Source organism: Streptomyces sp. EDA2-14, from assembly GCF_054963755.1.
On the sequence record NZ_JBUEGE010000006.1, the window covers coordinates 56,866 to 169,392 of the forward strand.

Sequence of the window (112,527 nt, forward strand, 5' to 3'; positions counted from 1 at the left end):
CGCCGTCCTGACCACGGTGTTCTTCAGCTCGCTCAGCACCAAGCTGCATGACCGGCTCGCCGGCATGGGCCTGCCCGCCGGACAGGCGGACCAGTTCAGTGGCGCCGTCACCGACAGCGCGGGGGCAGCCATCGGCCCCCTGGCCGCGAACCCGCACACCGCCGCCGTCGCGGACGCGGCGCGCGCCGCCATGACCGACGGCGTCGTCCTCGGCGGGTACATCGCGGCAGGCTTCGTCCTGCTCGGACTCATCGCCTCCTTCCTCATCCCTGCCACCCCCGCCGGAGCGGAAGCCGGATCCGCCTCGCTCGCGGACAAGAACGCCGCCCTCCACTGACCCGCCCCGGGGCGGCACGACCATGCCGCCCCGGCCGTTGCCTCCACACCCCCCACCACCAGACGGAGCACCATGCCGCACAAGACGGTTCTGATCGCGGGCGCCGGTATCGCCGGCCCCACCCTCGCCCACTGGCTCACCCGATACGGCATGAAGGCCACCGTCGTCGAGCGCGCCCCCGCCCTGCGCCCCGGCGGTCAGACCGTGGACCTCCGCGGCGCGGGTCTCGACGTCATCCGCCGCATGGGCCTGGAATCAGCGGCCCGCGACGCCGCCACCCGGGAAGCCGGTATCCGGTTCGTCGACGACCAGGACCGCACCAAAGCCGCACTAGCGGCGGACGCCTTCGGCGGCCAGGGGCCCGTCGCCGACCTGGAGATCCTGCGCCCGCAGCTCTCCGCCCTGCTGTACGAGCACACCCGTCACGACACCGAGTACCTCTTCGACGACGAGGTCACCGCCCTTGAGGACGACGGCGACGAGGTCCACGTCGTCCTCAAGAACGCGGGAGAGCGCCCCTTCGACCTCGTCGTCGCGGCCGACGGCATCCGCTCCCGCACCCGTGACCTCGTCTTCACCGACACCCGCACCACAGGCTTCGGACTGTGCACGGCGTACTTCACGATCCCCTACCGCCCCTCCGACGGCCGCTGGGCACGCTGGTTCAACGCCCCCGGCCGCCGGTCGATCACCCTGCGCCCCGACAACCTCGGCACCACCCGGGCCACCCTCTCCTTCCTCACCCCCACACGCGGCTACGAACGGCTGGAGCCCGCCAGGCAGAAACAGCTTCTGCACGACGCCTTCGCCGGTCTCGCCTGGGAAGTCCCGCGAATCCTCTCCGAGATGGACGACTCGGCAGAGTTCTTCTTCGAATCCGTCGGGCAGGTCCACATGCCCCGCTGGTCCCGAGAGAGGACCGCCGTCACCGGCGACGCCGCCTACTGCGCCTCACCCCTGAGCGGCATGGGCGCCAGCCTCGCCCTCACCGGCGCGTACGTCCTCGCCGGCGAACTCTCCCGCCACACCGACCACCGCGCCGCCTTCACCGCCTACGAGACCACCCTGCGCCCCTACACCGCACGCGCCCAGAAACTGCCGCCAGGAACCCCGCGCACCGCCCTGCCCCGCACCAAGGCGGGCATCACCACCCTGAACACTGTCCTGCGCACCGCGACCAGCAAGCCCGTCCGCCCCCTGCTGTCCCGCTTCCTGGTCCCGCCGGCCGACACCTTCACCCTGCCCGGGTACGACTCCCCGACGTAGGCCCTTCTCAGGTACGGCAAGCGCAGCGTCACTGCTGGGCGGTCTCCCCCTCGGCGGACCGGGGAATGGTGTCGCCGATGATGCCCGCGAGGCGGTGGAGTTGCGCGGCGAGTTCGTGGCGCTCCCGGGCGGTGAAGTTCGCCAGTGCCTCCGCTTGGCGCGCGCGGAGTTCCGCCTGCATGGCCGCGAGCCGGTCTGCGCCGTCCGTGGTGAGGCGGATGAGGACCTGACGTTCGTCGTGCGGGGAGCGCTGCCGGGTGACCACGCCCGCCGCTTCGAGTTGCTTGAGCATGCGGGTGGCGGTGGGGACGCTGACCTCGGCGGTGGCGGCGAGCCTGCCGACCGGCAGCCCCTCGCCCCGGTCGTCCGCGGCGAGAGGTTCCAGCAGCGTGAGCTGCGCCATCGAAAGCCCGGCCCCCGAGTGCCCCACAGTGGCCGCCCGGGAGCGGCGCATAGCGTAAAACAGCCGGTCAGCAGCGTGCGCCAGCTCCCTCACACCTGCCTCGTCCATGGCCGGGGCCCGGTCGTCGTCCGCTCCGTGCTTGCTCACCTCTCGCATGACTGTTAGCTTACTAAATGAAGTTGCTAGCAAGCTAAACATTAGGAGGCTAGGAGCTATGAACTTCCCCGTACGCATCGACGTCCACAACCACATCGTTCCGCCGGTCTGGGCCGAGACACTGGCCGCGCGCGGCCTGAACTCCGGCGGCTGGGACATCCCCGCCTGGAGCCCCGAGAGCGCGATCGCGATGATGGACCAGCAGGGCATCGCCACCGGCGTCATGTCCGTCACCGCGCCCGGCGTGCACCTCGGCGACGACGCCGACGCCCGTGACCTGGCCCGCGCCGTCAACGAGTACGGCGCCGAGGTCGTGAAGGACAACCCCGACCGCTTCGGTCACTTCGCGAGCATTCCGCTGCCCGACGTGGACGCGGCCGTGGCGGAGGCCGTGTACGCGCTCGACGTTCTCGGCGCCGACGGCGTGGTCCTGATGTCCAACGCCCACGGCAAGTACCTCGGCGACCCAGACTTCGAGCCGCTGTGGGCCGAACTCGACCGCCGCTCGGCGAACGTCTTCGTCCACCCCGCGCAGCCCCCGATGACGCTGCTGCCCGGCACCCCCGCCCCGCTCGCGGACTATGTCTTCGACACCACCCGCACTGCCGTGAACATGGTGCTGGGCGGCGTCATGGACCGTTACCGCAACGTGCGCGTGATCCTCTCCCACGGCGGCGGCTTCCTGCCCTACGCCGCCTACCGCTTCTCCGGCCTGACCTCCATGGCCATCGACCGCAACCGCACGGACGAGGACATCCTGCGCGACCTGAAGCGCTTCTACTTCGACACCGCCCTGTCCGCCAGTCCCTCCGCCCTGCCGGCCCTCCTCGCCTTCGCCGAGCCCGGCCACGTCCTGTACGGCAGCGACTGGCCCTTCGCCCCGCAGGAGGCCGGCTCCTACTACAACCACTTCCTGGAGACCTACCCCGACTTCACGCCGGGACAGGCAGTAGCCATCGACCGCGGCAACGCCGAGGCACTCTTCCCCCGCCTCGCCCGCTGACCGGGCTCACCCGGCCCGCACTCCGCATCCGCGCGACGCCGCGATGCCCCGCACCCACTGTCACCGTGCGGGGCATCGGCGCGTGTTCACCGGGGCGGCAGCGGCCGTGCACTGATGAGACCCGCACCTCGCAGGAGACACAGGACCTCAACGACCAGGCTCTCCCCGTACTCCAGCCGTAGATCGCCGGTGCGACGTCCGGCCGCCCGCGCCTACGGGTGCGTGTCCGTGATCGCGATGACCTCGTCGAGGCGGTCCAGGGCGGCCTGCAGGTCGTCGACCTTGGCCTGGATGCGGTCGCGCTCGTCGCGCAGCATGGCGCGTTGCTCGCTGTCGGTGTGCCCGGAGTCCCAGCACGGAAGGAGTTCCGAGATCCTTCGGCTGGTCAGACCGGCAGCGAACATCTGCTGGAAGAAGCGGACCAGAGGGATGGCGTCCTGCCGGTAGAGGCGCTGGCCGGACGGGCTGCGCTCCGCGACGAGCAGCCCCTGCTGCTCGTAGTAGCGCACGGCGCGCACCGAGACGCCCGCCCCCCGTGCCACCTCCCCGATACGGATCAGCCGCTCGGCCGCGGCCTCTGTGACGGTCATGGCGACTCCTCTCACCTCGGCCCGACGACGAACACTTGCCTCTGACGTCAACGTCAGGTTTTAGCGTACCCGGCATGGACATCAACAACTCAGTCGCCCTTGTCACCGGAGCCAACCGCGGCCTCGGCCGCGCCTTCACCCAGCGCCTCCTGGAACGCGGCGCACGCAAGGTCTACGCGACGGCCCGCCGACCGGAGACCGTGGACCTGCCCGGAGTCGAGGTGCTGCCCCTCGACATCACCGACCCCGCATCCGTGCGGGCCGCCACCGAGGCCGCCCCGGACGTCTCGCTGCTCATCAACAACGCGGGGACCCAGACGGGGACCGACCTGGTGACCGGCTCACCGGACGCGGTACGGCACGAACTGGAGACCAACGTGTTCGGCCACCTGGCAATGATCCGGGAGTTCGCGCCGGCGCTCGCCCGGAACGGCGGGGGCGCGATCGTCAACGTCCTCTCCGCCATGTCGTGGTTCGCGGGCAAGGGCAGCAATGCCTACCACCTGACCAAGGCAGCCGCCTGGGCGATGACCAACGGCGTCCGCCTCGAGCTCGCCGACCAGGGCACGCTCGTGACGGCGGTGCACCTCGGCCTGGCCGACACCGACATGGCCGCGGGCTGGCCCGTGGACAAGATCGCGCCCTCGGACCTGGCCGACGCGGCGCTCGACGGTGTCGAGGCGGGCGCCGCCGAGGTCCTCGCCGACCAGTGGAGCCGAGACGTCAAGTCCCGACTCCCGCTGACACCGGAAGAGTTCAACTCCGCGATGGACCGCGCCCTGGCGGCGCTGACAGCGGCCTGAGGGACCCGTCGGGCCACACTGAAGGCTTCTCAACATGCCGAGCAACCTTGCTCATTGACCTGACGGCACGACGAAGCCCCTGGCAGATGGATTTCCGATCAAGAAATTCGTCTCCGCCAGAGGCTTCGTGTGCTTGTCCAAGCCCGCCCCGCTGTTCCAGCGCGCACGTCCTCGGTCCTCGGCGTCATACACCCGCGGAACTCCTCGAACGCGGCAAGCCCAACCAGTAGTTCGCGCGGTTCCTGCTGTCGAATCTCGCGGCGTAAGTACCGTCGCGCTAGTGCAGGGCGTAGGCGATGCCGTCGTCGAGGCTGTCCTCCAGTCCCTTGCGGAAGGCCGCCTCGTACACGGTGTCCCCGGCAATCTCTCGGGCCGAGCGCTCGCAGGCAAGGCGGTCGGCGAGGAGTTCGGGGATGCCCAGTTGGTTGCGGCCGATGGTGTCCCAGGTCTGCTGGCCGATGCCGAGCAGCCGGGCCGCTCGTTCGCCGTGGCCGGTGGCGGCGGCTACCGAGGCCAGTAGGTCCAGGGTGATGCCGATCCCGATGCTGTCGTGGAGCAGGGCCTTTCCCTCCAGGGCCGCGCGTGCGCATGCCGCGGCCTCGTCGAGTTGGTCCAGGCCCCGAGCCGCCAGCCCGCGGATGTAGTCGGCGAAGGCCAGGGACCATCGTTCGCCGCGCTTGACGCACTCCGCGCGCAGGGCATCGGTCACTGCGGCGGCCCGGGTGAATTCTCCGAGGTTGGTGTGGGCGAACCCGCGGATCGCCCACAGCAGGAAGCGCGCGCCGCTGTACGTCTCGCCGTGGTCTTCGGTGTACGGCGCGGAATCGAAGATCTCACCCGCCTGCGCGGGTCTACCGCTCAGGCCCAGGCATCCGCCCTCGAGGTGGGCGGCGGCGACGAGCATGGCCGGATCGGCCGCTGTGTCGGCGGCGGCCCGAAACTCTTGCCCCAGCCGGGCGACCGCATCCAGGTCCCCCTGCCCCAGGGCGATGGCGGCGCAGGCCCACAGGGCCTTGTGGCGGGCCGGCCCGGGAGCAGGGTGTTGTGACAGCGCGCGGCCGAGGTAGTGGCGGCCTTCGTGGTGGATGCCGCAGGCGAGCCAAAAGAACCACAGCGCCCCGGCCAGCTCCAGCGCGGTCTGCCCGTCGTCTCCCTCACCGAGGCAGAAGTCCAGCGCGGCCCGGTAGTTGGCGTGGTCCGCGGACGTACGCTCGTACCAGGCCAGCTGGTCCGGCCCGATCCAGGCGGCGTCCGCCCGCAGCGCCAGGCCCCGGTAGTGGGCCCGGTGGCGGCACCGCATCTCGTCCTCCTCGCCCAAACCGCGCAGCCAATCGGCGCCGTACTCGCGCAGGGTGTCCAGCATCCCGTAGCGCTCCCCGTCGCCGGTGGGCTGCCAGGTCAGGATGGACTTGTCGACCAGCTCGGTCAGCAGGTCGGTGATCTGATCGGCGGGCAGATGTGCATCGGCGCACACCTGCCCTGCCGCCTCGGTGTCGAAGGTGCCGGCGAACACCGACAGGCGTGCCCACAGCAGCCGTTCGGCCGGGCTGCACAGCTGGTGGCTCCAGCCGATCGCGGTCCGCAGGGCCTGGTGCCAGAACAGCTCAGCCCTGTGGAGCACAGCATCACTCTCTGCGAGGACGGCGAACCGGTCGTCCAGGCGCGCGGTCAACTCCCGCACGGACAGCTCGCCGAGCCGTGCCGCGGCCAGTTCGATGGCCAGCGGCAGCCCGTCCAGGCGCCGGGCCAGGCCGACCAGCCCGGCCCGGCCGGCGTCGGCGACCGTGAAGCCGACAACCCGTCGGGCGGCGCGCTCGACCAGCAGCACCACCGCATCCGCCCGCACCGCGGCGGGATCGCCGGGCTCCGGGACCGGCAGCGGCTCGACGGTGAGCACCTCCTCGCCGGCGACGTTCAGGGGACGGCGGCTGGTGACCAGGAACCGCAACCCCGGTGCGGCCCGCAGCAGTTCCCGGACGGTGTGCGCGCAGGCGTCGATCAGGTGCTCGCAGGTGTCCAGGACCAGCAGCAGCTCCCGGCCCGCCAGGTACTCGGCCAGCACCTCGAGCATCGGCCGGTTGGTCTGGTCGGCCAGCGGCAGCTCCTCGGCGATGGCGTGCGCCAGCAGCTCGCCCTGCCGCAGCGGCGACAGCTCCACCCACCACGCCCCGTCCCCGAACGAGGGGCGCAGTCTGCCCGCGGCCTCCAGGGCGAGCCGGGTCTTGCCCACCCCGCCGGCGCCGGTGAGGGTCACCAGCCGCTGTGGCCCCGCGAACCGTCGCAGGACCTCCGCCAGCTCCGAATGGCGGCCCACCATCCTCGACTTCGCTGGCGGCAGGTTGCCTCGCCCCTGACCATCGCTCACGCTCGTCCTTCTTCCGCATCCCTGCGCACCGCCGCGCGGGGATGGGCGCAGTCTGCCGACCACTTGGCGCGCGGCGTGCCGCCGGAGAGAAGGTGCCGCGCAACGCCGGAATCGGACTGTTGCAGTGCACGGGATGAACGGATCCAGCCGGGTCGTGCGACTCGATCGACCGGTCCCGAGTCCCCTCAGGGCGGCACGGTCGGGGGGCGATCGGCGCGATCCACTCAGGCGGCACGGTCGGGGTGACCGGCCCGATCCACGACGTGCGAGCCAGGCCGCAACGGCCGATGGGATCCCGTCGGAATGCCCGGTCGGAACGCCCCTGACCTGCCGCCCTCGGGCGGTCGGAGCCGCATCGCCGACTGTGCGGCTCCGACCCTCCGTTCGCCATGCCTACGTCGGGGCATGCTCCCGCGTCCCGCGGCTCGACGAACGGACCAGTGAGACAGCGCGTGGAGGGCCGTGCCGCCTCAAGCGGTCCCGTCTCCCGCCCGGGCGCCGCCACCCGCTTCCTTTCCGATGTACGCGCGTAGCAGTCCCCGTGAAACGGAATCCGCACCGCGTCGCCGCGTGCGCGACGGCCGCCACCGGCGAGAGCGGAGCGGCAGCGGCCGTCGCGTGCGCGGGACGGGCACTCCCCAGTCCCGGGTCCCGCGCGGATGTCTGCCCACGGCCCGGTGACTCTCCGGACGGCAGCAGACGGGAGCCGGAGCCACGTCAGTCGGCGATCAGCGGCCCCAGCGGGCATGCGAACCACACGCGATCAGACGCCTCGTGGACTGGGAGGCACGGCAGGGCGCGGACAGCAGCCGGTCTTGTCGCGGCGCTTGGTCCCAACGCCTCCACCAAGAGGCTAGAGCGCCAAGTCCTCAGGTCTCAAGGGACACTTGACAAACTGAGCTGCATGCTTCGCCTCTGTCACTTGCCACAGGCCGACAAGCGGACCACGCCGGTCGAACGGCCATCGGCCCCGCACGCCGACACCGACGCGGGCTGGAATCCGGATGGATCACTGTGCGGCAATACCGATCGCACAGCCGAGCACCACGAGCGCCGAGGCGAGCCCCAGCAGGACGCACCGCACTCGGTCACCGTGGCCGCTGCGCAACCTGTCCGCGTTGCGGCAGGGACAGGTTTCGGAGTGGATCACGGGCGAGTCCAGCCAGTACGCGCCGACGAGCCGGGCATGGGCCGAGGGTGAGGTCTCGTTGCTCTCCATGCCCAAGGCAACGGGTGGGGCGCGCATCCGGCCACGCCCGGTCAACACACCAGCGCAGGGTCCATACATCCGGCGGGAGTTCCGCCTGGAAAGGTTTCGCTCTGGACATCACACACGGTGAACGCGCAGCCGGAGACCGTGCCATCGCTGCCCACACGGCGGCGCGCAGACGAGCCGCCGCCCCGCGAACCCGCTCAGCCTTCCGTTGCAGCTCGTCCGCCTGCTCCGGCTGTTCCCGCTCATCGCGCGCATCAGCGCGGCGCAGCGCGGCCTCGCTGCGCTCCAGACTCCGCTGGCTTGACTTCAGCAGTCCCTGAGACCGCTCGATCGACTCGTATGCACGCTGCCGCGGGCTGGGGGTTCCGCGCCCCAGCTCGCGGGCCAGTTCGTCGATCAGTTCTTCTCGCTGATCAGCCAGGCGCTCGCGTTCATCGGCAGCATCGTCCCGCTGGTCGGCCAGGCGCTCACGTTCATCGGCGGCATCGCCACATGGATGCTCTCCTCATGGCCGGAGACACTCGAACATGGCCGGATTTCGTCGGCAATTGGTCCGGAAACGAGAAGTCAGAGACACGGAGCCGCTTTTAGCCTGCTCGCCATGAACATCACCATTCACACGAGCGCCCTGCCGCACGACGACCCGGACGCCTCTCTCGCCTTCTACCGCGACGTCCTCGGCTTCGAGGTCCGCAGCGACGTCGGGCAGGGCAGGATGCGCTGGATCACGGTCGGCCCGGCCGGTCAGCCCGACACGTCCATCCTCCTGGCGCCGCCGGCCGCCGATCCGGGAATCACCGAGGACGAACGCCGCACCATCACCGAGATGATGGCCAAGGGCACGTACGGCTGGATTCTGCTGGCCACCCCGGACCTCGACGCCACGTTCGAGAAGGCGCAGGCCGGTGACGTCGACGTCGTCCAGGAGCCGACCGAGCAGCCGTACGGCGTCCGTGACTGCGCCTTCCGCGATCCGGCGGGCAACCTGGTCCGCATCCAAGAGCTTCGCTGAGGTCCGCGCCATGTGTCAGCCCGAATGGCGACGTGCACGTGTCGAGGCGCAGCGCCTGACCGATCTCGCGCGGCTGCGCCGCGTCCGCGACCGGATCGACCGCGAGTATGCGCAGCCGCTCAACGTGGAGGCGCTCGCCCGCGATGCGCACATGTCCGCCGGCCACCTGAGCCGGCAGTTCCGGGCCGCGTACGGCGAGTCCCCGTACTCGTACCTGATGACGCGTCGCATCGAGCGCGCGACGGCGCTGCTGCGACGTGGCGAACTCAGCGTCACCGAGGTCTGTTTCGCGGTCGGCTGCGCGTCCCTGGGCACGTTCACCACCCGTTTCACCGAGTTGGTCGGCATCCCGCCCGGGGCCTTCCGGCGCCGCGAGGCGGACGCGGCGGCCGGAGTGGAGGGCATGCCGGCGTGCGTGGCGAAGCAGGTGACAAGACCGGTCAGGAATCGAGAAGCCCCGGCCGCCGAGCCGCCCGTAGCGTGACGGCCATGACGACAACCACCGCACACACCGCGTCCACCGTCTCCCTCACGGCCGTCACCATCGAAGTGGCCGACATCGAGGCCGCCCACCGTTTCTACAGCGCCTTCGGCGTGGACACCCACATCCAACTGCGGTCGTCCGAGGCGGACTCCGCCGGATTCCGCGGCTTCACCCTGGCGCTCACGGTGTCCGGGCCCGCCACCGTCGACGGCTTCCTCGACGCCGCCGTGACCGCCGGCGCGGCGGTGCTGAAGCCCGCCGCCAAGACGCTGTGGGGCTACGGCGGCGTCGTCCAGGCTCCGGACGGAACGATCTGGAAGGTCGCCACCTCGTCGAAGAAGGACACCGGCCCGGCCACCCGCGAGATCGACGAACTCGTCCTGCTGCTCGGCGTCGAGGACGTGAAGGCCACCAAGCAGTTCTACGCGGACCAGGGCCTGACCGTGGCGAAGAGCTTCGGCGGCAAGTACGCCGAGTTCGCCGCAGCCAAGTCCAGCCCGGTCAAGCTGGCGCTGTACAAGCGCCGGGGCCTGGCCAAGGACCTCGGCGTCGCCGCCGACGGCACCGGCTCGCACCGCCTCGTCCTGGGCGGCACCGCCGGCTCCTTCACCGACCCGGACGGATTCGCCTGGGAGACCGTGCCCTCCGCACTGTCCTGACTCCAGGCCCGAACTCCGCCTCACCCCTGATCCCTGTTACGAGAGGAAAACCGCCATGCCGCACACCGAGTCGTCCCCCGCGAGCCCCGAGACCTCCGCCGAGCAGTACAGCGGATTCACCGCCGAGGAGCGGGCCGCGATGAAGGACCACGCGCAGGAGCAGAAGAAGACCGCGGCGCGCCGCGGTTCGTCCCGCGCGGAGAAGGCGGCGGCAGCGGAGCAGGACGTACTCGCGAAGATCGCCGAACTGCCGGACGCGGACCGGGTCCTCGCCGAACGGATCCACGCCATCGTCAAGGCCGCCGCCCCTGAACTCGCGCCCAAGCTCTGGTACGGGATGCCCGCCTACGCCAGAGACGGCAAGGTGCTCTGCCATTTCCAAAGCGCGCAGAAGTTCAAGACGAGATACGCCACGCTCGGATTCAGCGACCAGGCGGCGCTCGACGACGGCACCATGTGGCCGGCCGCCTACGCCCTGAGGGAGCTGACCGCGGCCGACGAGGACCGCATCAGCGCGCTCATCAAGAAGGCGGTGGGCGGATGAACGAGTGAGACTCCGCCCGACGCGCTCCGGGCCGCGGAGAGCCGAGCCGGGCACGGTGCCGTCCGGGTTCGTCATCGCCGACACGTGCCCCTGCATCGTGTACGCGTACGTGGTTGACGGCTCACGTCCGAGTCTCCGCCGTCCGGCTCGAACGGCCGCAGGCGCCGCAGGCCCGTCGGTGCAGACGCCACCAGCCCCTCGGCCCGCCCGACGGCCCGACGGTCGGACTCTCAGACGGTAGGACGGTCGGACGTCGGCGCCTGGCGCGCACGCCTCTGGTGATCTTGGATGGGTTCTGGCGCTTCCGCGCGGACCTGACCGATCTCACCTTCCGGAGGTGGCTGTGGAGACCACACTCGTCGCGGTCCTCGGGGTGGTGAGCATCGTGGCGACGGCCGTCTTCTCCGGCCGCCTCGGGCTCGCCGCCCCGCTCGCCCTGGTCGTGGTCGGTCTCGCCCTGAGCTTCGTGCCCGGCGTGCCGCACCCGGAGATCGACCCGGAGTGGATCCTGGCGGGCGTGCTGCCGCCGTTGCTGTACTCCGGCGCGGTCAACATGCCTATCACGGACTTCCGCCGGAACCTCAAACCGATCGCCGGTCTCGCGGTGGTGCTGGTAGCCCTGTCCACGCTGGGATGCGGGTGGCTGTTCCACTGGCTCGTGCCGGACATGGGATGGCCGGCCGCGTTCGCCCTGGGCGCCGTCGTCAGCCCGACGGACGCGGTCGCCGCCACGTCCGTCGGGCGCCGCCTCGGGCTGCCGCACCGCCTGCTGACGCTGCTGGAGGGCGAGGGCCTGGTCAACGACGCGTCGTCGCTGGTGCTGCTGCGCTCGGCCGTCGCCGCGATGGCGGGCGCCGTCTCCGTGTGGGGTGTCGTCGGGGACTTCGTGTGGGCGGTGGTCTGCGCGAGTGCGGTGGGCCTCGTCGTGGGCATCGCCAACGTACGCGTACGAGGTCTGCTTCGGGACTCCGTCCTGAACACGGCCGTCTCGTTCACCGTCCCCTTCATCGCCTACGTGCCCGCGGAGGAATGGAATGCCTCGGGGGTGCTCGCGGTGGTGGTCGCCGGTCTCGTCACCGGCCACCTCAGCCCCCGGTACCTGCGGGCGCAGGACCGGCTGGCCGAGGCCGTCAACTGGCGCACCCTCGCGTTCCTGCTGGAAAGCTCGATCTTCCTGCTGATGGGGCTGAGCGTGAAGGCGCTCGTGGACGAGGTCCGCACCGACCACCTGGACATGGGGCGCGCGCTGTGGATCGGCCTCACGGCCAGCGCGCTCGTCATCGTCATCCGGATCGCCTTCACCGGCCCGATGGTCGCGATGCTGCACCGCGAGAGCCGCCGCGCCGAGCGCAGCAAACCCGTCCTCGACCGCATCCAGGAACGCCTGAACAACCCCGGCGCGGTACCGGACCACCCCACCTCTGAGCCGCCCCGACGCCGGACCCGTCGGCGCAGGCCGCAGGTGAACACCCCCGAGCAACTGGCCCGGTTCCAGCGGAGGGTCACCAAGGTGCGCGCGGACGTGGAGTTCCACACCACCCAGAAGCTCGGCTGGCGCGGCAGCGCCGTCCTCGCGTGGGCCGGGATGCGTGGCGCCATCACACTCGCCGCCGCGCAGACGCTGCCCGAGGACACCCCGGCCCGCCCGCTGCTGATCCTGATCGCCTTCGTCGTCGCGACGGTGACCCTGCTGCTCCAGGGCCTGACCCTGCCCTCGGTCATCAAGGCCGTGCACGTCCCGCCGGACGACACCGCGCACCAGCGCAGCGACTACGTCTCGCTCCTGAACGCCTTCAATGCCACCGCCCTCGACCTCCTCGGCGACGAGAACCTGCGCCGCCCCGACGGCAGCGCGTACGACCCCGAGGTGTTGGAGCAGCTCCGCCGGGACCTGCGGGTACGGGACACCTCCGAGACGCCCGAGCCCGCACCGGCACCGGACCTCGATCCCCGTATCCAGTACGTGGAGTTGAAGCTGCGCGTGCTCGACGCGGAGAACCAGCGGCTGGCGCAGGAGCGCTCGCGCGGCACCTGCAGTTCCGTGGTCCTGGGACAGGCGCAGCGGGCGCTCGACATCGAGGCGGCGCGCTTGCAGCAGCTCGGCGAGGAGCGCGCCGGTTGAACAAGGCCTACTGCCAGGGCCCGCACCAGAACCGTGGAGCACACCACCCGCCACGTCCGCGTGCTCCCACGCCCTGCGCGAGGTCGAAACCCACCACAACCAGCACCGCGCCCACCACCGGGCCATCGTGTCGGCGTACGTTCAGGTGGGCGATTCGGTCGGGGTCGGTACCAGCCCACGACCTCAGGCGGCCGTCCCCCGGGACAGTTGCCCGCAGCGCACGGGCGGACGCCCGAACCGTCCGGCCGTGCGCCACAACGCGGTCTCGCGCAACCGCGATTGAATCCGCAACAATGGGGCCGCCGCTCTTTCGCAGAGCGGTGTCCGGCTCCGCCGCCCCATCCCCGTGACGGCGGAGCCGGTCCATGCCTCGATTCCGGTCGAGTACGGCTGTACGCGCGTGCCGTGCAACTTGTCAGCGAAGGCCGATGATGTCGGAGGCGTCGGCCTCCGCTTCGGGTCGTGCCTGCTCCTTCCTGCTCAGTGGGCGTCGACTGTGGCGAATCGTGCGTCGCGCCAGGCGAGTGCGGTTTTGAGTCCCTCGTTGGCGACGAGTTCGGTGAATTCCACGCGCTCGGGCGTCACGGCCGAGTTGAGGACGGCCGCGATGGCATGGTTGTCGCCGACGGCGGTCTGGAGCCCCATCGCCGTGTACGCCCGGGTGAGGGCCCGCTTGGTGTATCGCAGGATCGGAAGCGGTGTCAGCGCGATCTTGCCGGCAAGCTTTTCGACGGTGTCCTGGAGCTCTTCGTGGGGGACGACATGGTTGACCAGTCCGAGCTCCTCGGCTCGGTGTGCATCGATCGTGTCGCCGGTGAAGAGGAGTTCGTTCGTTGCCTTCTGCCCGATGAGGAACGGCATGAGCAGGGTGACCGGGCCGGATCCGAAGCGGATCTCGGGCTCGCCGAACTGCGCGTCGTCGGTGCAGACGATGAGATCGCAGGCCATGGCGAGTTCACAGCCGCCGGCCAGGCACCAGCCCGAGACGGCTCCGACGACGGGCTTGTTCAGGCCCCAGACCTTCATGGTCAGGGCAATGTTCGCCTCCAGGCCGCCGTACCACTGCTCGGCCGTGGAGACGCCCATCTCGACCTCCTGCGCGATGTCGTAGCCGACGCTGAAGGCCCGCTCGCCGCCCTGCAGTACCACGACGCGTACGTCGTCGTTCTGCTCGACGAGGTCGAGGGTGTCCGACAGTTCCCGCATGAGTTCGACCGACAGGGCGTTGAGTTTCTTGGGCCGGTCGATCCGGATCCGGGCGATGGGTTCGCTGATGTCGAGGTGGATGAACTCTGTGTCGCTCATGGTGCTCCCTGGTTGGGTCCGGCATGGAGGTGGTTCAGGAAGTTCCGGCAGCCGAGGTGTGCTCAGGCGAGGCTGGTGGAGACGCGGACCTCGTGGGCGAGGGTGTCGCGGACCGGAGAGTGCCGCTGCACGAGTTCGGTGAGTTCCTGCAGTTCCTCGCGCGCGGTGTTCGGCGACTCAGCGTGCACGGTCACCCTGATCTCCTGGGCGCCCGGACGAGTGTCTTCGTCGAGTCCGAGGAACCCCTGCAGGTCGAAGTCGGCTTCCATGTCGAGGCGCAGCGCGGACAGTTCGATACCGCGGGATGCCGCGTGGGTGGCGAAGGTGACGGCGTAGCAGCCGGCGAGCGCCTGGAGCACGTATTCGGCGGGGCTGGCGGCGGTGTCCGAACCGAGGAGTGCCGCCGGTTCGTCGGACTCGAGCGTGTAGCGCGCGGTGCGGCTGTCGAGCGTGTCTCCCGCCTGGCGGGTCGCCCCGGTGACGGCGCGCTGGCGGCAGCCGCCCTTCCAGTCGGCCCCGAGGGTGAACGTGACCTGTGCGAGCTGCGGGTTCTTCTCCACTGCGTCGAGGGTGCCGTTGAGGGCGTCGCGGTCGACTCCGTTGAGTGTGTTGGCGATCTGGGGCATGCCGTTCTCCTTGGTGTACGGCGCGGCTGACGGGCGCCGGTGGGAAGTGGGGCTTGCTGGGCGGGTGTCACGGCGCGGTCGTTGCCGTGGCCTCCCACGGATGTGCTGTTCGCGCGATTGCGGCTGTGCCGGGTGCTGGGCTCCAGTGGGGCTGTCCCTGCTGGTCCACGCCCTGGTAGGTGGTGTGTTCGGCCCAGCGGGGTGAGCGGTCCTTGTCCACCAGCACCGCACGTACCCCTTCGAGGAAGTCGTGGGTGGTGACCGTGTGCAGCGCGGCGCGCAGCTCCGCGGTGAGACAGGTGGCCAGGTTGCGTTCCTTGCCGCGGCTGATCAGGTGGAAGGTGAGTTCCAGGCTTTGCGGCGACGGGGTGTCCAGGGTGTGCGCCTGCTCGGCCAGCCAGGGGTCGTCGACGGCGTGCAGCCGCTGCCGGATGGTGCTGAGGCTGTCGGCCGCGAAGACCTCGTCGATGGCCGTGCGGTGGGCGGGCAGTTCGGCATCGACGGGCGGGGTGGTGCAGATGCTGTTGAGGACCTCGTCGACGCTGTGGCGTCCGCGGGTGCGCAGCAGGTCCGGGATTTCGGCTAGCCGAGAGGAGGAGCAGCCGTGTGTGGCCAGTCCGAGGGCGAGGGCGTCGGCAGCGTTGACGCGTCTGCCGGTCAACCCGAGATGCATGCCGGCCGCGCCCGGCAGACGGGGCAGGAAGTGGGTGGCGCCCACGTCGGGGAAGAAGCCGATAGAGGTCTCCGGCATGGCCAGCAGCGCGGCTTCGGTCACCACGCGGAAGGGGCCGTGGACGGACAGGCCCATGCCGCCGCCCATGCAGACCCCGTCGATCAGGGACACGATGGGGTGCGGGTAGTCGGCGATCAGTGCGTTGACGCGGTACTCGGTGGCGAAGAACTGCAGGCTCGGCTGCTGCCGGCCGTCGAGGGTGTTCTGGCGGATGGTGCGGATGTCGCCGCCCGCGCAGAAGGCGCGTGTGTCGGAGCTTTCGAGGGTCACCGCGGTCAGGGGTTCGCTGCGCCAGGCGAGCAGCGTGGTCTCCAGCGCTCGGACCATGTCCAGGGTCAGGGCGTTGAGTGCCTTGGGGCGGTCCAGGATGATGCGGCCGAGGGGGCCGTCGCGTTCGGTGCGCAGGCCGGTCGGTGCGCCCTGTGCCGGCTCAGCCATGGGTGGGCATCGCAAATTCGGTGGTCACCGCAGCGTCGCTGGGCCAGCGGGTGGTGGCGGTCTTGTTGCGGGTGTAGAAGCGCACGCCTTCGGGGCCGTGGATGTGGTGGTCGCCGAACAGGGAGCGCTTCCAGCCGCCGAAGGAGTGGAAGGCCATCGGGACTGGGATGGGCACGTTGATGCCGACCATGCCGGCCTTGACCTCGGCGAGGTAGGTGCGGGCGGTGTTGCCGTCGCGCGTGAAGATCGCGGTGCCGTTGCCGAACTCGTGCTCGTTGACGAGGGTGAGGGCCTGGGCGAAGGAGTTGGCCCGCACGATCGACAGGACCGGGCCGAAGATTTCCTCCAGGTAGATCCGCATGGTGGGGGTGACGTGGTCGAAGAGCGAGCCGCCCAGGAAGTAGCCCTCTCCTGCTGCCTCGATGTGGGCATGGCGGCCGTCGACGACGAGTTCCGCGCCCTCCCGGGTGCCGATGTCCAGGTAGCCGGCGACCTTGTCGCGGTGGGCGGCGGTGACCAGCGGCCCCATTTCGACGCTGTCGTTCGTGCCGGGGCCCACCTTGAGCTCGGCCAGGGCCTTGACCAGGCGCTCGCGCAGGCGCTGTGCGGTCTCCTCGCCGACGGGAACGGCGACCGAGATGGCCATGCAGCGTTCGCCGGCCGATCCGTAGGCGGCGCCCATCAGGGCGGCGACGGCCTGGTCGAGGTCGGCGTCGGGCATGACGACCATGTGGTTCTTGGCGCCGCCCAGGGCCTGCACCCGCTTGCCGTTGGCCGCCGCGGTCTTGTGGACGTGTTCGGCGATGGGGGTGGAGCCGACGAAGCTGATCGCCTCGACGCGCGGGTCCTCCAGCAGGGCGTCGACCGCCACCTTGTCACCGTGGACGACGTTGAAGACGCCGTCCGGCAGACCAGCTTCCGCCAGCAGGCGGGCGAGCTCGTTGCTGAGCGTGGGGTCCTTTTCCGAGGGCTTCATGACGAAGGTGTTTCCGCAGGCCAGGGCGACCGGGAACATCCACATGGGTACCATGGCGGGGAAGTTGAACGGGGAGATGCCGGCGACCACGCCGAGCGGCTGGCGCAGGGTGATGGCGTCGACGGTGCGTCCGACGTTCTCGGAGAACTCGCCCTTGAGCATCTGCGGGATGCCGCAGGCGAATTCGATGACCTCCATGCCGCGGGTCACTTCGCCCTGGGCGTCGTTGAAGACCTTGCCGTGTTCGGCGGTGATGATTTCGGCGAGCCGATCGCGGTGGGTCTCCACGAGGTCCCGGAAGCGGAACAGGACCCGGGCGCGAACGTGCGGCGGGGTGTTGGCCCAGGTGGGAAACGCGCCGGCGGCGGCGGTGACGGCCGCTTGCACGTCTTCGACGGTCGCGTGGGCGACCTGGCCGGACAGCGCGCCGGTCGCCGGGTTGTACACGTCGCCGCGCGCGATGGAGGCGCCGACGGTGCTCTTTCCTGCGATCCAGTGGTCGATCGGGGCTGCGCCCCGGATGGTGGTCATGGTGGTCGGCTCCCTCAGCGGTAGATCTGGGTGTAGAGCTGTGCGATCTCCTCGGCGGAGGGCACGCGCGGGTTGTTGGCGGGCGATCCGGAGGCCAGGGCCTGTTCGGCCATGAGCGGGATCAGGCTGTTCCAGCGCGCCTCGTCGATGCCGAACTCGTACGGGGTGGGCACCTTGAGGTCGCCGCACAGCCCGCCGATGGCGTCGACGAGAGCGCGCGCGGCGGTGTCGTCGCCGTCGTCGGCCGTGGCGGCGCCGAAGGCGCGGGCACAGTCGGCATAGCGGGCGGTGGCCGCCCGGTCGGCGAAGGCGGAGAAAGCGGTGACCGCCGGGAAGAGCATGGCGTTGGACAGGCCGTGCGCCACGTGGAAATGGGCGCCGATGGGCCGGCTCATGCCGTGGACGAGGGCGACGCTGGAGTTGGAAAAGGCGATGCCCGCCTGGGTGGCGGCCAGCATCATGGCCGCCCGGGCCGCCCGGTCCTCGCCGTTGTCGACGACGCGGCGCAGGTTGCGTCCGATGGTGGAGATCGCCGTGCGGGCGAGAGCGTCGGAGAGCGGGTTGGCGCGCTTGCTGACGTAGGCCTCGACGGCGTGGGTGAGGGCGTCGATGCCGGTGTCGGCGCTCAGGCGGGCCGGCATCGAGACCGTGAGCTCGAAGTCGATGATCGCGGCGGCGGGCAGGAACGAGCGGCCGGTGCACAGCATCTTCTCGTCGGATGCGCTGTCGGTGATGATCGTGAACTGGGTGGCTTCCGAGCCGCTGCCCGCGGTGGTCGGGACCGCCACGACGGGCAGGGCCGCGGCGGTGTTCTGGCGCGGTGCCTTGTAGTCGCGCATCTCGCCGCCCTGCACGCTCAGCAGCGCGAGCGCCTTGGCGGTGTCCATGGGGCTGCCGCCGCCGAGGCCGATCAGCGCGTCGCAGTCATCGGCGCGGATCGCCTCCAGTCCCTTGGCCAGGGAGTCGGTCGTGGGGTCGGGGATCGTCTCGGAGAAGACGCTCGGCGTGCAGCCGGCCTCGCGCAGCAGTGCGGCGGTGCGCTCGGCGAGGCCGGTGCTCACCAGGAACGCATCAGTGACGATGAGCGGCCGACTGGCCCCGAGGGCGGTCACGGCCTCTCCGATGTCGTTCAGGGCTCCGCCGCCGACGCGCATGTCGCGCGGTTGCGCGAAGGTGAAGACCGTATCGGTGGTTGTGCTGCTCATGGCCTGCTCCTGTCTAGCGGTGGGTGTACTTTGCGTCGCGCTTGTCGAGGAAGGCGGCCATGCCCTCGCTCTGCCCCTCGGTGGCGAACGCGGCGTGAAACATGCGGCGTTCGAAGCGCAGCCCCTCGGCCAGGGGGGTTTCGAAGGCGCGGCCGACGCTCTCCTTGGCCATGAGGACGGCGGGGCGGGAGAACCCGGCGATGGTGGCCGCGGCCTCCGTGGCCACCTGCAGCAGCGAGTCGGTGGGCACGACGCGGGCCACCAGGCCGATGCGCTCCGCCTCCCGGGCGTCGATCGTGCGGCCGGTCAGGACCATGTCCATCGCCTTGGCCTTGCCGACCGAGCGGGCCAGGCGCTGGGTGCCGCCTGCTCCGGGCAGGACACCGATGCTGATCTCCGGCTGGCCGAACTTCGCGCTCTCGGCGGCGATGACGAAGTCGCACATCATCGCCAGTTCCGCGCCGCCGCCCAGGGCGTAGCCGCTGACGGCGGCGATGATCGGCTTGCGCAGAGTGGCCGTGCGCTCCCAGGAGGACGTGATGAAGTCCTCCAGGAAGACGTCGGAGAAGTCCTTGGAGTGCATCTCCTTGATGTCTGCACCGGCGGCGAAGGCCTTCTCGCTGCCGGTCAGCACCACGGCGCCGACGGAGTCGTCGGCCTCGACGGCGTCGAGCACGCGGGCCAGTTCGCGGGTGAGCCGGTCGCACAGGGCGTTGAGGGCCTTGGGCCGGTCCAGCCTGACGACCACCACCGGGCCTTGTCGCTCGGCCTGGATGAACGTGGAGTCTTCGGCGGTCTTGAGGACCGGGTCTGGAGCGTGGGACATGGCGAACCCCTATGCATCGGTTCCGTGGGTGTCGGGCAGGCCCCGGAAGGCGGCTTCGGGCAGGTGGGCGACGCCTCCTCGCGGTGGTGCGGGACGGTGGCGTCGCCGAGCGCGGGCTTCGGGACACCAGGAACGCTAGGTCCGGCGTGTGAGCCGAGTCATGAGAAAGTCCGAGAAGTTTTGCCGCACTCCTTCTCGTTTTCTGCGAGGTACGAGGGCTCGTTTGTGGCGGTCCCCGCGTCTAGGCTCCGAAGATCGACGCGTGCCTGTCTGTGGGGGTGACCATGCTCATCGAATCGCCGGACGGCCGGGACGACGCCTACGCGGAGCGCCTGGCCTCGGTCCTGGAGCAGCTGCGGGCCCGGCGGCACGAGTTGTGCAGCAGCCTGGTCGACGAATACACGGCGGTGGTGTCCGAGTACCGGGAGCTGCCGGAGTCGGTCCTGATCCGCGATGTCACCGACGCCGCCGTGCAGAACATCGAGTACCTCGTCGACACCTTCTCCAACGGTCTCGGGGTGCCCGACCAGGACATCGAGTGGATCCGCCGCTCGGCGGCCCGCCGGGTGCATCAGCACGTCAGCCTGCCGTCCTTGCTGCGCACCTATCGGCTGTGGGGGACGCGGATTTGGCGCACCATGGCGGAGTTCGCGGGCGACGACCCGGTCGGCAAGCAGCTGTCCATCGACGCCGCCGACGCGATGATGGAGTACCTGGACCGTGTCTCCAACGACCTGTCGCGGGCCTACATCCGCGAATCGACCGTCTCGGCGGTCGACGGGCAGGCGCTGCGCACCGACGTGCTGGAGACCGTGCTGACCGGCGAGCCGGTCAGCGAGCGTGCCCGCCGCCAGGCCGCGGTGCTCGCCACGAGCCTGCGCGGCCAGTTGATGGTCGTTGTGGTGCAAGTGCCCGACCGCGACCACCCACTGGCCGGCGTGCAGGCCGCGGTGCTGGCCGTGCGCGACCAGTTCGTGCCACTGACCCGGTCCTTCCTCACCGGCCCGCGCGATCAGGAGATCGTGTGCATCTGCGTTCTCGAGTACGGCGAGGACGGCACCCGTGTCGAGGCGGCCGCCCACGCCCTCGCCGCCGCCGAGCCCGCCTGGACGGTGGGCATCGGCCGGATCGCCGAGGGGCTCACCGGGGTCCGGCGTTCCTACACCGAGGCCCACGAGGCCGCGGAACTGGGCTTCTCCATCGGCCAATCCGAGCGGGCCATCCGCTTCGCCGACGTCCTGCTCGACCAGATCCTGCGCTCGACCCAGCACATCGACGCCCTCCTGGAGGAGACGGTGCGCCCGCTGGTCGACTACGACGAGCGCAAGAACGCCGAACTTCTGGCGACGCTGCGTGCCTACGTCAACGCCAACTTCAACCTGACCAAGGCGGCCGCCGAGCTCACGGTCAACCCCAACACCGTCGTCTACCGGCTGCGGCGCATCCACACGTTGACCCGCCGCGATCCGATGGCCGTGGACGACCTGCTGCTGCTGGCCCTCGGCGTGCGGCTGTGGGACTCCGCTCCCCCGCTGTAGACCGCGGCGCCCTGTACGAACCCCAACACCATGGCCGGGAACTTCTCGGATTCTCGTATGTCGTGGATCACGCAGCGCTCCTAGCGTGCCGCCCACGTCCTCTTCACCGCTTGGCCGAATCCGGCCGGTGACAGCGCGGCGCGCAGGACCCCACCGGACGTGACCAGCCACCACGCCCGCCTGCTCGCACCGCGCCCCTCGCACCCCTCCCGACTCGAAGGAGAGTCCACGATGGGCGAAACCCGGGAGCAAGCTCCCGTGCGAGCCGCTCGCCCGCTGCGACTCGCAGTGAGCGGACTGCTGATCCTCATACCGGTGGCACTCAGTCTCGCCGTTCCCCTGTACCAGCGGACCGGCCCCACCCTCATCGGTATCCCGTTCTTCTACTGGTTCCAGATGGCCATGGCCATCGGCACCGCGATCGCCACGGGGACCGCCTACCGGCTCCTGTACGCAGGCGACACGGACGAGGCGGAGGCCGCATGAACTTCGACGCGGTCACCTTCTCCGTCTTCCTCGCCCTCCTGCTTCTCGTCACGGTCATGGGCTTCGTGGCCAGCCGGTGGCGCCGGGCCTCCGACGGCGACCAGCTCGACGAATGGGCGCTGGGAGGCCGCACCTTCGGCCCTCTGATCACCTGGGTGCTGCTCGGCGGGGACCTGTACAGCGCCTACACCCTCATCGCCATCCCGGCGGCACTGTTCAGCATGGGCGCGTTCGGCTTCTACGCGATTCCGAACGCCGTGGTGCTGTACGCGCTCGGGTTCCTGTTCCTGCCCAAGCTGGTGTCGCTGGCGCACAAGAAGGGCTACGTCACCCTCACCGACTTCGTCCACGACCGGTTCGGTTCCAAACCGCTCAGCCTGGCCATCACCGTCACCGGTCTGCTCGCCACGATGCCGTACCTGGCCCTGCAGTTGGTCGGCCTGGAGGTCGTCCTGGGCGCGCTGGGCATCGGAGGATCGGCTGCCGGGAACTGGTTCCTGCGAGACCTGCCGCTGCTGCTCGCGTTCGGCATCCTGGCCGCCTACACGTACTCCTCCGGGCTGCGTGCCCCGGCGCTGATCGCTTTCGTCAAGGACGCCCTGGTCTACATCGTCGTGATCGCCGCGGTGATCTACATTCCGATCAAGCTCGGCGGGTTCGACAGCATCTTCGACGCCGCCTCCAGGGCGCTGGCTGACAAGCCCACCACTCCGAAGTCCGGCGATCCCGCGGTCGCCGTGGACCCGAGTGTCTACATGACACTCGCGCTGGGCTCTGGCATGGCGTTCTTCCTCTATCCGCACGCCATCACCGGCGTCTTCGCCTCCCGGGGCGCGAAGACGGTGCGCCGCAACATGTCGCTGCTCCCGCTGTACACCGTGCTGCTTGGCCTGGTGGCTCTGCTGGGCATCATGGCGCTCGCCGCCGGCATCACACCGCGCGACGGCAACCCCCAGTACGCGGTGCCGCAGTTGCTCGCCGAGATGTTCCCGTCCTGGCTCACCGGTGTCGCCTTCGCCGCCATCGCGATGAGTGCCCTGGTCCCGGCCGCCATCATGGCCATCGCCGCGGGCAACCTCGTCAGCCGCAACATCTACCGGACCTACAGCCGCCGCCCCGTCACGGCCAGGCGCGAGACGCTCGTCTCCAAGGTCGTGTCGGTACTGGTGAAGGCGGGCGCGCTGGTATTCGTCCTCACCCTGGACGCGAAGGCCGCGGTCAACTTCCAACTGCTGGGCGGGATCTGGATCCTGCAGACGCTGCCCACCGTGCTGTTGGGCCTATTCACCAAGCGGTTCACCAGCAAGTGCGCCCTGATGACCGGCCTGCTGGTCGCCGTCGTCTACGGCACGTGGGCGGCCTACGGCGTCAAGTCTCCGACCGGCGGGCCCTTCGGAGGGTCGACCGCGACCCCGTTCTTCCTGTCCAGCCCCATCTACATCGCGATCTCCTCACTCGTCCTCAACTGCGTGATCGTCGCGGCCGGAAGCCTGCTCGCACGGATCTTCCGGACCGCCGAGCCGCCGACCGAACCCGAAGCAGCGCCGCCGGTCGGCGAGCCCGTCGGCCAGAGCGCCGGCTGAACCTTCCCTTCCACGCCAGACAGGAGCCTGCTCATGGCATCCGGCATCCAGGTGTCCGACAAGGGCGCGACCCGCATCCTGGCCATCTCCAACCCCACCAAACGCAACGCGTTCAACGGCCGCATGACCGCCTCGCTGCTGGCCGAACTCGACCGGGCCGACGCCGACCCCGCCGTGCGCGCGATCGTGGTCACCGGCACCGACGGCTGCTTCTCCTCCGGCCACGACCTCCAGGAGGTCCTGGCCGATCCCGCCACCGCCGGCGACCCCGTCGCCAACGCCGCATTCTCCCGCCCCTCGGAGATCCTCACCCCCGTGATCGGCGCGATCGACGGCCCCGCGTACGCGGCCGGGTTCATCCTCGCCCTCAACTGCGACCTGCGCGTGGCCACGCCCGACGCCCGGTTCTGCGGCGTGGGCGCCGCGATCGGCCTGGTGCCGGTGGGCGGCCAGCTCAGCCGGCTCCTCGACCTCGTGGGCTACCCGATCGCCTACCGCTGGCTGGCCACCGCCGCACCGTTCACCGCCCGGGAAGCCGAGCAGCACGGCTTCGTCACCGCGATCCACGACGGCGAGCAGGCCCTGGACGGCGCCCTCGAACTCGCCGAGCAGATCACCTCGGTGTCCCCGGCCGTGGTCGCCGCGGTCAAGGCCGGCCTGTCCCACACCCTGCACAACGGCAGCGACGCGGGACGCGCCGTGGAATCCCAACTGGCCGCCCTGATCCGCCCGCTGCCGGACGGTGACGAGGGCGTGCGCTCCTTCCTGGACCGGCGGCCGGCCAGCTACCCCGACCGTCCCACGAACCTGCCCACCGAGATCGAGAAGGTGCTCGCGTGACCACGACCGACCTGCCCCCGACCGCCGGACAGCGGCTGCGCGAGGACGTCATCCGCGACCTGGCCATTCGCTACGGGATACCCGCCAATCCCGTCGTCTTCGCCGACACCCCCCAGTCAGCGGGCGACGTGGCCCGCAGCCTCGACAAGCCGCTGGCGATCAAGCTCGTGGCCGATGGCGTGGTCCACAAGAGCAAGGCCGGCGGCGTCCTGCTCCACATCGCCCCCGGCGACGCCGAGGCCGCCGTCAAGCAACTGTTCACCGAGCAGCAGGCCCGCGGCATCACGCCCAGGGGCGTCACCGTGGAACCCATGATCGAGGCCGGGCCCGAAGTGGTCGTCGGAGCCCTGCACGAGGCGGGCTTCGGGCCCGTCGTCATGGTCGGCTCCGGCGGTGTCGACGTCGAGGCCCTCGGTGACGTCGCCTTCGCCCGGGCGCCCCTCGACCGCGCCGGAGCACTGCGCCTGATCGACCGCACCCGCATCGGCGGTGTCCTGCGCCGCCGCTTCCCCGCCGGGTACGACCAGTTGGCCGACCTGCTGGTCAGCGTCGGCGGCGCGGACGGACTGCTGCTGTCCGAGCCGGTCGACCAGATCGACCTCAACCCGATCGTGGTGGGCGACGATGCGCTCGTCGCCGTCGACGCACGCGCCGTGACCCGCGCGGACGGCATCGACCCCACGTCGCCGCTGCCCGACCCCGAGGCCCTGTACCGTCAGCTGAAGCCCGCGATCTATCCCACGTCCATGGCAGTCGTCGGCGCCTCCGCCCACCCCGACAAGATGGGGCACCGGGCGGTGCGCACCGCGGTGGACATGGGCTTCACCGGCACGCTGCACCCGGTGAGCCGCTCCGCCAACAACATCCTGGGCCATGCGGCCGTCTCCTCGATCGACGAGCTGCCCGAGGGCATCGACCGCGCGGTCATCGCCCTGCCGGCCGCCGCCGTCCCGCAGGCCCTGACCGATCTCGCCGCCCGGGGCGTGAAGAGCGCGCATGTGCTCACCGCCGACACCACCGACCTGGCGCAGGCGGTGTCCGGCACGGACCTGCGCGTGCTGGGCCCCAACTGCATCGGCCACTACACCCCCCACTCCAGGCTGACCATGATCGGCCGGGACGCCTCCTCCACGGAGCAAGGATCCATCGCGGTCGTCTCCCAATCCGGCACCTACGCCGGCGACGTGGTGCGCCGCGGCAACGAACTCGGCCTGCGCTTCAGCTTCGTCAGCTCGGTGGGCAACTGCCACGACGTCTCCCCCGCCGAACTGCTGGCGTTCTGCGAAGCCGACCCGGCCACCTCCGTCGCCGCCTTCTACCTCGAGGACGACAGCGACGCCCGCGACTTCTTCGCCCTCGCGACGACGATGACCACCCCGGTCGTCCTATTCAAGGGCGGCCGCAGCAAAGTCGGCGGCGCCGCGGCCGCCTCCCACACCGGCGCCCTCGCCAGCGACCCGCAGCTGCTGCGCGACGCTGCCGCCGACGCCGGCGTCGTCCTCGTCGACAGCTTCGACGAGCTCATGGACACCCTGCTGCTCGCCCAATACGCCCCCGAGTTCACCGGACCGGGCCTGGGCCTGCTGGGCACCGGCGGCGGCGTCGCCGTCGTCGGAGCCGACACCGCCTACGAAAGCGGCCTGGTCCTTCCGCCGTTCGCCGAGGCCACCGACCGGGCCCTGTCCCCGTACGACGCGCCCGGCAGCAGCCTGCACAACCCGATCGACATCCCCACCTGGTCCATGGTCGACGACACCGGCGCCAGCATCATGGGCCGGCTCGTCGAAGCGGTCGCCACCGACCCGGCCGTCGACTGCATCGTCGCCTACACCGACATGGGCACCGTCTACGACATGAAGCACGGCAGCGACGCCGCCGCGATGCTCACCGACATGGCCGACGACATCAGCGCCGCCGAACGCGGCCCCGTCCCGGTCGTCCTGGTGCTGCGCAGCAGCTACAGCGCCGAACAGGACGGCCTGGTGCGCACGCTGCGCGAGCAGGCCGCGAACCGGGGCGTCGCGGTGATCGAGTCGGTCGACCGGGCCATCGCCGCACTGGGCCGCGTGCGGCGGCTCAACGCGCGGCGCGGCTGAGCCGGGGGCGCCGACACGTGAACCTCCCGACCACGAGCACACCGCCCGACTCCCCGCCGCAGGCCCGGCCAACCACCGCACTCGCGCTGATCGCTCTGGCCACGTTCCTGTCGATGAGCGTCTGGTTCTCCGCATCCTTCGTCGTCCCGCAGCTCAAGGACCTGTGGCAGCTGAGCAGCGGGCAGAGCTCGCTGCTGACGATCGCCGTGCAACTGGGCTTCGTGGTCGGGGCTCTCGCCCTGGCCGCGACCGGCCTGGCCGACGCCCTTCCGGGGCGCCGCCTGATGTGCCTGGGCGCGCTGGCCGCCGCGGCGATGAACCTGGTGCTGCTGTGGGCTCCCGGCTTCGCGGTGGCCGTCGGGTTGCGGGCGCTGACCGGCGCCTGCCTGGCCGCGGTGTATCCGCCGGCGCTCAAGGAGGTCTCGTCCTGGTTCCGCACCGGGCGTGGCACCGCGCTCGGCGTCATGATCGGGGCACTCACCCTCGGCTCCGCGATACCCCAACTGGTCAAGGCAACCGGCGGTCTTGAGTGGCGCGTGGTCATCGTCGTCACGTCGGTGCTCACCGCCATTGGCGGGCTGTCGACCCTGCTGCTGCGCAGCTCCGGGCCCTTCCCGTTCCCCCAGTCCACTTTCGACCTGCGGGCGGCGTTGCGTGCCAGTCGCAGGCGGCGGGTCGTGCTCGCCAACATCGGCTACGCCGGGCACATGTGGGAGCTGTACGCCATGTGGGCCTGGATCGGCACGTTCCTCGCGGGCCTGCACGGCTTCGCGGACCGCCCGGACGGCGCGCGGCAGGCCGCACTGGCCGCGTTCGGCTGCATCGGCGTGGGGGCCGCGGGCTGTCTGGTCGGCGGCCGCATCAGCGACCGGTACGGCCGGGCCCGGGCGGCGCTGGTGAGTCTCGTCTGCTCGGGCAGTGCCGTCGTCGTACTCGCCTTCGTGCACACCCTGCCGTTGCCGCTCGTGCTGGTCGTGAGCGCCTTCTGGGGGTTCTGGGTGATCGCGGACTCCGCCCAGTTCTCCGCGATGGTCACCGAGAACGTCGACCAGCGCTTCGTCGGGAGTGCCGTCTCCCTGCAACTCGGCGTCGGCTACGTGACCACCGCGGTCACGATCTACCTCGTGCCGGTGCTGGCCGACGCCGGCTCGTGGACATGGGCGCTGCTGGTGCTGGCCCTGGGCCCGCTCGCCGGCATCGCAGCGCTCGTCGGCTACCTGCGCTCCCCCGCCCCGCAGACCTAGCGCCGAGCGCGGCGCGGCCACTTTCCGCACCCGGTACCCCAACCACCCCTGCCCTCCATCTTCGAGGAGACCCTCATGAGCAGCGAACGGCGCTCCGTCGCCACCACCGCACAGGCCCCCGACGTCGGCACGCTCCCGCCGTTGGGCGAGGTGCCGGCCACGATGCACGCCCAGGTCGTGCGGCCCGACCGGTACGGCGACCCGATGACCGCCTTCCAGCACGAACTCGTGCCCACCCCTGCCATCGGCCCCCACGAGGTCCTCATCGCCGTGATGGCCGCCGGCGTGAACTACAACAACGTCTGGGCCGCACGCGGCTACCCGGTCGACCAGGTCGGCGTACGACAAAAGCGCGGCGAGTTCGAGGACTTCCACATCGGCGGCTCGGACGCCTCCGGCATCGTCTACGCCGTGGGGGACGCGGTCACCGACGTGGCGGTGGGCGACGAAGTGATCGTGCACCCCGGCGTGTGGGACGCGGACGACCCGTGGGTGACCGCGGGCCGGGACCCGATGATCGCGCCCAGCGCGAAGATCTGGGGCTACGACACGAACTACGGCGCCTTCGGCCAGTTCGCCCGCGTCCAGGCCCATCAGGTGCTGCCCAAGGCCGACCACCTCAGCTGGGCGGAGGCGGCCGCGCCGACGCTGGTGGGCACGACGGCGTACCGGATGCTCCTGGGCTGGGACGGCAACACGGTCCAGGACGGCGACCTGGTCCTCGTGTGGGGCGGTTCGGGCGGACTGGGCACGCAGGCCACGCAGTTGGTCAGGGCGGCAGGCGGTCGTGCCGTCGCGGTCGTCTCCGACGACGTGCGCGGTGAGTACGCGATGAAGTACGGCGCCATCGGCTACATCAACCGCCGGGAGTTCGACCACTGGGGCATCCCGCCGCTGGTCGACGACAAGGCCGGGCAGAAGGCTTGGACTGCGGGTGCCCGTGCGTTCGGCAAGAAGATCTGGGAGCTTGCCGGGGCACGCGAGGACCCGGCGATCGTTTTCGAGCACCCCGGGGCCAGCACGATCCCGACCAGCATCTTCGCCTGCCGCCCCGGGGGCATGGTGGTCATCTGCGCCGGGACGACCGGCTTCGACGCCATGGTCGACCTGCGCTACCACTGGACCCGCCAGAAGCGCCTGCAGGGCTCGCACGGCACCAACGACGAGCAGGCCGTCGCCTACAACCAGTTGGTCCGCGACCGAAAGATCGATCCTGTGGTCGGACGCGTCCTGCCGCTGGACGAGATCCCCCTGGCCCACGCCCAGATGGGACGCGGCGAGGAGGTCTTCGGCAACACAGTGATCCTGGTCGGCGCCACGACCCCCGATCAGGGCCGCCGGTAGCGAGCGAAGTCCGGGGCAGGCCCACTGGGCCGACAGTGTCGCGCCCGCAGATCCGCTGCACTACTAGATCCGTGCACTCGGCTTCGTAGTGCAGCGGAATCCGGCGCAGGCCAACCTGTCACCCAAAGCTGCAGCCCCCTCCCCCCTCCGGCACAGCCTTCAGCCCGGGTAATCCAGCAGGCCCTCCGCGACCCGCTCCCACGACGCCTTCAGCCGGCCGAGCAGCTCCGGCTCGTCCGGGGCGCGGTCGGCCTGTTCGCGCTGGTCGGCGGCGAGGTTGTAGAGGTGGTCCTTGCCGTTCGCGTCCTGGTAGTACTTCCAGTCGCCGCGCCTGAGCGCCCGGTTGCCCCGCACCCGCCAGAACAGGTCCCGTTCGGGCAGTTCCTCGCCGCGCAGCAGGTAGCCGGCCAGGCTCGTGCCGTCCAAGGGGTACGCCGGATCGGGGCGGGCGCCACCGATCTCCAGCAGGGTCGCCGTCCAGTCGGGTGAGAAGTTCGGCTCGTGGCTGACCTGCCGGCCGTCGATGCGGGAGGGCCAGCGCACGATGGTCGGGACCCGGATCCCGCCCTCCAGGAGTTGGGACTTCTCACCGCTGAGCGGCCACTGGTACGACCAGCGCTCCCCGCCGTTGTCGCTGGCGAAGACGACGACGGTGTTCTCCTCCTGCCCGGACCGGCGCAGCGCCGTGAGTACCTGGCCGACAGAGGCATCGAGGCTCTCGACCATCTGCGTGTACTTGGCGACGGAGCCACCGTCGGCGTGGTTGAACGCGGCGATGAGTTCCGCCGGGGTCTTCGCGGACCGGAGTTTCGCCTCGATCTCCGCGCCGGTCTCCTCGTCGCCCTCTGCGAGCCACGGCCAGTGCGGGGTGGTGAAGTTGAGGTTGAGCAGCCACGGCGTGTCGTGGTCGCGGCTCACATAGTCGACGGCCCGCTCGGTCAGCACGGTCGTGTAGTAGCGCAGGTCCTTGTACTCGGCGTCGCCCTCGTAGAGGTCGTAGGTGCCGAGCTGACCGAGCTTGGAGTAGTACTCCAGGACACCGCCGAAGTTGCCGAAGAATTCGTCCCACCCCGACTTGGTGGGGCTGTAGTCCGGCAGCCAGCCGCAGTGCCACTTGCCGATCAGCGCGGTGGCGTAGCCCACCTTCTTCAACAGGGAAGCCAGCGTGGGGTGATGGGGGTCGAGCCCCTGCGTCTTGTCGCCGACCGGCTCGGCAAGGCCGCCGGGCGTACGGCCCGGATACCGCCCGGTGTACAGGCTGAACCGGGTCGGCGAACAGGTCGCGGAGCCCGAGTAGGCATCCGTGAACCGGACTCCCTGCCGGGCCAGCCGGTCCAGGTTGGGGGTCTTGATGTGCGGAGCGCCGTACGAAGACAGGTCGGCCCAGCCGAGATCGTCGCCAAGGATGACGAGGAAGTTGGGGCGCTTGCCTGTGGCGGCGGGGCGGGCCTTGAACGGGCGCTCGGCGGGGGCGGCGTGATCATCTGTGGTCGCGGCTGCGGCGGTGGTTGTGCCGGCAACCGCGGTCACAGCACCACCGCCGACGAGACCACCGAAGGCACGGCGGGATATCTCGGGCATGCGCCACAGTTGATCAGCGGGTCATGCGCCATGGACAGGGATACCGCCCTGAGTTCATGAGACTGAAACACCCCCTTGGCGGTTCCCGTGCCGCCCGTCGGCTGGTGGTTCCGGCCGGCACGTCACAACGACGAACACCGTTTCAGACTCTGCCCCCGTCGGCGGTTCGGGGACGCTCCAACAACTCGGCAATGGGTTCACGCAGTTCGCGGATGTCGTCGACGGTGTCCAAGGCGCGCGCCCGCACGATCCACCCGTCGTCCCTTATGCCGGTCTGCCGACGGAACTTGGCCTCGACGTGCTGTGCCGAGAGGGGCCGGGTGGCGCCGAAGGACTCGTGGGTGACGCGAGTGCCGTCGGTGCACTCCACGGTGACGCGGGCACCCCAGCGGTCCGGCAGCTGCGGGTCGAGGGCTGCGTCGTGGGCGACGGTGACCTCGGGGGCGTCGGCGGGCAGAGGGCCGCGGAAGAAGGCGACGTCGTCGGCCGCACCACGCAGATGGGCGGCAACGGCGAAGGCGGCGCTCGCCGCGGCCTCAGTGGGGCCGGCCGGCTCCCGCTCGGCGCTCACGAAGCGCAGCAGCGGGCCGGGGAGGCCAACGTGGACTCGCCGGATTGCCGTCAAGTCCACCTCACGCAAAGCAAGTTGGTCCAGCGCGTGCAGCGCCGCGTGGAGGGGGCGTGCGCACGGGTACGCCTTGAAGAGGCAGTCGTGGAGGTGAGCGGTGCCGGGCTGTCGCCCCCGGGAGGCCGCGTCGGTTCGGCGGGTGGGGTGGCCGAGGGATGCGGTGTGCATGGCCTGCGGCGGCGCCCCGGTGTCCGCCTCGCAAGCCCCGTCCCGGCCCCGGCCCAGCGCCGTCCTCGCCGGGCCGTCCAGCAGCGTCGTACTCGCCCTAGCCCCCGCCCGCGCCAGATACGCGGATTCCACGCCGTCCGCCGCCGCACGTCCCAGCAGCAGGTAGTGGCCCGCGCCCAGGACGTCCGCGGAGAGCATTCCGCCCAGCGGGGCCGCGGCGACGGCCAGGGCGGTGGTGGCACGGGACGCGTCGAGGTCAAGCAGGGTGGCCGTCGCGGCCGCCGCACCGAGGGCGCCGAACAGGGCCGTCGGCCACCAGGCACGCTCGTACAGGGCGGGGCCGCCGAAGCGCAGGCCCGCCTCGACGACCACCTCGTATCCGGCGATCACCGCGTCCACGACGGCGCTTCCGGGGCGGCCCTCGCGCTCGGCGACCGCGAGCGCGGCCGGGACCACGACGGCGGGGGGCACCACCGCCGCGGCCGGGTGCAGGGCGTCGTACTCGTCGACGTGCGCGAGAGTCGATTCGGTCCATACGCGCGTACGCAGGCTTCCCGGAGACCCGAAGTCCCGTTCCGCGCGGACGAGTTGCGCGGCGATGGGGTGCGAGGCCCCCGCCACCACGCAGCCGAGCGTGTCGAGGACGTGCAGGGCGGCCAGGGAGCGGGTGGCGCTCCCGGCCGTCCGCGCCGCCCGGCGGCCCTGCGCCGACAGTTCGTCGAGGGTGCTCACGGGCGCGCCCCCGTGGGCGTCAGCGCGGGCAGCACCTCCTGACCCACTCGCTCGATCAGTTCGGTGGGCGGGTCGTACGAGCCGACGTGCTGGAGGAAGACGCCGCTCACCCCGATCGCGCGGAGTTCGCGTATGCGGGTCACGATCTCGTCGGCCGTGCCGAAGAGGCAGAACTCGCGGGCGAAGCGCACGGCCGTCTCGTCGCTGATCCACTGGGAGCAGACGCGTACGGCCTCGTCCCAGTCCTCAGCATGTACGAGGTCCGGGTAGATGCCCTCCACACGCGCGGGGACGTTGACCTCGATGCCTGCGAGGGCGAGGAACGGTGCTCCGCCGTTCTGGGCGATGGACGCGCAGATCGGTTTGAGGATGCGTGCGTCCCGCTCGATGTCGTCGGTGACCTGGCAGAACGCCGACACCGTCAGCGGGACGGCGCGCGGGTCGCGGGCCGCCGCCTCGGCGCCCTCACCGACCCGGGCCACCGCGCCGGCCAGCGTGCGCGGGGAGGCGCCGCTGAGCAGGATCGCGCCGTCGGCGATCTCCCCCGCCATCCGGAGGTTCTTGGGACCGCTGGCCGCCAGGTGGATCGGCACCGGTGGGCCGGGGTCGCGCAGCCGAGAGCGCACGCCGTCGAAGTCCCACTCCTTGCCCGCTAGCAGCGCCCGCAGCAGCTCCACGCCCGCACGCATGGCGGCCTGTTTGCTGGGCGGAAGACCGATGGGGCCGACCGAGCTGTTGCCGACGCCCAGGCCGAGTGTGAAGCGGCCGGGGGCGAGTTCGGCGACGCTGCGCGCGGCGGAGGCGACGACGGCCGGGTGCCGGGTCACCACATTGGTGACGGCCGTCCCGAGGCCGATGCGTTCGGTGCCCAGGGCGGCGGCGGTCAGCACGGTGAACACGTCCCGCCACAGCAGCTGCGAGTCGGGGAACCAGACGTCGTCGAAGCCCAATTCCTCTGCGCGGCGCACGGATTCGACCAGGACGTCGGCGCGGTCGCAGGGCGGGATGCGGATGCCGACGCGCGGTGCGGGCGGCGTCGGCGCGGTCATGCCGCGGCCTGCTCGAGGGAGGCGAGGTGCAGGGCGTTGAACTTCTCGGCGTGTTCGTGCTGGGGCCAGTGTCCGCACTCCGGGAAGATCTCGAGCCGGGCGCCGGGCACCCGCTCCGCGAGGTGGTGCGCCTCGGGCACGTCCCCGAAGGGGTTCTGCGCGCCCCACACGACCAGCGTGGGCGCCTTGATACGGCCGAGTTGCTCGGTGTTCAGCAGGTCCTCCTGGCGGTTCTCCATCTGCTGGAGGCACAGCAGGTACGAGATCTGCTTGACGAACTCCGGGCGGTGGTAGATGTCGTGGCGCACCTGGACGAGCTCTTCGGAGACGTTCGCGGCCGGGTCGAACATCAGCAGGTGGAGGCGCTTGCGGGTGAGGTCGATGTCGTCGGTCTCGACGGCCTTGCGGGTGCTGGTGCGGATCCGTTCCATGACCTCCGGATTGGCGACGGTGCCGCCGGGCGCGACGAGCGTCAGGTGGCGCACCCGCTCGGGGTGGTCGGCGGCGAGCCGCCCCGCGACCCAGCCACCGAGCGACTCGCCCACGAAGTGCGCGCGGTCGATCCCGACGGCGTCCATGTACGCGAGGACGTGCTCGACGTAGCGCGGGATGCGGTAGTCGGCTTCGGGTCCTTCTGTGTAGCCGTGGCCGAGCATGTCGATGGCGTGCACGGCGTATCCGGCGGCGACGTGCGCGGGGATGTTGCGGACGAACGCCTCCAGGTGGCCGCTGGTGCCGTGCAGGAAGATGATCGGGTCTCCGGTGCCCGCCTGGAGGGCTCGGGTGCGCAGCCCGCCCGCCTCCACCGTGGTGACACGGAAGTCGACGCCGGTCAGATCGGTCCAGATGCTCATGGGTGTGTCTCCTAGAGGTCTTACGGGGGGGGTGTCTGAGGTCGGGTCGTACGGGTGTCAGGCGCGGGGTTCGAGGACGGCGACGCCCATGCCGGTGAGCCACTCCGCGATCGGGGCGTAGGCGAGGGTGTCGCCGGAGTGGGGGCCGAGTGCGGCGCTCATGGCCAGCCAGGAGCGGATCTCCTGGGCGCCGTTGCCGGCCTGCTCGGCGAGTTCGTCGGAGGTCGTGTCCAGGTACGGGCCGACGTCGCCGGAGGTGATCCGGTCGAGGAAGGCACGGTCGAAGTCCTCGTTGATCCGGGGCTCGGCCGCGCGGATGATCTGGCGGCGGCGCACCTCGTACTCGCTCCAGGAGTCCCGGCCGTTGAGCCACGCCTCCACGAGGAAGCGGTCGTCGTCGCTGAGTGTCTCGAACCACTTGGGCCAGGGCAGTTGGTGCGAGAGGCCACCGGACGCGACGACGGCGACCCTCTTGGCCCGGCCGTCCGCGCGGATCGCCTTGCCGATCGCCTCGCCCAGCGCGTGGCAGCGGGCGAGCGACGGCAGCGGCGGCGCGAACATGTTGATCACGACGGGCACGATCGGGACGTCGAGCTCCGGCACGAGGTGCTGGAGGCTGTGGGTGATGCCGTGGTCGACGGTCAGGCGCAGGGAGAACGCCGGGTCGTAGCCGTCGTCGACGAGCGAGTCCACGAGGTGGCGGGCCAGGGCCGTGTCCACGGGGAGCGGGCCGCCCGGAGTGTCGGCCTCGCCCGCGCCGACGACCTCGCCGACACCGATCGTGAAGGCGGGCATCATGTCGAGGAAGAAGCCGCGGAAGTGGTTGGAGCCGATGATGACGACCGCGTCCGGCTTCGCCTCGCCCAACAGCCGCCTGGCGCCGCGCAGTCCGTCGCGGAACCGGTGCGCGCCGTCGAGATGGTCGACCTCGGCCCAGTGCGTGTTCATCAGCGTACTGTGCGAGGCTCCGACGCCCAGGATCACGTCGCTCATGACAGGGGACTCCGTTCTGCCGCCTCGACGTCCGCCCTGGAGCGAGTGCAGGTGTTGATCAGGGTGTGTACGAGGGCGCGGGTGAGGCGGTGTGCCTCCCGGATGTCGACGACGTTCATGCCGGCCGGGAAGTCCAGCTCCATGGGGGCGTCCTCGCGTATGCGGTCCATGCCGATGCGGGCGGTGGCGATGCCGCGGTTGCGCAAAATGTTGGCGTCGGTGGCGCCGCTGTTGAGGAGGATCGGCTCGTGGGGGCGGCCCTCGATCTCCTCCCAGGCCGCCTTGCCCGCACGCACGATCCAGCTGTCCTCAGGGGTGGCCGTGCCGGGGATGGCGAGGGTCGTCTCCCAGGAGAGGTCGATGCCGGGGTGCTCGGCGCGGATCCTCTCGATCGCTTCGGCGAACTCGCGGCGGGCCTGCTGGGGGCTGGTGCGCGGGCTGATCCGCAGGTCCACCTCGATCCGGCACAGGGCGGGCGACAGCGACGCGGTGCGCGGCCAACCACCCTCCACGGAACCGATGTTGCCCTGGGGCGCGACAAGACCTGAGGTGTGCCGGGCGGTGTACTCGGGGAACCAGCGCTCAAGACCGGTGACGACAGTGGCGGCGTCGGCGATCGGGTTGCGGTAGTCCATCCGGTGCCGGCTGCCGACGTAGGAGTACGTCCCGTGCACATCGATCCGGAACCAGCACAGGCCGACCTCCTCCCAGGCGGTGGTCCAGCCCGGCTTGGCGATCAGCGCGTAGTCGGCCCACAGGCCCTGTTCGAGCATGAACGAAGCGCCGTTGCCCTGGCCCGCGTTGTAGCGCGCGCCCTCTACGGGCCGCCGGTTCGTGGGCATGCCGCCCGCGCCGAGTCCCACCAGGATGTCGCCGGTCAGTGGGACCCCTGCGCGCCGCACCGCCTCCACCGCGGCGATGACGCTCGCGCCGTGCCCCTTGGGGTTGCTGGCGCCGAGTCCGATGACATGGTGACCGTCGACGACCGGCTCGGCGCGCATGTCGAGGCGCAGCTCGGGGCCGACCCACGGCACGTCCTCTTCCTCGGTGCCGACGGTGAGCGTGTCGATGGGGGCGTACAGGAGCAGGTCGGGGCCGCTGCCGTCGCCGCGCACCCGGCCCACCGCGTTGCCCTGGGTGGCGTCGATGGGCTGATAGCGGCCCTCGGCGCCGGCCGCGGTGAGCTGCTCGGCGAGCCAGGTCGCCAGGGGGCCCTCGTCGCCGGTGGGGCTGGGGATGGCGACCATGCCGGTGACCAGGTCGGTCAGCCGACGGTCGTCGATGTGCGCCCAGGCCGCCTCTGTCCAGGTCCGGCGCTGCCGGTCGGCGTCGAACTCGGCGGTCCCCGCGGACTCGGGCTCGGCGGTCCCCGCGGATTCGGTGGTGGGGTCAGCGGACATCGGAGGCGGCTTCCGGGATGCGGCCGGCGGGGCGCTCGTCGCGCACGACGGTGCCGGTGGTCTTGAGGACCAGAGCGGCGGCGGCCCGACGCAGGGGTGTCGCGACGGTGAGCGCCACGACGGCGCCACCGACGCCCACGATCAGTGCGGTCCGTGACATGGGGAACCTCCAACTTGCCTTGTGCGGTGGCTGATTGCCTGATGGGTGGGTGGTACGGGAAGTGGGTGCGGGTTCAGCGGAAGCCGGGATCGAGGAAGGCGCGGACCAGCGCGGTGTACGCGTCCGGGCGCTCCTCCCCCGGATGGTGCGAGGTGCGGGCGAGCACGGCGAGGTCGGCGCGGGGCAGCCGCTCGGCGAGGGCCAGCGCGGCCGCGGGCCCCCCGAAGGGGTCGTGGGCGCCCCACAACAGCAGGACCGGCGCGGTGACTTCACCGAGAACGGGCCCGAGGTCCTCCGGCTCGCCCCGGCCGGTCGGCGCGGCGCCGAGGGCCGCGGCACGTGGAGTGACGCTGTTGCGGTACCGCAGGGCGACGGTCTCCTCTGGCGGTCCGGCCGGATCGAACCACTCCAGGCGTGTCATCAGGGCCCGCATCTTGGCTGCGCTCGGGCCCCCGCCCCCGTAGTACTCGTCCCGCGCCGACCCGGCGGGCGAGGGCGAGCCGACCGACGGCACGGGCCGGCTGCCGGTCAGCACGATCCGCCCCACCCGCGCGGGTTCGGCGGCGGCGAGCCGAAGCGCCACCGCCCCGCCCAGCGACTGGCACACGAAGTCGGCGCGTGCGATCCCGAGGGCGTCCAGGAGACCGGCGACGTACCGGGCGTGGAAGGCGAACGGGCCGCCCGTGATGTCGGGCGCGTCCGAGGCTCCGTACTGCGGCAGGTCCACCAGGATCAGGCGCCGCCCCTCGGCGAGCGCTCCGGCGACCGCCCGGAAGTCCGTCCAGGCCGAGCAGCCGGGCCCGCCGCCGTGCAGCAGCACGGTGGGGGTGCCCCCGCCGTCCACCTCGACCACGTGCAGCCCGAGCCCGTGGACCACGACCCGCCGCCCGACGGGCGCCACATCAACAGCGCTACCAGCAAGACTTCCTGACGACACCTCAGCAGTCCTTCGCGGAAGGCCTGATCTGCGGCGGCTGCACGGTGAGCTGCTGCTGCTCGATGTGCCGTCGCCAGGCGGTCAGCGACAGGTCGGGGCGGTACAGGCGCTCCGGCGGCGCGTCGGTGACGTCGACCATCCAGGCGTCCTGGCCGGTGAACTGGCCGTGGAAGAGCCAGCGGATCGCCGCCAGGTACTTGGCCTTGAACAGCGAGGCCTTGGGCCCGGTCTCGTAGCGGACCATCATCTGCACGTAGCGGACGTGGTCCTCGTCGACCGGCACGTACCACTCGTAGTGGATGAAGTGCGGGTAGGCGACGCGCAGCAGTCCGGGCAGCCGGATGGAGACGAAGCCGGGGATGTCCAGGTCCTTGATGACCGGGTTGATCCTCTGTGCCTTGCCGGGGTGGTCGGGCAGCGGCATCCGCTTCCACCAGCGCTTGTTGGTCCAGGTGCCCAGGCCCTCGAACTCGGCCTCCCAGTGCACCTCGTCCTGGACGCGGATCAGCCAGGGGCCCTTCTCGACGATCCGGGTCTTGTTCCAGGCGGGCATGACCTTGAAGAGCCGCCAAAGGGCCGTGTTGTGCAGGTACTTGGCGTGGCCCTCGTCGAAGCCGTTCTCGGCGGCGAACCGCCAGTTGCCGTCACGGATGTCGGTGCGTCCGCCCATCACGAACGGCGCGTCGAGCAGCTCGTCGGGGATGTCGCGCTCCACCGGGGGTGCCTCGCCGTCGCCGACGTACACCCAGATCATGCCGAGGCGCTCCTCGACCGGGTAGGTGCGCACGGACATCCGGCCGCAGATCGGCGACTCGGGGCCGTCGGTCAGCACGGCACGCAGGTCGCCGCTCTCCACGTCGAAGGTCCAGCCGTGGTACGCGCAGCTGACCGTGCCGGGGAACTGGCGGCGGCCGAGGGAGAGCGGCACGCCGCGGTGCGGGCAGCGGTCGTGCAGGGCACGGACCACGCCCTGGTCGCGCACCAGCATGATCTTCTCGCCGAGCAGGGTGATCTGTACGGGCTTCTCGCCGATCTGCCCGGAGAACTGCACCGGGTACCAGAAGTTGCGGTACCCCAGTTCGGCCTGGTTGTAGTTGGGCCACGCCGACCAGTCCTGGCCCTCGGGGTCGTGCACCGGCCGCTCCCGAGGGGTTTCGGGCGTCGTGGCGGGCTTGGTGGCGGTGGGGGTCGCGGTGCGTGCCCTGCGGCGGGCGACGCGCGGCTCTTCGGGGCTCGAGGAGGAGTCCGGGGAGTTCGGCTTCTCCGTGTCGCTGTTCAGCATGTGTGTTCTCCGAGTCTGTTCATGTCGTGCGGGGTGCGGCTCACAGGTCCAGCACCAACCGGTCGGAAAGCGCCCGGGAGACGCAGAGCATGGCGGTGCGGCCGTTCGCGCGTTCGTCCGCCGTCAGGAGCACGTCGCGGTGGTCGACGTCGCCGACCAGGACCTTGGTCTCGCAGCTGCCGCAGATGCCCTCGCGGCAGGCACTGGGGACGACGATGCCGACGTCGTCGAGGCAGTCGAGGGCGGAGCGGTCCGCGGGTACGCGCACGGTCGTGCCGGAGCGTTCGCAGACGATCTCGAACTCCCGCTCGTCCTCGGCGTTCCGGTCGCGGGCCACGGCCTTGAAGCGCTCGATGTGCAAGCTGCCCTCGGGCCAGTCGGCGCACCGCTCCTCGACCGCGTTGAGCAGTCCTTCCGGGCCGCAGCAGTAGACGGCGGTACCGGGGCGGGGCGTGGCAAGGAGCGCCTTGAGGTCCAGCGGACCGCTCTCCGCCTCGACGGCGATCTCGACCTTGCCCCCGTAGGCGGCCTCGAGCTCCCCGGCGAAGGCCATGGAGCCGCGCCGCCTGCCGCCGTACGCCAGCGACCACGGGGCGCCGGCCGCCTCGACGGCGGCGATCATCGGGATCAGCGGGGTGATGCCGATGCCTCCGGCGATGAACTGGTAGCGCTGCGCGGCGGCGAGTTCGAAGCGGTTGCGGGGGCCGCCGACCTCCACGAGGTCGCCGACGCGCAACGTGTCGTGCACGTACTGGGACCCGCCGCGCGACGCCGGCTCGCGCAGCACCGCGATCCGGTAGCCGTACCGGTCGGCCGGGTCGCCGCACAGCGAGTACTGGCGGATCGCGCCCGGCAGGCCGAGGTCGAGGTGGGCGCCCGGGGTCCAGGCCGGGAGCGCGCCGCCGTCCGGGTCGGCGAGCGTCACCGAAAGGACGCCGTCGGACTCCCGGCGCAGCTGCTCAACCCGCAGGTCCAGGACGCCTTCCAGGTCGTCCAAAGGCTCGTTCACGGTTCCTCCTGAGGGGCATCCGAAGCTGGTCGTACTATGTACGAAACTAAGTACGGGAGTCAATGGCGAGCCTGCGAAAGGGCGTTCCACGAAAGGGGGTTCTACGGAAGAAGAGGGGGCAGGCCACGGCCGTCCAGCGACTGCGGCCCGCCCCGGGGGCTCAGGGCGCGGATGCGCGTACGCGTGCGGGTTCGCGTGCGGTTTCGCGTGCGGTTTCGCACCCGCCGAACAACTCCCGTATGCGTTCCGGTGGTTGCTTCGCCGCGAGGGCGAAGGTCAGCAGCAGGCGCGCCTTCCACGGACTGAGGTCCTGTGCGGCCAGGAAGTCACCCGCGCGGGTGCCCGCGTGCGGGACCACGCGCCCGCTGCCCACCCGTGAGGCCTGGCAGACCACGACGCCGTGGCGCGCCGCCCGTTCAAGGGCCTGCTGTTCGGGCGGCGTCGGGTAGCCGGCTCCCAGGCCCGCACTCACGATGCCGGCCGCACCCGCCGCGCGGGCGGCGTCCACCAGGGCGCCGTCGGCCCCCAGGTAGGAGACGACCACGTCGACGCGGGGCAGCGGCACATCGGGCGGCAGCGCGGCCAGGTCGATCGGCGGCTCCCCGGGTACGCCTTCGGGGGCGCGCGCGTACCCGACCTCGCCGTCCGCGTCGGCGAAGCCGAGCGGACCGTACTCCGGTGAGCGGAAGGCGGTGACACGGTAGGTCGCGGTCTTCGCCACGTCGCGCGCCGCGAGGATCGCGTCGTCGAACACCACCAGGACGCCCCGGCCCGCGGAGTCCGGGTGAGCGGCGACACGCACCGCGTTCAGCAGGTTCGCCGGGCCGTCGGCGCCGAGCGCGGACGCCGGGCGCATCGCTCCCGTCACCACCACGGGCGTTTCCCCGCCGGTGAGTTGGGAGAGCGCGTAGGCCAGTTCTTCGAGGCCGTTGGTGCCGCAGGTGACGACGGTTCCGGTCACCTCGGGGTCGGCCGCCGTGCGTGCCACCTTCCGGGCGAGGGCGACGAGGTCCTCGGCGGTCCATGCGTGGCTCGGCGGCTGGGCCCGCGCCGTGTCCGCCCCGGCATCGGTCTCGCCCCCGGTCGCCCCGTCGAGCGGGTCGCCCGGCGCCCAGCTCTCCAGGCGGACGTCGGCCACCTCCGCGAGTTCGGGCAGTTGTGCGACCATGTCGCCGGGCGGGACCCGGCGCCCCGACTCCCCGTACGCGGTGCGGTCCGTGCGGTCGTGGCCGCGCGCCTCGATGGTGCCGCCGGTGGCGATCCAGGCGACAACGGGCCGTGTGCCGCCGCTCATCGCGCGCCCGCCAGGACGTCGGTCAGGAACCGGTCGACGACGCGCGCGAACTGCTCCGGCCCGTGGTCCACGGCCGGCACACCGACCCTGGGCAGCAGTTCGGCGCGGGCGCCCGCTATCCGTGTCACGAGGTGCTCCATATCGGGTCGGGAGAAGGTGTCCAGCTCCCCGCAGACGACGAGGGTCGGCGCCGCGACCAGGCCGATGCGGTCCTCCATCCGGTACGCGTTGACCGCGCTGTGGCCTTCTTCGACGCGGTCGAGGACACCGAGCGCGTCGCGCACCAGACGTTCCTTCAGGTCTTGGCGGTCTTCCGGGTAATAGGGGGCGCGCTGGTTCCACAGGCGCAGCAGGTGCGAGCCGTCGGCGGCGGGCGTGACCTCGTCGATGGGCGGCCGCTCGGCCACGGCGCGGCGCCGGTCCGCATCCACGTACGGCACGCCGGACAGCACCAGCGCACTCACTCGCTCCGGTCGGCGCGCGGCGACCTCCAGAGCCACCACGCCGCCGGTGTGGTGTCCCACCAGGGCCAGCCGTTCGAGCCCGAGCGCGTCGGCAAGGGCGAGGACTCCGTCGGCGAACAGCTCGACCGTCCATGCCTGTTGGGGCCGCGCGGACGCCCCGAAGCCCAGCGTGTCCATGGCGATGGCGCGGCGGTTCCGCCCCAGCACGGGCAGCACGTCGCGGTACTCGTCCCAGGAGCGCGGCGTCTGATGGAGCAGCAGGACGGGTTCACGTCCTTCCCGCTCCCCCGCTTCCGCGTAGTGGAGCTGACCGAGAACGGTGTCGGCGTATGCCTTGCGCAGCACGCTCATGCCTCCCCCTTGGTGGAGGCCACAAGAGGCGCCCCTGCCTGCTGCGGGGCGGATGCCACGGCCGGCTCCTTGTGCTCGTGCAGGAACAGCCCCGCGATCAGGGACAGCACGGACATCGCCGCCATGTAGATCGCGATGCCGACCCAGCCGCCGGTCGCGTCGAACAGGTAGGCCGCGATGCCGGGGGCGATGGCGTTGCCCAGGATCAGGCCGATGGTGAAACCGATCGACATGCCGGTGAAGCGGACCTTCGCCGGGAAGACCTGCGAGAAGTAGGCGGGCACCACCGCGTAGTTGGCCGAGTAGCCGACGAACAGCAGGGCGAAGCCGAGCAGCATCAGCCAGTACTGGCGGGTGTCGAGCAGCGCCAGCCAGACGAACGGCAGCACGACCATCGAGGCCGCTCCCGCGATGAACAGCTTCCGGTTGCCGATCCGGTCGGAGAGCGCCCCCGCGATCGGGATGCACACGAGGATGACGAGAATCGCCGGCAGCAGCACCGCGATCATGTCGTCGTCGTCCAAGTGCAGTGCCGTATGGGCGTATTCGAGGCTGTAGACGCTGGCCATGGTGAAGGCGACACCGGCGCTCAGGATGCCGATGGAGGTCATCGCGACCTGCTTGCCCGAGGTCCGGAAGACCTCCACGATCGGCAGCCGGTCGACCGGGCCCCGCTCCTTGACGGCCTCGAACTCCGGGCTCTCCTCGACCTTGAGCCGCACGACCAGACCGACGACGATCAGGAGCGCGCTGGCCAGGAACGGCAGCCGCCAGCCCCATGAGTCACGCTGCTCGACGGGCAGTTGGAGGATGGCCAGGAACGCCAGGTTGGCCAGGAGCAGCCCCGCGGAAGTGCCGGTATTGATCAGCGACCCGCGAAAGCCCCGCTTGCCCTCCTCGGCGTGCTCGACGGTCATCAGGATCGCGCCGCTGTACTCGCCGCCGACCGAGAAGCCCTGGATCAGCCGAGCGACGATCAGCAGAACGGGCGCGAGAACCCCCACCTGCTCGTACGTCGGCAGCAACCCGACAGCGACCGTGGCGCCACCCATCAGCCCGAGGGTGAGGACGAGGATCGTCTTGCGGCCGAGCCGGTCGCCGAAGTGTCCGAAGACCACGGCGCCGACGGGCCGGGCGACGAAGCCGATGGCGAACGTCGACAGCGACAGCAGGGTGCCGATGAACGGGTCGGTGGTCGGGAAGAAGAGCTTGGCGAAGATCACCGACGAGGCCAGGCCGTAGATCGAGAAGTCGTAGTACTCGACAGTGGTGCCGATCCAGCCCGCCGCCGCTGCTCTCCTGCTCTGGGTTTTGCCGGGGTCGGAGACAGTTGCTGACATGCGCGGTTCCTTTGGCAGTAGGAGGTCCGTGAACGGGCTCGGGTGCGGTGAACGCCGATGCCGCCGAGGTGGCCGGGAACGTGCGAAGGCAGGTCGTGGGCCGGTGGCCCACGCTGCCGCATGACGGGCGACCGACCGGCTCAAGGTCGCCCGTACAGGTGTTTCGTACTATGTACCGGCCACCGTATGGCGTCAAGATTGCGGCACGGTTACCGCTCGGACACTTCTGCCGCGAGGCGCCGCCGACCAGCGGGAACGACGGTTCGCCGGCAAACGAAAAAGGGCCGCTGCGATGCAGCGGCCCACTCTTCCGTCAGTCCGTTCTCGTCAGTCCGTTCTCGTCAGTCCGTCCCCGGCGTCCCGGTCTGCCGCAGCAGGCCATCGGCGAGGCAGTCGAGACCGAACCGGAACTGGTCGTCGCTGGGCAGCGTGGTGACCTCGTCCGCGAGGCCCACCAGCTGGGGGAAGCGCTGACTCGGCAGGGAGGCGTAGAAATGCTTGCGCTGTCGCCGCAGCTCCTCCACCTCCGGGTGGTTCGGGTTCCCCCACGGCCGGGGCGTCTGGTACGAGGCGAACCCCAGGACGTACTGCAGGATCAGGCCGTAGGCGCGCACCGCCTCGCGGTCACCGAACCCCACGGCGCGCAATTGCCCGATGACGGCGTCGAACGCGCCCTGCATCGACTCGGGCCCGGTGTTCACGCGGGTCGAGAACAGCCTGACGATACTGGGGTGTTCACGCATCATGTCCAGGAACGCCCAGGCCAGCGAGCGCACCACGGCGCCCGGCGCGGTCACTCCGGTGGGCGGCAGCCGGAACTTCCCCATGACGTGGTCGGCGACCCCGTCGAGGATCTCTTCCTTGCTGCGGAAGTAGCTGTACAGCGTCATCGGGCCCACGCCGAGCTCGGCGGCGAGCCGCCGGATGGTGAGGACGTCGACGTCCTCCTCGTCGCAGATCGCGGTGGCCACCTCGATGATCTGCTCGTGCGACAGAGACTTGGCCCCGCGGGACTTGGCCGCCTTCGCCTTCCTGGCAGGCTTGGCCTTCGGCGCACCGGACCGTTCGCCCTTCGCGCCCCCGGAAGAGGCCGCAGACGCTTGCGACTCGCCCACCGGGCCGCTCCTTCCCGCGACCCGCACGGCCGCCACGTCACGGGATCACGCCGTACTTTGATCCCCTTGCCAGACCCCGGACAAGATACCGCACGGGTACGGCGTACGGGACTTCGTACGGTCTCGCGACGCCCTCACGGAACTCGTCCCTAACCGCGAACGCTAGGGGGCTTCCGGGTCCGTCGCGGAGTCGGAGTTCGTGAGGGCATCGACTTGCGCGGCGAGGTCGGCGTGGCCGGGAGTGAGGTGGGGGCGGGTGGCGTTGAGGGGGTGGATGAGCGCGGCGGGGTCGTCGTCCGCGAGGGCCTCGTGGAGCCGGCCGAGCGGATTGCGGGCCGCCGTGGGCAGGTCGGTGAGGGCCGTGATCTGGCCGGCGATCCGGCGCAGGTCGGCCGCGTGGCGGCGGGCCAGGGTGGCGGTGGTGCGCTCGGCGGCGCGGCGCTCGCGGGTGGCCTGGACGCGTTGTTCGCCGGTGGTTCCGGCGGGGCCGGGCTGCCCTCGCAGGTAGCGGCGCTCGGCGGCCTGGCGGCTGGCGACGCCGAGGGGGTGGGCGAGGTCGGCCCAGCTGGCACCCGCCTGGCGGGCCGTTTCGATCAGCCCGGTTTCCCATCCGGCGAGCTGCTCGCGGACCTGCCGCAACAGCAACAGAGAGGCCAGGGCCTGAGCCGCGCCGACGTCGTGCGCCTCGGCACCGCCCGGCGCCTCGCGCCCGGCGGTGTGCAGCGCGTCGTCGATCGCTTCGAGGGCTGCGGCAGCGGCGAGGAACGACGTCGGGCTCAGTGCGTCGGCGCTGGACGATGCCGACTGGTCAGCAGGGGTCATGGGCACCTCCCTTGGTTGGTCATTTAGTTGGCTGGTTGGCCGTCAGGCCAGTCATCTCGTCAGTCGTCTCGTCAGTCGGCCGGTCAGTCATCTGGCCGGCCGTCCGACCTGTCATCCATTAGACGACACCATGTTTGTCATCCATTGGACGACATGCTACAACGGTGTCAGTGAAGCGCATTGGCAGCAACTGCCCGAACTGCTGGAGGTGTTCTCGCGATGTTGATGCGCACTGACCCCTTCCGTGAGCTGGACCGGCTGACGCAGCAGCTGATGGGACCGGGCACCTGGTCGAGGCCGTCCCCGATGCCCATGGACGCCTACCGCGAGGGTGACCAGTACGTGGTGGCCTTCGACATCCCCGGCGTCACCGCCGAGGCGATCGACATCGACGTCGAGCGGAACATGCTGACCGTCAAGGTCGAGCGCCGCCCCGTGACGAAGGCCGACGACGTGCAGGTGGAGCTGTCGGAGCGGCCACTGGGCGTCTTCTCCCGCCAGATCGTGCTCGCCGACACGCTGGACACCGAGCACATCCAGGCCGACTACGACGCAGGCGTGCTCACCCTGCGCATCCCGATCGCCGAGCGCGCCAAGCCCCGCAAGGTCTCCATCGGCGTCGGGTCCGGCCACAAGGAGATCTCCGGCTGAGTCGGACCGGCGAGCATCGCCCCGGATCGACGAATGTCAACAGCGACGGAGGACGGGTACCTGATCTCCCCTCGCCCGTCCTCCGCGCCCCGCGGATCGAGGAAGCCCTACGGGCCGAGGTAGCCGCTCGGCCCCGGGAAGGGGTGACGGCCACAGTGGCGATGCGACGCGAAGCGTTCCTCGACCACGTCAAGGAACGCGGCGAGTACGACACCCTTCAGGAGGCCGAGCGCGCGGCCCGCGTGGTGCTCGCCCTGCTGGGCGCACATCTGGTCGGCGAGGTACGAGCCCAACTGGCGGCGCGTGTGCCGGAAGAATTCGCCTTGATCCTCCTCAACCCGCTGCAGAGCGCCGAGCCCCTCTCCCCGGAGCGGTTCGTGCGCGCGACCGCGGCCTGGATCGAGGGCGCGACGGAACAGACCGCCGCGTGGGACGTCAGCGCCGTTCTGTCCACGGCCGCCGACGCCACCGGAGACGACCTCCTCGACGAGATCCTGCTCCAACTCCCCGCGGGGTACGACCTCCTCTTCGGCCGCCCCCGGCCCACCTGAACCCCCGTGGCCGCGTACCGGCCACCACAACAACCTTGGCGACACAGACAGCGACTCGACAGCAACGCGACATCAACAGCGACGCGACAGCGACAGAAAGGCAACCCTCGCAGTGATGACCCACCAGAGCAGACCGCTTCAGCAGCCCTACGGTCAGGCGTACGAACACATGCTGGAGAAGGTCCGCTACGACGGCGCCTACCCCACCCGCGAGAAGGCCGAGGAAGCCGTCCGCCTCGTACTCGCCGGACTGGGACGCCAACTGACCGGCGACGAACGTGTCGACCTGGCCGCCTGCCTCCCCCTGGAGGCCGCCCGCATCCTCACCACTCAGATGCCCGCGCCCCAGCCGCTGGGCGGCTGGGCCTTCGTCAAGGACCTCGCAGCCCGCACCGGCGCCTCCCTGGCCACCACCCGCTGGGACACCGGGTCCGTCTTCTCCGCCGTCGCGGCCTACGCCGGACCCGACCTCGTCACCCGCATCCTGCGCCAACTCCCCTCCGGCTACGCGCTGCTGTTCGGCCGCGCCGAACTCACCCAAGCCGCGTAGACGGACCGCGCCTTCCGGCGCCCCGGCACGCCGCCGAAAGCGCCCCCTTGCACAACCCGGGGGCCCTTTCGGCACAGGAACACTGCGGCACCAGCCCTACACGAGGCAGGCGAGGCCTCAGGCGGACTGCCGTCCTCGGGCGCTCAGCTGTAGTAGCTGATCTTCTCGTCGAGCACCTTCATGGCCCGGCCCAGCGCGTCGACTCGCTGCTGCAGAGCCGCACGGCGGTCGCGCAGGAAGGCCACTCGTTCCTGCGGAGGGTGATCGGCGCGCAGCATGGCGACGAACTCCCGCAGGTCCGTGATGCCGAGACCGGCCTCGCGGAAGCAGGTGATGAGGCCGATCCAGAAGACGTCGTCCTCCGTGTACTGCCTGCGCCCGCCGGGCGAGCGCTGTATCGGGCCGATGAGCCCCTCGCGTTCGTAGTAGCGCAGGGTGTCGATGGAGACGCCGGTACGCTCGGCGGCTGCCGCTGGGGCCAGGGCGGTCATGCAACTCCTAAGACAATGGCGGGCAGTTACCGCGCTTCGGCGAAGCGCGCCATGTGGTCGTCACTGAGCCGTGCACATACGTGGCGTGCCGCGAGCGCCTGCTCGATCTGCGCCACCTGGCTCGCGCCGACGATGGGATCGATGCCGAGCCGCATCAGCCACGCGAGAACGACCTGGTTCCTGGTGGCGGAGAGCTCGCGCGCGACGTCGTCCAGGACCGTGAGCACCCAGGTCGTTCCGGGGTGATCGTAGGTCGTCGGCAGCGGCTTGTCCGCGCGCTCGTAGGAACCCCAGATCAGCGAGCTGTACGACCACACGGCGAGCCCCTCCGACCGTGCGAGGTCCAGGTCCTCGGCAGCGAGCATGCGGTGTCCCGCCTCCGCGAGGGCCGTGAGCGGGCGCGGCTGGACCAGTGAGTGGCGCAGTTGCAGGGCCGTCCACGGCTCCACGTGCTGTTCCCGCGCCAGTGAGCGGGCGCGCTCGACGCGCCAGGCGGCATGGTTGGCCGCCCCCACCCGCAGGGCCACCCCCTTCGCGGCCAACTCGCCGAAGGCGCCGACCGTCTCCTCCAGCGGCACGGAACGGTCCTCGGCGTGCGCCCAGAGCAGATCGACGTGATCGACCCCAAGACGCCCCAGGCTCTCCTCCACGCCGGCGCGGACGGCAGGCGCGGAGAGCCCTTCGGCGCTGTCCGGCCACGAGTGGGCAACGAGCGGATTCTGCCGCACCTTTGTCGCGATCCGCACCGCGTCCCGCGCGCCCGGACGGGCCCGGAGCCACGCGCCGATGACGCGTTCGCTGGCGCCGCCGCTGCCCTTGGGGTCGGCCCAGAAGGAGTAGCAGTTCGCGGTGTCGAGCCAGACACCGCCGCCCGCGACGAAGGCGTCGAGGATCGCGAAGGCCCGGTCGGGGTCGACGCGGGTGCCGAAGTCCATCGTGCCGAGGACGATCTGAGAGTCGCGGGGGTCATGAGAGTCAGTGGTCTGCATGCCGCCGATCCTCGAACCTGGAGCGCGCACCAGGTCAAGAGCCCTTGTGCCGGACAGTCCGGGACCCGGTCTCAGCGGGGTGCCTGTGCCGTTCGGAAATGCGTCGCCGCAGCTGGAACCATGCGCGTGGAGGGCCTCCCCCGCTCCCGGCTCTGGGAGCGGGGGAACAGCCACGGCCTCCTCAAGCTCGGCGCGTCTGCCCCGCTTCGGCTACGCCGCTGACTCCGGGTGGCTCTCGGAGGCATCCGGCGCCCCGGCCCCCGCAGGAGGCGCGGAACTCTGCACGGAGCCCGCACCACGGCCGAACCACAGCGATGCCGCGAACGCCACAAGGCCGACGATGCCCGCGAGGACGAACGCCGCGCTCAGGCCACTCGCGTCGGGCGCACCGGACGCGCCGTCGGACCAACGGGACGCCACGGTGACGAAGACCGCCGTACCGAAGGCACCCGCGACCTGCTGCATCGTCGCGAGGATCGCACTGCCGTGGGAGTGCAGGTGGTCCGGCAGCACGTTCAGGGACGCCGTCATCAACGGGGTCATCATCAGGCCGAGCCCGCCCATGAGCAGCAGGTGCATGCCGATGACCGCCGCCAGCGAGGAGTCCGGGTCGAGCAGCGAGAACAGCCACAGCGAAGCCGCCAACGCGGCCGCCCCCGGGATCACGAGCGGACGGGCGCCGACGCGGTCGTAGAGCCGGCCCACGGGGCGGCCGAGGAGGCCGAGGAGCAGGCCGCCGGGGAGGACGGCGAGGCCGCTGACGAAGGTGGTCGTCCCCATGACCGTCTGAAGGTAGAGCGGCAGCAGAATCGCGGCCGCGCCCAGCATGCACATGAACAGCAGCGCGGACAGCAACAGGGCTACGGAGAAGGTGGGGTTCGCCAGGGGGCGCAGGTCCAACAGGGCGCGATCCTGGCGCTGCAGGCGCAGTTGGCGCAGGACGAACACGGTGAGGGACACCAGACCGGCGACGATCGGCATCCAAGGCGCGACGACGTGCTCCCCGCCGCCGGACTCGCCGATGGAGGCGAGGCCGTAGAGGATGCCGCCGAAGCCGATGGCGGAGAGCACCACCGACAGCACGTCCAGCGGCACCTTCCGCGTCTCGCTGTCCAGGCGCAGCCATATCGCACCGATCACCAATGCGGCCAGTGCCAGCGGCAGGACGATCCAGAACATCCAGCGCCAGCCCAGCGAGGACAGCACCGCGCCGCCCACCGTCGGGCCGATGGCCGGGGCCACCGCGATGACGATCGTGATGGTGCCCATCATCGCTCCGCGGCGCTCCGCGGGGACAAGGCGCATCACCGTCGTCATCAGCAACGGGATCATGACAGCGGTGCCGAAAGCCTGCACCACACGTCCGGTGAGCAGCATGTCGAAGCCGGGCGCGAGGGCGCTGATCAGGGTGCCGGTGCTGAAGGCCGTCAGCGAGGCCAGGAAGATCTGGCGCGCGGAGAAGCGCTCGAGAAGGAAGCCGGTGATCGGGATGACCACGGCCATCGTCAGCAGGAAGCCGCTGGTCAGCCACTGCACGGTCGTCGTCGAGACCCCCAGGTCGACGGTGAGGTCGCGCAGGGCGACGCTCAGGATCGTCTCGTTGAGGATCATCACGAACGCGGACGCGACAAGGACGGCGATGAGGACGCCCGCGCGCGCCGATGTCCCGCCCGAGGGCGGGGCGTCCTTACTGCCGCCGTCACCGGGCGCGTCCACGCTCTCGACGTTTGTTGGCTGGCTCATGTGGGGCTGTACCTCGCAAGAGTCGGTCGAAGTCATGGGCCAGGCCGTACGCCGCGGGCCAGGGCTTGGCACACACGGGCAGGCCGGGCCCCTCAGGGCGCTCACCGCAGGTCAGGAGAACGGCGCGCACACGTAGCACGCACTCAACCCCCAACGGCCCGTCGGGGCAGGGCATTCCCGGTATGACGGCGATCACAACAGATCACGCCATCTCAACGGATCACGCCATCGCAGCGGACCGCCGCCGTCGGCCTATCCCTGCGGGAAGTCGACACCGGCCGCGCGCAACCGCGCCTCGACCAGCGCGTTCAGCCGGGCGATGGAGGGTGCGTCGTCCTCCCGGTGGCGGTTTACCAGTGCGTATCGGGCCGCGTTGTCGGACCGGCCCCGAAGCCCCGTCCCCGCCGCCAGCAGCTCGCGGTCGGCCAGCACCTTGTCGGCGAGCGCTGCCGCCAGTTCGTCGAGCCGCGGATCGTCGGGCGGCCAGGACCCCGCTTCCCAGGCGCGCTTGGTCAGCTCGACATGCTCGGGATCGTCGAGGAGGTGCTCCAGCCGGGTCAGGAAGGTGTCGAACATCTCCGGGACCAGGGCTCGGGTGAGCACCAGCGCCTCTCTCTGAGTGCTCAAGTACTCGACGGTGAAGCCGAGTTCGGTCATCCGCTCCAGGGCCGCGCAGGCCCGGTCGGGCAGCAGCGCCCTGTCGCCTTGGGCGATCCTGTGCAGTGTGTCGCGGCGCGCGACCAGGTCCTCGATCTGTTCGGTGAGCCGCCGGTGTACGTCGTCCAGGGCGGCGGTGAACCGCTCGGGCTCCGCGTCGAGCAGTTCCCCGACCTCGGCGAGCGGCACTCCGGCCCCGGCCAGGGTCCGCGCCTGGACCAGCCGGAGCAGTTCGGCCGAGCCGTAACGCCGGTAGCCCGATGTGTCCCGCTCCGGCTCGGCGACCAGGCCAAGCCGGTGATAGTGCCGCACGGTCTTGATCGTGACGCCGGCGTAGGCCGCCGCCTGACCGATGGTGAGCCCACCCTTGGCACGCATCCGTTCCAACTCCCCCCGAAGAGACTTGACCTTGACCTTAGGGCAGGGACCAGGCTCGCCGTACTGCCACTTCAGGCAGAGGACCAGAGGAACAGAGGAGACGACCATGAGCCAGTCCCCGCACACCGCAACCGACTTCCCCGTCGGCCCGGACCGTCCGCACCTGCGCGGCATCCTCCAGGAGATCGTCGATTCCGGCATCACCGGAATCCAGCTGCGGGTGCACGACGAGCAGGGCGCGTGGGTCGCCACCGCCGGCGCGGCGGAACTGGACCGCAGTGCCAGGCCCCCGGCCGACGGGCACGTCCGTATCGGCAGCAACACCAAGACCTTCACCGCGACCCTGGTGCTGCAACTGGTGGCCGAGGGCAAGGTCGACCTCGACGCGCCGGCCGTCGACCACCTCCCCGAGCTCGACCTCGACCGCCGGATCACGGTGCGCATGCTGCTGCAGCACACCAGCGGGGTGTTCAACCACACCGGCGAGCTCAACGAGGACGGAACCGTGGCCGCCGGGATCACCTCGACCCTCGCGGGCAAGGAGTGGGTGGACAAACGCTTCCACACCCACCGCCCACGGGACCTGGCCCGGCTGTCGCTGTCGAAGCCGCCGCGGTTCGAGCCGGGCGCGGGCTGGAGCTACTCCAACACCAACTATGTGCTGGCCAGGCTGCTGGTCGAGAACGTCACGGGCCGTCCGTGCGCCGAGGTGACACAGGAACGGATCCTGGACCCGCTCGGCCTGACGGGCACGGTGGTGCCGGGCACCTCGCAGGACATCCCCGAGCCGTACGCCCACGCCTACTACCGGTACGAGGACGCGGGCAACGTACGCACGGTCGACGTCAGCCGCCAGAACCCGTCCTGGGTCGACGCCGGTGGCGACATGATCTCGACCACCCGGGACCTGCACACCTTCATCTCCGCGCTGGCCCGCGGCGAGCTGCTGCCCGCCCCGCTCCTCGCCGAGATGACCAAGCCGCACCCCGTGAGCGCCTTCGGACTCGGCCTGCGCATCCAGCAGACCGGCCCCGACGGCGACACCCTCCTGTTCCACAACGGCGGCCACAGCGGCCACGCGGCTCTGATGTACAGCACGGCCGACGGCAGCAGGACCCTGACCGCCGCGCTCAACTATGTGGACGACGCCGAAATGACCTTGGCGCAACCGTTCATGAAGGCTCAGGACAGCCTCGTCCAGGCGGTGTTCGGCAGCTGAGCCCGCGCAGGAGGTCAGGTGGGCGGCGGTGGGGCACTCCATGCCCCTTGAGGGGTCAAGGCGGCGTCCGTGCCGGGGCTCGGCTCTCGTCTGATGTGCCGAGCGAAGGAACCTCCTGGCGTGCGCGGAAATATTCGCTCGCCCACGCCCCACCGGCCTGCCTACCCTTTCCCCGCTGCTTCCTTCCGCACGGCACTCCCTGCCCGTGCGGCCGAACCACCGGGCTCCGTGCCCACCGAGAGGGTGTCTTGATGACCCGGCCCGCGCCGAGCGCGCCTCACCGCGACGTACCACGTACGCATACGCATACACGTACTGGACGTACACGTACTGCACGTACACGCCGCGGATAACCGACCGATCCAGCCGTCGAGGCCGCTCGGCCTGCTCTTGCTGTCGATGACCACCTCCCCAGCAAGGAGCACAGGTGTCCGAGCACACCCCCAACCCGAACCCCAGCCCCACCCTCAATGTCAGTACGTTCGTCTGCGCCTGGTGCGGTCTCACCGTGACCCTCGCCGATCCGGACGGTCGTAGCCGTAACCACTGCCCTTCGTGTCTGCACTCGCGCCATGTCATGGACCACGTTCAGGGCGGCCGCACCGAGTGCCACGGTCGGATGTCCCCGATCGCCATCGCCGTCCTGCGGACCGGCGACTGGATGATCGTCCACCGCTGCGTGCGGTGCGACGAACTCACCTCGAACCCGGTGAGCCCCGACGACAACCAACTGGTGCTGATGCGGATGGCGGTACGGCCACTGGCCCAGCCGCCCTTCCCCCTCGAAACGTTCGGAACACTGTGAGCGGGGAGGTCCGGCATGCCACGCCGTAACCGAACGTCGTCCGACGGCCCCGCCTCCCGGCGGCGCCGTCAGCGCGACAAGGACGTCCTCCACGACCAGCGCGACGGTCACCGCACCCGCGACTTCCGCTGCGCGGGCTGCCGGTTGGACGTGTCCCTGGACGCCCCGGGCAGTGGCCACCGCAACCACTGCCCGAACTGCCTGACCAGCCTGCACGTGGACGCCCGGATCCCCGGCGACCGCGCGTCGGACTGCCGGGGCCGAATGGACGCCCTGACGGTGTCCTGCCGCCCGGACGGGGAGTGGCTGATCGTCCACGAGTGCCGCTCGTGCGGCGAACTCTCCACCAATCGCGTCGCGGGCGACGACAACGCCCTGGTCCTGATGCGCCTCGCGGTCCGCCCGCTCCGGGCCACGGGCCGAGCGGCGAACAGCACGCTGCTGATGCTGTGAGGGGGTGGCCCGGTACGGACAGCGCTCCGTACCGGGCCACCCCTGAAGGCGGAAGGGAAGCCCAGCTCAGTACGTGAACCGCGCCGTGCTCCGGTAGCCTGTGGGGCAGAAGGTGCGTTCGGGACGGCCCGTACGTGAGAGGCAAGCGCTGGGACGGCCCGCAGATTGGGAGATCTGACCCGTGTCGGTCGTCTCTGGTATCCGAAAAGTCCTGACTCCCCGGGCGCTGACGCAGCTGCTGCTCGGCTGGATCGCCTTCGGTTCGCTGCTCTTCGCGCGCCCCGCACTGGAGGGCCCGCTCTCGACGCCGGTGCTGTTCGGGCTGCTCGCGGTGATCGTCCTGGTGATCGTGGCGTGCGCCTTCGGGGTGGTCACCCAGGCCGAGCGCCTGTCCCACCGGCTGGGAGATCCGTACGGAACCCTGGTTCTGACGCTGTCGATCGTGGTGATCGAGGTCATCCTGATCTCGTCCGTGATGCTCGGGCCGGGGGAACACGCGACGATCGCCCGTGACTCGGTGATGGCCGTGTCCATGATCATCCTCAATCTCGTCGTCGGGATCGCGCTGCTCGTCGCAGGTGTCCGTCATGGCGGCCTGCGGCCCAACCGTGCCGGTGTCTCCTCGTACGTGTCCCTGCTGGTGGTCCTGCTCACGACGGCGTTCGCCCTGCCCGGACTGATCGGCTCCGACGGCGCCTACGCGGCCGGCCAGGAGGTACCGATCCTCGTCTCCACCCTGGTGCTGTACGTCTTCTTCCTCTGGCGCCAGATGGGCCCCCAGAGCGAGGACTTCCAAGAGGTCACCACCGCGCCGACCGCGTCTGCCGCATCTGCCGCATCCGACGGGGCCCCGGCCCGGCCCGGCATCATGGACGTCCTGTCGGCCCACCGGACCGAGGTGCTGTCACGCGCCGTGGTGCTGGTGCTGACCGTCATCCCGGTCGTGCTGCTCTCCCACGACATGGCCACCCTCCTCGACGAAGGACTCGGTCGCATCGGCGCCCCGGCGGAACTGTCGGGCATCCTCATCGCGATGATCGTCTTCCTTCCGGAGACGATCACCACGATCCGCGCCGCCTACACCGGAGAGATCCAGCGTGTGAGCAACCTGTGCCACGGCGCCCTGGTCTCCACCGTCGGTCTGACCATCCCGGCCGTCCTCACCATCGGACTGTTCACCGGCCAGACCGTCCACCTCGCCGAAACGCCCGCGAACCTCGTCCTGCTCGGCGTCACCCTGCTCCTGACGGTGACATCCTTCTTCGGCAAGAAGGTCACCGCCGTACACGGCGGCGCCCACCTGATGACCTTCCTGCTGTACGCGCTCATCGTCTTCTCCTGAGCACGGCTTCTCCTGAACACGGCATCGCCGGCTACCGGCAGTACCTCGTTCGGCTCTGGACCTCGCGAGTGGTCGGCCGCAGGCCCTCGAAGTGGTCCAGAGCCGGGCCGTACCACGCACATGCGCTACGACCACTCGACGACCACAACGAAAAGAGGCCGCTCCTGCCCCGGGCTCAGCGCACGTCGACGCAGTCACCGGTGGCGGTGACCGGCGGCGTGGTGGAGGTGCCCTCGAACTTGTAGCGGTAGCAGCGGTCGGTGGTGGCGGTGCGAGTCTGCTTCTCGACGCCCGCCTGGCTGCCGGTGCCGGTGATGTGGCTGCTGGAGGTGGCGTACGAGCCGGTCAGCGAACGCTCCTGGAGGCGGACGGTCTGCTGGGTGTAGCCCGCGTACTTGTGGGTGTCCCAGTTGGCGCGCTCCAGCTTGCCGGTGATCGTGATCGTCTTGCCCTTGGCGACGGGCTCGGGGGCCGCGTTGTTGCTCAGCCGGGACCAGCGCTTGAGGTACCAGGTCTTGGCGTTGTCGGTGCGCACGTCGGTGGTCGCTTCGGTGATCGCATAGAGGGAGATCTTCCAGGCTCCGGCGTCCTCGTTCTTCAGGTATCTCTGGGGGTCGATCTTGAAGGTGGCCGTGCAGCTGTAGGTGGCGTCGCCGGACTGGGCGCAGGGGGCGGTGCCCGCATCGAACTGCTCGGAGTTGAAGAACTGCTTCAGTCCGCTGTCGCGGTCGGTGCCGCGCCAGATCGACGCGTGGCTGCCGTAGAGCTTCGACCCGCCGCTGACCGTCCACTTCACGGTGATCGTCTGCGTGTTCGTCGTCCCGACACGGGCACTGTTGCCGCCGTTGACGGTGATGCCGGAGACGACGGTGGCGTCGGCAGTGCTGTCGACCAGGCTCCTGGCCTTGGGTGCGGCGGCCTTCGCCGCCGACGCGTCGGCGGCCGCGGCCCTGCTCTCCTCCAGCGCCTCAGCCGCGTCGGTCCCGCCCGCCATCGCCGACGGGGTGACGAGCAGGCCGACGGCGAGCCCGGAGGCGGCCAGTGCGCCGACGCCCAGGGTCACCTTCTTGCCGGACGTCAACTTCTTGCGGGAGTGCTGGGACATGAGGAGGCTCCGTTATCGACGATCGACTATCGACGGGCGGATGCAGGTCGCGGACAGGCGGACCCACATCACGTACGGCCACAGCGGCCGCACAGTCTTGATCGGCGACGAAGCGAAAGGGTTGCACGCGCGCGACAGTTGAGGTCTGTGAGGTGAGTCACCTGGCGGTGTCGTGTCGCACAGGCAGGTGTGCGCGATGGACGTGATCCAGGCCCGGTCGGTGAACTCATGCTCCACGTCTCCGAATTCCGGACCGAGACGTATTTGCGTTGGAGCGCACTTCAATTCCTAGATTTCGGCAGCATGCGATACATCAGACTCGGAACGACCGGACTGGAAGTCTCCGCCATCACCCTCGGCTGCATGAGCTTCGGCGAGCCGGACCGGGGCGGCGAGCCCTGGTCGCTGGGCGCGGACGCCAGCCGGGACATCATCAAGCAGGCCCTCGACTGCGGCGTCAACTTCCTCGACACGGCCAACGGGTACAGCGCCGGAAGCAGCGAGGAGATCGTCGGCCAGGCGGTCAGGGACTTCACCCGGCGCGAGGAGGTCGTGCTCGCCACCAAGGTCTGGATGCGGATGCGCCCCGGCCCGAACGGCGCCGGACTGTCCCGCAAGGCGATCTTCGCCGAGCTCGACGCCTCCCTGAAGCGACTGGGGACCGACTACATCGACCTCTACCAGATCCACCGCTGGGACTACGACACCCCGATCGAGGAAACTCTCGAGGCGCTGCACGACGCGGTCAAGTCCGGGAAGGTCCGCTACATCGGAGCCTCTTCCATGTACGCCTGGCAGTTCGCCAAGGCCCTGTACCTGGCCGACCTGAACGGCTGGACCCGCTTCGTGTCGATGCAGGACCACTACAACCTCATCCACCGGGAAGCAGAGCGGGAGATGCTCCCGCTCTGCGCCGACCAGGGCATCGGCGTGATCCCATGGAGCCCGCTGGCGCGGGGCAGGCTGACGCGGACCCGGGACACCGCCACGGCGCGCGCCGAGACCGACGCGGGCGGCAGGATCCTCTACCGCGACGAAGACCAGGCGGTGGCCGAGCGCGTCCACGAGATCGCGGGCAAGCGGGGTCTGTCCCCGGCTCAGGTCGCCCTGGCCTGGGTCATGCGCAACCCGACGGTGGCCTCGCCCGTCGTCGGGGTCACCAAGCCGGCCCAACTGGCCGACGCGGTCGCCGCGGTGGACGTCGAACTCGACGAAGACGAGGCCACCTACTTGGAGGAGCCCTACCAGCCGCACGAGGCCGCCTACTTGGAGGAGTCCTTCTACAAGCGGCAGCCCGTGGCGGGCTCCCGGTAGCCCGGGCTACCACCGGGCCTGCGACGAGTCCTTGGCCCCGGCCTTCAAGCCGGAATCGCCAGGGGTGTCATCACAGATCGGGCACCGATCGTTCTGGAGCGGAACCAGGTCCGGGCCATGTCGGCGCGTGGTGTCCGGGGTCAGGCGTCCTGCGACACGGTCGCGGTGACGGGGGTGCCCGCCTCCACCGTGCGGCTCACCGTGCACAGGCGGTCGTGCGAGCTCTTCACCGCTCGCGGCAGGATCGCGCGGGACCGGTCCCCCTCCGGCCCGTCCGGGAACGTGACGTGGAAGGTGACCGCGAGGTCCGTCATCCGGTTTCCCCCCTCGTCCTCGACCTTGTCGCCGGACGCCGTGACGGTGAACGCGGTCGGCTCGGCGTGCCGGGTCGTGGCGACCTCCACGTCGACGGCGGTGCAGCCCCCGAGCGCGGCGAGCAGAAGCTCGACCGGAGTGAAGTCCGCCTCCGAGCCGGTGCCGAAGGTCAGCGTGCCTCCACGGGCGTTGGTCGCGGTGAACCGGCCCGGGCCGGCACGTTCGATGGACACGGAGCGCAGCGCGTTGTCAGTCATGGCGCCGACAGTAGTGCCCGGCCGCGCAGACCACCGACCACCGCGGACCGCGCGTTCCTCAGCTGTCTGCGGGTTGTCAGTGTGACGGGCTGGTGACTGTCTGAGTGCCGATGACGGCGAGCAGGTTGAGGAGATCCGCGCTGTCGGTGCCGACGGCGGGAGTGAACCAGAGCAGCCGCTGGCGGCCGTCCTCGCTGAACAAGTTGAGGCAGTTGACCTCGATCACGCCGAGTGCGGAGTGGTTGAGACGTTTGCGGTCGTCGCGCCGGAACGCCACATCGTGGTCGGCCCACAGGGATCGGAACTCTGGAGAGGTGTCGAGCAGCGAGCAGATCATCGAGCCGGCTTCGGTGTCCTTGGCGTCCCGTCTGGCGGCGGCCGCCCGGAGGTCCGCGACGAAGGCCCTGGACTGGGCCTCATGGTCGGACTCTGGATACAACCGCCGGGCGTCGGGCTCGGTGAACCACCGGTGGACGAAGCTGGCCCGTGCGCCCCGGTAGCCGGACTGGTCCCCGAGCAGCGCCACTGCCATCGGGTTCTGTACCAGGGTGACGTGCAGGTCGGTGATGACCTGAGCGGGTGTCGAGGTCAGTCGGTCGAGCAGGTCGAGCATGCCGGGGTGGACGTGCGAGGCGGGCGAGCCGTGCACAGGCACCGGACGGTCGGCCAAGTGGTAGAGGTAGTCGCGCTCGTCGGCGGTCAGACGCAGCGCACGCGCCAGCGCGGCGACCATCTGCTCGGAGGGCTGGGACCCAGCGCCGCGTTCGAGTTCGTTGTAGTAGTCCACCGACGCGCCGGCGAGCTGGGCGACCTCGTCACGGCGCAGCCCCGGCACCCGGCGACGCGGCCCGGAAGGCAGCCCCACATCAGCCGGGCGGATGCGTGCACGTCGCGAGCGCAGAAAGGCTCCCAGCTCTGCGTATTTCACGGAACCCATGCATCTCATACTGCGTCCTGTCGCGCTGCCGACCCAGGGGATGACGTCCCCTGGTTCCCCCGGCCGACGCCTCATATCGTGAATGACATGAGCCCAAAACACGCCATTTCCACCGCAATCCCCTTTCCACGGGGGCCCGATGGGTTGCCGTCGTCACCGGCGGATCACGCGATATCGGCCGGACGGCATCCCTCCAGCTCGGTTGCGGCGATCACAGCGGCCGGTGTACGGGCGATCCGTGTGCAGGCGGCCGTGGCGGACGTGCATGCGGTCGCTGCCTTCCTCACCGGCCCGGCAGGAGACTGGGTGAACGGCCTGCCCCATGGTGAACGTCCCGAGCGAAGTACTTCCGCCACATCGGCATCGACGAACTGCTGAACCACCACGCGAGCCTCTGACCACGCCGACACCAGATCACACCTCCGCGCCACGGAATCGTCACTGAAGGAGAAACACCATGCCTTTCGCCCACTTCAAGGTCCCCGCAGGCACTGTCACCGCCGAGGACAAGCAGAAGATCGTCGAGCGCACCACCGACCTGTACGCGGAGATCTACGGTGAGCGGGCCCGCCCCACCACCGTCGTCCTCATCGACGAGGTCCCCGACGGCGGCTGGGGCGTCGCCGGGAACGTCCTGACCGCCGCCATGCTCAACGGCGACGCCTGACCTTCGAACTCGTTCAGGGCCGACGTTGTCGTACGGGGCGGGTGCGGATGTCGGCGCAGCCGAAGGTCCCGGGGAGCGGTTCGTCCGACCGGCACACCGACATGTCCCGGCACTCAGCGCGGAGAACCACCGGCCCCATGGCAACCCCAAGCAAACGCCCGGACGAACTCCGCAAGCACGCAGTCCGGGAGGCCCCCGCTACCGCTGGTCGGCCGACCTGTGGGGCTCGCAAGTCATCTCTGCCGGTGGGACGGCGGCCAATTGCCAAGGCTGGTGGTTGAGATGTTGCGGTGGTGACCGCCGGGATGCTGTGCAGGGCAACCCGGCGTTTCTGTCGTTTCTGTCCGTGCCGGGCGTCCTGCTGCGCCGCAGCACGGCCACGGACGCCGAACTACTGGTCGCGATGTACACGCGTACGGAAGACACCGACGAGTACGAAGAGGGCGGGAGCGCCAAGACGACGCCCCGCCCTCGCCTCCGCCGAGTGCCCGAGATCGGCGACTGTCACAGGTCGGCCACAGGAGAACACGCTTTCCTCACGCGTGAGTGATGATGTCCCGTCAGCACATCCTCATGGGGGGAACCATGAACCACCGCTACACCACCGCCGCCGGCATCCTCGCCGCCGCGGCCCTCGCGCTCACCGGCTGCACCGCCGACAACACCAACGAGGCCAAGCCGAAGTCGAGCGCCACACCGGTCACTCCGCAGCCGAGCGTCGCCAAGGTGGAGGAGGGCAAGCCCGCGGGCACGCCTCTCGTCATCCCGCCGGAGCCGACCGGCGCCAAGCGCGCTGAGCTGCTGCGTGCTCTCGCGGCCGCCAATCCGGCGGTCGTGAAGTACGAGGACAAGGCGATCGACGCCGCACGCAACCAGTGCAGCGCCTTCGGCGAGGGCGTGAAGAGGCCGGACCGGCTGGCCTCTCAACGCTTCACGTACAAGGACGTAACGACCACAGAGGCTCAGGGCAAGCAGATCAACGAGGCGCTCAAGGGCCTCGGGTTCTGCAAGGCCTGACGCACGGAATGAACCCGGCCTCCGGAGACAAACTGTCTTCGGAGGCCGCCTCGGCAGGACGCACCGCCTGAGCCGGCAACGGCGCGTCGTCACGGCAAGCGAGTCCGGGGCATGGCCTCCTCGGTCCCTCCGTCTCGCTCTCGCCGACGTCCACACCTGGCCCGTACCACCGTGGGCCGAAGCCCTGTGCACCTGAAGAAGCACACAGTTCCCGGCCCGCCAGAGCAAGGGCGCACACTCGGACACCGAGCAGCCGCTGACGTAGCCGCGCCTGGCCGGCATGGTTTTCCCGGCGCCCCGGCCATGCGTCGATCGCCTGACGATGGCCGCGCCGGCGACCATCCCGCTTCGGTCTCCGTCTCCGTTTCAGTGGCGATGGCTCAGTCCGTATTCACTGCGCGTCGGTCAGCGGTCCGCGATGTGGTCATGGGATATCGAGCAGGACCTTCCCGACGACACCTCGTTCGAGCGCCGCGTGGGCGTCAGCGGCGCGCTCCAGCGGGAAGCGGTGCAAGGGCAACCCGGCCTCCTCGCCCACCCGCAGCGCGCCCGCTCTCACGGCCGCCGTGACATCGGTGACCGCCTGCCGCTTCGCCTCAGGCCGCACGGTGTAGACGAAGACGCTCTGCCAGCGCAGGTTCGCCGGCAGGGTGGTGAGCACCGGCACGGTGAGTTGCTCGTCCTCGCCGCCCGAGTAGTAGGCCACCACAGCTCCCGGTGCGGCCACCGCGGTATCGAGCGCTGCGTTGGCCCCCGGTGCGACCTCCACGATGATGTCGACGCCCTCGGGGGCGAAAGCCAGGATCTCCGCCGCCGCGTCCTGCGTGCGGTAGTCGACCACGCGGTGTGCACCGGCCACGTGCGCCAGCGCGGCCTTGGCGGGGCCGCTGACCGTGGTGATCACACGTGCTCCCGCCCAGCGGGCCAGCTGGACAGCCGCGTTGCCGACCGCGCCCGCGCCGCCGGCCACCAGAACGGTGGCGTCCCGCAGGGTGCCGGGCGCGATGCGCTCCGGTCCGCCGTCGCGAACCGTCAGCGCACGGTGGGCAGTCAGGGCTGGGATGCCCAGGGCGGCGCCGAGTTCGAACGGGGCGTCGTCGGGCAGAGAGACAGCCTGCCGGTCGGGGACGAGCGTGTACTGCTGTGCCGTTCCCCAGGACCGCTGCCAGGCGGCCTCCCAGACCCAGACCCGCTGCCCGGCCCGCACCGGATCGACCTGCGGGCCGACGGCGTCGATCACCCCGGCACCGTCCTGGTGGGGCACCTGCTCACCCATGCCCGGAGGCAACGCCCGTCTGCGGCTGCGCCAGTCCGTCGGATTGACGCCCGAGACGTGCATGCGCACCCGCACCTCGCCAGGGCCCGGCTCGGGAATCGGACGCTCGACGAGCCGCAGGACCTCGGGGCCGCCGGCGGCCGTCCGGATGACGGACTTCATCTCTCACCCATCTTTCGCTCACCCCCGGGAAACGAGCACCACCCGGCGCGGGCGCCGCCCTGCACGGGGCACCGTGATGAACCTCAGGCGCAGAATCACTATTCCGAGAGGACTCACCACGGCACACGCCGCCTGCACATTGCCGGCGTGACTGCTCATCCCACCACCCCCTGGACGGTGCAGCAGGCAAGAAGCCTGGCCATCGAGTCCGGTGTGCGGGCGGCCTCGTTGCGTGTTCTGCTCCGCGACCGAGCCACGAAGGACACGGAGTCCTTCGATGCAGTCTTCGCAGCCGACGACATCGAGGCCGTCAGGGCCGCGCCACGAGCTCCTCGGATGAACGCGCACCGCGAACGGGTCATCGGCACCCTGCGGCGCGAGCTCCTCGACCACCTGCCGACATGGAGCGAGGCCCACGCCCTACAGCCCCTGGACGCCTACGCCCGGCACTACAGCAGTCATCGCCCGCACGAGTACGCATACCCAGCCTGACCAGCAGCGACGGGTTTCCGAACGGCACAAGTTCCAGCACTTCCTGCTACGCGACCGCGACGGCAAGTACGGCGAGGAATTCGATGCCGTCGTCTGTGAAGCCGAGGAACTGGACGTGGTCAAGAGCGCGCCACGGGCTCCCCGGACGAACGCCCACTACGAGAGAATCATCGACACCATCCGGCGCGAAGCGCTCGACCGCGTCCTCATCCTCAACGGGGCCCACGCCCGGCGCGTACTGGCTGCCTATCAGCGGCACTGCAACGGGCACCGCCCACACTCGGCCCGCGACCAACTACCGCCCAGCTCCCGCGAACATCCCGGCGCCGTGCAGGACTCTGATAGCCGGAGAGTACTGCGCAACCGAACCCTCTGCGGCCTGATCAACGAGTACCGCTGTACCGCTTGACCAGAGGCGATGACTTTTCGAGCGGCACACGATGCCGGGTGGCGGGCTGGGAAAACGTGATGGCTGCCCGTCAGGGCACATGCCAGGATCGAACGATGGGCAATCCTCGCTGCGAGCTGTTGCGCTGGCAATTCGACATGACCTGGTCGTTGTTCGAGTAGCACCTGGAGCGGCTCACACCCGAAGACTTCCTTTGGCAGCCCACCGATCTGGTGTGGACCGTGCGCCCGGACACTGCCGGGAACTGGCTGCCGGATTGGGCCGACACCGAACCCGACCCGGTGCCGGTCCCCACCATCGGCTGGGTGAGCTGGCACATCGGCTGGTGGTGGAGCACCACCATCGATCACACGCAGGAACGCACACCGCGGGAGCGTGCCGACATCACCTGGCCCGGCAATGGGCCGGCGGCCGTCGCCTGGCTCCAGGATCTGCGCACTCAGTGGCTGGCGTTCCTGGACAGGCTCAGCGACGTCGACCTGGAGGCCACCTCCACGCTGCCGTGGCAGACTCCGCCGGACAACACCGTCGGACACATGGTCGCCTGGCTGAACGCCGAGCTGATGAAGAACGTCGCTGAGATCGGGCAGCTGCGGCTCATTCGTGCAGCCTCGAAGTCGTGAGGGCCGCAGGGCTCTCGTCAGGCGATACGCAGGATCACCTTGCCGGTGAGTGCGGGCCGGTCGAGAAGTTGCCCAGCCCGTTCCGCCTCGCTGAGGTCGAGGACCGAGTCAACGACAGGGCGTACGTCGTGGGTTCGCAGTAGGCCGGGCAGGGCTTCGCGCAATCGGGCGGTGAGGGCGTGCAGTTCGTCGGCCTCGCGGCCGCGGAAGGTCGTGCCGATCAGCTGTATCCGGCGGGCGGCGAGCGTTTCGAGGTCGAGGTGGGCACGTGTCCCGGCGAGCCGTCCGATCTGCACGATCCTGGCGCGGGGAGCGGCGGCGCCGAGGAGGCCGGTGAGGACGGGGCCGCCCAGGTGGTCGAGGCAGACGTCGAAGGCGTCGGGGCCCAGTGCCGTGGCGATGTCCTCGCAAGCCGTGTTGACGACCCGGGTGGCGCCCAACTCGTGGAGAAGGCCCGTCTTGGCCCGGGAGCGGGTGGTCGCGATGACCGTACGGGCGCCGAGGGCCCGGGCGAGCTGAACACCGATGTGGCCGACTCCTCCGGCGCCCCCGGTGATGAGGACGCGGTCGCCGGGCCGGAACCGGGCTGCTCCGGTCAGGGCGTCGTATTCGGTGAGGAGTGCGCTGGGCAGGCCGGCGGCAGCGACGAGATCCACGGGGTGGGGCGCGGGCAGGACGAGCCGGTGGTCGACAGCGACCAACTCGGCGCAGGCCCCGCCCGTCTGTGCCATGACGTACTGACCGGGCGCGAAGCCAGTGACCTGGTCACCGACCGCCCGCAGCCGACCGGCCATCTCGAAGCCGACGCGGTCCGGCGCCACGTTCCAGTCGGCGCTGGACGGGACATAGGCACCCTCGCGCATCAACAGGTCGGCGCGGTTCAGCCCTGCGGTGGCGACTTCCACCAGCACCTGGTCCGGGGCGACGGCGGGCGACGCGATCTCGGACACGGTCCACGTAGGCGGTGCGCCGGTAGTCAGGAGTGCACGCATGGGGTGATTGTCGCCGACCCTGCGCGTGCCGACGAGGCTGTCCGGCAGGCAACCCCGGCTGGCCTGCCAGGTGTCAGGAGCGGCGGGCGGCCCAGACGGTGCGCTCGGTGCGTACGGCGAGATCTTTGCGGTGCAGAAGGCTGTTCGAGCTGCTGGTGTCCAGGAGTTCGTCGAGTGCGGCGAGGTCCTCGGGGCTGAGGCCGGGTGCGGCGACGCCCCGGATGCGCTGCAGACTGCCGTAGGCGTAGCGGCCGATTGCCTCGCTGCGCCCACCTTCGATGTTGACGGTGAGGGTGCGCTCGTCCTCGACGGTGAAGCCGACAGCCGTCAGCATCGGTCCCCAGTCGGCGCCGCGGTGGGGAACGTGCTCGGCGTGAAAGGTGTCGGTCGCGGCATGGGCACGCTCTTCGAGGCCGGGCCGGTTCTCCGGGGCGTGTGCGGGCAGGAAGCGGGGGAAGCCCGCGAGTTCGACCACGGCGAACAGGCCGCCGGGGGCGAGCAGTTCGTGGACGCTCCGCAGCGCGCGGTCCGGATTGGCCATGTGGTGCATCGAGGCCGAGGCCCACACCAGATCCGGCGTGCCGAGTTCGGGCCAGTGGTTGCTGTCGAGGTCGGCCTGCACGGTGCGTACACGGTCCTGGAGGCCGCGGGTGCAGGCTTTGGTGCGCAGGCGCTGAAGGTGTTCGGCAGACGCGTCGACGGCGGTGACATGTGCGTCGGGGAAGCGGGCGAGGAGCGCGAAGGTGCCCGCGCCGGTGCCGCAGCCCAGGTCCACGACGTGGCGGGGCTCGCTCTTCAGCGGCAGCCAGTCGGTGATCGACGCTATGTGCTCGGCGAGCACCTCGGCATCCAGATCGAGGATCTCCGCCTGCCCGCCATCGCCGTGCTCGTGATGGCTGCCATCGCTGTGCCCGTAATGGCTGCCATCGCTGTGCTCGTGGTGGCTGCCATGGTCGTGGTCGGGGTGGCTGCCATGGTCGTGGTCGGGGTGGTGACCGCTTTCGCCGTGGTGGGGGGTGTGCTGATGGGGTCGGGTCATGCCGCCACCGTATGGTCGCCATGCCTCTGTCGCACAACCTCTTGCGGAATGCGCAACAAGGTGACGTGATGCGCTGCCTGCCACGCAATATCGCCGACCGCGCCCAGGGGGCCGTCCGGTGCGAATGCGGCCCGCTATTCGCGAGGACCCCGGGCGCCTCCGCGGTCGGCTTCGGGGGCGGCTTCGGGGGCGTCGGAGCCGGCGTCTTTCTGGTGGCCGCGGCGGGCGTCGCGGTCGAAGATGCCCATGATTTCGCAGGGTCCGCCCTCGGCGCCGATGGCGTGCGGCAACATGGTGGGAAACTCGGCGGCCTGGTTGGTTTCTATGCGAAAGCGCCGGTGGCCGAGCATGAGGATGGCGGTGCCGGACAGTACGACGAGCCATTCGCGGCCGGGGTGGGCGCGCATGCGGGCCGGGTTGTCCGGCGGCGGGTTGGTCATCCGCTGGCGCATGACGGTCATGCCCGGGTCGGCTTTGACGGGCCAGCGCATCAGGCCGTGCTTTCCGTCGATCATCGGGCTGATGACGACGTCGTCGGCGGCGTTCTCCACGAGCTGGTCCAAGCTGGTGTCCAGGGCGCGGGCCAGGGTGACCAGCTGGTCCAGGGCGAGGCGGCGCTGCCCGTTCTCGATACGGCTCAGTGAGGACTGACTGAGGTTGGCCCGGGTGGCCAGTTCCTCCAAAGACCAGCCCTGTGCGACGCGCAGCGCGCGGATCCGTTTGCGTACGAGGCTGTCCAGCTGCCCATCTTCTTGCGTCATAGGCAACATCGTATGCCCTAGATGCAAAGCAGGCTTAACGTCGAATGCAGATGGTCCAGCACGCGGGGCCACGTACGACGAAAGGGCGCGACATGTCTGCGCAGACTTCTCACTACGAGAGCGACGCACTGCCCACCGAGACCGTGGACGTCGTGGTGATCGGCGGCGGCGCCGCGGGCCTGAACGGTGCACTGATGCTGGCCCGCTCGCGCCGCTCGGTCGTCGTCATCGACAGCGGCACCCCGCGCAACGCCCCCGCAGCAGCCATGCACGGCTTCATCGTCCTCGACGGCACCCCGCCCCCCGAGATTCTCAAGCGCGGGCGTGAGCAGGTACGCGAGTACGGCGGCCGGATCGTCTTCGGGAAAGTGGCCAGGGCTGTAACCGCAGCCCCCTCCCAGGACGGCGACTTGCGATTCACCATCGCCCTGGCCGACGGCCGCACGCTGACGGCGCGCCGGGTCCTGGTGGCCACCGGACTGCGCGACGTGCTGCCCGAGGTGCCCGGACTGGCCGGGCACTGGGGTCACAGCGTGGTGCACTGCCCCTACTGCCACGGCTATGAGGTGCGCGACGAGCCCATCGGCATCCTCGCCACCGGCCCCGCCTCCGTCCACCACGCCTGGCTGTTCCGCCAACTGACGGATGACCTCGTCTACTTCACCCGCGGCACCGATCTGGACTCCGATACCCGCGCCCGCTTCGCCGCCCGCAACATCCGCATCGTCGAGACCGACGTCACGGAGGTCGTCAACGACGACGAGGGCGCCCTCACCGGCGTCCGCCTGACCGACGGCACCGTCGTGGGGCGGCGGATCCTGGCCGTGGCCACGCGGATGCAGGCACGTACCGAAGGCCTGGAGGGTCTGAAGGTGCCGGTGGAGGACCTGCCCGACAACATGGGCCACCGCTTCGCCTCCGCCATGGCCGGCACCACCGATGTCCCTGGCGTGTGGGTGGCCGGCAACGCCACCGACCTCACCGCCCGGGTCGGCGCCGCTGCAGCGGCTGGAGCCCTGGCGGGTTCCCACATCAACGCCGTGCTGGCCGCTGCGGACACCGACGCCGCGCTCGCCGCACAGAAGACCGCCGGCTGAGACGTAAGTCCCGCAGCCGAGGAACCGCGCGCGACCGTCGTCCTGCGGTCCGCGCGGAGTGCAGCACCCCTGTCTCACCAACCTGGCGACCGGCCCTGTCCCGGCGCTGATCCCGCATGCCCCTTTGGGAAGGAAACCATGAGTACCAATCAGCCACCTCAGGCGGCGACCGCGCCCGCCGTCGGTGAGGACGCGCCGGATCCGCGTCAGCTGCGCGCGATCCTGATCACTGTCTCGATCGCGCTGATGGCCGTCATCGCCTCCGTCTCCGGACTGAACGTCGCCCAGACCCACATGGCCGTCGAGTTCGGAGCCTCCCAGAACACCGTCCTGTGGATCATCAACGTCTACACCCTCGCCCTGGCCGCGCTCCTGTTGCCGCTGGGCGCGATCGGTGACCGTTTGGGCCGCAAGCCCATGCTCATCACCGGCCTGATCGTCTTCGGCGCCGCCGGCGCCGGCGCGGGACTCGCCCCGTCCGCCGGGGTCATGATCGCCGCGCGCGTGGCTGCCGGCATCAGCGCCGCGATGATCATGCCGATCACCCTTGCCGTCATCACCGCCACCTTCCCCGAGGAGGAGCGCGGCAGGGCGATCGGGGTGTGGACCGGAGTCGCCGGAGGCGGCGGCATCCTCGGCATGTTCCTGTCCGCCCTGCTGGTCGACGTCGCGGACTGGCGCTGGCTGTTCGTGCTGCCCGTGGTCCTGGTCGTCGTAGCACTGGCGATGACGCTGAAGTCGGTGCCCAACTCCCGCGAACGCTCCGCCCATTCCTTCGACATCATCGGCGCCCTGGTCTCCACCATCGCCGTGATCGGTCTCATCTTCGTCCTGCAGGAAGGTCCCGAGCGCGGCTGGACCGCCCCCATCACCTTGATCAGTCTGGCCGTAGGCATCGTCGCCGCGATCGCCTTCGTGGCCTGGGAGTTGCACCGCCGCGACGCCTCACTGCTTGACGTGCGCCTGTTCCGTGAGCGCGGCCTTGCCTCCGGCTCCATCACCCTGCTCGTCGTCTTCGGCGTCCAGGCCGGCATCGCCGTCGTTCTCTTCCCGTTCTTCCAGGCCGTACTCGGCTGGTCCGGGCTGCTGTCCACCGTGGCGATGATGCCGATGGCCGTCATGATGATGGTGACCTCCGGCCTGGCCCCGAAGATGGCCGCCAAGATCGGCGCCCGCTCAACCATGGCCGTCGGTGTCGCCCTGGCCACGCTCGGCCTGGCGCTGATGGCGCTGTTCGTGTCCGTCGACGGCGGCTACCTGTCCATCCTGGCCGGGATGCTCGCCATGGGCATCGGCATGGGGCTGTCGATGACGCCGTCCACCGAGGCCATCACCAGTTCCCTGCCGCGCGCCAAGCAAGGCGTCGCCTCCGCACTCAACGACGTCACCCGTGAATTCGGCACCGCCCTCGGTGTCGCGATGCTCGGCGCGCTCCTGGCCAACGGCTACCGCAGCGCCATCGACGGCAAGCTCGACGGCATCCCCACGGACGCCGCCGACACCGCACGCGAAGGCATCGCCAACGCCATCGAGGTCGCACCCACCACCGGCAGCCGCACCCAGGACCTGATCCACGCCGCACAGCGGTCCTTCGTCGACGGCTGGCAGCAATCCATGTGGGTCGGCGCCGCCGTGATGGGTGCCCTCCTCCTCTACGTCGCCCTGCGCGGCCCGAAGAACACCGCACCCCTCCAGCCCGGCGCCGAGGCAGCCCGCGAGACCGGAGTCACGGACAACGTCGCCGCCCACTGACCTCGCAGGTGGCCCTCCGCCTGCACGAGGGCCACCTGCTCCGCGTCGCACGCACCGTGTGGATCATGTCGGCGTTCGCAGAGATGTTGCGAGGCTCAGAAACACAAACTGTCGTCCCACTTTGAAGCCCCAGAAAAAAGGGCCGTTCGAAAATAACCCTTCACCTGAAACGTTCGATCGTTCGAACTCGTCGGGACGACGTGGGCAAGGCCGAGCATCACGGCACGGCTCTACTGAGGGACGGCCGCACCGCCTTCGACAAGCCACTGCCCAACAGTGAACCGGCCCTGCGCCAACTGTTCGCCCGTCTGCAGCGCAAGGTAACCGTGCTGGTCGTGGTCGACCAGCCGGCCTCGATCGGCACCCTGGCCGTGACCGTCGCCCGCGCCAGCGGCTGCTAAGTCGCCCATCTGCCGGGCCTGCCCATGCGGCGGGCGGCCGACCTGCACCCCGGCAGCGGCAAGATCGACGCCCGCATCCTGGCCGAGGTCGGCGACGCCCGCGCGTTTCCCACCGCCGTCCACCTCGCCTCCTACGCGGGACTGAACCCCACCACCCACCGCTCGGGGACCTCCATCCGCGGCGAAGGCCCGCCCCGCGGCGGCAACAGACACCTCAAGCAGCCCTGTTCCTCGCCGCGTTCACCTCGCTCAGCAGCCCCGCATCGAGGACCTACTACGGCAAGAAACGCGCCGAGAACAAGCGCCACAACGCCGGCCTCATCCGGCTCATCCGCCGCCGGGTCGACGTGCTCTTCGCGATGCCCCGCGACAACGCCCTCCACCAACCGCGCCACGAACAAGCAGCCTGACCACGCCCACAGACCTTGACCGCGGACCGCGTCCGGTTCTTCGGGCAGATGCGCCACACAGCCGAACAGGCCCGCAACGAATCCCAGTTACTCCTCCGCGGGCGAGCTCTCCACCTGTCCGAGTACGACGCTCAACCCGACACCGGCAACTGGCTCGCCCACCAGCCGCCCACCCAACGCCCGAGCGACTGGCTCGCCCTCTGGCTCAACTTGCGCAGCGTCGCGACCGCTTCCCCGATTTCTCGTGCAACCCTCGGACGCCTCTACGAGTCTCCTGTGTGCCGAACGGTGGGTCACGCCTGGAACAAATTCGGGCAAACACCAACACGCCAACACCTCATCGAAGCGGGATGTCCGCCGGACGCCTCTGTCCCCTGCAGGAGCTCAACGCATGGCCACGCACATACGCCCTACCGCCCCGCCTCCGACGCGCATCCGCGTCGCCACAGCGAGCACCTTGGCGGCGCCCCTGACCGGCGGCCTCCGCGCCGCGTCGGCAGGCACGGCCGGCGCGGCCGACTCCGTCACGCACCACAAGGCGGATTTCAACGGGGAGGGCTACGGCGACGTCGCGTCCTCCGCCGGCAACGCCATTGCGTACGGGCAGAAGAACGCCGGGGCCTTCGTCGCCCTGTACGAATCGGCTAACGGCATCGCATCGGCCAAACGCACCACCATCAGCCAGAACACCACCAGCGTGCCCGGCTCCTCCGAGGCGGGTGACGGCTTCGACGACCTGGCGATTGGCGCCGAGCGCGAGGAGGTCGGCACCGACCCCGAAGGCGGCACCGTCGCGATCCTTCAGGGCTCGGCCTGCGGTCTGCCCGGTGGCGCCACCGTCGCCGACTCCGCGGCCTCCCCTCACGGCCGCTGGGGCGCCACCCTCGCCGCGAGCGACGGCGACGGCGACGGCTACCCGATGTTCGGGGCGAACGCCGCCGACTGAGCCGAAGCCGTACGTAGTTCATCCGACCCGATGCCGGGCGATCCCGTCACACCGAACTGCCGGACAGGCCCGCCCTGCGACGTGGGGCGACATCAGCCACCAGGCCCACCTCGGCGACCACTCATTGGTCGATCGGCACAGCAACACCCCGACTCGTCATCGTCAACACCCCAGTGAAAGGCCCGTCCATGAAGCGCACGCTCACGTTGATCACCGCTCTGGCCATCACCGCACTGTCGCCCACAACGGCGCACGCGGCGATCAAGAAGGCCAAGGCTCCACTCAGTTGCGAGACGCGGACGTTCACCTCAAGACCGGGCCCGAGCTTCAGCGACCCGGAAGACCCCGACGCCCAGATGAACGTCATGGGCCCGATCATCGACTCGATCAACAGCGCCAGTTGCGGACAGACCATACGCGTCGCCATGTACTCGATCGGCAGCACGCACCCGGGCCCGGAATTCGCAGGCGCCCTGATCGCCGCACACCAGCGCGGCGTCATCGTCAAGGCCCTGATGGACTCTCACAGCGACAATGCGATCTGGCAGTCGATGGTCACCGAGTTGGGCAACGACCCGCGAGCCTCCAGCTTCGCCGCGCTGTGCCCGGGCGGCTGCCTGACCCACTACTCCGGCTCCGCCCTGCACGCGAAGTACTACATGCTCAGCGGCGGGAGCGACGCGAACAGAACGGTGACCGTCAGCAGCGCCAACCCCACCTCCGCCCAGGCCAGAACCGCATGGAACAGTGCCGCCACCGTCAAGGGCAACGTCGACCTGTACAACTCCTACGTCCGCTACTTCACAGCCATGGCCAAGGGGGCGCGGGGCGGCCCGGGCCCGTTGGTGCCCGACTACTACAACACCACCAGCGGCCAGGCCGCCAGGAAACTGTCCCCACCCTCCTACCAGTGGCCCAAGGCGCGCTCCAAAAGCGACACCTGGGTCGACTTCCTGAACAACGTCAAGGCGCCGGCCACGATCAACATCGCCATGTTCCAGTGGACCTCTCACGGGCAACCGGGCGACCGGAACTATCTGGAGCTGCCGAAGAAGCTGGTGAGCCTGGCAAAAACCGGCGTGAAGATACGGATACTCTTCACCGCCGGTCAGGTTGATGGCAGCGTGCAGAACTACTTGAAGGACCGGCCGAATATCACCGTGCACGACACCAGCCGCGGCACCGACGCGAACGGCAACGCTCTGCACTACACGCACGACAAGTACATGATGGTCAGCGGCGGTTACGCGGGTTCGTCCAACTCCAGGCTTGTGTTCGTCGGCTCCGCGAACTGGACGAGCAACGGCGTCTGGCACAACGACGAGTCGGACCTGAAGCTGGTCGGGCAGTCCAGCTACGACATGTTCATGACGGACTGGCAGAACCAGTTCAACCGCTGCTGTGGGACCGTGGCGCGGAAGTTGAGCGCCGAGGAGCGCGCCGAGAATACGGCACGCGAGATTCCGATCGATCCGGCGCAGGTCGAGGAATAGGCATTCTCGGCCACCGCCAGCCGATTCGCTCTGCTGGCGCCGCCGCCCCGACAGATGCTGAGCCGACTGCGGCTACCGGTCCGCCCCGACACCGTGCTGCGCCGACTCGAGAGCCGCGTCGACGGCGGCCAGGTGGCGGGCGACCGGGCCGAAGGAGATCAGACCGCTGCCCCCACCGGCGAACTCAGCTGCGCCGGCTGAGAGTTCCTCCCGTGCGCGACGCAGGACCGGAACGTGCCCGACGGCTGCGGCAGCACGGGCAAGCACGCACCACAGAGCCTCCTGCAGGAGGTCGTGCGGGGGCCGCGGAACCGTCGTCATGGCCTGGCGCGCAGCATCGGTGGCGCCTGACGCGGCCAGCAGCAGGGGATCGAGCCAGGGCCGGTAGGGGCCGGGGTCGAGATGGGCGAAGTCGTCAGGATCAGGCAGGCCGTCACTGCGCATGACGGGGACCAGTGCGACCAGCGCGGCGGCTCCCCGGGTGAGGCCGGGCATGCCGCAGTCGGCAGTCTCCGCCAGCACGTGCGCGTACGGCTGGCGTGCAGCGGGCCAGCCGTCGGTCTCGCTTGTGCGCAGTGCCCGGTACCAGGCGGTGAAGACTGCGGCGAGCGGTCGTTCGTTGCGGTGTGCGAGCCGGTCGATTTCCTCGGCCTCGATGTCCGCCTCCGTGAAGGCTCCGAGGCCCGACAAGGCTTGGAGGCGGACGATACGGCCCAGAACTTCGTGCCCGGGAAGCTGGTGGTCGACGGCCAGCCGGGTCAGTTCCCTCCCCAGGGCGTCCCGCTCGGCGGCCGACCCGCAGGCGGTGAATGACTGCATGAAGGCACCGTTGAGGGCGAACGCCAGGAGCGCGGGGTCGCCCAGGCGCCGGGCGATCCGGACGGCCTCCTCGGCGGCGCGTGCAGCGCGCAGTCGCCACAACTCGGTGGCGGGGGCGCCGGCCGCCTCGGGAAGCGGTGCGTCAGCGGCGGCGTCACCCCGGGATTCGACCGCCACGACGGACAGCAGCCGGGCGCGCAGCGGTGCCGGGCCGTCGGGGCCGAGCCTGGCCGCAGCCCGGGCTGCGGCCCGGGACAACTCGCCCGCGCCGGCGGGATCGTCGGCGTGGGTCCACACGGCCGGTACGTCATAGGAGCCGATGATCCGGGCGGCCAGTTCCGGGTCGCCGGTCGTCTCGGCCGCTGTGACCAGATCCCTGCGGTGACGGTGCGCTTCCTCCAGACCGTCGGGGCCGGTCACCGCGAGGTCGCGCAGCAAGCCGGCGGTGGCGTGCAGCCGGGCCCGCGAACGGGCGGGCACGGAGCGGTCGTACGATGCCGTCGCCCGGCCCCATACGCTGTCGGCCATCCCTGCCGGATCGACCGCGATGTCCGCTGCGCCGTTTCGAAGGCGTGCTTCCGTTCGTGCCAGGGCACCTTCGTGACCAGGCCACCCGCCGACGCCGACGAGAGCGTCGCGGGCCCGGGCCAGCGTCTCCAGGGCCTCACCGCGCCGCCCGGCACGGTCGAGCGCCGTGGCCAGCAGCACCCAGCCGTCCTCCCGGCCGGGGTGAGCCGCGACGTGGGCCCGCAGATCGGCGACCGCGTCGCGGGCAGCACCGATCGCCAGCAGGGCGTCGGCTCGCCGCTCGACCGCGTCGAGGCGGAGCGCCTGCAGCCGGGCCCGTTCGGCGGCGGCCCACGCGGCGGCGGGAAAGTCCGCCAGCACCGGCCCGCGCCAGCTGTCGAGCGCCTCGTCCCACAGGGCCACGGCCGCATGGGGCGCCGCCGCGGCTGCCCGTGCGGTGGTGTCCTCGAAGCACCACGCATCCACCGCCTCGCGGCCGGCGCGCAAGGAGTAACCGGGCCCGTCGGTGACCAGCAGGCGGGACGGCTGCCGCGGAGGACGGCCGGGTTCCAGCGCGCGGCGCAGCGCTGCCACGAACGTGCGGACCGCGCCGACGGCCCCCGCGGGAGGCTCGCCCTCCCACAGGTCCGCGACGAGCCGGCCGACCGGAACGACCCGGCCCCGGGCGAGCAGCAGGCGTCCGAGCACCTCGCGGTGGCGGGGGGCGCCGAGCGCGAGGGGCGAACCGTCTGCTCCCCATGCGGCCACCGGCCCCAGCAGTCCGAAGGTCACGCCCACCGCAGGGTCCTTTCGCGGGCGGCGCCATCCGGGGCGGGTGCCGCGTATTCACTCATCGATCGCTGATCCGGGGCCCGCAACCTGGGTGACGTCCCCGGGCGACGAGACCACCGAGGTCAGCGGTCCGGAACTTCCACTCTGCCACGAACCACAGGAGCCACTGTGTCTACCCCGAGCATCCCCGGTTTCACCGAGCACCACGTGCGCGTCGACGACGGCGTCACCCTGCACACCGCTGTGGGCGGCGCGGGCAGTCCGGTCGTCCTGCTGCACGGCTTCCCGCAGACCCATCTGATGTGGCGGCACGTCGCAGCCGACCTTGCCACCGACCACACCGTCATCTGTCCCGACCTGCGTGGCTACGGTGCCAGCGACAAGCCCGCCGAGACCGGCCCCGACGTCTATTCCAAGCGGACCATGGCCCGGGACGTCGTACGCCTCGCCGCCGAGCTGGGACACGACCGCTTCGTCCTGGCCGGTCACGACCGCGGAGCCCTGGTTGCCTTCCGCACCGCGATGGACCACCCCGACACTGTGACCGGCGCCCTCTTCCTCGACGTCCTGCCGACCCTCGACATGTGGGACGCCCTGCACGGAGTCTCCGCTGCGGTCGGCTTCCACCTCTACCTGATGGCTCAGGCCCCCGGCCTGCCCGAAGAGATGATCCGGGCGAGCGCCGACCCCTTCTTCGCCTACTTCCTCGACGCGTGGACCAAGGACCCGGACGCGATCCCCGCCGACGTCCGCGCCCATTACCTCGCCGCGTCCGTGGCGGCCGTGCCCTCCATCGTCGCCGACTACCGCGCATCCGCCGGCGTGGACGTGGACCACGACACCGCTGACAAGGAAGCGGGCAACCGGCTGGCCATGCCGGTGACCGTCCTCCAGCAGGACTGGGGCGCCCAACTCGGCTACCACGCCCGGGGCCTGTGGAGCGCCTGGACCAACAACCTGAAGCACCGCACGGTGTCCTGCGGACACTTCATGGCCGAGGAGGACCCCAAGCTGATCACCCACGAGATCCGGGCGCTCGCCGAACGCTGAACTACTGCCGCCGGCGCCTCTCCCCCGTCGTCGCAGGTCGCGGCCGGGGAGCGGCGCCCAGGCTGCGGCGCCCGGGCCGCGGCGCATCGCCTCAGGTCGCGGCGTACCTGGCCGCCATCATCAGGACGGCCTCGTCGACGACCCGCTCCATGGCCGAGCTCTCGGGGGCCCAGTGCGGCAGGAGCATCCGGGGCCAGAACACGTAGTTGGAGATCATCCCGAGGAACTGCGTCGCGGCCAGCTCGGGATCGTCCAGTACGACCGTGCCGGCATCGCGCTCCGCCTCCAGGTAGCGGCGCACCGAATCGAAGTAGGGCATCTTGCCGCGGTTGAACTGCGACTCGGCCAGCTCCGGGAAGCGCGGCAGCTCAGCGATGACGATCCGGAACAGGTCGGCCATGTCCGGACGCGTGAGCAGAGCGACGTAGCGTCGGCCGATCAGGGCGAGGCCGGCGCGGGGGTCGCCCGGCGGCGGCGGGGGGTCGTCGTCCTCGCCCTCCGCCTGCCAGGACGCGGCGACGATCGCGTCGAAAAGCGCCGCCTTCGTCGGGAACTGCTTGAACAAGGTCGCCTTCGACACTCCGGCCGCATCGGCGATCTTCGCAAGCGACGTCCGGTCGTACCCCGAGTCCAGGAACAGGCGGGTGGCCGCGCGCAGGATCGCCGCCCGCTTCTCCTCGGCGACGCGCTGGTGGTAGGCCGACGGCTCGGTGGTCATGGGCACCATCCTAGGTGAGGTGAGTCACTTGACTCACCACTCCCCTCGCTCGTACGGTCAAGGCGAGGCGAGTCACTCGACTCGCCACTGAGAAAGGACTCGGCATGGGACGCTTCGACCACCACACCGTGCTCGTCACCGGCGGAACCGGCGGCCAGGGAGCCAGCCACATCCGCGCCTACCACGCGGAGGGCGCCAACGTGGTCATCGCGGGCACCGCCGAGGACCGGGCCCGCGCCCTCGCCGCCGAACTCGGCGACCGCGCGCTCGCCATCCGCCTCGACGTCACCGACGAGGACTCCTGGAACACCGCCGTCACCGCGACCGAGGAGCGCTTCGGCCCGCTCTCCGTCCTGGTCAACAACGCCGGTGTCCAGAACCCCGCCGCCCTCGTCGAGTCCACCGACCGCCGCGTATGGGACGACATCCTCGGCGTCAACCTCACCGGAACGTTCCTCGGCATCAAGGCGGCAGCCCCCTCGCTGCGCCGGAACGGTGGCGGCGTCATCGTCAACATCGCCTCCACGTCCGGTATGGGCGGCACCGCGATGTACGCCCCCTATGTGGCCAGCAAGTGGGCCGTGCGCGGCCTGACCAGGACCGCCGCCCTGGAGCTGGGCCGCGACCGCATCCGCGTGAACGCCATCCTCCCCGGCGTCATCGAGACTCCCTTCATCACCGAGCCCGCCGCCGGAAGCGACACCCCGATCTCCGACTTCTACTCCGCCGAGCCGTTCGCGATCCCGCGCCTGGGCGAGCCCATCGACATCACCCGAGCCCTGCTGTTCCTCACCTCCGACGACGCCTCCTTCGCCACCGGCTCGGAATTCGTCATCGATGGAGGCCTCCTGCTCGGCCCCGCCCTCAAACACGAAGCCGCCTGACCCCGACGCGGCGCATCGACGTCACCACGACCGGCTGCGCTCATTGGAACAGGGCGATCACTCACCGGCCGGTGAACCGGCAACTCACCGCGCAGGAATCCCGCCACAAGCACGCTGTTGCGCCAAACAAGGTGACCAGTGCGAGCCAACTGCGGCAGCACCCAGAAGACGCCGGGCAGCTCGCTGCCAGCAAGTTGCTTCCTGACCTGCAAAGGCGTAACTATCGGCACGCGCAAGCTCAGTTCTGCTGCGCCTGGAAGACCATGAGTGCCAGCTGGACCCGGTTGTCCAAGCCGGTCTTCGTGAGCGCGCGGGAGATGTGCGTCTTCACCGTGCCTTCGCTCATGAAGAGTGCCTTCGCGATGGTCGCGTTGGAAGCGCCTTCGGCGACGGCCTCGGCGACGGCGCGCTCTCGATCGGTGAGCGCCTCCAATGTCTGCCGGGCTTTGGCGCCGGCGGAGTCGTTGGTGGTGCGAGTGTGGCGTGCCACGAGTTGGCGGGTGATCGTTGCCGAGAACGCGGATTCCCCCGATGCGGCAAGGTGAATCGCGTGGCAGAGCTCTTGCGGCGCGACATCTTTGAGGAGATATCCGCTCGCGCCGACCTGCAGAGCGTCGAGGACGTGTGTGTCCAGGTGGAAGGTGGTCAGCATCAACACCGCGACGGACGGCACGGCCGCACGGACACGGCGGGTGGCCTCGACGCCGTCCATCTCCGGCATCTGAAGGTCCATCAGCACGACATCGGGGCGGTGCTGTGTTGCCGCGACGACGGCCTCGGCTCCGCCGGACGCCTCGGCGACGACAGTGATCGTGGGGTCCACCGACAGGACCATCGACAGCCCGGCGCGGACCATCGCGTCGTCGTCGACGACGAGCACCGACGTGGGCGCGCCGGGGGTGCTGCTGGAAAGTGGAGGTGGAGGTGGAGGTGGAGAGCTGGTCATCGCAGGGGCACCCGCGCAGACAGCCGGAACTCGTGGGTGTTCGCACCGCGGTCGACGACCTCGTGTTCGGCGACACCTCCCACGGTGGCGATCCGTTCGACGAGACCGCTCAGCCCGGCGCCGGTTCCGGGCAACGCCGACTCGGCTTCTTCCATCGGATTGGTGATCGTTATGACGGCATCACTGCCCTCGCGGCGAACATTCACCGTTACCAGTGCGCCAGGGGCGTGCTTGCGCGCGTTGGTCAGCCCCTCTTGCACGACACGGTAGACGTGCTCGGCGTTCGGGGGCTCCGGCAGCGCGGCTGTGCTGCCGGTGTCGCCGCTGTTGTCGGGCAGGTCGAGGCGCGCGACGATCAACTGACCGGCTTGTCTGGCTTCGTCGATCAATCCCGCCACGGTGTGCTCGTGCTCAGCGTGCTCGTGCTCAGCGCTTCGCGGTGTCACGACGGTGCCGTCGCGCAGCATGCCGATCACCGTGCGCAGCTCGTCGAGCGCACTGATCGCGGTCGTGCGAATCGTCGCGGCTGTCGTGCCGACATTCTTGGCGTTGTCCCCCGCGACCGCGAGCCCGCCGGCGTAGAGCGCGATCAGCGAGATGTAGTGCGCGACCGAGTCGTGCATGTCCCGGGCGATTCTGGCGCGCTCGGCCATCTGGATCTGTTCCGCACGCTGCTCCCGCTCGCGCTCGATACGGGCCGCCCTGTCCCGGTAGACCGCGACCAGGTCCTGCTGCTTCTGTTGCAGCGCGCCCCAGGCCACCACGGCGAGCGCGATCGCGGTGTTGACCACCACGGTGAGGCTCAGCGTCGAGTTGGCCGGATACAGCAGCCAGAAGGCCAGGGCGCCGGCGATGTCGGCCAGCGCCACGACGAACGCCTGCTCGATGCGCCGGCTGCGTGCCACGGCGAACAGAGCCACATAGTTGGCCACACCGGCGGTGGCGCAGAACGCTCCGGCGACCGCCAGCACCAGACCGACCGCGACCGGAGCACGGTAGCGGACCAGCAGCACGAGGCTCGCGACGGCGCCCACGGAGATGTCGAGGACGCGCCACCCCCCTCCCGGGCGTTGCTCGAGGACCAGGAACAGCACGGCGAGTCCACCGGCGAACGAGGCGAGAACCAGCAGAGCCGACCGGCCGCGCTCGATCCACGGCCCTCGAAGCACCGAGGGCTCGTCGTTTCGACCGTCGGCGACGACGAGGGGAGGAGACGGCACCGGACCACCCTAGACCGCCGGGTACGACGAAGCAGTCAACGAAAGTCGTAGAAGACGTTGGCCGTTGGTGTACTCGATCGGCGCCGATCGGCAGACGTCCGGCATGTTGGTCGGCCGACATCGTTGAGGGCATGAACACCACACGCTCTCGCCGATACCTGATGACGCTGCTCGGGTTGGACCCGACCGATCAGCGCTCCACGACCCGGATCCGCTCCGCCGTCACCACGGTGGCCGCCTTCGCGACCGCCGTGCAGCTCATCGTCTGGCTGCTGATCGGAATCTTCCGCACGCATCTCGACAGTCCATGGTGGCTGTGGACGCCCGGCAGCGCCCTCCTCGTCAACGCCGCCCTGCTGTCCCTGGATCACGTCCGGGACCAGTGGTCACGCGCCGGTTCCTCGCACGGCCCCCGGACCGGAAAGCTCCGTACCGACGACATCACCCGGGAGTCACTGTGACCACGCCATCGACCACGCTGAACGTGTCTGCCTCGTCTCGTCACGCAGCCGACGCATCGGACCTGCCCACCACCACGTTCGCCGGCCGGGCGGGGATGGCGGTGGGTGCACTCGCGGTGCCGATGGTGGCCTTGTACTTCGTCTACTCGGGGCCGCCCCCCGCGTGGAACGTCCTGACGCGGTGCCTGCTGACGCTGGTGACCATGGCGGTGCTGACGGCGTTCGGGATTGCTCTGGCACGCCTGCTGCCCAGGGACGACACAGGCCGGCGCACCATCGCCGGTCAGCTCACCATCGTGTCGCTGCTCACCTACGTCGCGGTGATCCTCTTCGCCACCTCGCTCGAGGCCGGTACTCCCCTGGCCTTCCCGGACCGCGGGATGGACCCGACCACGGACGGCCCTCTGGCGGCCGCCATGGCATTGGCCCATGGTCCGATCGCGCACCTGTGGATCGCGATGTTCCTGCTCGGATTCGCCCGTGCCGCGCGGCAGTTCACGACCTCCGCGTCACCCACGGTGCCACGGTGGGCCCTGCACGGTGCCGTCGTCGTCGGAGTCATCAATCTGCTGGCCGTCCCGTCGCTCTACTTCGGCATGGACGCCACCCACTTCTACGCCATCAACGGGTGGGGGGCGTGTGCCCTCGTCGGCCTGGTCACCATGGTCTGGGTCGGCTTCATCGGTCTGGGCATCCACCGGGCTCGCAAGAACCGGGCGGGAATGCCGACTTGACGGGTTGGCCTGATCTCCGCCTGGTACGACCGCCTGTACGGCCGATGTCGTGCTCTCCCGCAGCGAGGCCGGAACGATCGCGGAGCTCACCGCCCCGGGCGGTGGGCTCCGCCCTCGATGAGGCGGGGCAGGCCCGGAACTCCTCCGGTGGACGGCCCGTGGGGTCGGGCACGTCCTGGTCGTCGAGGTACAGCTTCAGTTTGTCTGCGTCCTCGGGGCCGACGAGCCGCAGGCTCGTAGGGCCTGTCGTCAACCTCCCGTCCGCCCCACCGGCGCCTCGTGCCGCGACTCCGCCACCGGCGCCCGCACGAGCCCGGCATCACGTCGTGAACTCCCGCCGTTGAAAGCCAGGTTCAGGCCGAACGCCAGCAGCGTCGCACTCGTCACCGGTGAGCCGAGGACGATGCCGACGCCCTCGGGGAAGCGCGAGTACAGGTCGGGCGCCACCTCGGGCGCCATGCCGACGCCGATCGACACCGCGACGATCAGCAGGTTGTGCGTGCCCTCGAAGTCGACCTTGCGGAGCGTACTGATACCGACCGCGGCGACCGTCGCGAACATCACGAGCCCCGCCGCGCCGACCACCGGCTGCGGCAACCCGGCCACCAGCGCGCCGAGTTTGGGGACCAGGCCGAGGACCACGAGGATTCCGCCCGCGATCGTCGCGACGTGCCGGCTGCGCACCTTCGTCATCGTCACCAGGCCCACGTTCTGCGCGAACACCGTGTCGAGGAAGGCGTTCATGACGCCTCCCAGCACCCCGGAGAGTCCGTCCGCGGCCAGCCCGCGCGCCATGTCGGCGGTGGTAAGCCGCTTCCCGGTCAGCTCCGCGACCGCGATCAGATCGGCCGTCGACTCGGCGAACAGGACCAGCATCACCACGCACATCGACAGCACGGCGACCGCGGGGAACTCCGGTGCCCCGAAGTGGAACGGGGCGCTGACCCCGATCCAGTCCGCCGTCCGCGCCGCCGAGAAGTCGACCAGGCCGAGCGGCACGGCGACCGCCGTTCCCGCCAACAGGCCCAGCAGTACGCCGGTTTGAGCGAGGAACCCGCGCCCGAACCGTGCCACCAGCAGGATCACGACGACGACGAACGCGGCGAGCGCGAGCCGCGAAGGCGCCGCGTGATCGGCGGCCTTCGGGTCGTTCCCGACGACCAGGTTCACGCCCACGCCGATCAGCGCGAGCCCCACCACCGTGATCACCACGCCGCTCACCAGCGGCGGGAAGAAGCGGACCGCCTTCGCGAACGGATAGGCGATCAGCAGCCCGAACACTCCGGCCGCGAGCATCGACCCGTACACCGCCTGAAGGCCGTACTCACCGGCGATCAGAATCATCGGTGTCACCGCGGTGAACGCGGCCCCCGCCATCACCGGCATCCGCACACCGAGGAGGCGGCCGACACCGGCGCCCTGAATCATCGTGACGACGCCCGCGACGAGCAGATCGGCGTTGATCAGGACGGCGATCGTCGCGGCATCGAGTCCGGCCGCGGCACCGAACACCAGCGGCACGGTCACACACCCCGTGTACATCACGAGCACGTGCTGGAGCCCCAGCACCGCGAGCCGCCCGAAACCGGCCCGCCGTCCGCCCTTCGCAGGCATCGTCACGTCAACCACCTGACTATCGGGCGAAGTTGGCAGCGATCCGCTGCTGGATGTAGTCGGCCGCGGTGATCGGCGGGTAGCGGCCCTCCGGGCCCTCGATCACCACGTCGCGGTCGGCCTGCGCGAAGAACGCGATGCTGTGGCGGGCCGACCGGTCGTCGTCGGGCCCGGGGGACTTGACCCGGTGGAAGTTCGACGGGAGCCGGTCGTCGCTCCACCGCATCAGCATGTCCCCGATGTTGCAGGTGATCACGGAGTCCGCCGGTTCGACCGGCGTCCACTCCTGCGCCTCGGCCTCCTTGCCGGGACACACCTGCAAGCCGCCCTGCCCGTCCCGCTGGAACAGCAGGGTCAGGCAGTCGAAGTCGGTGTGCGCCCCGGCCCGCCACACGTTCTCGGGGATCACGGCGTCGTCGGGCACGGCGAAGTAGTGCAGCATCCGCAGCGTCGACTGGTACTGCGGGCTCGCCGGGTCATGGGCGCGGGCGAAGAACCCCTCGGGCAGCCCAAGACGGTCCGCGAAGCAGGACAGCACCCGCATCGCGAGGTCCCGGCAGCGCGCCTCGAACGCCAGCGTCCGCTCCCGGAACCCGGGCAGCGCGTCGTCCGGCCACAGCCCTTCCATGTGCGGGCGGGTCAGCTGGTACGACTCCTTCTGGTCGGGCGTCCCGATCGACGGACGCACCTGGGTCATCGACTCCCAGCCGGAGTTGAGCCCCTTCTTCAGACCGTGCCGCGCCTTGGTCGCCTCCGGAAGCGCGAAGAAGGCCTCGGCGTCGGCGAACGCGCCGTCCACGGCGCCGGGTTCGATGCCGTGGTTCACCAGCTGGAAGAAGCCGATGTCGGTGGCGGCGGCCCACAGCTCCTCGGTGATCTCCGCCTTGCGGTGCTCGAAGTCGGAGAGGTCGACGCGGCGGATCTCCCGGGCGGACGTCTCCGTCCCGGCCCCGCCCATGCGGGTCTCCTTGGCCAACTCGTCGAGTGTGTACGTGGTGTTCGTCATCGCGGCTGTCGCTCCTCGGACACGGAGTTGCGTACGGGATGCAGTCACCGCCCCTGCGATCCCCAGCACGGGCACTCAGAGGCCCGCGTGCACGGTCGCGGCGGGCCCCTTCGTGGGCCCGGCGCCGTGGGCTGGCGCGGCCCCCGGTCGCCGGGGCCCGCACGCGATGGGGTCAGCCTGCACGGTGTGTGTTACCGGTGGGGATCGTGCTGTTACGCGGCCGTAAAGCTCGAGGCGAGGCCTTCCGCCAACTCCCCTGCCGGCAGCCGGACATGCTCCCCGCCGCGTACCAGTACCTCGCCCCCGACCAGCACGGCCGCCACCGTCCTGCTGCCCGCACACGTCAACAGCGTCGCCCCGGGATCGCGGACCGGAAGGCAGGCGTAGTCCCGGTCGAAGCGGTGCAGGACGAGGTCCGCCCGCATCCCCACCCGCACCCCGCCGTCCGGGTTCTCCTCGATTCCGAGCACCCGGTTCGCGCCGCCCGCCGCCATCGCGAACATCTCGGGGAACCCGAACAGATCCGCCTTGCGATGCGCGGCCCGCTGCAGATAGGCGCCGATGCGCAGCGCCTCCAGGATGTCCTGGGTGTCGTTGCTGGCGGCCCCGTCGACCCCGAGCCCAACGCTCAGGCCGGCCTCCAGCATCTCGGGCACCGGCGCGATCCCGCTGCCGAGCCGCATATTGCTCAGCGGGTTGTACGAGACACCGACGCCGTGCCGGGCGAGGGTGGCCCGCCCCTCGGCGTCGAGCTCCACACAGTGCACGGCGAGCAGCCGCTCCCACAGGAACCCGGCCCGCTCCAGATACTCGACAGCTCCGGCTCCCGTACGGTCACGGCACATCGTGTCGTCCGTCGTGCTCTCCAGCAGGTGCAGCGAGACGGGCAGCCCGCGCTCCTCGGCGTACGCGCGCACGGCGCCCATGCCCTCCGGCGTCAGACACCGCGGATTGGGCACGGCCAGACCGACGTCCACCCGGCTGCCGCGCGCCTGCGCGATCAGCTCGTCGGTGTGCGCGAGGGCCTCCTTCAACGGCTGCATCAGCCGCGGATCGAAGCCCCACTTGCGGCTCGGGTCGGCCCGGTCGGCGACGCCCCGGCACAGCACGGCCCGTACGCCGCTGTCCTTGAGGGCCCGCAGTACCGCGTCGTGCACCTCGGGCGACGGGTGCGGCCACATGTGCTCGACGAGCGTGGTGGTGCCGCTGCGCAGTGCTTCGGCCGCGGCGGCCGCGGCGGTCGCGTAGGCCCGCTCGGGCGTCAGCAGCGCCGCCTCCTCGCCGACGGCACTCAGCCACGCGAGCAGCCCGAGACCCTCACCGATGCCGCGCAGTCCGGCCTGGAAGAGATGGGTGTGGGTGTTGACGAGACCGGGAGTCAGATGCCCACCGCCGCCTTCCAACACCTCACCGGTGAGCGGGAGTTCACCGTGCGCGGTGAGCGCCGTGACCCGCCCGTCGGTGAGATGCACATCCATCCCGGGCAGCCAGCGGCCCCCGCTGTGGACGGTGACGTCCGTGATCGTCCGCGGTGTCATCGGGCGGGCTCCTTCCGGGGGCGGGCCGCGCCCGTGTGGTGGAACAGCAGATTGAGCAGGAACGCCACGATCCCGGTGACGGCGATACCGCTGTCCAGGACGGTGCGCAGGTACGAGGGGAGCGGCGCGTAGAAGTCCGGCGCGCCGAGCGGGATCATGCCGAGCGCGAAGGCGAGGGCGACGGTCAGCAGATTCCGCGGCTCGGTCAGATCGGCTCGCGCGAGGATGCGCAGTCCGACGGCGCCCACGGTTCCGAACATGACGAGCGAGACCCCGCCGAGGACCGGCCCCGGTACGGCGGCGACGGCGGCCCCGAGCACGGGCACGAACGCGAGCACCACCATCAACAGGCCGGACAGTGCCACCACTTGACGGCTCTTCACGCGCGTCACGCTCACCAGGCCCACCGACTGCCCGAACGTCACGATGGGGAAGGAGGCGAGTGCCCCCGACAGCACGGTGGCGGCCCCGTCCGCGCGCAGCGCCCGTACGACGGTGGGCGCGTCGTCGCCACGGCCGACGATCTGGCCGACCGCGAGGGTGTCGCCGACGGACTCCACCATGTTCACGAGCTGCACGACAAGCATCGCCGCGATGGCGGGCACCACGAACGTGGGCGCCCCGAAAGCGGTCGGATCGGGCGCCGTGACGACGCGCGCGTCCGCGACGCCCGACCCGTCGAACAGTCCCAGCGGCAGCGCGGCCAGGGTGCCCACGGCCATGGCGAGAAGCACCGAGAACCGGGCGAGCGCGGGCGGCGCGACACGCTCCACGACCACCACGAGCAGCACCGTCGCGGCGGCGAGCGCGAGCCCGCGCCCACCGCTGCCGCCGGCTCCCTCCCCGGCGACAAGACCGGCCGCGGAAGGCACCAGCGAGAACCCGATGACGGCGATGACCGTCCCGGTGACCAGCGGCGGAAACAGATGCAGACAGCGCCCGAACCACGGAGCGACGGCCAGCGTCACCAGGCCGGACACGGCGGTCGCCCCGAACACGGCGGCGAGCCCGTGCTCCTGCCCGATGAGGATCGCGGGGGTGATCGCGGTGAACGTGGAACCCATCACGATCGGCAACCGCGCCCCGAACCACTTGAGCCCCAGCGACTGCAACACGGTGGCGACCCCGCTGACCAGCAGATTGGCGCTGATGAGCAGCCGTATCCGGTCCTCGGGCAGATGCAGCGCGGTCCCCACGAGCAGCGGCATCGTGGCCATGCCCGCGTACGCGACGAGCAGGTGCTGCAGGCTCAGCGGCACGAGCCGCCGCCAGGGCGGCCGTACGTCGACGGGGTGGGGTCCTTGGTGTGCGGGCGCGACGGCATGCTCGACAACAGCCATCGTTCCTCCTCACAGCTCGGCGGAAGACGGCTGGTTAGCGCCCCGGCAGCCCCGCACCCGGACACCCACCGGCCGTTGCAGCCATGACCGGTGTGGGGGTGACGGTAGGGAGACGGTGTTTCGACGGCGTTGCGCTCAGGAAACCGCGGCGTACCCGATCACGAGCATGATCGCCCGGCGCGGGTGGGACACCGGCGACTACCGCGACGCCCAGCCCGGCAAGGGCATCACCGTGAACCCCGCCGGACGATTCACCGCCACGCTCGACACCAACACGGCCGTCGCGCCGCACGTCGGGGCCAGGACCTGCGCAGGTGGTGTCGGCCGACCGAGCCGAACGTCTGGGCGTCGGTCGCACGGCTGTCCTGGACAGCAAGCCGTCAAGGGCTCATCGCCGGGAGGGAAGAGGGAAGCAGCAGCCCGTCATCCTGTCTGACCCAGGTCCTCCAGGCTCCTCCCCCGGGTTTCGGGGACGAGCGTCGCAGTGAAGACCAGGGAAAGCAGGCAGATGCCGGAGAACAGGAAGAAGGTGCCGGAGGCGCCGATGCCGTCGACGAGGACCGGGAAGAACTGCGAGACGAGGTAGTTGCCGCCCCAGAGCGCGAACGTAGCGACGGACGCGGCCACTCCCCGCACCCGGGTGGGGAAGATCTCCGAGATGATCACGTAGGCGACCGTGCCGAAGGAGACCGCGAAGAATCCCACGTAGGCGAGGATCAGGACGAGGAGCAGGGTCGCGTTGGGGTGGGCCGCCCGGAAAACCAGGCCGGTACCCGCGAGGAGGACGGTCATCGCGGTCGAGCCGACCAGCAGCAGGGCGCGGCGGCCCACGCGGTCGATGAGGCGCATGGACACCAGGGTCGCCACGACGAGGACGACGCCGATCAGCACGGTGCTCGTCATGGCGCCGTCGGAGCCGAAGCCGGCGGTGCGGAACACCTCGGGGGCGTAGTAGAAGATCGCGTTGATGCCGGTGATCTGTTGGAAGAGTGCCACTCCGACGCCGACGACGAGCATGCGGCGCAGTGCCGGTGCCAGCAGCTCGCGCAGCCCGCCGTGTTCCTGGGCCAGGGCACTCTCGATGGCCGCCCGTTCCGAACGGGCCGCTTCCGGGGTGGCGTTGACGCGTTCCAGGACGGTCAGTGCCTCGTCGCTGCGTCCCTTGCGGACCAGCCAGCGCGGGCTTTCGGGCACCAGGAACAGCAGGAGGAAGAAGGCGATCGCGGGGATCACGCCGAGGGCGAAGATCCAGCGCCAGCCCTGGTCGACGTTCCACGCCTCGCTGTTGACGTGGGCGATGACCGCGCTGGCGGCGAAGACAACGAGGTTGCCGATGGTGTTGAAGAGCTGGTTGAAGGAGACGAGGCGGCCGCGGACGGCGGCCGGGGCGACCTCGGCGATGTAGAGCGGGGCCACCGTCGTCTCGGTGCCGATCCCGATGCCGACCAGGATGCGGAAGAACACCAGCCATCCGGGGGTCGGGGCGAGGGCCTCGCCGCAGGCGCCGACGACGAACACGAGGGCCGTGCCGAGCATGACCTTCTTGCGGCCCACGACGTCGCTGAGACGTCCTGCGATGATCACGCCGATGACGCAGCCGACGACGATGCTGGAGGTGACCCAGCCCAAGCCGCCGGGGGTGAGGTGGAATCGGTCCTGGATGAAGCCGGTGGAGCCGGATATGGCGCCGTTGTCGAAGCCGAAGAGGAAGCCGCCGACAGCGGTGACCATGGTGATGACGACGACATTGGCCATGTGCCCGCGCCCGTTGCCGCGGCGGGGGCTTTCGATGGTGCCGGTGCCCCGTCCGGTGGCGGTGCCGGCCGGGGAGGATGTGCTGTCCATCAGGACCTCCGTCCTGGAGGGCCTGGGCGGCCCTGGGGTGGTTGTCGGTCTCACGCGGTGCGGTCGCCCGGCTTCAGACGCCGGCGTCCGTCGCGCAAGGAACTCAGTCGCCGGTACGGCGGACGGTGACCCGCTCGTAGAGGGAGCGGACGGGGTGGTCACCGGCCAGTCCGGCGGTGATCGAGGCCGCGTTGGAGGCGCCGCAGGCGGCGGCGACGCGCAGGTGGCGGCCCCAGCCTCGGTCGGTGGCGGTGATCAGGCTGTGCACGAGGCCCGCGCAGAACGCGTCGCCGGAGCCGACCGCGCTGCGGGTGGGCACGTCGGGGGCGGTCACCTCGTAGGTGCCGTCGGGCGTGACGGCGAGGGTGGGGCGGGGGCCGTTGGTGACGATGACGCATCCGGCGCCTGCTTCGCGCCAGGCCCGCGCGGTGGCGAGCACGGAGCCTTCCGCGCCGGGCACGGCGGCGAGTTCATCGGCGTTGACCTTCACCACGCCGGGACGGGACCGAATTGCGGCGGCGAGGGCCGGGCCGTGCGCGTCCAGGATCGTGAGAACCGATGTGGGTGCTTCCGTGATCCAGCGCGCGTACAGATCGTCCGGTGCCCCGGGTGGCAGGCTCCCGGTGCAGACCAGGGCGGCAGCGCCGTCGACGGAACGGGCGAACGCCTCGTCGAGGGCGTCGAGTTCGGCCTTGTCGACCTCGGCGCCCGCGGCGTTGTAGACCGTGGCCTTGTCCGGGTCGGCGAGGTCGACCAGTACCTCGTTGACGCGGGTCGCGCCGCGGGTGGTGACCAAGTCGGCCGCGAGGCTTTCGGCATCGAGGAGGTCGCGCAGGAGGCGTCCGGTGGGGCCGCCCGCGAAGCCGAACAGGTGGGGCGCCGGGTGCGGGACAGGTGTCACCGGCGGATCGGTGGCGAGGCCCGCGAGGACCCTGGCCACGTTGACCGCCTTGCCGCCGGCGAGGGTCTCGCTGCGGACGAGGCGGTGGACGCTGCCGGGCTGGTTGTGGTCGACGACGAGGAGCCGTTCGATCGCGGGGTTGACGGAGGCGAGGGCGATGGCGGTGTTCACTGCGGGCCGTCTTCCTTGTGCGCGGCGGGATTCGGAGGTGGTGCGTCGGCGCCCCCGGGCAGCACCGCGTCCCGGGCGATGCGGGCGGCGGACTCGGCCACCGGCTCGGCCACTGCGCGCACGTCCAGCGAGAGGCCCCAACGCGCCTCGCGGTGGGCGGCCATTTCGGGGCGGCGCCACAGCGATCCGGCAAGAGCCACGGTGCCGGGCCGTACGCCGGCCAGCGCGCACATGTCGCCGAGGACGTCACGGGTGTGATCGGCGACCCGGTCGAGTGCGTGGCGTACGAGATCGGCGGCGCGCAGTCCGGGAGTGAGCCCGGAGATGCTGAGCAGCCCCTCGTCGGTGGTGTCGGGGCGGGCCAGGTCGACGTGCAGACCTGCGGCGGAGCCCGGGGGTTGGGTGGCCAGTGCTTCGAAGAGGGCGTCGAAGTCGCTGTCGTAGAACAGGTCGGCGAGGAGCTGGACCAGCTTGCCGGTGGGGGTGGCGCTGCCCAGGAGATAGCCCTCGGTCGACCAGGAGCGGCTGTGGTCGATGCCGAGATCCCGGGCTCTGCGCTCGGGGGCGTAGACGTCGGAGGCGACCATCAGGTACTCGGAGGTGCCGATCGAGTCCAGTACGCGGGCCCCGCTGTCACGGTGGACACCGTGGGCGGCGACGACTTGGTCGTGGCCGCCGATGACGACGGGGACCTGGTCGGCCAGGGGCACGCCGGGCAGGGCGTCGCGGCGCAGGGTGCCCGCGGTGGCGCCCACCGGCAGCGGCTCGGGGAACATCTCCGGCGTGAGGTCCAGGCGCCGCATGATATCCGTCAGGGGCTTCAGCGTGACGAGATCGAAGCACTGGCTGTGTGTGAGTTGGGCTGCGGCGGAGGTCCAGCGGCCCGTCATCCGGTGCACGGCGAAGCTGCCGAAGTCCACCCAGCGGGCCGTGGCTCGCCACAACTCGGGTTGTGCGGAACGCAGTTGCGCGGTGCGTTCGGGGGTCTGGGCGGGGCGGTGACGCATGCCGGTCGCGGTGTAGTGCTCGTAGGAGTCGAGAAGTTCGGCGGTGTCCGGGTCCAGTGCGGACCGGGGCGGGTTCTGCCACCAGCCGAGCGAGGGGTGGAGTGCCCGCCCGCCCGCATCCACGGGGACGGCCTCCTCCTGACCGAAGCTGGCCACGCAGACCCCGGCAAGCGCTCCGTGGGGGTGTGCGGTGGTGGCCGCGTACCGGCCGACGAGTTCGGCGGTACGGGCCCACACCTCCTCGGCGTCGTGGAAGGTGAGCCCGTCACGGGTGACGGTGGGGGTGCGGACGCGGCCCGCGGGCAGGACGGTTCCCTCGTCCGTGACGCCGACCGTCTTGAGGTGGGTGGTGCCGATGTCGATGCCTAGAAACCACATTGTTTCCGGGCCTCCTCACACGTCGGGGGTGCGGGCCACCGTGCGGCGGCGGGGCGGGAAGGGGCGGGTACGGCGTCAGTTCAGTCCGAGCTTGCCGGGGTTGAGGACACCGTCCGGATCGAGGGTGTTCTTCAGGCGGCGCAGGACGAGGTGGCTCGCGCCGAGGGACCTGCGGGTGTACGGGGAGCGGGCCAGGCCGCCGCCGTGGTGGTGGGAGAGTTCGGCGCCGTGCTCGAGGGCCACCGCCATCGCGGTCGCCCAGATCTCGCGGAGCCGCTCGACGGCGGCGTCGTCGGATTCCGCATGGCCGCGCAGGATGAGGTAGAGGGAGGTGCCCTGGGTGTACACGTGGGAGAAGTGGCCGAGGACCTCGTCGGCGAGCGGAGCCAGGGCCTTCGTCATCGCGTGGTAGAGCGGCAGGATGCCGCGCCAGGTGTGGGCGACCTCGATGGTCTCGGCGAATCCCCCCTCCTGGTCCAGGAGTGTCTCGACGGAGGAGAAGTCGAAGCGGCGGCCCATCCACTTCTGGGCGCCCTCGGGGCCGGTGAGGGTGCCGCCGTGTTCGGCGACGATGCGGCCCAGCGCGTCGAGTTCGGCGCGGGCGACGGCGTCCGGGCCCTGCGTCCCGGCGAACATCACGGCGGTGTCGACCGTCTCGTCCTGCAGCGCGTGGCGCGCCTCGACGGGGTCGTACAGGCGCAGCAGGAACGGGCGCAGCCCGGCGGCGGCCTGAGCGCGCATCACCGCGACGCCCGCCTCCACGGACGGCAGGGTGTACGTCTCCAGCAGACGGGTCTCGGGCAGCGGGAACACCTTGAGGGTGACGGAAGTGATCACGCCCAACGTCCCTTCGGAGCCGAGGAAGAGACGGCGCAGGTCCGGGCCCATGGCCGCGCGCGGCGACGCCGTCAGGCGCAGTGTTTCACCGGTGGCCAGGATGACCGTGTAGCCGGTCACCAGGTCTTCGATGCCGCCGTAGTACGAGGAGAACTGGCCGGTCGCGAGTGTCGCGAGCCAGCCGCCGACGCTGGAGCGGTAGAGCGACTGGGGTGAGTGGCCGAGCGTGTAGCCGCGGGCCTGGAGCGCGTCCTCCAGTTCTCCGCCGTTGCAGCTCGCGGAGGCGGTGACGACGAGGTCCTCCTCGTCGAGTTCGTGACCGGCCGGCAGCGCGGAGAGGTCGAGGACGATGCCACCGCGTACGGGCAGGGGCTGACCGGTGACGGACGAGCCGAGACCGCGCGCGGTGACGGGGACGTCGTGCTGTGCGGCCGTGGCCAGCACGGTGCGGATCTGCTCCTCGTCGGCGGGGCGGACCACCACGTCGCCGCGGTTCTCGTGCCGGTCGAGCCGCGCGAGCTTGGTCGACAGGGGCCAGGAGTCGTGACTGGAGGCGTCGAGGGACGTGTCGTCGGTGCGGACGGCCTCCGGCCCCAGCACGCTGGTCAGCGTGGCCAGAGTCGTGGACAGGTCTGCCATGAGGAGCTCCTGGGTTGCGGGATCCGGCGTTCGTCGGAGCGGGTCGGTCACGCTGCCGCTGGTGGGCCGGGGCGGCTCGATTGACAGCCGCCGTTCCGGATCCTAGGCTCAAAATGCAATTCTCCGCAAGCTGCATATTGCCGCATACTCAAGAAAGCGAGTCACCATGGACGCGCGGACCGGTAAGAAGATCAGGCTCGGGCGGCTGGTGCGCCCCGAGAGCGGACGGGCCGTGGTCGTGGCCGCCTCGCACAGCGTCAACAGCGGCCCCACCGAAGGGCTGCGCACCCTCGACGAGATCCGCGCCGTCTTCGCCCGGATGCGCGGCGCCGACGCGATCATGGTGACGCCGGGCCTGGTGCCGCACGTGGAGTCGACCTTCGTCGGTCGCGACCGGCCGGGCCTCGTCCTCCACCTGGACTGGAAGAACCACGCCCGCGGCGTCTACACGCCGGGCGCCGACGGACGCGGCGAGGGCGTGCTCGCCCAGCTCGCCGACCTGGAGTCGGTGGCCGCGGCCGGCGTCGACGCCGTCATGACGTACCTCTACGTCGGCCAGCGCGACAGCCGCCTGGAGCGTGCGGAGATCGAGCGCAACGCGCGGATCGTGCGGGACTGCGAGCGGCTCGGCCTCGGCGTCATCATCGAACCGCGCTCGGCCCTGGAGGGCGACGACCCCGATGCGCTGAGCGCCAAGGTGATGAGCACGTACTGTCGCATCTCCGCCGACATCGGCGCCGACCTCGTCAAGGCGCTCTGGCCCGGATCGGCGGAGGCCTGGCAGGAGGTCACCTCCAACACCTACGCGCCGGTGCTGCTGGCCGGCGGCAAGGGCGGCGACGACCCCGAGGACACGCTGCGGCTGGCCGCCGACGCCGTGGGCGCGGGCGGCGGGGGCGTGATGTTCGGGCGCCGGGTGTTCCGCGCGCCCAGTCCGGAGGCTGTGTTGTCCGGGCTCGCGGCGGTCGTCCATGATGGGATGTCCGCCGACGCGGCCGGGAAGTTCCTCGGCTGACCCTCCATCAACGCGCCTGCGGCCCGGCACTCCGGACCGCGGGCACCGGATCACGCGAGAGCACACGCAGACCTGATGACAGTGACCCCCAGCACGGCCGGAGACCCGGCGGCGGCCATCGCCCGTGACGCCCTGCGCGTCGGCATCGACGGCCGCCTCCCGACCACGACGCACTACCAGGACGTCCTGGGCGTCGGATCCGGGACGGTGCAGAAGGCACTGCGCTCACTGCGCGACGAACAGGCCCTGTCCCTGGTGGCCCGTGGCCACCAGGGCACCTTCGTCACCGCCCTGGACACCGGAAAACTCTGGGCGGTGGCCCGCCTCGCCCCGGTGCACCTGCTGCTGCCGCCGAACGCGCCGCCAGAAGCCACCACTGTCGCCCGGACCGTGGCACGTGTCTTCGCCGACCACGGCATCCTCACCACGGTGGGACATCTTCGGGGTGCCGAGAGCCGGTTGACGGCACTCGACTCCGAACAGGCGGATCTCGCGCTGGTGTCGGCGGGCGCCGCGAGCGACCTCCTCAGGCCGGCCACCGTGGGAGGACACCGCTCGGTCAGCCTCGGCGAAGGCACCTACTACGCCCCGGACACCCTGGCTGTGGTCTCCCGCGCGGACTCCTCCGCCGACCACGGCTCCGGCCCTCTGCGCGTGGGCATGGACCCGGCCTCCGACGACCACCGACGGCTCACCCGGGCGCAATTCCCGCCGGACGGCGTGGAATACGTGGAGACCGACTTCACGCAGGTGCCGCGTGCCGTGCTGCTCGGCACGATCGACACCGGCGTGTGGCACACAGTGGACACCCTGATCCCGCTGGAGGCCGCGGGCCTGCGTACCGCTCCGCTCTCCACCTCCGAGGCCCTCCGACTCGCCTCTGCCATCTCCCCCGCCGTGCTCGTGGCCCGCGAGGACAATCTGCCCGGCATCCTGTTGGAACGCGCGGCTCCGCACATCACGCCCGACATCGCCGATGACTCCGCCTCTACGGTCCATCCGCCCATGCGGATCGACGCAGACGAATAGTCACCGTGCACGCGAACGTGCAAGCCGAGGCCAGGGTGACTGGGAGCGCACGGGCTTGCCAGCATGGGCGGGGATTCCCAGCCTTGCCCAGGCGCCGGTCTCGGCCATGCCGTGCCGTTCGGAAAAGCTGCTCGCCGCTGCTCGGAGTGGTCCTGGCGCTGCCCTTGTCGAATACCCCATCCACAGGTGAGAGCGGTTTCCCATCGCCGGCCGCGGTCGCTCGGGTCAGCGCTCTCACGCGGCTCGCAGTGGGCGCGACATGATGACCGACCGTGCCACCGCGACTGACCCACCTCGGCGTGACGAACGCGTTCGCCATGCTGCGCCTGCTACCGATGAGCGACCGGGACAAGGACGCGGAGATCCTCGCCCTGCGCCATCAGATCACGGTGCCAGAACACCAACTCGGCTAGGCCGGACCGTAGTTCAACCCGCGCGATCGGGCGTTCCCATACCGGCTTCCGAGGAATGTGCCGCGCCACCTGCGACTGCTGGTGCGCCCCGACACACGGTACTGCGATGGCATCGCGATCTGCTCACACGCCGCCACGCTGCCGCCTCACGGCCCAAGCGCCCGGGACGACCACGGACCAGCCGGACGCTCGGCCGCTGGACGGAGGCAGTCAGCGCACAGGCACCGTGACGGCGGAGGGGGCCGGGCGCGCTACGACATGAACTTCACCGAATGGCTCTGCCCGCTGCCCCATCGGCGAAGACGCGTCCGGCCCCCAATACCGCCGCCTTCTCCCCTTGCCCTGTGCTGCTGCGCCGACTTCGATGACCGCCGACGAACGACCCGAACCCCGGCGCCGGCCGGACCACGGCGGTCACCCCTGTCTACCTCATCCGTCACATACACCCACCAAGTTGCCCGGAGGATCAAGCGCAATGACCTCTCAACGGGGCGGGCGGCGGGGTGCGCTGTTCACTGCCCGCCCGGGCGGGCTTCCTCACCGGTTTCCCGGACCCCCTGGGCAGCGGTTTCCTTGACGGACGTGACAGCTTCGGAGACTGGTTCGCGCATCTCCTCGCGTACGTCCTTGGCCGCATCGAGCGCGGCCTCCTTGGCAGGTTGTGCCAGTTCGCCGGCCTGCTCACGCAACTGCTGACCGGCACGCACTTCAGGAGTCGACGTCGGCAACAGAGCTGCGGCCAACGCGCCCGTTCCAAAGGCGATGATGCCCGCGGCCAGGGGGCTCCCCCGGGTCTGGCGCCGCATCCGGTCGGGCATCTGCTGGGCGGTTTCGCCGACGCTCTCCGCGGTGTCCTTCATCGCGCCGCCGACGCCCTGAAGTGTGTTCTCCCGGTCGTCGGGAGTCACCGAACCCATCACACGCTCCTTCACACCGGTCAGCCGCTGCCGCATCCGGTCGGCCTTGCGGCGGGCCACCCTGGTCGGCCCCACCTTGTCCGCGAGACGGTCGACGTCCCGCGCCAAGTGGGCTCGCGTCTCCTCTACGTCCTTCCTCAGTTCGTGGGGTTCCGTGCCCATGCGGCATCCTCCTTGAGCGTTTCCACCGTCTCTTGAGGCTTGAGGCTGATCTCACCGAGTTTCTGGCGGCCGTGGGCGTACAGGACGCCGGCACCGGCGGCCCACAGGGCGCCGATGATCAGTGCCGCCCAGGAGAGGTCCATGACGTGGGCAAGCCCGAATATTGCGGCGAGACTGATCAGGATCAGGGCAATGTGAGCCGCCACGCCTGCGCCCGCCAGGGCCCTTGCGGCACCGCCCGCCTTCTTCGACTCCAGTTTCACTTCAGCCTTGGCGAGCTCGATCTCGTTACGGACGAGCCGGGTGAGATCGGTGCTGATCTCGCCGATCAGATCTCCGACCGACGTGTCCGAGGCAGCCGGAACCTTGTCGGGTTCGCCGCCCGCCGAGGTCCGTTCCGAAGGAGACATGGCCGTCCCTCACCGCTTTCGAGGTCGACGCGCGACCGCCGGATCGCCCGGGGTACCAGCCGTCGGCGGCTCGGCCGGTGGACCTGCGGGGAGAGGCTCGGCCCCCTCAGGGGCTCCCGCGGACATCTCGGTGCGGCTCATCCCACCTCCAGGTGCCAAGCCGCCTGTTCCCGGCACGTGCGCGGCGGCACCAGACGGCTCGGACACCGCGGTCCGAGATGATGAGGCGGTCATCGCCTTCCCGGCACGCGCCGCCGTGAAGCCGGCCAGGGCGGCCGCGGCGAGAAATGCGCCGGGACGCCGCCGTGCGAAATCCTGCAGATCGCCCAGGAGGCCTTGCGGCCCTCGGTCCTCCAGGCGCGAGGCCACCTCGTAGCCCCCGTCGGCGATGTCTCGCACCACGCCGACCAGGGCGGAGTCCGGTTTGCTCTGGTAGCTCATCTCGCGCAACTCGTCCGAGAGTTTGCGGATGTTCTCCGCCAATCGGCGGGCTTGGCTGTCCGCCTGCTCCGTCAGGCGATCGCGCGCCTCACCGGCGATCCGACGGCCTTGTGCTGCTGCTTCGCCCGCGGTGGAGGCTGCCTGCTCTTTTGCCGTCCGGCCGACGTCGGCGGCCTGCCGGGTCACGGCGCCTGCCGCTTCCGGCCCGCGGCCTTCGGGGACATTGGGAGTCGCCACACGGCCTTCCTCTTGCCTGCGTTTTTCCTCGCGATCGCTCATCAGTTGCTCCTTGGGGAAACGGGGGGGGGGAGCACGAGATGTCCGGGAAAGTGGAACCCGACTCGCCAGGAACGGGGCAACCGCTCGTGGCCGGAGAGTTCAGCCGCCGGTCAGCGACCGGAGGAGTCGGGTCGCCGCCCCAGAGGCGCGGCCAAAGCTTGCTCAGCGCCGCTCGCAGGGGCGATGCCAGGTCGAGCAGACCGTCACTGGCGCACCGTGTGCGCCTCAGGATCTGGTGACAGGCTCGTGTGGAGCGATGGACGGAAACACGGCCGCACCTCCGGTGCGCTGGGGGCTCTGCGTTCCGCTGCTTCTGGTGAGATGAACAGCAGCGGGTCGTCCTTGCAGAGAGACATAGCGTTGAAATGCGCTCCGCATGTCAGTCAACGCCCGCCGCACCGGCCTGTCAACGCGCATTCGCACGGCAGGCGGAATCCGCCCCTCACACACGCAGACGGACGCCGTAAGAGGAGACCAGCGGCGTCGGCGTGGCAGCTCGCCCGGAGCGATTCGAGCAGTGCCGCGTCACGTCAGGCTGCGCACTTCGGGTACGCCATCGTGTACGTGGACGCGCACGCAGGATGGTCCGCTTCCTCAGCCGGGCCGACATCGACGACCCGTCAAACGCCTACGGCTGCGCCGGCAACCAGGGCTGCGCGAATTCGCCTGCCGGGTTGACCAAGTTCCGGACCGGGCGCGGACCAACTCGGCTTCGCTGCCCGCATCGGCCCGCACGACCTGCGCCACACCACCGCCACCGTCATGACCTCCTCCGGGGTACCGATGGCCCGACAACCGTGCGACAACCCCCGCCGTGGACAACGAAGAGGCCGCCTCCGCGATTCTGCGGAGGCGGCCTGCGACCTGCGACCTGCGACCTGCGACCTGCGACCTGCGACCTGCGTAAACGCTGGTCGGGACGACAGGATTTGAACCTGCGGCCCCTTGCCCCCCAACCGGCGCACTTCACCGCCGACCGACCCATCACTAGATCGGCACCAAACCCCGCACGACGGGCTGACAAGCACGAACGAGGATCAGCACACTCAGTACATGCGATATGAGGAGAGAGCCAAGCTCACGGCAGTGAAAGCACTGGTCCCGGCGGCCATCCTTGTCTCCTCACCAGTGCTGCTGATAGCAGGGGCGCCGATTCGTCGCCGATACCTCCGCCATATCTACCGGGAGGATGCCCCGCAGATCCTGAACAAGGAGCGGGGCCAGGTCAGCGTCCACTACTTCGTGGTCACCAACCCTCTTCTCGGATGGATCTGCCAGCCCACCGAAGCACTCGCCCGTCTCATCTCACCCCGAGGTCAAAACTCAAGCGAAGAAGCCGTGTCACACCCTCGCTGCGAGTAGTTTTCAGCGGGTTGACGGAGGGCGAGAAGGAGAGCATCACTCCCCCACTGTGAGGCGGCGACACCTGTGGTTGTGACGAGGCCCCACTGCGTGCATGCCACTTCAGCTCGCCAACCTCGGCGGTCAGGAGCGGTTACAGATGCGTGGCCAGGAACGGAAGAACGGCGTCGGCCATCTCGTCGGGCACTTCCTCCGCCAGGTCGTGGCCGGCGTCGAAGACGTGCCCGGTGACGTCGTGAGCCATGAGTCGCATCTGGGACTCGTTGCGGTCACCGATGAACGCCGATCCGCCCAGGGCCAGGACTGGGATGTCCAGTTTCTTCTGTGCGGCTTGCCGGTTCTGTTCGGCGTCGACGAGCATCTCCCGGTAGATCGAGAGCATCGCGCGGATGCCGCCGGGCATGGAGTAGCAGCGTACGTATTCGTCGACCGCGTCGGGGGTGGCGGTGTCGGGGTGGCTGCGCTCGTTCTTGATCATGTAGGTGATGAGCTCGCGCTCGTGCCCGGTGATCAGCATCTCGGGTACGTCGGGCTGGAAGTAGAAGCCCAGATGCCACAGGTGCATGCCGCTGGAGACGTTCTCGGGGGTGAGGGCCGTGTGGTCCTCGAAGCCGAATCCGGGAAACAGTGCCTCGGCGAACACGAGGGCACTGACGTGGTCGCGGTGGCGGGCGGCGAGCTGGTAGCCGATCACCGCTCCCCAGTCCTCACCCGCTACGGCGTATGTCCCGTGGCCGAGGTGGTTCATCAGCTCGGCGATGTCGTCGCTCATCGTCGCGGAGTCGTAGCCGTCCGACGGTCGGGCGGAGTCGCCGAGACCGCGGAGGTCCGGCACGACGACGGTGTGGTGGGGCGTCAGCTTCAGGACGAGGTGGCGCCAGTGATAGCTGGTTTTGGGCACGCCGTGCAGGAGCACCACTGCGGGGCCGGACCCGGCTGTGCGGTAGTGCAGACTCGTTCCATTGACCGCGGCGCGGCCCGTGCGGACAGGCGTTGCCTCATGATCGAACATCATGTTCGCCAACCTTCCTGGTACTTCGCCATGTGTGCGGGTGTCAGTGGGCTTGCGGAGGCTCGACGAGAGTCACCAGATGGCTCGGTCCGGTGCCCTCCGAGGTGGTCGGGGCAGCGGAACGGCCGGCGGGGCACAGGATGACGTTCTCCGGGTAGAGCCGGCCGAGCAAGGCCAGCACGACGAGATCGTCCTGGCCGGTGGCGTTCAGGGTGACGTCGCCTGCTTGCGTCCACACCAGCCCCGGTGCGCGCAGCGCGGACCACACGGCTGCGGTGCGGGGCGCGGCGTCGGAGTGTGCGTCGTCTGCGGCGGGTTCCGCCCGATGGGCGAAGCGGTGACCGCGCAGGGCCTGGCCGAGGTCGACGTGGGTGGTGGTGCCGTCGTGGGTAATCTCGATGTGGGCGCTGCGCGTCCCGTCAGCGATCGGCCCGGGGCCGGTGCGGGCGGTGAGCGGCCCCGATGCGGTGATGGCGGGCGGCAGGTCCTCGACGAGCGTGCGGGGAGCGGCGTAGTAGTCCTGGATTTCGGCGACATACGTGACGGTGTCTTCGGCGGCTGGGTCGGCACGCCAGGTCAGCAGGTGCCGTGGCGCGCTCAGGGGTGGTTGGTCGAGGACGGCGGGCAGGGCGGTGCCGCCGCGCGCCTCGAAGCCGTAGCCGGCCGGACCGCCGGTGCCGGTGACGACGTGGCGGGCGAAGTTCACGATGCTGGAGTGCCGGATCTGGCGGACCAGCAGTTCGGTGAGGAAGGCGTCGCGGGCGGGTTCGGTGTGCCGCAGCCCGGTTGGAGTGATCAGGAGCGGAACGTCCTGCCAGTTGGTGAAGGGCAGCAGGGCGTCGCGCAGGAGGACGATCTGGTGCAGCCACTCGTTGTAGAGCTGCATCGTGACGGGTCCGCCGCGCCGGCCGAGGAGCAGATCGGCCGCGGGAGGGGTGAGCAGGTGTCCGTAGCAGTGGCTGCGGACGACCAGCGGTCCGGCGGGCAGTGGTATCCGGCTGGTGAGCAGTTTCTCCAGGGCCGAGGTGGCCCAGGAGGCCAGCTCACGGCCGATCGTCTCGGCCTGCGCGGCCAGTTCACGTGCCGCCGAGGCGCTGTCCGGGCCGATGGCCAGCGGCAGGGAGGTCTCCCGTGTGCCGAGCGCAAGGGTCGCGCGGATCTGGTCCTCCAGTACCTTGCCGTCGGCGCTGGTGAGGGCGTTGTCATCGATGATTCCCTGCAACAGCGGCTCGGTGGCGGTGAAGAAGTCGCGGGCTGTCAAGGTGGTGCCGGCTGCGGGGAAGGTGTTCCAGCGGCTGTCGCCGAGAGCGAGTGTGCTCGGGTTGGGCGCGGGGGGCATGGTGCCTCCTCGGTGGTCGATGGGGCAGGGGTGGATGTCGCCGGATCCCGTGCTTGTGCGGGACCCGACCTTTTCTGGATCGTCCGATACAGTTTGCGGGCGTGAAAAAATCAGTCGAGGGCGGCCAGGGCGACCTCCACGAGGGGGGCCAGGGCGTGGACTTCCGGGGTGATCTTCGAAGAGACCAGCAGTCCGTTGAGGAACGTGACGAGGAAAGCCGCCAGCGCATACGGGTCGTGCCGCGCCGCGATCTCGCCCCGTTCCGCCGCGACCCGCAACACCTCCGCGAGCGCGTCCCGACTGGCGTCCTGCATGTCCCGCACGGTGCGCCGGATCCCCGCATCCTTCGGCAGGCGCTCGCAGGCGGCATTGACTGCCAGGCAGCCCCGGCCGTCGTTTTCGACAGCGATCCGGATCCGCTCGAGCAGCATCGTGCGAATCGCCGACCGGGCGTCCGTTCCCTCCTCCAGGCTGCGCAGGGCGGCCGCGGCGAGGGTGGTGCGGTATCGCTCCAGGGCCGCCCGGTACAAGCCCTCCTTGTCGCCGAACGCGGCATACAGGGATCCCTGCCCGATCCCCAACTGCTGGGTCAGGTCACGCACCGAAGTTGCCTCGTAGCCGCGTACCCAGAACAGCTCCATGGCGCGGCTCACCGCCGCCTCGGTGTCGAATTCCCGGGTCCTTGCCATGGCTCCACCGTAGCGTATCTGGATCACGTGTTCAAGAAAGGGGGGGGTGACTTGACCATGCGCTGAGCCGCAGGCCGGCCTCACGGCTACTCGTCATCGACGTGCTCAGGACCTGCTCGTGAAGGCAGCATGCCAAGTTGCGATGAGTTGTGGTTCAGGTTCTGAACGAGCTGTTTACACCGCTCAGGCTGTGAGGACAGTCGTGGTCGCGCCATTCACGTCAGCGATCGATGGAAACTCTGCTGGAAGCCAGGTTCGCCCTTCTTATTGCGACGACGAGGGCGCCGGGTCCAGCGCCTGCTGCCGCAGCGAGGAGGGCGAGGAGCCACGCACCAGCATTCTGCGCCAGATGAGGCGCGGAGCACCCCCACCCTGGCGGGGAAGACGGCGACGGGGTGTCGACGAGGTTGGACATGGTCGGAACACCCCATGGTGGCGGGGAAGTCCCTTGCTGCGTGGCGGCTCGCCGGGTCTGCTGTGATGTGGGGAGCCCCGAGCCCACCCTCACCGTCTCGGATCTGCACGTGGTGATGTGCTGTGCGCGGTGCACTGTCACCTGTACGCGGTGCTGAGCTGCACTGTTTCGTGGGGAGTCGAACCCCCGCGTTGCTCTTCACGCGCCAGGAGTGGACCGGAAACCGCCGGCCCTCGGTGTGTGCACGCCTCCGACACGGCTACCTGCTCCACATCGTCATGAACTCCGTGGACTGTCTAGTCCAGCAGATCGACCTCCCAGTTCGCGCGCTGGATACGCACGTCGATCTCACGGATCTCGCGTGCCAGGACGTCGGCCTGCGCGCGCAGTTCGGCGACCGAGAGCGCGGAGAGCATCACCAGCTCGGAGCGCAGCTGCCGACCGTAACCCCGGTTGCCCGATCCCGCGGCCGCGTCCGCTGCCGCATTGATCACCGAGTGGCGCAGGCGGAGCACGTCCCGACGTGCGAGTGCGTCGGTGAGGGTGCCGTCCTCGCCGATCCGCACGGTGGCATTGGTGCGGTTGATCCGCCGGATCAGCAGTTCGAGGCGGTCCAGTACCTCGCCGACCTCGGTCAGCAGCTGCGGCGCGTCCTCCGCGGGCGTCTCGCCTTCCTGATAGCGCGCGCTGTCGACGACGCGTGAGCGCAGCTGCTCGACGCGACGTGTTGCATCCGCCCGCTCCGCCAGTGCCTCGGCCAGTTTCATTGGCTCCACCCCCGCTCGTTGTTGGTCCGGCCGACTCTACGGACGTACGCCCTGCGAAACCACGGAATAATCAACGCGCGGCCCGATGCGCTGAGCAGGCAGAACGATCCCTGCGCAGGAATCGCACCCAGGCGCGACCGCTTGTCGCCTCGTTCGCGGATCCGTCGTTCTGCACACTCCAGGACGCGGGTCTGCATGCCGTCGAGCGCCCCACGGCGGCACCCCCGCAATGGCAGGGAGAACGGTTGCAGCTTCGGCATCGGCATTCACGCCTGCGGAACACCCCGCGCCTGTGGGCTACACAGGTACACCCGACGCCATACGCCCCCACGCCTGCGGGAAGGACGTCGCCGTCCGTCACCCCTTCGTAGAACGGAACGGAACACCCCAACGCCGTTGGGGAAGCCCCTTCTTGACTGAGTGGCGGTGTGCTGCTCGGCATGGACGACGCTCCGTCGGTGACGCCTGGTCTGAGCAGTGGTGGCGAGTAGCCGGATGGTCAACTGGCATGCGGGCGGACGCTGCTGGACTGGAGCGGGCACGCGGCACTGAGGGCATCACTGCGTGCACGATCGCGGGCGCCGTGTGGTCCGGAACGGGCGCGGAGCCCTGCTGCCCCGCACGGTCACGTTCCCGCATGCCGCTCACGGCAGAAACCGTCACGGAACCAACCGACGAGAAAAGTGATCAATGCATAGACAAACCGAATAGAACAACGCTGTTCGAGAACGGGGGCATTGAGTTGATGTTCATGGTCCGTCCACCGCAGTCCGGCAGACTCGCGGTGGCGATGCTGGCGCTCGCCGGAATCACCGCAAGCGTGCTGATCGGCCGGGAAGGGCTGCGTACCGTGGTGGGCTGCGGCCTGGCCAATGACCCGTACGCGTCTCAGACCGCGGCGGACTGGAAGGCGGGTGCGGACCACGTGGTGGTGGCCCTGCCGGCCTCCGAGCGGGAGATCAACCGGAAGGACTACGACAAGGGATCGGTGCGGTACACGGTCGACCGGTCGGTGACGTTCCGGAAAAAGAAGGTGCTGTGGTCCGCCGATACTCCCCGGCACGAGATGGGGAGCGCCTTCGACATGACCGCCCCCGGCTGGTCGATGTACCGGAACGGCAATCGGGTCAAGCGCACGGCTCCGGACGCACCTCGGCTGGAGACCGGTCACGCATACGTCCTTGCCCTGCGCTGGGACGCCGGGCAGTGGGTCGTCCTCGGAGAGGGTGCCGCCGTGCCGTTCGACGAGCATGTGGTGGGGCGAGGGGAGTGGTGCGGCCGGGTGCTGAACGAGGACGACTTCGCCAAGGGTGAGCAGTTCTCGCCGCGGGATGACCCCAGTCTGGAAGAGACGGTGCGTGGTCAGGACGAAGACGCCATCTCCCGCGAACTCGTGAAGGCGGGCGGCAAGAGGCCGTAGCGCGGACCGGTGCCCGGCCCCGTTGCTCCGCCGGCGCCCCGGCCAGCTGCCGCTGCTCCCAAAAACCCAACGGCCGTTCGGACTTCGGACAGGTGGTGTTGGCGGGCTCCGATTACGCGGACGGTTGGTCCGGGCTCATCGACGGCGCGCGCGAATCGGGGATACGAGCAGCGCAGACGGCCCACACCGACCTACTGGCCCAATGCGCCGCCGATCGGTCCGGGAGAAGACGGGGCGGACAACGACGCCGTCGCCGTGCCCTCCAAGCGGGTACGCGGGACGGCGGACTGCTCAGCAGTCCGCCGTCCCGCCGCACGTCAGCCGCCGTCATGGGGGTGGTTCCTATGGCCGTCAGGATCTTGGGTGGCAGGTGTCGTGTGTGATCAACTCGCAGTGGCGGTGGGAGACTTGGTCCGGTCCGACCTGCCGTAGGTGACACGCCGCACGAGTACCTCGAAGGGGCCGCGCCGCCCCAGCCGCTGCATCCGGGAGGCGAGCAGCACGGTCGCGCACCAGGTGGCGGTAGCGAGCAGCGCTGTGGTGGTGACGGTCAGAGTGCCGGAGAGGTCGAGGAGGAAGGGCGTGAACACCACGGACCAGACCACCGATTGGGCGAGGTAGCAGGTCATCGAGCGCTGGCCGGTGGCGGCGACGGCGCTCACCACCCGTCCCCGCCGGGCGCCGATCCGCGCCACGACCAGAGCCACCAGCGCCGCGTAACCGAACCCGCCGAGTACACCCGTCGCATCGTGCAGCGGGCCGGTCCATTCCAGGATCTGCGGGCCGGGGGTGGCGACGAAACCGGTGGCGATCAGCGCGGCAGGCTGAGCGCCGAGCGCCGCTGTCCCGATTCCGGCAGCGGCAGTGATCCGCAGGAGCGTCCGGTACTGCTCGGGCCGCTCCAGGATCCGGCGGCGGCCCGCCCACAGGCCGACCGCGAGCGGGCACAGGAATCCGATCGGCCCGAGGAGCGCCACGAAGGGGGCCACAGCGAGGCGGCTCGTGATCATCGTGCCTACGTCCGGGGGCAACATCGACACATGCGGCGGATCACTGCTCACGGCCGACGAACCGTCGTTCGGCAGCGCAAGGAGTACGAAGAACAGCACGGCCGTGAGCACCAGCCAGCGGTCCTTCCAGCGCACCATCCACGCCGCCGCGAACAGCAGCACACCGTAAGCGGCCAGGATGTCGCCGACGTACAGCAGGAGCGCGTGCAGGGTACCGACGACCACGAGGGCCAGGCTGCGGCGCCACAGCAGGCGCCGGACGTCGCGTGGCCGCGGCCGGGATGCCACCTGCCGTCGCACGATTTGGGCCAGCCCGTAACCGAAGAGCAGGCCGAACATCGGGAACGCCCGGCCGTCGACGAACGTCGAGATCGTCCAGGCGGTCGTCGAGTCGAGCACGGATCCCCCCTGCGGGAAGCCCCCGATGACCTTCGAACCCTGAAGGAAGTAATGGGAGTTGGCGAGGGCGATGAACAGCAGCATGAAGCCGCGCGCCAAGTCGGGCGCGAGGGCCCGACCTGCCAGGTCCGTCGGTCCGGAGCGGTCCGGCGTCGTGTCTGAAGCCATGTCCGTCGTCATGGCTTCAGTCAACGGCGTGCCCTGTCCACACCACATCGGCCGAAGGTCGAGAGCGCACCGACTTTGGTCTACGAGTCCCCGGCGTCCCCGTCCAGCACGCCCGCATCATGCGTGAGCAGCGCGATCTGGAGGCGGTTGTCGAAGGTCCAGCTTGGTCAGGGCCCGGCTCACGTGGGCCTTCACTGTCGCCACGCTCATGTACAGCTCGGCTGCGGTGTCCGCGTTGGACTTACCCTTGTAGGCGCCGGAAACCGTGTCACCCGAAATGACCTGCAAGTTCGGATCTACCCGAGCTCGGGAGGCCGGCGGGTGCTGTGCGGCATCATGCTGGGTCGTGGCGGCACGTCTGATCTGTCAACCAACGTGCCAGCTCTTCGGATGGCTTGTGCTGCTTGCCCGGTCGAGTGCGGCGAAGGGCGTCGAGATCTTGACGCTCCGGCACCAGTTCGCTGTCGCGCAACGCATCCAGCCACGGCCTCGGTTTTCCTGGAGCGATCGGGCTGTCATGGCAGCGCTGCTCCGGATGGTGAACAAGAAGCAGCGTGCCCGGCCGGCATTGCTGGTCACACCACGGTCGGTCCTACGCCGGCACGCGCGTCTCGTCGCCCGGAAGTGGACCTAGCCACACCGCCGCCCTGGCCGACCTCCGAAGCCGGAAGCACTGCGGCACCTGGTCCTGTGCCTCGCGCGGGAGAACCCGGGGTGGGGATATCGACGGATCCACGGCGAACTGCTTGGTCCGGGACGCAAGGTCGGCGCCTCGACCGTCTGGGAGATACTGAAGAAGGCTGGGACAGCCCCATCACCGCAACGCGCGGACCGCTCATGGACTGCTTTCCTCACAGCGCAGGCCTCAGCAATCGTGGCCACCGACCTCTTCCACATCGACACCGTCCTCTTGCGGCGCTGGTTCGTGCTGTCCTTCATCGACCATGGCGCCCGCCGCGTGTACACCGCCGACATCACTCGACACCCGACCAGCCCCTGGACCACCCAGCAAGCGCGCAACCACCTCATGGACCTGGGTGACCGCGCGGAGTCCATCAAGTTCCTCGTCCGGGCCCGCGGCGCCTACTTCACCGACAGCTTCGGCGCCGTCTTCCAAGCAGCCGGCGTACGCGTCATCCCCACACTGCCCGCCGTGCCACGGATGAACGCGATCGCCGAACGCTGGATCGGATCATGCCGACGCGAGGCCACCGACCGCATCCTGATCACCGGCGAGCGCCACCTCCGCCTCGTCCTCGACGAGTACACGGAGCACTACAACAGTCACCGGCCGCATCGATCCCTCGGACAACGGGCGCCAGGCCGACTCACCGAGTCCGAACCAACTACCGCCACTGGCAAACCCCGCATGTCCCGACGCGAGCGGCTCAGCGGCCTCATCCACGAATACTCGCAGGTCGCACAGGGGTGACATGGATTCCGGCACGCACAGGGTCCAGACCTGCCGCCACGAACTCCTGGACCGCACCCCCCCCTCTGGGACGAGGACCACCTGCGCCGTGCGGTCCGCCAGTTCGAACTGCACTACAACGCCCACCGGCCCCACCAAGCGATAGACCAGACAGCACCCCTGCGCGCCGTTCCCGAACCACTCACCACCGCCCAGGTCTCCCAGCTGAAGGTACGCCGGAAAGACCGCCTTGGTGGAGTCATCCACGAATACCGGCCTGCCGCTTGAACTGCGCGGATGGAGTTTTCGGCAGGCGCACAGTTCACCTGCTGCCACTGACCCTCGGCGGGTGCATGCAGGACGGCACCCTGCACACACCCGCCACTCATGACAGGAGAGCACTTCTCCCGCGGATGCGCCTCACTTGGTGGCCGCGTCCAATTCCTGGGCCTTGATCAGTTCCCGTAGCTCCGGCAGGGTCTTCTTCGATGTCTGCTCGATGTAGAGGGTTCCGCCGGCCGGATGGTCCACGGTCACGGCGTAGACGGGGTCCACACCCTCAATCGCGTACACGGTTACCGGCTCCGCAGTCGCTTCCTGATCATCGTCGGTGGGAGTGTCGTCGCATCCGGGGATGGTGCCTGTGCCCAACCGTCTGCCCGCCCTGACGTCGTCGCTGTCGCCTTTGTTGTCGGGATGAAGCCCGTGGCCGAGATAGGTGCGGCCCTCGTACTCGAGCAGGGCCGCGCAGGAACTGTCTGCACCACCTTGCGTGGTGCCTGCACCAGCACAGGACGTGGACATGAACAGGGCCGCCGTCGCGAGCGCCGCTCGCACGCTCACGGACCGCGCGAACCTTCTGCGCGCCGTCCAACTGACCGTCTGCTTGCCCGTCATGAACCGACCTCCCTCAGCTGCCGCTACCTGCGGCCTGCCGCACCTTCGACGCCACAAGGCCGTGAAAGGTTCGCTCGTTCTCCTACGGCACGATGAGAGCTGTTGAACGATCCTCAGCAGGGGCGCCGACAGCTCCACCGGGCGGCCGGCAAACTTCGACGCTGCTGCCATCTGTCGAGCTCCGGCCCTGAGGGCTCGGCGCCATCTCGGTTTCCGGTCATCAGTCCACACCTTGCCGCTGCAGCCAGGGCGTCAGCAGCGGTTCGCCCTGTGCCCCACACGTCGTCGTCCACGATCCGTGACCGAGTCGCCAAACGCCTTGAACGGCCAGATCATCACACCGATCCCGCCTGACCAGGGCACCTCAGCAAGATCCTGTTACGAGGTCTTGGTGTCTGCCGGAATCCTGGCCGTCACCTCGGTGGCGTACCTGGCTCTCCGACACCGGGGGTTCGTCAACTGACCAGGCCAGGACTACCAGTCGAGCGCGGCCTGCCTGAGGGCGTCGCGTACGCGGACCAGATCAGGATTGGTGTCGGCACCCGGTCGTTGGACGAGGAACAGCGTGTTGAGCGGGGCCTCTTCGGGATCGTGCAGCAGGGCCAGGCGGCCGGCGTCCAGGTACTCCTGGCACAGCGAGCGCGGCAGCACGCTGTAGCCGGCGCCCGCGTTGACCGCGGAAAGCACCGCGTACAGATTGGGCACCGTGACCGACGCGCGGGCGGTGAGCTGCTTGCCGAAGACCGAGCGCCAGTAGCGGCGCAGGATCGGCAGGTCCTCCGCGTACGTCACCATGGGCACACTGCTCAGCGCCGCGCACACGTCGTCGGCTCCCTCGACGCGGCCTGCCCACGCCGGGCTCGCGACCAGCAGATACTCCTCGTCGGCCAGGGGCGCCGACTCCAGCGCCCGGCCGCGCGGACGCCGTGTAGTGATCACCAGGTCGTGCCGTCCGGATCGCATCTCCTCCAGGAGTGGATCGGGCAGTCCCTGCGCGACCCTCAGCTGGACGCCTTCGGCAACCAGGGGCGCCAGCGCGGGCAGCACCCGGACGCAGAGCAGTTCGGACGGCCCGGCCAGATGCACAGGCGCCGCCGTGGCGCCGGTGTCCCCCAGCGTGGCCAGCGAGTCCAACGGGGCCGCGACCTGCCCGGCGAGCTCGTGCGCGTACGACGTCGGCTCCACGCCCCGGGGCAGCCGCGCGAACAGCTCCCGCCCCGTCTGCTGCTCCAGGGTGCGGATCTGCGCGGTCACGGTCGGCTGGGAAAGACCGAGCCCGGGGGCCGCTGCCGTGAACGAACCGGAGCGGTAGACCCCAAGAAACGTGCGCAGCAGATTCAGATCCGTGTGCGACGGCAGTCGGTTCGCGGCCGTGGGCGCCTTCGCGGCGGGCCTGTGGTCACTCATGACATCCGAGCCTAGCGCCCCTTCGCATCGGAGTCCCGATGGCTGGAATCGAAACACCTATTGGTATGCGAATGGATTCCCGGCCTACCGTCGGTACCGCAATCCCCCGAAAGGCAAGAGACCCCATGACCACGCAGAACGCGATCAACTGGCCCGAGAGGTACCTCCCCGGCACCACCGACAACTTCGTGTCCAACGAGGTGATCGTCCAGGGTGTGCCGGCCGACCGGATCTGGCACTACCTGACCGACACCTCCGCCTGGGAGTCGTACTACGACAATGTCGCGGACATCTCCTTCCCCGATGGCGGCGGCCCCGCGCTGACGGACGGCCTGGCCTTCAGCTTCGGCACGTTCGGCTTCCCGCCCCTGGCCGCCCGGGTCGTCGAGTTCCAGGCCCCGGCCCGGGACGTCCCTGGCCGCCTCTCCTGGACGGCGCGGCAGGACGGCGGGCCCGAGGAACGGCTGGACGTGCTGCACGCATGGCTCGTCGAGGACCTGCCCGGCGACCGGGTGCGCGTCCTGACCCAGGAATCCCAGATCGGCGAGCCCGCAGCGGCCCTCGCCGACGAGCGCCCGAACCCGATGCTCAACGGTCACCAGGCCTGGCTGGACGGCCTCGTCCGCGTGGCATCCGCAGCGCACGACTAAGAGCGCACAACTAAGAAGGAGAACGCGATGTCCAGGCCGCCACTGCCGCCCGAGGCCCAGGAACTGCTGCGCCGCCCCAACCCCGCCGTCATGGCCACCCTGCGCTCCGACGGCGCACCCGTGTCCACGCCCACCTGGTACGCGTGGGAGGACGGCCGGGCACTGATCAGCCTCGACGAGGGCCGCGTCCGCCTGAAGCACCTGCGCCGGGACCAGCGGATCACGCTCACCGTCCTCGACGGAGGCGACTGGTACACCCACGTCACCCTCATCGGCCGGGTCGTCGAGCTGCACGAGGACGAGGGCCTCACCGACGCCGACCGCATCGCCGCCCTCTACACCGGCAAGCCCTACGCGGACCGGGTGCGCACACGTATCAGCGCCTGGATCGAGGTCGAACGCTGGCACGGCTGGGGCGCACACCGCGACAGCGACCAGGCCTTCACCGGCTGACGCGAGCCACCGCCCGCGCCCGAAGGTCGTCGGTCAGCGACGGAAACCGGAGGCGTTCTGCAGCTCCGATTCACGGCAGCCGGGTTACCCCGCTGTTCACGCTTCGACATCGAACCGTCTCGTGCCTGTTTTACGTGCACAGGTAGACACGGGGAGCAGAGACGTCGCAGTGCGGGGGCGGATCGATCAGCACTTGCGGACCCCCTCGAGGCAGACCAGCTCGACTGCCTGAAAATTCGCCGACACGACCGCCTCAGCGGCGTAATCCACGAGCGCCGGCCTGCCTGCTGAAGTGCACGGGCGTATTTTTCGGCACGCACAGGGCCAGGGCGAGTAGGGCCTGTCGCGAGGCGGGAAGACGCCGCCAACGCGTCCCGATCTCCTGCTGCCTGACGGTCTGTCGTCCGGTCAGGAACCGCAAGGTGCGGCTGTACAGATCAATCGCGGACGGACAGACAAGCACACGAAGCTCCTGGCAGACACGGGTGATCTTGGTCGAGAACCCGTCTACCAGGAGTTCGTCGCTGCGCAGGACTGTCCAACTCGCGTTCAGCGCCGCCAGCTTGGAAAAGAATCACTCACCTCAAGATCTCCGGCTGCAGTACTGGGGCAGCGAGTGCGTGTTGTTGAGCAGGGTGTGTTGACGGCGTATCGACAAAAGGGGATCGTGATTCGCGGAGGCCGCATGTACGGGACCAAAGGACTGGAGGCGCAGATGGCCGAAAAGCATGATCCTACAGATGCGGAATCAGATGGCATCGACCTCGAACTCGCGGAACTCGATCTCATGTCGATCGACTCTTTAGGAGGCACGGCACTTGGCAACGTGCTGCTGGAGATATTCAGCGGTGCGGACTCCGTGTTGGCGTCGCAGCACAATCATCACAGCAGCCACAGCAGTTTCAGCAGTTTCAGCTCACACAGTTCCTCTTCGTGGTCCGGTCGTGTCTGACGCGGTCCTGGATTCTGGGATCAAGCCGTTCAAATCCTTCATCTGCAAAGTCGCCTCCCGCTGCAACCTCGACTGCGACTACTGCTACGTCTATCGGCACGCGGACCAGTCGTGGCGGTCGCAGCCGACGCGCATGTCTTTGAAGACCGCCGCTCAGCTCGGCCGTCGGATCAATGAGCACGCCCGTGAACACGACCTGGAACAGGTGGACCTCACTCTCCACGGTGGTGAGCCGCTGATGCTGGGTCTGGACTACCTCCGGGCGCTCTGCGAGACGGTGACGCGGGCGGCGCCGGACGTCAGGATCCGCTGGAACGGACAGACCAACGGCACCGCGTACACCGAGGAAGTCCTGGACTTCTGTCGGGAGTGGGACGTCTCCTTCGGGCTGAGCATGGACGGGCCGCGCGCCGTCAACGACCGGCACCGTCTGGACCACGCGGGCAGATCGTCCTTCTCGCAGGTGGAGCGTTCGATCAACCTGCTGAGCAGCCCGCGGGCCCGAGGGCTGTGGGGTGGGATCCTCGCCGTGATCGACCTTGCGGCGGACCCGGCCGAGACCTACTCCTATTTCCGCTCCTTCGATCCGCCGTCCATCGATTTCCTCCTGCCGCTGGGCCATCACGACCTGCGCCCTCCAGGAAAGGAACAGCTCGACACCACCCCGTACGCGGACTGGCTGCTCAGCATTTTCGACATGTGGTACGCGGAACGCCCGCAGCCTGTCAGGATCAGACGGTTCCGCGACGTCATCGCGCTCTACCTGGGGGCCGCGGACAGTTCTGAGGAGTGGGGGCTGCAACCGGTCGACTTCACCGTGGTGGAGACCAACGGGGAGATACAGGCGGTGGATACCCTGAAGGTCACCTACCCGGGAGCCTGCAAGCTGGGGCTGAACATATTCGACGACAGCTTCGACACCGCGCTGAAGTCACCGCTGGTACGTGCGCGCCAGGACAAGTGGCGGACTCTCGGGGAGACCTGCCAGGCATGTGAACTGGTCCGGATATGCGGCGGCGGATACTTTCCGCACAGATACTCCCAGAGGAACGGATTCCGGAACGAGTCCGTTTACTGCGCCGATCTGAAGAAGCTCATCCGTGTGATCACCGGCACGGCCAGAACGGACTTACGACGTCTGCCCAGACTCGTCGAACGCGAGGAGGGGAAAACAGGATGACCGCGACCGTCCCCAGGCTCGACCGGACCACCATCACGTCGCTGGTGGCTCCCACTGGCTGGACAGGGACCACCCGCGCAGTCTTCGCGGCCCAGTACCTCCATACCCTGGTGGGCATCCGCAGGCTGGCGTCGCTGCTCACCGAGAGGGCCCCCGGCGCTCTGGCGGAGTCGGGCTTCCAGGAAAGCCTTGAGGCAATCGGCACAGCTCCGGCCGACGTGCAGAAGCGGGTACTCAACCATCCGAGTGCGTCGTTTTGGGTGGATGTCGCCTGGAATTTGGTCGGGCGGCGAGCCCCCGAGCGCTTTCCCGAGATGCATCTCCTTCCACATCTACGGGAGTTCGCACGCTTCGCGCTGTCGGCGCTGCTCGTGTGTGGCCAGGGGCGACTGACGGCTGATGTCCGCGCGGACGCCGCAGGACGGATCAGCTTGCCGGGTTCCGGCCTGGTCCTGGAGGGGCAGGCGCCATGGACCCGTACCTTCCTGACTGTGGACAACGGCCGCCTGGCCTGGAGCGAACAACGGCTACGCGTACCACGCCTCGCTGGTGGCATGGAGCTCAACTGGCTCGACCAGGACCTGCGGCTCGGCGGACGGGCCCGGTTCACGTACGCCGAGCTGGATCCCGTCGAGGGGCGGCGCTGGCACGACGAGCTGAACAGCCACTTCGACCTCATCGGAGCCGTGTGCGCGCCCCTTGCCGAGGAGCTCGGCGGC

General features: G+C 70.0%; 105 protein-coding genes and 3 pseudogenes (2 of these 108 cut by a window edge). 48 read left to right on the forward strand and 60 right to left on the reverse strand.

Annotated elements, in window-relative coordinates; all coding sequences use genetic code 11:
• Positions 1-337 carry the 3' portion of a DHA2 family efflux MFS transporter permease subunit gene (locus tag ACY34M_RS18015; RefSeq protein WP_462723495.1) on the forward strand. It extends 1,289 nt beyond the left edge of the window, so 337 of the gene's 1,626 nt are visible here — the last part of the coding sequence; its start codon lies off the left edge, out of view; it ends in the stop codon at positions 335-337.
• A 72-nt stretch (positions 338-409) separates the two neighbouring features.
• Entirely contained in the window at positions 410-1,603 is a 1,194-nt protein-coding gene (locus ACY34M_RS18020; protein ID WP_462723494.1) for an FAD-dependent monooxygenase, read from the forward strand.
• Between the two features lie 28 nt (positions 1,604-1,631).
• Here the strand turns inward: ACY34M_RS18020 and ACY34M_RS18025 are convergent, their stop codons facing one another.
• Positions 1,632-2,162, reverse strand: a complete 531-nt coding sequence (locus ACY34M_RS18025) for a MarR family winged helix-turn-helix transcriptional regulator (RefSeq protein WP_462723493.1) — start codon at positions 2,160-2,162, stop codon at positions 1,632-1,634.
• A 58-nt stretch (positions 2,163-2,220) separates the two neighbouring features.
• Here ACY34M_RS18025 and ACY34M_RS18030 point away from each other — a divergent pair, with 58 nt between their 5' ends.
• Positions 2,221-3,165 (forward strand): amidohydrolase family protein, encoded by a 945-nt coding sequence (locus ACY34M_RS18030; RefSeq protein WP_462723492.1) that lies wholly within the window; start codon positions 2,221-2,223, stop codon positions 3,163-3,165.
• Positions 3,166-3,377: 212 nt separating this feature from the next.
• On the opposite strand, the gene ACY34M_RS18035 is transcribed toward ACY34M_RS18030, so the two are convergent.
• Positions 3,378-3,755 (reverse strand): MerR family transcriptional regulator, encoded by a 378-nt coding sequence (locus tag ACY34M_RS18035; RefSeq protein WP_462723491.1) that lies wholly within the window; start codon positions 3,753-3,755, stop codon positions 3,378-3,380.
• Positions 3,756-3,829: 74 nt separating this feature from the next.
• On the opposite strand from ACY34M_RS18035, the gene ACY34M_RS18040 reads away from it, so the two are divergent.
• Positions 3,830-4,558 (forward strand): SDR family oxidoreductase, encoded by a 729-nt coding sequence (locus ACY34M_RS18040; protein ID WP_462723490.1) that lies wholly within the window; start codon positions 3,830-3,832, stop codon positions 4,556-4,558.
• A gap of 277 nt (positions 4,559-4,835) precedes the next feature.
• Here the strand turns inward: ACY34M_RS18040 and ACY34M_RS18045 are convergent, their stop codons facing one another.
• The gene (locus ACY34M_RS18045; protein ID WP_462723489.1) at positions 4,836-6,923 is read right to left on the reverse strand and encodes an ATP-binding protein; all 2,088 of its coding nucleotides are present in this window, start codon (positions 6,921-6,923) and stop codon (positions 4,836-4,838) included.
• Positions 6,924-7,932: 1,009 nt separating this feature from the next.
• Positions 7,933-8,142: a hypothetical protein gene (locus tag ACY34M_RS18050; RefSeq protein ID WP_462720216.1), complete on the reverse strand. Its 210-nt coding sequence runs from the start codon at positions 8,140-8,142 to the stop codon at positions 7,933-7,935.
• 598 nt (positions 8,143-8,740) lie between these two features.
• On the opposite strand from ACY34M_RS18050, the gene ACY34M_RS18055 reads away from it, so the two are divergent.
• The 5 genes from ACY34M_RS18055 (at position 8,741) to ACY34M_RS18075 (ending at position 12,960) form a co-directional block, all read left to right on the forward strand.
• Positions 8,741-9,151 (forward strand): VOC family protein, encoded by a 411-nt coding sequence (locus ACY34M_RS18055; protein WP_462720217.1) that lies wholly within the window; start codon positions 8,741-8,743, stop codon positions 9,149-9,151.
• A gap of 10 nt (positions 9,152-9,161) precedes the next feature.
• Positions 9,162-9,635 carry a helix-turn-helix transcriptional regulator gene (locus ACY34M_RS18060; RefSeq protein ID WP_462720218.1) on the forward strand — a complete coding sequence of 158 codons (474 nt, stop codon included), beginning with the start codon at positions 9,162-9,164 and terminating at the stop codon, positions 9,633-9,635.
• A gap of 5 nt (positions 9,636-9,640) precedes the next feature.
• Positions 9,641-10,294 carry a glyoxalase gene (locus ACY34M_RS18065; RefSeq protein ID WP_462720219.1) on the forward strand — a complete coding sequence of 218 codons (654 nt, stop codon included), beginning with the start codon at positions 9,641-9,643 and terminating at the stop codon, positions 10,292-10,294.
• A gap of 55 nt (positions 10,295-10,349) precedes the next feature.
• The gene (locus ACY34M_RS18070) at positions 10,350-10,838 is read left to right on the forward strand and encodes an iron chaperone (protein WP_462720220.1); all 489 of its coding nucleotides are present in this window, start codon (positions 10,350-10,352) and stop codon (positions 10,836-10,838) included.
• 343 nt (positions 10,839-11,181) lie between these two features.
• Complete coding sequence (locus ACY34M_RS18075; RefSeq protein WP_462720221.1) at positions 11,182-12,960, forward strand: cation:proton antiporter; 1,779 nt, start codon at positions 11,182-11,184, stop codon at positions 12,958-12,960.
• 480 nt (positions 12,961-13,440) lie between these two features.
• Here the strand turns inward: ACY34M_RS18075 and ACY34M_RS18080 are convergent, their stop codons facing one another.
• From ACY34M_RS18080 to ACY34M_RS18105, 6 genes are all read right to left on the reverse strand, one after another.
• Entirely contained in the window at positions 13,441-14,265 is an 825-nt protein-coding gene (locus tag ACY34M_RS18080; protein WP_462720222.1) for an enoyl-CoA hydratase/isomerase family protein, read from the reverse strand.
• A 62-nt stretch (positions 14,266-14,327) separates the two neighbouring features.
• Positions 14,328-14,891 carry an OsmC family protein gene (locus ACY34M_RS18085; protein WP_462720223.1) on the reverse strand — a complete coding sequence of 188 codons (564 nt, stop codon included), beginning with the start codon at positions 14,889-14,891 and terminating at the stop codon, positions 14,328-14,330.
• A gap of 67 nt (positions 14,892-14,958) precedes the next feature.
• Entirely contained in the window at positions 14,959-16,062 is a 1,104-nt protein-coding gene (locus ACY34M_RS18090; protein ID WP_462720224.1) for an enoyl-CoA hydratase/isomerase family protein, read from the reverse strand.
• Positions 16,055-17,569 carry a CoA-acylating methylmalonate-semialdehyde dehydrogenase gene (locus tag ACY34M_RS18095; RefSeq protein WP_462720225.1) on the reverse strand — a complete coding sequence of 505 codons (1,515 nt, stop codon included), beginning with the start codon at positions 17,567-17,569 and terminating at the stop codon, positions 16,055-16,057. The genes ACY34M_RS18090 and ACY34M_RS18095 overlap by 8 nt, the downstream gene beginning before the upstream one ends.
• A gap of 14 nt (positions 17,570-17,583) precedes the next feature.
• The gene (locus ACY34M_RS18100) at positions 17,584-18,774 is read right to left on the reverse strand and encodes an iron-containing alcohol dehydrogenase (protein WP_462720226.1); all 1,191 of its coding nucleotides are present in this window, start codon (positions 18,772-18,774) and stop codon (positions 17,584-17,586) included.
• A 13-nt stretch (positions 18,775-18,787) separates the two neighbouring features.
• The gene (locus ACY34M_RS18105; protein WP_462720227.1) at positions 18,788-19,600 is read right to left on the reverse strand and encodes an enoyl-CoA hydratase; all 813 of its coding nucleotides are present in this window, start codon (positions 19,598-19,600) and stop codon (positions 18,788-18,790) included.
• A gap of 284 nt (positions 19,601-19,884) precedes the next feature.
• Here ACY34M_RS18105 and ACY34M_RS18110 point away from each other — a divergent pair, with 284 nt between their 5' ends.
• The 7 genes from ACY34M_RS18110 (at position 19,885) to ccrA (ending at position 28,731) form a co-directional block, all read left to right on the forward strand.
• On the forward strand, positions 19,885-21,138 hold the full coding sequence (locus ACY34M_RS18110) for a PucR family transcriptional regulator (protein ID WP_462720228.1): 1,254 nt from the start codon (positions 19,885-19,887) through the stop codon (positions 21,136-21,138).
• A gap of 159 nt (positions 21,139-21,297) precedes the next feature.
• Entirely contained in the window at positions 21,298-21,624 is a 327-nt protein-coding gene (locus ACY34M_RS18115) for a DUF3311 domain-containing protein (protein ID WP_462720229.1), read from the forward strand.
• Positions 21,621-23,207: a monocarboxylate uptake permease MctP gene (gene mctP / locus ACY34M_RS18120; RefSeq protein ID WP_462720230.1), complete on the forward strand. Its 1,587-nt coding sequence runs from the start codon at positions 21,621-21,623 to the stop codon at positions 23,205-23,207. The genes ACY34M_RS18115 and mctP overlap by 4 nt, the downstream gene beginning before the upstream one ends.
• 33 nt (positions 23,208-23,240) lie before the next feature.
• A complete protein-coding gene (locus ACY34M_RS18125) occupies positions 23,241-24,047 on the forward strand; it encodes an enoyl-CoA hydratase/isomerase family protein (protein WP_462720231.1) in 807 nt (268 codons plus the stop codon).
• The gene (locus tag ACY34M_RS18130) at positions 24,044-26,143 is read left to right on the forward strand and encodes an acetate--CoA ligase family protein (protein WP_462720232.1); all 2,100 of its coding nucleotides are present in this window, start codon (positions 24,044-24,046) and stop codon (positions 26,141-26,143) included. Before ACY34M_RS18125 ends, ACY34M_RS18130 begins: the two co-directional genes overlap by 4 nt.
• A 17-nt stretch (positions 26,144-26,160) precedes the next feature.
• Positions 26,161-27,387 carry an MFS transporter gene (locus ACY34M_RS18135; RefSeq protein WP_462720233.1) on the forward strand — a complete coding sequence of 409 codons (1,227 nt, stop codon included), beginning with the start codon at positions 26,161-26,163 and terminating at the stop codon, positions 27,385-27,387.
• 75 nt (positions 27,388-27,462) lie between these two features.
• Positions 27,463-28,731, forward strand: coding sequence for a crotonyl-CoA carboxylase/reductase (gene ccrA / locus ACY34M_RS18140; protein WP_462720234.1), 1,269 nt, complete (start codon positions 27,463-27,465; stop codon positions 28,729-28,731).
• Between the two features lie 159 nt (positions 28,732-28,890).
• On the opposite strand, the gene ACY34M_RS18145 is transcribed toward ccrA, so the two are convergent.
• From ACY34M_RS18145 to ACY34M_RS18215, 15 genes are all read right to left on the reverse strand, one after another.
• Positions 28,891-30,312 (reverse strand): sulfatase family protein, encoded by a 1,422-nt coding sequence (locus tag ACY34M_RS18145; protein ID WP_462720235.1) that lies wholly within the window; start codon positions 30,310-30,312, stop codon positions 28,891-28,893.
• A 142-nt stretch (positions 30,313-30,454) separates the two neighbouring features.
• Positions 30,455-31,840: an MmgE/PrpD family protein gene (locus tag ACY34M_RS18150; protein ID WP_462720236.1), complete on the reverse strand. Its 1,386-nt coding sequence runs from the start codon at positions 31,838-31,840 to the stop codon at positions 30,455-30,457.
• The gene (locus ACY34M_RS18155; protein WP_462720237.1) at positions 31,837-32,889 is read right to left on the reverse strand and encodes an LLM class flavin-dependent oxidoreductase; all 1,053 of its coding nucleotides are present in this window, start codon (positions 32,887-32,889) and stop codon (positions 31,837-31,839) included. Before ACY34M_RS18155 ends, ACY34M_RS18150 begins: the two co-directional genes overlap by 4 nt.
• Positions 32,886-33,743 carry an alpha/beta fold hydrolase gene (locus ACY34M_RS18160; protein ID WP_462720238.1) on the reverse strand — a complete coding sequence of 286 codons (858 nt, stop codon included), beginning with the start codon at positions 33,741-33,743 and terminating at the stop codon, positions 32,886-32,888. The genes ACY34M_RS18155 and ACY34M_RS18160 overlap by 4 nt, the downstream gene beginning before the upstream one ends.
• A 57-nt stretch (positions 33,744-33,800) precedes the next feature.
• The gene (locus ACY34M_RS18165) at positions 33,801-34,736 is read right to left on the reverse strand and encodes a DODA-type extradiol aromatic ring-opening family dioxygenase (RefSeq protein WP_462720239.1); all 936 of its coding nucleotides are present in this window, start codon (positions 34,734-34,736) and stop codon (positions 33,801-33,803) included.
• Positions 34,733-36,136 carry a M20 family metallopeptidase gene (locus ACY34M_RS18170; RefSeq protein WP_462720240.1) on the reverse strand — a complete coding sequence of 468 codons (1,404 nt, stop codon included), beginning with the start codon at positions 36,134-36,136 and terminating at the stop codon, positions 34,733-34,735. The genes ACY34M_RS18165 and ACY34M_RS18170 overlap by 4 nt, the downstream gene beginning before the upstream one ends.
• Positions 36,126-36,296 carry a hypothetical protein gene (locus tag ACY34M_RS18175; RefSeq protein WP_462720241.1) on the reverse strand — a complete coding sequence of 57 codons (171 nt, stop codon included), beginning with the start codon at positions 36,294-36,296 and terminating at the stop codon, positions 36,126-36,128. The genes ACY34M_RS18170 and ACY34M_RS18175 overlap by 11 nt, the downstream gene beginning before the upstream one ends.
• Before the next feature lie 73 nt (positions 36,297-36,369).
• Positions 36,370-37,197, reverse strand: coding sequence for an alpha/beta fold hydrolase (locus ACY34M_RS18180; RefSeq protein ID WP_462720242.1), 828 nt, complete (start codon positions 37,195-37,197; stop codon positions 36,370-36,372).
• 37 nt (positions 37,198-37,234) lie between these two features.
• Positions 37,235-38,515 carry a Rieske 2Fe-2S domain-containing protein gene (locus ACY34M_RS18185; protein ID WP_462720243.1) on the reverse strand — a complete coding sequence of 427 codons (1,281 nt, stop codon included), beginning with the start codon at positions 38,513-38,515 and terminating at the stop codon, positions 37,235-37,237.
• A gap of 40 nt (positions 38,516-38,555) precedes the next feature.
• On the reverse strand, positions 38,556-39,524 hold the full coding sequence (locus tag ACY34M_RS18190; protein WP_462720244.1) for a PDR/VanB family oxidoreductase: 969 nt from the start codon (positions 39,522-39,524) through the stop codon (positions 38,556-38,558).
• 160 nt (positions 39,525-39,684) lie between these two features.
• On the reverse strand, positions 39,685-40,818 hold the full coding sequence (locus tag ACY34M_RS18195) for an asparaginase (protein WP_462720245.1): 1,134 nt from the start codon (positions 40,816-40,818) through the stop codon (positions 39,685-39,687).
• Positions 40,815-41,633, reverse strand: coding sequence for an alpha/beta fold hydrolase (locus ACY34M_RS18200; RefSeq protein ID WP_462720246.1), 819 nt, complete (start codon positions 41,631-41,633; stop codon positions 40,815-40,817). Before ACY34M_RS18200 ends, ACY34M_RS18195 begins: the two co-directional genes overlap by 4 nt.
• Positions 41,630-42,973: an MFS transporter gene (locus ACY34M_RS18205; RefSeq protein WP_462720247.1), complete on the reverse strand. Its 1,344-nt coding sequence runs from the start codon at positions 42,971-42,973 to the stop codon at positions 41,630-41,632. The genes ACY34M_RS18200 and ACY34M_RS18205 overlap by 4 nt, the downstream gene beginning before the upstream one ends.
• 341 nt (positions 42,974-43,314) lie before the next feature.
• Complete coding sequence (locus ACY34M_RS18210) at positions 43,315-44,088, reverse strand: TetR/AcrR family transcriptional regulator (protein WP_462720248.1); 774 nt, start codon at positions 44,086-44,088, stop codon at positions 43,315-43,317.
• Between the two features lie 162 nt (positions 44,089-44,250).
• Positions 44,251-44,910 (reverse strand): type III effector protein, encoded by a 660-nt coding sequence (locus ACY34M_RS18215; RefSeq protein ID WP_462720249.1) that lies wholly within the window; start codon positions 44,908-44,910, stop codon positions 44,251-44,253.
• A gap of 219 nt (positions 44,911-45,129) precedes the next feature.
• Here ACY34M_RS18215 and ACY34M_RS18220 point away from each other — a divergent pair, with 219 nt between their 5' ends.
• From ACY34M_RS18220 to ACY34M_RS18230, 3 genes are all read left to right on the forward strand, one after another.
• Positions 45,130-45,561 carry an Hsp20/alpha crystallin family protein gene (locus ACY34M_RS18220; RefSeq protein ID WP_462720250.1) on the forward strand — a complete coding sequence of 144 codons (432 nt, stop codon included), beginning with the start codon at positions 45,130-45,132 and terminating at the stop codon, positions 45,559-45,561.
• 155 nt (positions 45,562-45,716) lie between these two features.
• The gene (locus tag ACY34M_RS18225; protein ID WP_462720251.1) at positions 45,717-46,112 is read left to right on the forward strand and encodes a DUF2267 domain-containing protein; all 396 of its coding nucleotides are present in this window, start codon (positions 45,717-45,719) and stop codon (positions 46,110-46,112) included.
• Between the two features lie 115 nt (positions 46,113-46,227).
• The gene (locus ACY34M_RS18230) at positions 46,228-46,662 is read left to right on the forward strand and encodes a DUF2267 domain-containing protein (protein ID WP_462720252.1); all 435 of its coding nucleotides are present in this window, start codon (positions 46,228-46,230) and stop codon (positions 46,660-46,662) included.
• Positions 46,663-46,805: 143 nt separating this feature from the next.
• Here ACY34M_RS18230 and ACY34M_RS18235 read toward each other — a convergent pair whose 3' ends face one another.
• The 4 genes from ACY34M_RS18235 to ACY34M_RS18250 all read right to left on the reverse strand — a co-directional run bounded on the left by ACY34M_RS18235 (position 46,806) and on the right by ACY34M_RS18250 (position 50,920).
• Positions 46,806-47,153: a MerR family transcriptional regulator gene (locus tag ACY34M_RS18235; RefSeq protein ID WP_462720253.1), complete on the reverse strand. Its 348-nt coding sequence runs from the start codon at positions 47,151-47,153 to the stop codon at positions 46,806-46,808.
• 26 nt (positions 47,154-47,179) lie between these two features.
• The gene (locus tag ACY34M_RS18240) at positions 47,180-48,142 is read right to left on the reverse strand and encodes an aldo/keto reductase (protein WP_462720254.1); all 963 of its coding nucleotides are present in this window, start codon (positions 48,140-48,142) and stop codon (positions 47,180-47,182) included.
• Between the two features lie 210 nt (positions 48,143-48,352).
• Positions 48,353-49,885, reverse strand: a complete 1,533-nt coding sequence (locus ACY34M_RS18245) for a DHA2 family efflux MFS transporter permease subunit (RefSeq protein ID WP_462720255.1) — start codon at positions 49,883-49,885, stop codon at positions 48,353-48,355.
• A gap of 252 nt (positions 49,886-50,137) precedes the next feature.
• A complete protein-coding gene (locus ACY34M_RS18250) occupies positions 50,138-50,920 on the reverse strand; it encodes a MerR family transcriptional regulator (RefSeq protein ID WP_462720256.1) in 783 nt (260 codons plus the stop codon).
• A 106-nt stretch (positions 50,921-51,026) separates the two neighbouring features.
• Here ACY34M_RS18250 and ACY34M_RS18255 point away from each other — a divergent pair, with 106 nt between their 5' ends.
• The 4 genes from ACY34M_RS18255 (at position 51,027) to ACY34M_RS18270 (ending at position 54,739) form a co-directional block, all read left to right on the forward strand.
• On the forward strand, positions 51,027-52,139 hold the full coding sequence (locus ACY34M_RS18255) for a serine hydrolase domain-containing protein (RefSeq protein WP_462720257.1): 1,113 nt from the start codon (positions 51,027-51,029) through the stop codon (positions 52,137-52,139).
• 427 nt (positions 52,140-52,566) lie between these two features.
• Entirely contained in the window at positions 52,567-52,944 is a 378-nt protein-coding gene (locus ACY34M_RS18260) for an RNHCP domain-containing protein (RefSeq protein ID WP_462720258.1), read from the forward strand.
• A gap of 15 nt (positions 52,945-52,959) precedes the next feature.
• A complete protein-coding gene (locus tag ACY34M_RS18265) occupies positions 52,960-53,397 on the forward strand; it encodes an RNHCP domain-containing protein (RefSeq protein ID WP_462720259.1) in 438 nt (145 codons plus the stop codon).
• A gap of 181 nt (positions 53,398-53,578) precedes the next feature.
• Positions 53,579-54,739 (forward strand): calcium:cation antiporter, encoded by a 1,161-nt coding sequence (locus tag ACY34M_RS18270; RefSeq protein WP_462720260.1) that lies wholly within the window; start codon positions 53,579-53,581, stop codon positions 54,737-54,739.
• A 175-nt stretch (positions 54,740-54,914) separates the two neighbouring features.
• Here the strand turns inward: ACY34M_RS18270 and ACY34M_RS18275 are convergent, their stop codons facing one another.
• Entirely contained in the window at positions 54,915-55,844 is a 930-nt protein-coding gene (locus tag ACY34M_RS18275) for a calcium-binding protein (protein WP_462720261.1), read from the reverse strand.
• 303 nt (positions 55,845-56,147) lie between these two features.
• Between ACY34M_RS18275 and ACY34M_RS18280 the strand changes: the two genes are divergently transcribed.
• Complete coding sequence (locus ACY34M_RS18280) at positions 56,148-57,158, forward strand: aldo/keto reductase (RefSeq protein ID WP_462720262.1); 1,011 nt, start codon at positions 56,148-56,150, stop codon at positions 57,156-57,158.
• A 140-nt stretch (positions 57,159-57,298) separates the two neighbouring features.
• On the opposite strand, the gene ACY34M_RS18285 is transcribed toward ACY34M_RS18280, so the two are convergent.
• Complete coding sequence (locus tag ACY34M_RS18285; protein WP_462720263.1) at positions 57,299-57,730, reverse strand: OsmC family protein; 432 nt, start codon at positions 57,728-57,730, stop codon at positions 57,299-57,301.
• A gap of 76 nt (positions 57,731-57,806) precedes the next feature.
• Positions 57,807-58,676, reverse strand: a complete 870-nt coding sequence (locus ACY34M_RS18290; RefSeq protein ID WP_462720264.1) for a helix-turn-helix transcriptional regulator — start codon at positions 58,674-58,676, stop codon at positions 57,807-57,809.
• Between the two features lie 448 nt (positions 58,677-59,124).
• On the opposite strand from ACY34M_RS18290, the gene ACY34M_RS18295 reads away from it, so the two are divergent.
• Positions 59,125-59,334 (forward strand): 4-oxalocrotonate tautomerase family protein, encoded by a 210-nt coding sequence (locus ACY34M_RS18295; protein WP_462720265.1) that lies wholly within the window; start codon positions 59,125-59,127, stop codon positions 59,332-59,334.
• Between the two features lie 585 nt (positions 59,335-59,919).
• A complete protein-coding gene (locus ACY34M_RS18300; RefSeq protein ID WP_462720266.1) occupies positions 59,920-60,351 on the forward strand; it encodes a hypothetical protein in 432 nt (143 codons plus the stop codon).
• A 424-nt stretch (positions 60,352-60,775) separates the two neighbouring features.
• Here the strand turns inward: ACY34M_RS18300 and ACY34M_RS18305 are convergent, their stop codons facing one another.
• On the reverse strand, positions 60,776-61,789 hold the full coding sequence (locus tag ACY34M_RS18305; RefSeq protein WP_462720267.1) for an NADPH:quinone reductase: 1,014 nt from the start codon (positions 61,787-61,789) through the stop codon (positions 60,776-60,778).
• Between the two features lie 117 nt (positions 61,790-61,906).
• Between ACY34M_RS18305 and ACY34M_RS18310 the strand changes: the two are divergent.
• Positions 61,907-62,263: pseudogene (locus ACY34M_RS18310) on the forward strand (integrase core domain-containing protein); the annotation flags it as partial.
• Between the two features lie 64 nt (positions 62,264-62,327).
• Here ACY34M_RS18310 and ACY34M_RS18315 read toward each other — a convergent pair.
• Entirely contained in the window at positions 62,328-62,552 is a 225-nt protein-coding gene (locus tag ACY34M_RS18315) for a hypothetical protein (RefSeq protein ID WP_462720444.1), read from the reverse strand.
• Here ACY34M_RS18315 and ACY34M_RS18320 point away from each other — a divergent pair.
• A complete protein-coding gene (locus ACY34M_RS18320) occupies positions 62,460-62,690 on the forward strand; it encodes an integrase core domain-containing protein (protein ID WP_462720432.1) in 231 nt (76 codons plus the stop codon). The two genes, ACY34M_RS18315 and ACY34M_RS18320, sit on opposite strands and share 93 nt — an antisense overlap.
• A 164-nt stretch (positions 62,691-62,854) precedes the next feature.
• Positions 62,855-63,313, forward strand: coding sequence for a DinB family protein (locus ACY34M_RS18325; protein ID WP_462720433.1), 459 nt, complete (start codon positions 62,855-62,857; stop codon positions 63,311-63,313).
• Positions 63,314-63,330: 17 nt separating this feature from the next.
• Here ACY34M_RS18325 and ACY34M_RS18330 read toward each other — a convergent pair whose 3' ends face one another.
• From ACY34M_RS18330 to ACY34M_RS18340, 3 genes are all read right to left on the reverse strand, one after another.
• Entirely contained in the window at positions 63,331-64,305 is a 975-nt protein-coding gene (locus tag ACY34M_RS18330; protein WP_462720269.1) for a zinc-binding dehydrogenase, read from the reverse strand.
• A 73-nt stretch (positions 64,306-64,378) separates the two neighbouring features.
• A complete protein-coding gene (locus tag ACY34M_RS18335; RefSeq protein WP_462720270.1) occupies positions 64,379-65,344 on the reverse strand; it encodes a methyltransferase in 966 nt (321 codons plus the stop codon).
• 134 nt (positions 65,345-65,478) lie between these two features.
• Positions 65,479-66,105, reverse strand: coding sequence for a helix-turn-helix domain-containing protein (locus ACY34M_RS18340; protein ID WP_462720271.1), 627 nt, complete (start codon positions 66,103-66,105; stop codon positions 65,479-65,481).
• Positions 66,106-66,197: 92 nt separating this feature from the next.
• On the opposite strand from ACY34M_RS18340, the gene ACY34M_RS18345 reads away from it, so the two are divergent.
• From ACY34M_RS18345 to ACY34M_RS18365, 5 genes and pseudogenes are all read left to right on the forward strand, one after another.
• The gene (locus ACY34M_RS18345) at positions 66,198-67,202 is read left to right on the forward strand and encodes an NAD(P)/FAD-dependent oxidoreductase (protein WP_462720272.1); all 1,005 of its coding nucleotides are present in this window, start codon (positions 66,198-66,200) and stop codon (positions 67,200-67,202) included.
• 138 nt (positions 67,203-67,340) lie between these two features.
• Positions 67,341-68,954 carry an MFS transporter gene (locus ACY34M_RS18350; protein ID WP_462720273.1) on the forward strand — a complete coding sequence of 538 codons (1,614 nt, stop codon included), beginning with the start codon at positions 67,341-67,343 and terminating at the stop codon, positions 68,952-68,954.
• Between the two features lie 200 nt (positions 68,955-69,154).
• Positions 69,155-69,765, forward strand: a pseudogene (locus ACY34M_RS18355) (IS110 family transposase).
• Between the two features lie 391 nt (positions 69,766-70,156).
• Positions 70,157-70,711, forward strand: a complete 555-nt coding sequence (locus ACY34M_RS18360) for a hypothetical protein (RefSeq protein ID WP_462720274.1) — start codon at positions 70,157-70,159, stop codon at positions 70,709-70,711.
• Positions 70,712-70,899: 188 nt separating this feature from the next.
• Complete coding sequence (locus ACY34M_RS18365) at positions 70,900-72,204, forward strand: phospholipase D-like domain-containing protein (RefSeq protein WP_462720275.1); 1,305 nt, start codon at positions 70,900-70,902, stop codon at positions 72,202-72,204.
• 72 nt (positions 72,205-72,276) lie between these two features.
• Here ACY34M_RS18365 and ACY34M_RS18370 read toward each other — a convergent pair whose 3' ends face one another.
• Positions 72,277-74,328 (reverse strand): AfsR/SARP family transcriptional regulator, encoded by a 2,052-nt coding sequence (locus tag ACY34M_RS18370; protein WP_462720276.1) that lies wholly within the window; start codon positions 74,326-74,328, stop codon positions 72,277-72,279.
• 162 nt (positions 74,329-74,490) lie between these two features.
• Here ACY34M_RS18370 and ACY34M_RS18375 point away from each other — a divergent pair, with 162 nt between their 5' ends.
• Positions 74,491-75,372 carry an alpha/beta hydrolase gene (locus tag ACY34M_RS18375; RefSeq protein WP_462720277.1) on the forward strand — a complete coding sequence of 294 codons (882 nt, stop codon included), beginning with the start codon at positions 74,491-74,493 and terminating at the stop codon, positions 75,370-75,372.
• A 91-nt stretch (positions 75,373-75,463) separates the two neighbouring features.
• Here ACY34M_RS18375 and ACY34M_RS18380 read toward each other — a convergent pair whose 3' ends face one another.
• Complete coding sequence (locus tag ACY34M_RS18380) at positions 75,464-76,090, reverse strand: TetR/AcrR family transcriptional regulator (protein WP_462720278.1); 627 nt, start codon at positions 76,088-76,090, stop codon at positions 75,464-75,466.
• Between the two features lie 104 nt (positions 76,091-76,194).
• Here ACY34M_RS18380 and ACY34M_RS18385 point away from each other — a divergent pair, with 104 nt between their 5' ends.
• Positions 76,195-76,974, forward strand: coding sequence for an SDR family NAD(P)-dependent oxidoreductase (locus tag ACY34M_RS18385; protein WP_462720279.1), 780 nt, complete (start codon positions 76,195-76,197; stop codon positions 76,972-76,974).
• A gap of 238 nt (positions 76,975-77,212) precedes the next feature.
• On the opposite strand, the gene ACY34M_RS18390 is transcribed toward ACY34M_RS18385, so the two are convergent.
• Together ACY34M_RS18390 and ACY34M_RS18395 are read right to left on the reverse strand one after the other, a co-directional pair.
• Positions 77,213-77,854, reverse strand: coding sequence for a response regulator (locus ACY34M_RS18390; protein WP_462720280.1), 642 nt, complete (start codon positions 77,852-77,854; stop codon positions 77,213-77,215).
• 62 nt (positions 77,855-77,916) lie between these two features.
• Complete coding sequence (locus ACY34M_RS18395; RefSeq protein WP_462720281.1) at positions 77,917-79,140, reverse strand: sensor histidine kinase; 1,224 nt, start codon at positions 79,138-79,140, stop codon at positions 77,917-77,919.
• Positions 79,141-79,271: 131 nt separating this feature from the next.
• On the opposite strand from ACY34M_RS18395, the gene ACY34M_RS18400 reads away from it, so the two are divergent.
• Positions 79,272-79,601, forward strand: a complete 330-nt coding sequence (locus tag ACY34M_RS18400; protein ID WP_462720282.1) for a hypothetical protein — start codon at positions 79,272-79,274, stop codon at positions 79,599-79,601.
• Positions 79,598-80,335 carry a hypothetical protein gene (locus ACY34M_RS18405; RefSeq protein WP_462720283.1) on the forward strand — a complete coding sequence of 246 codons (738 nt, stop codon included), beginning with the start codon at positions 79,598-79,600 and terminating at the stop codon, positions 80,333-80,335. Before ACY34M_RS18400 ends, ACY34M_RS18405 begins: the two co-directional genes overlap by 4 nt.
• A gap of 249 nt (positions 80,336-80,584) precedes the next feature.
• Here ACY34M_RS18405 and ACY34M_RS18410 read toward each other — a convergent pair whose 3' ends face one another.
• From ACY34M_RS18410 to ACY34M_RS18445, 8 genes are all read right to left on the reverse strand, one after another.
• Positions 80,585-81,949, reverse strand: a complete 1,365-nt coding sequence (locus ACY34M_RS18410; RefSeq protein WP_462720434.1) for a nucleobase:cation symporter-2 family protein — start codon at positions 81,947-81,949, stop codon at positions 80,585-80,587.
• Positions 81,950-81,968: 19 nt separating this feature from the next.
• Complete coding sequence (locus tag ACY34M_RS18415; protein ID WP_462720284.1) at positions 81,969-82,955, reverse strand: isopenicillin N synthase family dioxygenase; 987 nt, start codon at positions 82,953-82,955, stop codon at positions 81,969-81,971.
• 212 nt (positions 82,956-83,167) lie between these two features.
• On the reverse strand, positions 83,168-84,493 hold the full coding sequence (locus tag ACY34M_RS18420; protein WP_462720285.1) for an amidohydrolase family protein: 1,326 nt from the start codon (positions 84,491-84,493) through the stop codon (positions 83,168-83,170).
• A complete protein-coding gene (locus ACY34M_RS18425; RefSeq protein WP_462720286.1) occupies positions 84,490-85,833 on the reverse strand; it encodes a uracil-xanthine permease family protein in 1,344 nt (447 codons plus the stop codon). Before ACY34M_RS18425 ends, ACY34M_RS18420 begins: the two co-directional genes overlap by 4 nt.
• 423 nt (positions 85,834-86,256) lie before the next feature.
• On the reverse strand, positions 86,257-87,678 hold the full coding sequence (locus ACY34M_RS18430; RefSeq protein ID WP_462720287.1) for a sugar porter family MFS transporter: 1,422 nt from the start codon (positions 87,676-87,678) through the stop codon (positions 86,257-86,259).
• Positions 87,679-87,781: 103 nt separating this feature from the next.
• A complete protein-coding gene (locus ACY34M_RS18435) occupies positions 87,782-88,750 on the reverse strand; it encodes a 1-phosphofructokinase family hexose kinase (RefSeq protein WP_462720288.1) in 969 nt (322 codons plus the stop codon).
• Positions 88,747-90,135 (reverse strand): FGGY family carbohydrate kinase, encoded by a 1,389-nt coding sequence (locus ACY34M_RS18440; protein WP_462720289.1) that lies wholly within the window; start codon positions 90,133-90,135, stop codon positions 88,747-88,749. The genes ACY34M_RS18435 and ACY34M_RS18440 overlap by 4 nt, the downstream gene beginning before the upstream one ends.
• Before the next feature lie 75 nt (positions 90,136-90,210).
• On the reverse strand, positions 90,211-91,611 hold the full coding sequence (locus tag ACY34M_RS18445) for an FAD-binding oxidoreductase (RefSeq protein ID WP_462720290.1): 1,401 nt from the start codon (positions 91,609-91,611) through the stop codon (positions 90,211-90,213).
• Positions 91,612-91,777: 166 nt separating this feature from the next.
• Here ACY34M_RS18445 and ACY34M_RS18450 point away from each other — a divergent pair, with 166 nt between their 5' ends.
• The 3 genes from ACY34M_RS18450 to ACY34M_RS18460 all read left to right on the forward strand — a co-directional run bounded on the left by ACY34M_RS18450 (position 91,778) and on the right by ACY34M_RS18460 (position 94,068).
• Positions 91,778-92,626 (forward strand): class I fructose-bisphosphate aldolase, encoded by an 849-nt coding sequence (locus ACY34M_RS18450; protein WP_462720291.1) that lies wholly within the window; start codon positions 91,778-91,780, stop codon positions 92,624-92,626.
• 75 nt (positions 92,627-92,701) lie between these two features.
• Positions 92,702-93,655: a YhfZ family protein gene (locus ACY34M_RS18455; RefSeq protein WP_462720292.1), complete on the forward strand. Its 954-nt coding sequence runs from the start codon at positions 92,702-92,704 to the stop codon at positions 93,653-93,655.
• A 272-nt stretch (positions 93,656-93,927) separates the two neighbouring features.
• Positions 93,928-94,068 (forward strand): hypothetical protein, encoded by a 141-nt coding sequence (locus tag ACY34M_RS18460; protein WP_462720293.1) that lies wholly within the window; start codon positions 93,928-93,930, stop codon positions 94,066-94,068.
• A gap of 512 nt (positions 94,069-94,580) precedes the next feature.
• On the opposite strand, the gene ACY34M_RS18465 is transcribed toward ACY34M_RS18460, so the two are convergent.
• The 7 genes from ACY34M_RS18465 to ACY34M_RS18495 form a co-directional block, all read right to left on the reverse strand.
• A complete protein-coding gene (locus ACY34M_RS18465; protein ID WP_462720294.1) occupies positions 94,581-95,147 on the reverse strand; it encodes a DUF3618 domain-containing protein in 567 nt (188 codons plus the stop codon).
• Positions 95,123-95,557, reverse strand: coding sequence for a phage holin family protein (locus ACY34M_RS18470; RefSeq protein WP_462720295.1), 435 nt, complete (start codon positions 95,555-95,557; stop codon positions 95,123-95,125). The genes ACY34M_RS18465 and ACY34M_RS18470 overlap by 25 nt, the downstream gene beginning before the upstream one ends.
• 9 nt (positions 95,558-95,566) lie before the next feature.
• Entirely contained in the window at positions 95,567-96,277 is a 711-nt protein-coding gene (locus tag ACY34M_RS18475) for a hypothetical protein (protein WP_462720296.1), read from the reverse strand.
• Between the two features lie 1,495 nt (positions 96,278-97,772).
• Entirely contained in the window at positions 97,773-98,654 is an 882-nt protein-coding gene (locus ACY34M_RS18480; RefSeq protein WP_462720297.1) for an alpha/beta fold hydrolase, read from the reverse strand.
• Positions 98,655-98,694: 40 nt separating this feature from the next.
• On the reverse strand, positions 98,695-99,990 hold the full coding sequence (locus ACY34M_RS18485) for a hypothetical protein (protein WP_462720298.1): 1,296 nt from the start codon (positions 99,988-99,990) through the stop codon (positions 98,695-98,697).
• A 110-nt stretch (positions 99,991-100,100) separates the two neighbouring features.
• Positions 100,101-100,679, reverse strand: a complete 579-nt coding sequence (locus ACY34M_RS18490) for a TetR/AcrR family transcriptional regulator (protein ID WP_462720299.1) — start codon at positions 100,677-100,679, stop codon at positions 100,101-100,103.
• 711 nt (positions 100,680-101,390) lie between these two features.
• Entirely contained in the window at positions 101,391-101,861 is a 471-nt protein-coding gene (locus tag ACY34M_RS18495) for a DIP1984 family protein (protein ID WP_462720300.1), read from the reverse strand.
• A gap of 637 nt (positions 101,862-102,498) precedes the next feature.
• Between ACY34M_RS18495 and ACY34M_RS18500 the strand changes: the two genes are divergently transcribed.
• Entirely contained in the window at positions 102,499-103,281 is a 783-nt protein-coding gene (locus ACY34M_RS18500; protein ID WP_462720301.1) for a hypothetical protein, read from the forward strand.
• Positions 103,282-103,664: 383 nt separating this feature from the next.
• On the opposite strand, the gene ACY34M_RS18505 is transcribed toward ACY34M_RS18500, so the two are convergent.
• Together ACY34M_RS18505 and ACY34M_RS18510 are read right to left on the reverse strand one after the other, a co-directional pair.
• Entirely contained in the window at positions 103,665-104,870 is a 1,206-nt protein-coding gene (locus ACY34M_RS18505) for a DUF418 domain-containing protein (RefSeq protein ID WP_462724120.1), read from the reverse strand.
• 68 nt (positions 104,871-104,938) lie between these two features.
• Positions 104,939-105,107 (reverse strand): annotated as a pseudogene (locus ACY34M_RS18510) (LuxR C-terminal-related transcriptional regulator); the annotation flags it as partial.
• A 625-nt stretch (positions 105,108-105,732) separates the two neighbouring features.
• On the opposite strand from ACY34M_RS18510, the gene ACY34M_RS18515 reads away from it, so the two are divergent.
• The gene (locus ACY34M_RS18515; protein ID WP_462720303.1) at positions 105,733-106,290 is read left to right on the forward strand and encodes an integrase core domain-containing protein; all 558 of its coding nucleotides are present in this window, start codon (positions 105,733-105,735) and stop codon (positions 106,288-106,290) included.
• A 399-nt stretch (positions 106,291-106,689) separates the two neighbouring features.
• On the opposite strand, the gene ACY34M_RS18520 is transcribed toward ACY34M_RS18515, so the two are convergent.
• Positions 106,690-107,166 (reverse strand): DUF6281 family protein, encoded by a 477-nt coding sequence (locus tag ACY34M_RS18520; RefSeq protein WP_462720304.1) that lies wholly within the window; start codon positions 107,164-107,166, stop codon positions 106,690-106,692.
• Positions 107,167-107,640: 474 nt separating this feature from the next.
• Positions 107,641-108,573, reverse strand: a complete 933-nt coding sequence (locus tag ACY34M_RS18525) for a LysR family transcriptional regulator (protein ID WP_462720305.1) — start codon at positions 108,571-108,573, stop codon at positions 107,641-107,643.
• A 125-nt stretch (positions 108,574-108,698) separates the two neighbouring features.
• On the opposite strand from ACY34M_RS18525, the gene ACY34M_RS18530 reads away from it, so the two are divergent.
• From ACY34M_RS18530 to ACY34M_RS18550, 5 genes are all read left to right on the forward strand, one after another.
• Positions 108,699-109,223 carry an SRPBCC family protein gene (locus tag ACY34M_RS18530; RefSeq protein ID WP_462720306.1) on the forward strand — a complete coding sequence of 175 codons (525 nt, stop codon included), beginning with the start codon at positions 108,699-108,701 and terminating at the stop codon, positions 109,221-109,223.
• A gap of 27 nt (positions 109,224-109,250) precedes the next feature.
• A complete protein-coding gene (locus tag ACY34M_RS18535) occupies positions 109,251-109,676 on the forward strand; it encodes a PPOX class F420-dependent oxidoreductase (protein WP_462720307.1) in 426 nt (141 codons plus the stop codon).
• A 616-nt stretch (positions 109,677-110,292) separates the two neighbouring features.
• The gene (locus tag ACY34M_RS18540) at positions 110,293-110,628 is read left to right on the forward strand and encodes a hypothetical protein (protein ID WP_462720308.1); all 336 of its coding nucleotides are present in this window, start codon (positions 110,293-110,295) and stop codon (positions 110,626-110,628) included.
• Positions 110,621-111,808 (forward strand): FxsB family cyclophane-forming radical SAM/SPASM peptide maturase, encoded by a 1,188-nt coding sequence (locus tag ACY34M_RS18545; protein WP_462720309.1) that lies wholly within the window; start codon positions 110,621-110,623, stop codon positions 111,806-111,808. The genes ACY34M_RS18540 and ACY34M_RS18545 overlap by 8 nt, the downstream gene beginning before the upstream one ends.
• A protein-coding gene (locus ACY34M_RS18550) for an aKG-HExxH-type peptide beta-hydroxylase (RefSeq protein ID WP_462720310.1) crosses the window boundary here: on the forward strand, positions 111,805-112,527 show its beginning. 2,091 nt of this gene lie beyond the right edge of the window; only the first 723 of its 2,814 coding nucleotides appear in the window; the start codon lies at positions 111,805-111,807; its stop codon lies off the right edge, out of view. Before ACY34M_RS18545 ends, ACY34M_RS18550 begins: the two co-directional genes overlap by 4 nt.

Excerpts from the sequence above, each read along its gene's own strand:
- ACY34M_RS18265 (WP_462720259.1), top strand. The coding sequence starts at position 52,960 with ATGCCACGCCGTAACCGAACGTCGTCCGACGGCCCCGCCTCCCGGCGG.
- ACY34M_RS18055 (WP_462720217.1), top strand. The coding sequence starts at position 8,741 with ATGAACATCACCATTCACACGAGCGCCCTGCCGCACGACGACCCGGAC.
- ACY34M_RS18385 (WP_462720279.1), top strand. The coding sequence starts at position 76,195 with ATGGGACGCTTCGACCACCACACCGTGCTCGTCACCGGCGGAACCGGC.
- ACY34M_RS18095 (WP_462720225.1), bottom strand. The coding sequence starts at position 17,569 with ATGACCACCATCCGGGGCGCAGCCCCGATCGACCACTGGATCGCAGGA.
- ACY34M_RS18300 (WP_462720266.1), top strand. The coding sequence starts at position 59,920 with ATGAACCACCGCTACACCACCGCCGCCGGCATCCTCGCCGCCGCGGCC.
- ACY34M_RS18230 (WP_462720252.1), top strand. The coding sequence starts at position 46,228 with ATGACCCACCAGAGCAGACCGCTTCAGCAGCCCTACGGTCAGGCGTAC.
- ACY34M_RS18400 (WP_462720282.1), top strand. The coding sequence starts at position 79,272 with ATGAACACCACACGCTCTCGCCGATACCTGATGACGCTGCTCGGGTTG.
- ACY34M_RS18420 (WP_462720285.1), bottom strand. The coding sequence starts at position 84,493 with ATGACACCGCGGACGATCACGGACGTCACCGTCCACAGCGGGGGCCGC.
- ACY34M_RS18170 (WP_462720240.1), bottom strand. The coding sequence starts at position 36,136 with ATGTCCGCTGACCCCACCACCGAATCCGCGGGGACCGCCGAGCCCGAG.
- ACY34M_RS18165 (WP_462720239.1), bottom strand. The coding sequence starts at position 34,736 with ATGAGCGACGTGATCCTGGGCGTCGGAGCCTCGCACAGTACGCTGATG.
- ACY34M_RS18365 (WP_462720275.1), top strand. The coding sequence starts at position 70,900 with ATGAAGCGCACGCTCACGTTGATCACCGCTCTGGCCATCACCGCACTG.
- ACY34M_RS18345 (WP_462720272.1), top strand. The coding sequence starts at position 66,198 with ATGTCTGCGCAGACTTCTCACTACGAGAGCGACGCACTGCCCACCGAG.
- ACY34M_RS18445 (WP_462720290.1), bottom strand. The coding sequence starts at position 91,611 with ATGGCAGACCTGTCCACGACTCTGGCCACGCTGACCAGCGTGCTGGGG.
- ACY34M_RS18340 (WP_462720271.1), bottom strand. The coding sequence starts at position 66,105 with ATGACGCAAGAAGATGGGCAGCTGGACAGCCTCGTACGCAAACGGATC.
- ACY34M_RS18330 (WP_462720269.1), bottom strand. The coding sequence starts at position 64,305 with ATGCGTGCACTCCTGACTACCGGCGCACCGCCTACGTGGACCGTGTCC.
- ACY34M_RS18220 (WP_462720250.1), top strand. The coding sequence starts at position 45,130 with ATGTTGATGCGCACTGACCCCTTCCGTGAGCTGGACCGGCTGACGCAG.
- ACY34M_RS18430 (WP_462720287.1), bottom strand. The coding sequence starts at position 87,678 with ATGGACAGCACATCCTCCCCGGCCGGCACCGCCACCGGACGGGGCACC.
- ACY34M_RS18065 (WP_462720219.1), top strand. The coding sequence starts at position 9,641 with ATGACGACAACCACCGCACACACCGCGTCCACCGTCTCCCTCACGGCC.
- ACY34M_RS18085 (WP_462720223.1), bottom strand. The coding sequence starts at position 14,891 with ATGCCCCAGATCGCCAACACACTCAACGGAGTCGACCGCGACGCCCTC.
- ACY34M_RS18350 (WP_462720273.1), top strand. The coding sequence starts at position 67,341 with ATGAGTACCAATCAGCCACCTCAGGCGGCGACCGCGCCCGCCGTCGGT.
- ACY34M_RS18465 (WP_462720294.1), bottom strand. The coding sequence starts at position 95,147 with ATGGGCACGGAACCCCACGAACTGAGGAAGGACGTAGAGGAGACGCGA.
- ACY34M_RS18240 (WP_462720254.1), bottom strand. The coding sequence starts at position 48,142 with ATGCAGACCACTGACTCTCATGACCCCCGCGACTCTCAGATCGTCCTC.
- ACY34M_RS18205 (WP_462720247.1), bottom strand. The coding sequence starts at position 42,973 with ATGTCAGCAACTGTCTCCGACCCCGGCAAAACCCAGAGCAGGAGAGCA.
- ACY34M_RS18105 (WP_462720227.1), bottom strand. The coding sequence starts at position 19,600 with ATGTCCCACGCTCCAGACCCGGTCCTCAAGACCGCCGAAGACTCCACG.
- ACY34M_RS18185 (WP_462720243.1), bottom strand. The coding sequence starts at position 38,515 with ATGCTGAACAGCGACACGGAGAAGCCGAACTCCCCGGACTCCTCCTCG.
- ACY34M_RS18100 (WP_462720226.1), bottom strand. The coding sequence starts at position 18,774 with ATGAGCAGCACAACCACCGATACGGTCTTCACCTTCGCGCAACCGCGC.
- ACY34M_RS18440 (WP_462720289.1), bottom strand. The coding sequence starts at position 90,135 with ATGTGGTTTCTAGGCATCGACATCGGCACCACCCACCTCAAGACGGTC.
- ACY34M_RS18145 (WP_462720235.1), bottom strand. The coding sequence starts at position 30,312 with ATGCCCGAGATATCCCGCCGTGCCTTCGGTGGTCTCGTCGGCGGTGGT.
- ACY34M_RS18160 (WP_462720238.1), bottom strand. The coding sequence starts at position 33,743 with ATGAGCATCTGGACCGATCTGACCGGCGTCGACTTCCGTGTCACCACG.
- ACY34M_RS18475 (WP_462720296.1), bottom strand. The coding sequence starts at position 96,277 with ATGAGCGATCGCGAGGAAAAACGCAGGCAAGAGGAAGGCCGTGTGGCG.
- ACY34M_RS18305 (WP_462720267.1), bottom strand. The coding sequence starts at position 61,789 with ATGAAGTCCGTCATCCGGACGGCCGCCGGCGGCCCCGAGGTCCTGCGG.
- ACY34M_RS18245 (WP_462720255.1), bottom strand. The coding sequence starts at position 49,885 with ATGAGCCAGCCAACAAACGTCGAGAGCGTGGACGCGCCCGGTGACGGC.
- ACY34M_RS18495 (WP_462720300.1), bottom strand. The coding sequence starts at position 101,861 with ATGAAACTGGCCGAGGCACTGGCGGAGCGGGCGGATGCAACACGTCGC.
- ACY34M_RS18500 (WP_462720301.1), top strand. The coding sequence starts at position 102,499 with ATGCCGCTCACGGCAGAAACCGTCACGGAACCAACCGACGAGAAAAGT.
- ccrA (WP_462720234.1), top strand. The coding sequence starts at position 27,463 with ATGAGCAGCGAACGGCGCTCCGTCGCCACCACCGCACAGGCCCCCGAC.
- ACY34M_RS18520 (WP_462720304.1), bottom strand. The coding sequence starts at position 107,166 with ATGACGGGCAAGCAGACGGTCAGTTGGACGGCGCGCAGAAGGTTCGCG.
- ACY34M_RS18215 (WP_462720249.1), bottom strand. The coding sequence starts at position 44,910 with ATGACCCCTGCTGACCAGTCGGCATCGTCCAGCGCCGACGCACTGAGC.
- ACY34M_RS18175 (WP_462720241.1), bottom strand. The coding sequence starts at position 36,296 with ATGTCACGGACCGCACTGATCGTGGGCGTCGGTGGCGCCGTCGTGGCG.
- ACY34M_RS18030 (WP_462723492.1), top strand. The coding sequence starts at position 2,221 with ATGAACTTCCCCGTACGCATCGACGTCCACAACCACATCGTTCCGCCG.
- ACY34M_RS18125 (WP_462720231.1), top strand. The coding sequence starts at position 23,241 with ATGGCATCCGGCATCCAGGTGTCCGACAAGGGCGCGACCCGCATCCTG.
- ACY34M_RS18290 (WP_462720264.1), bottom strand. The coding sequence starts at position 58,676 with ATGAGATGCATGGGTTCCGTGAAATACGCAGAGCTGGGAGCCTTTCTG.
- ACY34M_RS18535 (WP_462720307.1), top strand. The coding sequence starts at position 109,251 with ATGTCCAGGCCGCCACTGCCGCCCGAGGCCCAGGAACTGCTGCGCCGC.
- ACY34M_RS18250 (WP_462720256.1), bottom strand. The coding sequence starts at position 50,920 with ATGCGTGCCAAGGGTGGGCTCACCATCGGTCAGGCGGCGGCCTACGCC.
- ACY34M_RS18360 (WP_462720274.1), top strand. The coding sequence starts at position 70,157 with ATGGCCACGCACATACGCCCTACCGCCCCGCCTCCGACGCGCATCCGC.
- ACY34M_RS18070 (WP_462720220.1), top strand. The coding sequence starts at position 10,350 with ATGCCGCACACCGAGTCGTCCCCCGCGAGCCCCGAGACCTCCGCCGAG.
- ACY34M_RS18280 (WP_462720262.1), top strand. The coding sequence starts at position 56,148 with ATGCGATACATCAGACTCGGAACGACCGGACTGGAAGTCTCCGCCATC.
- ACY34M_RS18490 (WP_462720299.1), bottom strand. The coding sequence starts at position 100,679 with ATGGCAAGGACCCGGGAATTCGACACCGAGGCGGCGGTGAGCCGCGCC.
- ACY34M_RS18380 (WP_462720278.1), bottom strand. The coding sequence starts at position 76,090 with ATGACCACCGAGCCGTCGGCCTACCACCAGCGCGTCGCCGAGGAGAAG.
- ACY34M_RS18415 (WP_462720284.1), bottom strand. The coding sequence starts at position 82,955 with ATGACGAACACCACGTACACACTCGACGAGTTGGCCAAGGAGACCCGC.
- ACY34M_RS18080 (WP_462720222.1), bottom strand. The coding sequence starts at position 14,265 with ATGAGCGACACAGAGTTCATCCACCTCGACATCAGCGAACCCATCGCC.
- ACY34M_RS18505 (WP_462724120.1), bottom strand. The coding sequence starts at position 104,870 with ATGACGACGGACATGGCTTCAGACACGACGCCGGACCGCTCCGGACCG.
- ACY34M_RS18455 (WP_462720292.1), top strand. The coding sequence starts at position 92,702 with ATGACAGTGACCCCCAGCACGGCCGGAGACCCGGCGGCGGCCATCGCC.
- ACY34M_RS18020 (WP_462723494.1), top strand. The coding sequence starts at position 410 with ATGCCGCACAAGACGGTTCTGATCGCGGGCGCCGGTATCGCCGGCCCC.
- ACY34M_RS18410 (WP_462720434.1), bottom strand. The coding sequence starts at position 81,949 with ATGCCTGCGAAGGGCGGACGGCGGGCCGGTTTCGGGCGGCTCGCGGTG.
- ACY34M_RS18275 (WP_462720261.1), bottom strand. The coding sequence starts at position 55,844 with ATGTCCCAGCACTCCCGCAAGAAGTTGACGTCCGGCAAGAAGGTGACC.
- ACY34M_RS18285 (WP_462720263.1), bottom strand. The coding sequence starts at position 57,730 with ATGACTGACAACGCGCTGCGCTCCGTGTCCATCGAACGTGCCGGCCCG.
- ACY34M_RS18200 (WP_462720246.1), bottom strand. The coding sequence starts at position 41,633 with ATGAGCGTGCTGCGCAAGGCATACGCCGACACCGTTCTCGGTCAGCTC.
- ACY34M_RS18425 (WP_462720286.1), bottom strand. The coding sequence starts at position 85,833 with ATGGCTGTTGTCGAGCATGCCGTCGCGCCCGCACACCAAGGACCCCAC.
- ACY34M_RS18060 (WP_462720218.1), top strand. The coding sequence starts at position 9,162 with ATGTGTCAGCCCGAATGGCGACGTGCACGTGTCGAGGCGCAGCGCCTG.
- mctP (WP_462720230.1), top strand. The coding sequence starts at position 21,621 with ATGAACTTCGACGCGGTCACCTTCTCCGTCTTCCTCGCCCTCCTGCTT.
- ACY34M_RS18485 (WP_462720298.1), bottom strand. The coding sequence starts at position 99,990 with ATGCCCCCCGCGCCCAACCCGAGCACACTCGCTCTCGGCGACAGCCGC.
- ACY34M_RS18035 (WP_462723491.1), bottom strand. The coding sequence starts at position 3,755 with ATGACCGTCACAGAGGCCGCGGCCGAGCGGCTGATCCGTATCGGGGAG.
- ACY34M_RS18195 (WP_462720245.1), bottom strand. The coding sequence starts at position 40,818 with ATGAGCGGCGGCACACGGCCCGTTGTCGCCTGGATCGCCACCGGCGGC.
- ACY34M_RS18470 (WP_462720295.1), bottom strand. The coding sequence starts at position 95,557 with ATGTCTCCTTCGGAACGGACCTCGGCGGGCGGCGAACCCGACAAGGTT.
- ACY34M_RS18155 (WP_462720237.1), bottom strand. The coding sequence starts at position 32,889 with ATGACCGCGCCGACGCCGCCCGCACCGCGCGTCGGCATCCGCATCCCG.
- ACY34M_RS18530 (WP_462720306.1), top strand. The coding sequence starts at position 108,699 with ATGACCACGCAGAACGCGATCAACTGGCCCGAGAGGTACCTCCCCGGC.
- ACY34M_RS18450 (WP_462720291.1), top strand. The coding sequence starts at position 91,778 with ATGGACGCGCGGACCGGTAAGAAGATCAGGCTCGGGCGGCTGGTGCGC.
- ACY34M_RS18235 (WP_462720253.1), bottom strand. The coding sequence starts at position 47,153 with ATGACCGCCCTGGCCCCAGCGGCAGCCGCCGAGCGTACCGGCGTCTCC.
- ACY34M_RS18050 (WP_462720216.1), bottom strand. The coding sequence starts at position 8,142 with ATGGAGAGCAACGAGACCTCACCCTCGGCCCATGCCCGGCTCGTCGGC.
- ACY34M_RS18480 (WP_462720297.1), bottom strand. The coding sequence starts at position 98,654 with ATGATGTTCGATCATGAGGCAACGCCTGTCCGCACGGGCCGCGCCGCG.
- ACY34M_RS18025 (WP_462723493.1), bottom strand. The coding sequence starts at position 2,162 with ATGCGAGAGGTGAGCAAGCACGGAGCGGACGACGACCGGGCCCCGGCC.
- ACY34M_RS18295 (WP_462720265.1), top strand. The coding sequence starts at position 59,125 with ATGCCTTTCGCCCACTTCAAGGTCCCCGCAGGCACTGTCACCGCCGAG.
- ACY34M_RS18335 (WP_462720270.1), bottom strand. The coding sequence starts at position 65,344 with ATGACCCGACCCCATCAGCACACCCCCCACCACGGCGAAAGCGGTCAC.
- ACY34M_RS18040 (WP_462723490.1), top strand. The coding sequence starts at position 3,830 with ATGGACATCAACAACTCAGTCGCCCTTGTCACCGGAGCCAACCGCGGC.
- ACY34M_RS18090 (WP_462720224.1), bottom strand. The coding sequence starts at position 16,062 with ATGGCTGAGCCGGCACAGGGCGCACCGACCGGCCTGCGCACCGAACGC.
- ACY34M_RS18110 (WP_462720228.1), top strand. The coding sequence starts at position 19,885 with ATGCTCATCGAATCGCCGGACGGCCGGGACGACGCCTACGCGGAGCGC.
- ACY34M_RS18525 (WP_462720305.1), bottom strand. The coding sequence starts at position 108,573 with ATGAGTGACCACAGGCCCGCCGCGAAGGCGCCCACGGCCGCGAACCGA.
- ACY34M_RS18255 (WP_462720257.1), top strand. The coding sequence starts at position 51,027 with ATGAGCCAGTCCCCGCACACCGCAACCGACTTCCCCGTCGGCCCGGAC.